The organism is Microbacterium sp. JZ101, assembly GCF_053903175.1.
Window position 1 is genome coordinate 3411470 of record NZ_CP096400.1, and the last position, 114363, is coordinate 3525832.

At 71.3% G+C, this 114363-nt stretch carries 100 protein-coding genes, 1 tRNA gene, 1 pseudogene and 1 riboswitch (2 of these 103 only partly in view); of the genes and pseudogenes, 44 read left to right on the plus strand and 58 right to left on the minus strand.

All coding sequences use genetic code 11. The features are described from left to right. Together M1D56_RS15680 and M1D56_RS15685 are read left to right on the plus strand one after the other, a co-directional pair. On the plus strand, window positions 1-713 hold the 3' portion of the coding sequence (locus tag M1D56_RS15680; RefSeq protein ID WP_421075954.1) for an ABC transporter permease subunit. Its footprint begins 76 nt before the window's first position; only the last 713 of its 789 coding nucleotides appear in the window; the start codon falls outside the window, past its left edge; it ends in the stop codon at window positions 711-713. 337 nt (window positions 714-1050) lie between these two features. Continuing rightward, entirely contained in the window at window positions 1051-2760 is a 1710-nt protein-coding gene (locus tag M1D56_RS15685) for a cytochrome c biogenesis protein DipZ (RefSeq protein WP_456284161.1), read from the plus strand. Window positions 2761-2818: 58 nt separating this feature from the next. On the opposite strand, the gene M1D56_RS15690 is transcribed toward M1D56_RS15685, so the two are convergent. Further along, on the minus strand, window positions 2819-3601 hold the full coding sequence (locus M1D56_RS15690; protein WP_456284162.1) for an anti-sigma factor: 783 nt from the start codon (window positions 3599-3601) through the stop codon (window positions 2819-2821). Then, on the minus strand, window positions 3598-4200 hold the full coding sequence (sigK, locus tag M1D56_RS15695) for an ECF RNA polymerase sigma factor SigK (RefSeq protein ID WP_456284163.1): 603 nt from the start codon (window positions 4198-4200) through the stop codon (window positions 3598-3600). The genes M1D56_RS15690 and sigK overlap by 4 nt, the downstream gene beginning before the upstream one ends. 146 nt (window positions 4201-4346) lie before the next feature. Here sigK and M1D56_RS15700 point away from each other — a divergent pair, with 146 nt between their 5' ends. Both M1D56_RS15700 and M1D56_RS15705 read left to right on the plus strand, forming a co-directional pair. Then, complete coding sequence (locus M1D56_RS15700) at window positions 4347-5036, plus strand: fasciclin domain-containing protein (protein ID WP_456284164.1); 690 nt, start codon at window positions 4347-4349, stop codon at window positions 5034-5036. Window positions 5037-5143: 107 nt separating this feature from the next. Continuing rightward, window positions 5144-5917, plus strand: a complete 774-nt coding sequence (locus M1D56_RS15705; RefSeq protein ID WP_456284165.1) for a hypothetical protein — start codon at window positions 5144-5146, stop codon at window positions 5915-5917. Window positions 5918-6031: 114 nt separating this feature from the next. Here the strand turns inward: M1D56_RS15705 and M1D56_RS15710 are convergent, their stop codons facing one another. The 5 genes from M1D56_RS15710 to M1D56_RS15730 form a co-directional block, all read right to left on the minus strand. Next, window positions 6032-7132: a Gfo/Idh/MocA family protein gene (locus M1D56_RS15710; protein ID WP_282979949.1), complete on the minus strand. Its 1101-nt coding sequence runs from the start codon at window positions 7130-7132 to the stop codon at window positions 6032-6034. Then, a complete protein-coding gene (locus M1D56_RS15715; protein ID WP_271174183.1) occupies window positions 7129-7902 on the minus strand; it encodes a ThuA domain-containing protein in 774 nt (257 codons plus the stop codon). Before M1D56_RS15715 ends, M1D56_RS15710 begins: the two co-directional genes overlap by 4 nt. Window positions 7903-7931: 29 nt before the next feature. Beyond that, window positions 7932-8786, minus strand: coding sequence for a carbohydrate ABC transporter permease (locus tag M1D56_RS15720; RefSeq protein ID WP_271174184.1), 855 nt, complete (start codon window positions 8784-8786; stop codon window positions 7932-7934). Window positions 8787-8796: 10 nt separating this feature from the next. Further along, on the minus strand, window positions 8797-9714 hold the full coding sequence (locus M1D56_RS15725) for a carbohydrate ABC transporter permease (protein WP_271174185.1): 918 nt from the start codon (window positions 9712-9714) through the stop codon (window positions 8797-8799). Window positions 9715-9776: 62 nt separating this feature from the next. Then, entirely contained in the window at window positions 9777-11000 is a 1224-nt protein-coding gene (locus tag M1D56_RS15730; RefSeq protein ID WP_456284166.1) for a sugar ABC transporter substrate-binding protein, read from the minus strand. A 161-nt stretch (window positions 11001-11161) separates the two neighbouring features. On the opposite strand from M1D56_RS15730, the gene M1D56_RS15735 reads away from it, so the two are divergent. The 6 genes from M1D56_RS15735 to M1D56_RS15760 all read left to right on the plus strand — a co-directional run bounded on the left by M1D56_RS15735 (window position 11162) and on the right by M1D56_RS15760 (window position 16513). Then, entirely contained in the window at window positions 11162-12178 is a 1017-nt protein-coding gene (locus tag M1D56_RS15735; protein WP_271174187.1) for a LacI family DNA-binding transcriptional regulator, read from the plus strand. A gap of 96 nt (window positions 12179-12274) precedes the next feature. Further along, complete coding sequence (locus M1D56_RS15740) at window positions 12275-12646, plus strand: GntR family transcriptional regulator (protein WP_271174188.1); 372 nt, start codon at window positions 12275-12277, stop codon at window positions 12644-12646. Window positions 12647-12660: 14 nt separating this feature from the next. After that, window positions 12661-13572 (plus strand): ABC transporter ATP-binding protein, encoded by a 912-nt coding sequence (locus tag M1D56_RS15745; protein ID WP_455969731.1) that lies wholly within the window; start codon window positions 12661-12663, stop codon window positions 13570-13572. Continuing rightward, entirely contained in the window at window positions 13569-14300 is a 732-nt protein-coding gene (locus M1D56_RS15750; protein WP_456284167.1) for a hypothetical protein, read from the plus strand. The genes M1D56_RS15745 and M1D56_RS15750 overlap by 4 nt, the downstream gene beginning before the upstream one ends. A 108-nt stretch (window positions 14301-14408) precedes the next feature. Next, window positions 14409-15635 (plus strand): NAD(P)/FAD-dependent oxidoreductase, encoded by a 1227-nt coding sequence (locus M1D56_RS15755; protein ID WP_456284168.1) that lies wholly within the window; start codon window positions 14409-14411, stop codon window positions 15633-15635. Next, window positions 15632-16513, plus strand: coding sequence for an RNA polymerase sigma-70 factor (locus M1D56_RS15760; RefSeq protein WP_456284169.1), 882 nt, complete (start codon window positions 15632-15634; stop codon window positions 16511-16513). Before M1D56_RS15755 ends, M1D56_RS15760 begins: the two co-directional genes overlap by 4 nt. Here the strand turns inward: M1D56_RS15760 and M1D56_RS15765 are convergent. The 4 genes from M1D56_RS15765 to M1D56_RS15780 are packed head-to-tail and all read right to left on the minus strand — an operon-like array spanning window position 16510 to window position 20447. Further along, window positions 16510-16818, minus strand: coding sequence for a chorismate mutase (locus M1D56_RS15765; protein ID WP_282980542.1), 309 nt, complete (start codon window positions 16816-16818; stop codon window positions 16510-16512). The two genes, M1D56_RS15760 and M1D56_RS15765, sit on opposite strands and share 4 nt — an antisense overlap. Window positions 16819-16838: 20 nt before the next feature. Continuing rightward, window positions 16839-18263 carry a lactonase family protein gene (locus tag M1D56_RS15770; RefSeq protein ID WP_456284170.1) on the minus strand — a complete coding sequence of 475 codons (1425 nt, stop codon included), beginning with the start codon at window positions 18261-18263 and terminating at the stop codon, window positions 16839-16841. Window positions 18264-18319: 56 nt separating this feature from the next. Then, window positions 18320-19159: an SMP-30/gluconolactonase/LRE family protein gene (locus tag M1D56_RS15775; RefSeq protein WP_456284171.1), complete on the minus strand. Its 840-nt coding sequence runs from the start codon at window positions 19157-19159 to the stop codon at window positions 18320-18322. Window positions 19160-19163: 4 nt separating this feature from the next. Further along, window positions 19164-20447: an adenylosuccinate synthase gene (locus tag M1D56_RS15780; RefSeq protein WP_456284172.1), complete on the minus strand. Its 1284-nt coding sequence runs from the start codon at window positions 20445-20447 to the stop codon at window positions 19164-19166. Window positions 20448-20676: 229 nt separating this feature from the next. Between M1D56_RS15780 and M1D56_RS15785 the strand changes: the two genes are divergently transcribed. The 6 genes from M1D56_RS15785 to argG all read left to right on the plus strand — a co-directional run bounded on the left by M1D56_RS15785 (window position 20677) and on the right by argG (window position 28640). After that, on the plus strand, window positions 20677-22029 hold the full coding sequence (locus M1D56_RS15785; protein ID WP_271174774.1) for a M20/M25/M40 family metallo-hydrolase: 1353 nt from the start codon (window positions 20677-20679) through the stop codon (window positions 22027-22029). A gap of 194 nt (window positions 22030-22223) precedes the next feature. Beyond that, entirely contained in the window at window positions 22224-23912 is a 1689-nt protein-coding gene (locus M1D56_RS15790; RefSeq protein ID WP_456284173.1) for a DUF222 domain-containing protein, read from the plus strand. A gap of 78 nt (window positions 23913-23990) precedes the next feature. Further along, window positions 23991-25040 carry an aldo/keto reductase gene (locus M1D56_RS15795; RefSeq protein WP_456284174.1) on the plus strand — a complete coding sequence of 350 codons (1050 nt, stop codon included), beginning with the start codon at window positions 23991-23993 and terminating at the stop codon, window positions 25038-25040. A 254-nt stretch (window positions 25041-25294) separates the two neighbouring features. Then, window positions 25295-26356 (plus strand): D-cysteine desulfhydrase family protein, encoded by a 1062-nt coding sequence (locus M1D56_RS15800; RefSeq protein ID WP_456284175.1) that lies wholly within the window; start codon window positions 25295-25297, stop codon window positions 26354-26356. Between the two features lie 49 nt (window positions 26357-26405). Continuing rightward, a complete protein-coding gene (locus M1D56_RS15805) occupies window positions 26406-27167 on the plus strand; it encodes a Pr6Pr family membrane protein (protein ID WP_456284176.1) in 762 nt (253 codons plus the stop codon). Window positions 27168-27221: 54 nt separating this feature from the next. Then, the gene (gene argG, locus M1D56_RS15810; RefSeq protein ID WP_271172447.1) at window positions 27222-28640 is read left to right on the plus strand and encodes an argininosuccinate synthase; all 1419 of its coding nucleotides are present in this window, start codon (window positions 27222-27224) and stop codon (window positions 28638-28640) included. 56 nt (window positions 28641-28696) lie between these two features. On the opposite strand, the gene M1D56_RS15815 is transcribed toward argG, so the two are convergent. Continuing rightward, window positions 28697-28915 (minus strand): PLDc N-terminal domain-containing protein, encoded by a 219-nt coding sequence (locus tag M1D56_RS15815; protein WP_271172448.1) that lies wholly within the window; start codon window positions 28913-28915, stop codon window positions 28697-28699. Window positions 28916-29036: 121 nt separating this feature from the next. Here M1D56_RS15815 and M1D56_RS15820 point away from each other — a divergent pair, with 121 nt between their 5' ends. Continuing rightward, complete coding sequence (locus tag M1D56_RS15820) at window positions 29037-29447, plus strand: VOC family protein (RefSeq protein WP_271172449.1); 411 nt, start codon at window positions 29037-29039, stop codon at window positions 29445-29447. 40 nt (window positions 29448-29487) lie between these two features. On the opposite strand, the gene M1D56_RS15825 is transcribed toward M1D56_RS15820, so the two are convergent. The 4 genes and pseudogenes from M1D56_RS15825 to M1D56_RS15840 all read right to left on the minus strand — a co-directional run bounded on the left by M1D56_RS15825 (window position 29488) and on the right by M1D56_RS15840 (window position 32787). Beyond that, on the minus strand, window positions 29488-30159 hold the full coding sequence (locus M1D56_RS15825; protein WP_455969788.1) for a methionine ABC transporter permease: 672 nt from the start codon (window positions 30157-30159) through the stop codon (window positions 29488-29490). Beyond that, window positions 30156-31188: pseudogene (locus tag M1D56_RS15830) on the minus strand (methionine ABC transporter ATP-binding protein). Before M1D56_RS15830 ends, M1D56_RS15825 begins: the two are co-directional and overlap by 4 nt. A 75-nt stretch (window positions 31189-31263) precedes the next feature. Next, window positions 31264-32178 (minus strand): MetQ/NlpA family ABC transporter substrate-binding protein, encoded by a 915-nt coding sequence (locus M1D56_RS15835; RefSeq protein WP_271172451.1) that lies wholly within the window; start codon window positions 32176-32178, stop codon window positions 31264-31266. A 99-nt stretch (window positions 32179-32277) separates the two neighbouring features. After that, entirely contained in the window at window positions 32278-32787 is a 510-nt protein-coding gene (locus tag M1D56_RS15840; RefSeq protein ID WP_456284177.1) for an Lrp/AsnC family transcriptional regulator, read from the minus strand. A gap of 137 nt (window positions 32788-32924) precedes the next feature. On the opposite strand from M1D56_RS15840, the gene ald reads away from it, so the two are divergent. Then, window positions 32925-34022 (plus strand): alanine dehydrogenase, encoded by a 1098-nt coding sequence (ald, locus tag M1D56_RS15845; protein WP_456284178.1) that lies wholly within the window; start codon window positions 32925-32927, stop codon window positions 34020-34022. A gap of 89 nt (window positions 34023-34111) precedes the next feature. Here the strand turns inward: ald and mnhG are convergent, their stop codons facing one another. The 6 genes from mnhG to M1D56_RS15875 are packed head-to-tail and all read right to left on the minus strand — an operon-like array spanning window position 34112 to window position 40379. Then, window positions 34112-34492, minus strand: a complete 381-nt coding sequence (mnhG, locus tag M1D56_RS15850; protein ID WP_456284179.1) for a monovalent cation/H(+) antiporter subunit G — start codon at window positions 34490-34492, stop codon at window positions 34112-34114. Beyond that, window positions 34489-34755: a monovalent cation/H+ antiporter complex subunit F gene (locus M1D56_RS15855; RefSeq protein ID WP_271172459.1), complete on the minus strand. Its 267-nt coding sequence runs from the start codon at window positions 34753-34755 to the stop codon at window positions 34489-34491. The genes mnhG and M1D56_RS15855 overlap by 4 nt, the downstream gene beginning before the upstream one ends. Further along, window positions 34752-35342 (minus strand): Na+/H+ antiporter subunit E, encoded by a 591-nt coding sequence (locus M1D56_RS15860; protein WP_282978282.1) that lies wholly within the window; start codon window positions 35340-35342, stop codon window positions 34752-34754. Before M1D56_RS15860 ends, M1D56_RS15855 begins: the two co-directional genes overlap by 4 nt. Further along, window positions 35339-36895, minus strand: coding sequence for a Na+/H+ antiporter subunit D (locus M1D56_RS15865; RefSeq protein ID WP_324013406.1), 1557 nt, complete (start codon window positions 36893-36895; stop codon window positions 35339-35341). Before M1D56_RS15865 ends, M1D56_RS15860 begins: the two co-directional genes overlap by 4 nt. Next, entirely contained in the window at window positions 36892-37452 is a 561-nt protein-coding gene (locus tag M1D56_RS15870; RefSeq protein ID WP_271172462.1) for a Na(+)/H(+) antiporter subunit C, read from the minus strand. The genes M1D56_RS15865 and M1D56_RS15870 overlap by 4 nt, the downstream gene beginning before the upstream one ends. Continuing rightward, a complete protein-coding gene (locus M1D56_RS15875; protein ID WP_456284180.1) occupies window positions 37449-40379 on the minus strand; it encodes a Na+/H+ antiporter subunit A in 2931 nt (976 codons plus the stop codon). The genes M1D56_RS15870 and M1D56_RS15875 overlap by 4 nt, the downstream gene beginning before the upstream one ends. Before the next feature lie 160 nt (window positions 40380-40539). On the opposite strand from M1D56_RS15875, the gene nucS reads away from it, so the two are divergent. Further along, the gene (gene nucS, locus M1D56_RS15880) at window positions 40540-41235 is read left to right on the plus strand and encodes an endonuclease NucS (RefSeq protein WP_282978287.1); all 696 of its coding nucleotides are present in this window, start codon (window positions 40540-40542) and stop codon (window positions 41233-41235) included. Window positions 41236-41478: 243 nt separating this feature from the next. Here the strand turns inward: nucS and M1D56_RS15885 are convergent, their stop codons facing one another. From M1D56_RS15885 to M1D56_RS15900, 4 genes are read right to left on the minus strand one after another with little or no spacing between them, the layout of a single operon-like run. Beyond that, window positions 41479-44478 (minus strand): alpha-mannosidase, encoded by a 3000-nt coding sequence (locus M1D56_RS15885; protein ID WP_456284181.1) that lies wholly within the window; start codon window positions 44476-44478, stop codon window positions 41479-41481. Window positions 44479-44502: 24 nt separating this feature from the next. Next, on the minus strand, window positions 44503-45345 hold the full coding sequence (locus tag M1D56_RS15890; RefSeq protein ID WP_456284182.1) for a carbohydrate ABC transporter permease: 843 nt from the start codon (window positions 45343-45345) through the stop codon (window positions 44503-44505). After that, window positions 45342-46298 (minus strand): carbohydrate ABC transporter permease, encoded by a 957-nt coding sequence (locus M1D56_RS15895; protein WP_324013396.1) that lies wholly within the window; start codon window positions 46296-46298, stop codon window positions 45342-45344. The genes M1D56_RS15890 and M1D56_RS15895 overlap by 4 nt, the downstream gene beginning before the upstream one ends. Continuing rightward, window positions 46291-47640 (minus strand): extracellular solute-binding protein, encoded by a 1350-nt coding sequence (locus M1D56_RS15900; protein ID WP_421074895.1) that lies wholly within the window; start codon window positions 47638-47640, stop codon window positions 46291-46293. The genes M1D56_RS15895 and M1D56_RS15900 overlap by 8 nt, the downstream gene beginning before the upstream one ends. A 143-nt stretch (window positions 47641-47783) precedes the next feature. On the opposite strand from M1D56_RS15900, the gene M1D56_RS15905 reads away from it, so the two are divergent. From M1D56_RS15905 to M1D56_RS15915, 3 genes are read left to right on the plus strand one after another with little or no spacing between them, the layout of a single operon-like run. Further along, window positions 47784-49016, plus strand: a complete 1233-nt coding sequence (locus M1D56_RS15905) for an ROK family protein (RefSeq protein WP_421074883.1) — start codon at window positions 47784-47786, stop codon at window positions 49014-49016. A 44-nt stretch (window positions 49017-49060) separates the two neighbouring features. Then, entirely contained in the window at window positions 49061-49759 is a 699-nt protein-coding gene (locus M1D56_RS15910; protein WP_456284183.1) for an HAD hydrolase-like protein, read from the plus strand. A 9-nt stretch (window positions 49760-49768) separates the two neighbouring features. Continuing rightward, window positions 49769-51040: a hypothetical protein gene (locus tag M1D56_RS15915; RefSeq protein ID WP_456284184.1), complete on the plus strand. Its 1272-nt coding sequence runs from the start codon at window positions 49769-49771 to the stop codon at window positions 51038-51040. Between the two features lie 70 nt (window positions 51041-51110). Here M1D56_RS15915 and M1D56_RS15920 read toward each other — a convergent pair whose 3' ends face one another. The 5 genes from M1D56_RS15920 to M1D56_RS15940 all read right to left on the minus strand — a co-directional run bounded on the left by M1D56_RS15920 (window position 51111) and on the right by M1D56_RS15940 (window position 56815). After that, a complete protein-coding gene (locus tag M1D56_RS15920; protein WP_271172470.1) occupies window positions 51111-51317 on the minus strand; it encodes a cold-shock protein in 207 nt (68 codons plus the stop codon). A 514-nt stretch (window positions 51318-51831) separates the two neighbouring features. After that, window positions 51832-53352, minus strand: coding sequence for an L-arabinose isomerase (araA, locus tag M1D56_RS15925; protein ID WP_456284185.1), 1521 nt, complete (start codon window positions 53350-53352; stop codon window positions 51832-51834). Beyond that, window positions 53349-54062: an L-ribulose-5-phosphate 4-epimerase gene (locus M1D56_RS15930; RefSeq protein WP_282978295.1), complete on the minus strand. Its 714-nt coding sequence runs from the start codon at window positions 54060-54062 to the stop codon at window positions 53349-53351. The genes araA and M1D56_RS15930 overlap by 4 nt, the downstream gene beginning before the upstream one ends. 14 nt (window positions 54063-54076) lie before the next feature. Beyond that, a complete protein-coding gene (locus M1D56_RS15935; protein WP_456284186.1) occupies window positions 54077-55684 on the minus strand; it encodes a xylulokinase in 1608 nt (535 codons plus the stop codon). A gap of 123 nt (window positions 55685-55807) precedes the next feature. Further along, entirely contained in the window at window positions 55808-56815 is a 1008-nt protein-coding gene (locus M1D56_RS15940; RefSeq protein ID WP_456284187.1) for a LacI family DNA-binding transcriptional regulator, read from the minus strand. An 83-nt stretch (window positions 56816-56898) separates the two neighbouring features. Between M1D56_RS15940 and M1D56_RS15945 the strand changes: the two genes are divergently transcribed. Then, complete coding sequence (locus M1D56_RS15945) at window positions 56899-58290, plus strand: protealysin inhibitor emfourin (RefSeq protein ID WP_456284188.1); 1392 nt, start codon at window positions 56899-56901, stop codon at window positions 58288-58290. Window positions 58291-58328: 38 nt separating this feature from the next. On the opposite strand, the gene M1D56_RS15950 is transcribed toward M1D56_RS15945, so the two are convergent. Both M1D56_RS15950 and M1D56_RS15955 read right to left on the minus strand, forming a co-directional pair. Beyond that, on the minus strand, window positions 58329-59399 hold the full coding sequence (locus tag M1D56_RS15950; RefSeq protein WP_456284189.1) for a YihY/virulence factor BrkB family protein: 1071 nt from the start codon (window positions 59397-59399) through the stop codon (window positions 58329-58331). A gap of 104 nt (window positions 59400-59503) precedes the next feature. Continuing rightward, window positions 59504-61027 (minus strand): SulP family inorganic anion transporter, encoded by a 1524-nt coding sequence (locus tag M1D56_RS15955; protein ID WP_456284190.1) that lies wholly within the window; start codon window positions 61025-61027, stop codon window positions 59504-59506. 165 nt (window positions 61028-61192) lie between these two features. Between M1D56_RS15955 and M1D56_RS15960 the strand changes: the two genes are divergently transcribed. Beyond that, window positions 61193-61564: a MerR family transcriptional regulator gene (locus M1D56_RS15960; RefSeq protein WP_271172478.1), complete on the plus strand. Its 372-nt coding sequence runs from the start codon at window positions 61193-61195 to the stop codon at window positions 61562-61564. A gap of 6 nt (window positions 61565-61570) precedes the next feature. Here M1D56_RS15960 and M1D56_RS15965 read toward each other — a convergent pair whose 3' ends face one another. The 4 genes from M1D56_RS15965 to M1D56_RS15980 form a co-directional block, all read right to left on the minus strand. Beyond that, window positions 61571-63169, minus strand: coding sequence for an inorganic phosphate transporter (locus tag M1D56_RS15965; RefSeq protein WP_456284191.1), 1599 nt, complete (start codon window positions 63167-63169; stop codon window positions 61571-61573). 120 nt (window positions 63170-63289) lie between these two features. After that, window positions 63290-64177 carry a polyphosphate kinase 2 gene (ppk2, locus tag M1D56_RS15970; RefSeq protein WP_456284192.1) on the minus strand — a complete coding sequence of 296 codons (888 nt, stop codon included), beginning with the start codon at window positions 64175-64177 and terminating at the stop codon, window positions 63290-63292. 70 nt (window positions 64178-64247) lie between these two features. Next, a complete protein-coding gene (locus M1D56_RS15975; protein WP_456284193.1) occupies window positions 64248-64709 on the minus strand; it encodes a nitroreductase family deazaflavin-dependent oxidoreductase in 462 nt (153 codons plus the stop codon). 93 nt (window positions 64710-64802) lie between these two features. Then, on the minus strand, window positions 64803-65726 hold the full coding sequence (locus M1D56_RS15980) for an alpha/beta hydrolase (protein ID WP_456284194.1): 924 nt from the start codon (window positions 65724-65726) through the stop codon (window positions 64803-64805). A gap of 70 nt (window positions 65727-65796) precedes the next feature. Between M1D56_RS15980 and M1D56_RS15985 the strand changes: the two genes are divergently transcribed. Next, window positions 65797-66450, plus strand: a complete 654-nt coding sequence (locus M1D56_RS15985) for a TetR family transcriptional regulator C-terminal domain-containing protein (RefSeq protein WP_456284195.1) — start codon at window positions 65797-65799, stop codon at window positions 66448-66450. 149 nt (window positions 66451-66599) lie between these two features. Here the strand turns inward: M1D56_RS15985 and M1D56_RS15990 are convergent. Beyond that, a tRNA-Leu gene (locus tag M1D56_RS15990) sits at window positions 66600-66683 on the minus strand. 215 nt (window positions 66684-66898) lie between these two features. Here M1D56_RS15990 and M1D56_RS15995 point away from each other — a divergent pair. The 7 genes from M1D56_RS15995 to pknB all read left to right on the plus strand — a co-directional run bounded on the left by M1D56_RS15995 (window position 66899) and on the right by pknB (window position 76071). Beyond that, complete coding sequence (locus M1D56_RS15995) at window positions 66899-67633, plus strand: FhaA domain-containing protein (RefSeq protein ID WP_271172479.1); 735 nt, start codon at window positions 66899-66901, stop codon at window positions 67631-67633. Further along, window positions 67630-68139: an FHA domain-containing protein FhaB/FipA gene (locus M1D56_RS16000; RefSeq protein WP_456284196.1), complete on the plus strand. Its 510-nt coding sequence runs from the start codon at window positions 67630-67632 to the stop codon at window positions 68137-68139. The genes M1D56_RS15995 and M1D56_RS16000 overlap by 4 nt, the downstream gene beginning before the upstream one ends. A 10-nt stretch (window positions 68140-68149) precedes the next feature. Further along, window positions 68150-69487 (plus strand): PP2C family protein-serine/threonine phosphatase, encoded by a 1338-nt coding sequence (locus M1D56_RS16005; RefSeq protein ID WP_324013376.1) that lies wholly within the window; start codon window positions 68150-68152, stop codon window positions 69485-69487. Further along, window positions 69484-70857, plus strand: a complete 1374-nt coding sequence (locus M1D56_RS16010; RefSeq protein ID WP_271172482.1) for an FtsW/RodA/SpoVE family cell cycle protein — start codon at window positions 69484-69486, stop codon at window positions 70855-70857. Before M1D56_RS16005 ends, M1D56_RS16010 begins: the two co-directional genes overlap by 4 nt. Before the next feature lie 55 nt (window positions 70858-70912). Then, on the plus strand, window positions 70913-72376 hold the full coding sequence (locus M1D56_RS16015) for a peptidoglycan D,D-transpeptidase FtsI family protein (RefSeq protein ID WP_271172483.1): 1464 nt from the start codon (window positions 70913-70915) through the stop codon (window positions 72374-72376). After that, window positions 72373-74226, plus strand: coding sequence for a protein kinase domain-containing protein (locus M1D56_RS16020; protein WP_456284197.1), 1854 nt, complete (start codon window positions 72373-72375; stop codon window positions 74224-74226). Before M1D56_RS16015 ends, M1D56_RS16020 begins: the two co-directional genes overlap by 4 nt. Window positions 74227-74367: 141 nt before the next feature. Next, entirely contained in the window at window positions 74368-76071 is a 1704-nt protein-coding gene (gene pknB / locus M1D56_RS16025; RefSeq protein ID WP_456285248.1) for a Stk1 family PASTA domain-containing Ser/Thr kinase, read from the plus strand. Between the two features lie 138 nt (window positions 76072-76209). Here the strand turns inward: pknB and M1D56_RS16030 are convergent, their stop codons facing one another. Beyond that, window positions 76210-76881, minus strand: coding sequence for a GntR family transcriptional regulator (locus M1D56_RS16030; RefSeq protein ID WP_456284198.1), 672 nt, complete (start codon window positions 76879-76881; stop codon window positions 76210-76212). 181 nt (window positions 76882-77062) lie between these two features. On the opposite strand from M1D56_RS16030, the gene M1D56_RS16035 reads away from it, so the two are divergent. Next, window positions 77063-77299 (plus strand): cell division protein CrgA, encoded by a 237-nt coding sequence (locus M1D56_RS16035; RefSeq protein ID WP_456284199.1) that lies wholly within the window; start codon window positions 77063-77065, stop codon window positions 77297-77299. A 150-nt stretch (window positions 77300-77449) separates the two neighbouring features. Continuing rightward, on the plus strand, window positions 77450-79060 hold the full coding sequence (locus tag M1D56_RS16040; protein ID WP_456284200.1) for a LuxR C-terminal-related transcriptional regulator: 1611 nt from the start codon (window positions 77450-77452) through the stop codon (window positions 79058-79060). 117 nt (window positions 79061-79177) lie between these two features. On the opposite strand, the gene M1D56_RS16045 is transcribed toward M1D56_RS16040, so the two are convergent. After that, window positions 79178-85963: an SdrD B-like domain-containing protein gene (locus tag M1D56_RS16045; RefSeq protein ID WP_456284201.1), complete on the minus strand. Its 6786-nt coding sequence runs from the start codon at window positions 85961-85963 to the stop codon at window positions 79178-79180. A gap of 213 nt (window positions 85964-86176) precedes the next feature. On the opposite strand from M1D56_RS16045, the gene M1D56_RS16050 reads away from it, so the two are divergent. The 6 genes from M1D56_RS16050 to M1D56_RS16075 all read left to right on the plus strand — a co-directional run bounded on the left by M1D56_RS16050 (window position 86177) and on the right by M1D56_RS16075 (window position 96214). After that, window positions 86177-87505, plus strand: a complete 1329-nt coding sequence (locus tag M1D56_RS16050; RefSeq protein ID WP_456284202.1) for a right-handed parallel beta-helix repeat-containing protein — start codon at window positions 86177-86179, stop codon at window positions 87503-87505. Then, entirely contained in the window at window positions 87502-88275 is a 774-nt protein-coding gene (locus M1D56_RS16055) for a hypothetical protein (RefSeq protein ID WP_456284203.1), read from the plus strand. The genes M1D56_RS16050 and M1D56_RS16055 overlap by 4 nt, the downstream gene beginning before the upstream one ends. Continuing rightward, a complete protein-coding gene (locus M1D56_RS16060) occupies window positions 88272-89507 on the plus strand; it encodes a Dyp-type peroxidase (RefSeq protein ID WP_456284204.1) in 1236 nt (411 codons plus the stop codon). The genes M1D56_RS16055 and M1D56_RS16060 overlap by 4 nt, the downstream gene beginning before the upstream one ends. Before the next feature lie 160 nt (window positions 89508-89667). Next, the gene (locus M1D56_RS16065; RefSeq protein WP_456284205.1) at window positions 89668-92262 is read left to right on the plus strand and encodes a hypothetical protein; all 2595 of its coding nucleotides are present in this window, start codon (window positions 89668-89670) and stop codon (window positions 92260-92262) included. 71 nt (window positions 92263-92333) lie between these two features. After that, entirely contained in the window at window positions 92334-94985 is a 2652-nt protein-coding gene (locus M1D56_RS16070) for a LuxR C-terminal-related transcriptional regulator (protein WP_456284206.1), read from the plus strand. Continuing rightward, the gene (locus M1D56_RS16075; RefSeq protein WP_456284207.1) at window positions 94982-96214 is read left to right on the plus strand and encodes an MFS transporter; all 1233 of its coding nucleotides are present in this window, start codon (window positions 94982-94984) and stop codon (window positions 96212-96214) included. The genes M1D56_RS16070 and M1D56_RS16075 overlap by 4 nt, the downstream gene beginning before the upstream one ends. Here M1D56_RS16075 and M1D56_RS16080 read toward each other — a convergent pair. The 3 genes from M1D56_RS16080 to M1D56_RS16090 form a co-directional block, all read right to left on the minus strand. Continuing rightward, window positions 96163-96765 (minus strand): hypothetical protein, encoded by a 603-nt coding sequence (locus M1D56_RS16080; RefSeq protein WP_421074861.1) that lies wholly within the window; start codon window positions 96763-96765, stop codon window positions 96163-96165. The genes M1D56_RS16075 and M1D56_RS16080 overlap by 52 nt on opposite strands. Window positions 96766-97238: 473 nt before the next feature. Continuing rightward, entirely contained in the window at window positions 97239-98141 is a 903-nt protein-coding gene (locus tag M1D56_RS16085) for a rhomboid family intramembrane serine protease (RefSeq protein WP_456284208.1), read from the minus strand. 12 nt (window positions 98142-98153) lie between these two features. Then, window positions 98154-98711: a peptidylprolyl isomerase gene (locus M1D56_RS16090; protein ID WP_324013353.1), complete on the minus strand. Its 558-nt coding sequence runs from the start codon at window positions 98709-98711 to the stop codon at window positions 98154-98156. Between the two features lie 97 nt (window positions 98712-98808). Here M1D56_RS16090 and M1D56_RS16095 point away from each other — a divergent pair, with 97 nt between their 5' ends. Beyond that, window positions 98809-99339 (plus strand): DNA helicase, encoded by a 531-nt coding sequence (locus M1D56_RS16095; RefSeq protein ID WP_336619499.1) that lies wholly within the window; start codon window positions 98809-98811, stop codon window positions 99337-99339. 93 nt (window positions 99340-99432) lie between these two features. Then, window positions 99433-99933 (plus strand): aminoacyl-tRNA deacylase, encoded by a 501-nt coding sequence (locus tag M1D56_RS16100; RefSeq protein ID WP_456284209.1) that lies wholly within the window; start codon window positions 99433-99435, stop codon window positions 99931-99933. A 3-nt stretch (window positions 99934-99936) separates the two neighbouring features. On the opposite strand, the gene M1D56_RS16105 is transcribed toward M1D56_RS16100, so the two are convergent. After that, a complete protein-coding gene (locus M1D56_RS16105; protein ID WP_456284210.1) occupies window positions 99937-100467 on the minus strand; it encodes a hypothetical protein in 531 nt (176 codons plus the stop codon). Window positions 100468-100628: 161 nt separating this feature from the next. On the opposite strand from M1D56_RS16105, the gene M1D56_RS16110 reads away from it, so the two are divergent. Further along, window positions 100629-101222, plus strand: coding sequence for an RNA polymerase sigma factor (locus tag M1D56_RS16110; protein WP_421074859.1), 594 nt, complete (start codon window positions 100629-100631; stop codon window positions 101220-101222). Next, window positions 101219-101710 carry a hypothetical protein gene (locus M1D56_RS16115; protein ID WP_421074858.1) on the plus strand — a complete coding sequence of 164 codons (492 nt, stop codon included), beginning with the start codon at window positions 101219-101221 and terminating at the stop codon, window positions 101708-101710. The genes M1D56_RS16110 and M1D56_RS16115 overlap by 4 nt, the downstream gene beginning before the upstream one ends. A 7-nt stretch (window positions 101711-101717) precedes the next feature. On the opposite strand, the gene aroQ is transcribed toward M1D56_RS16115, so the two are convergent. The 14 genes from aroQ to panC all read right to left on the minus strand — a co-directional run. Beyond that, a complete protein-coding gene (gene aroQ / locus M1D56_RS16120) occupies window positions 101718-102164 on the minus strand; it encodes a type II 3-dehydroquinate dehydratase (protein ID WP_271172497.1) in 447 nt (148 codons plus the stop codon). 14 nt (window positions 102165-102178) lie between these two features. Then, window positions 102179-102598, minus strand: a complete 420-nt coding sequence (locus tag M1D56_RS16125; RefSeq protein ID WP_271172498.1) for an NUDIX hydrolase — start codon at window positions 102596-102598, stop codon at window positions 102179-102181. A gap of 9 nt (window positions 102599-102607) precedes the next feature. Continuing rightward, complete coding sequence (locus M1D56_RS16130) at window positions 102608-104089, minus strand: threonine/serine ThrE exporter family protein (protein ID WP_456284211.1); 1482 nt, start codon at window positions 104087-104089, stop codon at window positions 102608-102610. A 435-nt stretch (window positions 104090-104524) separates the two neighbouring features. Next, window positions 104525-105436 carry a hypothetical protein gene (locus M1D56_RS16135; RefSeq protein WP_456284212.1) on the minus strand — a complete coding sequence of 304 codons (912 nt, stop codon included), beginning with the start codon at window positions 105434-105436 and terminating at the stop codon, window positions 104525-104527. After that, window positions 105433-106110, minus strand: coding sequence for a response regulator transcription factor (locus M1D56_RS16140; RefSeq protein WP_421074856.1), 678 nt, complete (start codon window positions 106108-106110; stop codon window positions 105433-105435). Before M1D56_RS16140 ends, M1D56_RS16135 begins: the two co-directional genes overlap by 4 nt. After that, the gene (locus M1D56_RS16145; protein WP_456284213.1) at window positions 106098-107360 is read right to left on the minus strand and encodes a histidine kinase; all 1263 of its coding nucleotides are present in this window, start codon (window positions 107358-107360) and stop codon (window positions 106098-106100) included. Before M1D56_RS16145 ends, M1D56_RS16140 begins: the two co-directional genes overlap by 13 nt. A 78-nt stretch (window positions 107361-107438) precedes the next feature. Further along, window positions 107439-108587: a ThiF family adenylyltransferase gene (locus M1D56_RS16150; RefSeq protein ID WP_456284214.1), complete on the minus strand. Its 1149-nt coding sequence runs from the start codon at window positions 108585-108587 to the stop codon at window positions 107439-107441. Next, entirely contained in the window at window positions 108584-109348 is a 765-nt protein-coding gene (locus tag M1D56_RS16155; protein ID WP_271172504.1) for a thiazole synthase, read from the minus strand. The genes M1D56_RS16150 and M1D56_RS16155 overlap by 4 nt, the downstream gene beginning before the upstream one ends. A gap of 1 nt (window position 109349) precedes the next feature. Next, entirely contained in the window at window positions 109350-109589 is a 240-nt protein-coding gene (gene thiS, locus M1D56_RS16160) for a sulfur carrier protein ThiS (RefSeq protein ID WP_271172505.1), read from the minus strand. Continuing rightward, window positions 109586-110761 carry an FAD-dependent oxidoreductase gene (locus tag M1D56_RS16165; protein WP_456284215.1) on the minus strand — a complete coding sequence of 392 codons (1176 nt, stop codon included), beginning with the start codon at window positions 110759-110761 and terminating at the stop codon, window positions 109586-109588. The genes thiS and M1D56_RS16165 overlap by 4 nt, the downstream gene beginning before the upstream one ends. Then, a complete protein-coding gene (gene thiC / locus M1D56_RS16170; protein ID WP_456284216.1) occupies window positions 110748-112478 on the minus strand; it encodes a phosphomethylpyrimidine synthase ThiC in 1731 nt (576 codons plus the stop codon). The genes M1D56_RS16165 and thiC overlap by 14 nt, the downstream gene beginning before the upstream one ends. Continuing rightward, window positions 112477-112584, minus strand: a riboswitch (TPP riboswitch). (Overlaps the previous gene by 2 nt.) A gap of 39 nt (window positions 112585-112623) precedes the next feature. Further along, the gene (gene panB, locus M1D56_RS16175) at window positions 112624-113493 is read right to left on the minus strand and encodes a 3-methyl-2-oxobutanoate hydroxymethyltransferase (protein WP_456284217.1); all 870 of its coding nucleotides are present in this window, start codon (window positions 113491-113493) and stop codon (window positions 112624-112626) included. Beyond that, entirely contained in the window at window positions 113490-113879 is a 390-nt protein-coding gene (gene panD / locus M1D56_RS16180; protein WP_271172509.1) for an aspartate 1-decarboxylase, read from the minus strand. Before panD ends, panB begins: the two co-directional genes overlap by 4 nt. Then, on the minus strand, window positions 113879-114363 hold the 3' portion of the coding sequence (gene panC / locus M1D56_RS16185; RefSeq protein WP_456284218.1) for a pantoate--beta-alanine ligase. The gene runs 367 nt beyond the window's last position; 485 of the gene's 852 nt are visible here — the last part of the coding sequence; the start codon falls outside the window, past its right edge; the stop codon is at window positions 113879-113881. The genes panD and panC overlap by 1 nt, the downstream gene beginning before the upstream one ends.

Here is a 114363-nt window from a genome sequence, read left to right on the forward strand (position 1 = left end):
TGATGATGCTCTACCTCTCGCTCTACCCGAGCATCGGCATCGACGGGCAGATGATGCAGATGCTCGAGACCCTGCCGCCCTCGCTTGTCAACACCCTCGGCTTCGACCAGATCACGTCGGGCGCGGGCTACGCGCAGGCGACGTTCTACGGCATCCTCGGATTCGTCCTGCCGACGGTCGCCGCGATCGGCTGGGGCTCCGCCGCGGTCGCGGGCGCCGAGGAGCAGGGCCGGCTCGAACTCGACCTCGCCCACGGCATCTCGCGCACGGGCTACGTCGCCGGCCAGGTGCTCGCCCTCGTCGCACGGCTCGCGTGGCTCGGCGTCTACTCGGGGTGCCTGCTGCTCGCCGTGAACACGCCGTTCGAGCTCGACCTCGCGCGCGAGAACGTCATCCCGCAGACGCTCGCCGCGATCGGGCTGTGGCTCTTCAGCGGCGGGGTCGCGCTGCTCGTCGGCTCCCTCTTCGGCCGCCGCGCGTGGGCGACAGGCGCGGGTGCGCTCGTCGCGGCGGCGGCGTTCCTCTTCAACGGCGTCGCCAACCAGAACGACGACTTCGACGCGCTCCGCGCCCTCTCCCCGTACTCGTGGGCCTATCACGAGAGCCCGCTCCGCGAGGGATGGACGGATGGCCTCTGGCCGCTGTGGATCGGCGTCGTGCTGCTCCTCGCGGGGAGCGTGGTCGCGCTCACACGCCGCGACCTGCGCGGCTGATCCCGCGGGAAGCGAGACACGCGCAGCCGCCCCCGCCGGAAGCGAGACACGCACAGCCGACCCCCGCCGGAAGCGAGACATGCACGGCCGCCCCCGGCTGGACGCGGGACACAACGCAGGAGAAACCGGGCTGCCTGGACCCAGATCGTGCGGAATCACGCGGCTCCGCTCAGCGCGAGCTCGCAGATCTCCTGCACTGTGTCCCGCCCCCGCCCTCCCGCCGCCCCTCCGAGCCGCGGACTGCCATCCCGCGCCCCGCGCCCCGCCACCGACATCCACCCCCCAATCCGCTCGACCTCCCGCCACGAAGAGGAGTCAGCGGAGAAGGGAAGCGCACATGTCACTGGCCATCATCGGGTTCCTCGGGGGACTGATCACGGGGATCTCGCCATGCATCCTCCCCGTGCTGCCCGTCATCTTCCTCACGGGCGGGGCGCAGTCCGCCCGGAGCGGCGCCGACGGCGGCAGCGTCTCACGCTGGCGCCCCTACCTCGTCGTGCTCGGTCTCATGACGAGCTTCACGCTCGTGACCCTGCTCGGATCCCTCGCGCTCGGCGCGCTCGGCCTGCCCCAGGGCGTCATCCGATGGGTCGGCATCGCGCTCCTCGCACTCATCGGCCTCGGGCTGCTCGTGCCGGCGTTCGAGCGGCTCCTCGAGAAGCCGTTCACCTGGCTGCCACAGCGCGAGGTCTCGAACCGCCGCAACGGGTTCGCCGTCGGGCTCGCGCTCGGCACGGTCTTCGTGCCCTGCGCGGGCCCGGTGCTCGCGGCGATCATCGTCGCGGGGTCGACCGGCCGCATCGGCCTCGAGACCGTCGTCCTCACGATCGCGTTCGCGGTCGGCGTGGCCATCCCGCTCCTGCTCTTCGCTCTCGCGGGGCGCAGCGTCATCGAGCGCATCCGCGCCTTCCGCCGCCGCGAGCGCGGACTGCGGATCGCGGCCGGCGTCGCCATGCTCGCCCTCGCGGTGGGCCTCGTGCTCGATGTGCCCGCCGCGCTCCAGCGGCTCGTGCCCGACTACACCTCGACGCTCCAGCAGCAGCTCGCCGAGGATGAGGGCGTGCAGGACGCGCTCGACCTCGGCGGCATCGTCACCGACGAGAACCGCGATCTCGATCAGTGCACCAACGGAGCCGACGAGCTCGAGTCCTGCGGCACGGCGCCCTCGATCCGCGGGATCGAGCAGTGGCTGAACACCCCGGGCGGCTCACCCGTCGACCTCGAGAGCCTCCGTGGCGAGGTCGTGCTCATCGACTTCTGGGCCTACTCGTGCATCAACTGCCAGCGCAGCATCCCCCACGTCGTCGCGTGGGACGCAGCGTACCGCGACGCGGGGCTGCGGGTCATCGGCGTGCACTCGCCCGAGTACGCGTTCGAGAAGGACGCGGCCAACGTGCAGGCGGGCGCCGACGCCTTCGGCATCTCCTACCCGGTCGCCCTCGACAACGACCTCGCGACGTGGACGAACTACCGCAATCGGTACTGGCCGGCCCACTACCTCATCGACGCCGACGGGACGGTCCGGCACATCTCGTTCGGCGAGGGCAACTACGCCGCGACCGAGCGGATGATCCGCGAGCTCCTCGTCGATGCCGACCCCGCGGTCGCGCTCCCCGACCCGACCGCCGTCGACGACCGCACCCCCGTCGATCCGGATCGCACGCCCGAGACGTTCCTCGGCTGGACGAAGGACGTCAACTACGCGGGCGCCACACCGTACACGGGCGGCACGGCCCGTTTCACCCTCCCCGACGAGCAGCCCCGCGACACGTTCGCGCTCGAGGGCTCCTGGACCATCGAGACCCAGTTCGCGACCCCGGCCGACGCGCCCGCGACCATCCGCCTCGCCTACTCTGCGAGCGAGGTGCGCATCGTCCTCGCGGGCGAGGGGAGCATCACCGCACGCGTCGACGGCGGAGCCCCCGAGGAGATCGCGGTCTCCGGCACGCCGCGCTCCTACGCGCTGCGCAGCGGCGACGCGGGCGAGGGCGAGATCGAGGTGACGGTCGATCCGGGCGTGGAGGTCTACTCCTTCACGTTCGGCTGAGCCGCGGGCACAGGAGCGGCGGATGGCCCCTGGCCGTCCGCCGCTCCCGTCGCGTCGCTCAGTCGGTCGGCATCACGGCGATCGGCTCGGTCGTCGGGACGCCCGTCGGCGACCCGCCCTCCTGCTCGATCGTCACGGCGACGACGTCGCCGGGTGCCAGCTCTCCGTCGAGCAGGAGCGGCTCGACGACGCCGCCATCGAACACCCCTGCCGGGATCGGCTCGTCTCCGCGCACGAGCCAGAGCTCGTACTGGCGGCCCTCATCGAGCGCCGGCGCCTCGTCGGCGAGCACCACGACCTCGCCGACCGAGTGCGACCAGTGCATCTCGATCGCGCCGCCGCCCGGCAGCTCGCCCTCGAGCACCTGCCCGTCCTCGGCCTGCGCGATCTGCTCGAGCGCCACGACGGCGTCGGGCCGGTCGAGCAGGCGCCCGATCGTGAGCGCCGAGAGGCCGACCGCCGCGACGACCGCGACGGAGGCCGCGAGCGCGAACCAGCGGCGACGGCCCGGGCGCGCAGGCGCGGATGGCGCGGGCTCGACGGCCTCGCCCGCCCGGGACCCCGCGGGCTCGGCAGGCGCGTCGGCGCTCTGCTCGGGGGCTACGTCAGCGGGAGCCGCGGCCCCGGCGATCCGCGCGAGCAGCTGGTCCCGGATGGCGGCGGGCGGCGCGACCTCGGGCGTCGCATCGGCAAGCAGCGCGGCGGTCTCCTCGTCGCGCTGCGCACGGGCGCGCAGCGCGGGATCCGCGGCGAGCGCCTGCTCGAGCCGGGCGGCGTCCTCGGGCGACAGCGCGTGGAGGGCGCGGCCGGCGAGCAGCTCGTCGAGGTCCTTCTCGGTCATGCCGGCACCCCCATCCAGGTCCTCAGGCGCGACAGCCCGTCGCGCATCCTCGTCTTCACCGTTCCCAGCGGCGTCGCGGTCATGGCCGCGATCTCGCTCTGCGAGTATCCCCCGTAGTACGCGAGGGTGAGCGCCTCGCGCTGCGCCTCCGGCAGGCTCTGGAGCGCCTCGACGACGCGTCGTCCCTCCATCCGGAGCTCCACATCCTCGGCGACCCCGTCGAACGGCACTCCGAGGTCCCGGAAGCCCACGCGAACATCCCGGTCGGTGCTCGCCTGCGCGGATCGCACGCGGTCGACCGCTCGGCCGTGCGCGATGGTGAGGACCCATGTCCTCCCCTGACCTCTGTTCGGAGAGAAGCGCGCGGCGGATTGCCAGATCTCCAGGAAGACCTCCTGCAGCACCTCCTCGCTCTGCGCGCGATCCACGAGCACCCGCAGGATGAGGCCGAAGACGCGGCCCGAGAGCATGTCGTAGAGCGACGCGAAGGCGCCCTGATCGCCGTTCGCGATGCGCACGAGGAGGTCCGCGACGTGATCGACGGGTCCGTCGGCGTGCTCGCCCACCTCGACGCCGTCGATCACCATGCCCACAAGCATGCCGCATCCCCGTCACGGGGCGGTCCGCGGGCCATCCCGACGCGATTTCGAGATCGACCCATCCGATCCGCCGACCACCCCGAATACGTCGTGAAAGCCGAGAGGCACCGCCCCTCGGGGCACCCACCGTTGAAGAGGAGAACGCCATGTCCACGAAGAAGTCCACGTTCGCCGGCGCCGCCGTCCTGTCGCTCGTCGCCGTCTTCGGCCTCGCCGCCTGCAGCAGCGGCGCCACCACCGCCGAGGAGGAGCCGACGTCGGGCGATTCCGGCATGGTCGAGGAGTCGGCCGCGCCCGAGGAGACGACCCCGGAGGAGAGCTCCGAGACGATGGCCGACCCGGCCGCGAACCTCGTCGGCCCTGGCTGCGCCGACTACGCCGAGGCGGTGCCGGATGGCGCGGGCTCGATCGAGGGGATGTCCGCCGACCCCGTCGCGGTCGCGGCGTCGAACAACCCGCTGCTGACGACCCTCGTCTCGGCCGTGTCGGGAGATCTGAACCCCGACGTGAACCTCGTCGACACGCTCAACGGCGACGAGTTCACGGTCTTCGCCCCCGTCGACGACGCGTTCGCGCAGATCGACGAGGCCACGATCGAGACGCTCAGCACCGACGCCGACCTGCTGACGTCGATCCTCACCTACCACGTCGTCCCGGGCCAGATCGCTCCCGACGCGATCGCCGGCACCCACACGACCGTTCAGGGTTCCGACCTCGAGGTGACCGGATCGGGCGACGCCCTCATGGTGAACGACGCGACCGTCATCTGCGGCGGCGTCCAGACCGCCAACGCGACGGTCTACCTCGTCGACACGGTGCTCATGCCCGCGCAGTGACCTCCGAGGGGAGAGGGACGGCGGGCGGTCGGGCGCGAGCCCGGCCGCCCGCCGTGCACCCAGGAGCCTCTGCGTCTGCGCCCGAGTGCGCCGAGTATCCTCCGACCATGAAGGTCGCACGCGCAGCCGCCGCTCTCGCTCTCGCCGCCGCGATCGCGGGCTGCGCGGCGCAGACGCCGCCCGACGAGACGGCGCCCGAGGAGACCGCCGCACCCTTGCCGACGGCGGAGACCGCGCCGGCCACGGTGACGCCGACGCCGACGCCGAGCGGATGGACCGCACCCGACTCGTGCGCGGGGATCGAGGCGGGCGCCACCGTCGGCGGAGCGGACCTCGGGGCCTGCGTGCAGGACGTCCTCGTCGCGCAGGGGTCCGGGCGGATCGGCCTCAGCGGCCCGATGCTCCGCGGGACGGTGGACTTCACCTTCGAGCCCGACTATGCCTTCCACCTCGACGGCACGGGAGGCACGGACATCCCGTTCGACCTCTGGTTCGTCGACGGCGCGCACTGGCTCGACCGCGGCAACGGCGCCGTCGAGGCCGACGCGTCATCCGACGACCGCGACCAGCAGATCGCCGCCGAGGCCGCCGAGTACGCCGCCCCGTTCTCGGACCCGCGGGCGATCGCCGAGCTCATCGCGGCGAGCCCCGCGTGGGAGGTGGCCGCGGAACCGGCCGCCGCGGGCGTGTACCGCATCGCGAGCACCGAGCCGTTCCACTGGAATGAGGTCGACGTCGACACGTTCGTCGTCCGTCTGGCGTCCGATGCGACGCCGCTGAGCGCCGAGATCGCCCTCACCGTGCACGGCTTCGCCGGAACCGTGACGCAGACCTTCGAGCGGCTCGGCCAGCCCGTCGAGATCACGGCCCCGACGGGCTGAGCCGGGCACATCGGCGTTTCGACTCGCTCCGCTCGCTCAACGACCGAGAAAGACGAGCTCCCTCAACGACCGCGAAAGGCGAATTCGCGCTCAACGACCGCGTCGAAACATCGCTCACCGACGGGGAAGGAGCACCTCGGCGCGCCAGCGCTCGAGGACCTCGCGCACCGCGTCATCCTTCTCGTCGACGAGCGCGGCCTCGTACGCCTCCTCGATCACCGTCGCGATGCGCACGCGGCGGCCCGTCGAGGCCGAGCGCACCGCCGCCTCCACCATCGCGAGGCTCGCGACGTTCGACCGGGCGTCGGTCGAGGGCGTCTCCCCCGCGCGCACGGCGGCCACGAACTCGGCGAGCGAGCCCTCGATCTGCTCGGGAGCCGTGTCGAGCTCCTGCTCCACCGACCCGACGCCGATCTCCGCGCGCGGCGCGCCGTCGCCATCCCATTCGGCCGATCCGGCCTCGCCGCTGATGCGCCACCGGCCGTTCCAGGAGGTCTCGAGGCCCGGCGCGCACCAGCTCCCGCTGTAGGTGTAGCGCGCCCCGCCCTCGAACTCGAACACCGCGACGGCGTTCGCGTCGCCGCGGTACCAGCTCCAGCTCGGGTTGTACTCCTCGGCGTACACCGCGACCGGGTCGCGGCCGATGAGATACCGCGCGGCGTCGAACTGGTGGATGGCCATGTCGACGAGGAGCACGTGCTCCATCTCCTCGCGGAAGCCGCCGAAGTGCGGTGCCCGGAAGAAGTCGGTCGTCACGGCGCCGATCTCGCCGAGCCGCTCGGTCTGCCGCTTGAGGGCGCGCAGCCCGTCGAAGTACCGGCGCGACTGGCTGATCATGAGCAGGCGGCCGTGCACCTCGGCGGCGGCCGCCTGGCGCAGGGCGTCCGAGACGGTCGGCGCCGCCGGCTTCTCGCACAGCACGGGGTAGCCCGCGGCGAGCGCCTCGACGTTCACGGGCAGGTGGGCGACGGGCACCGTAACGTTCACGACGACGTCGGCGCCGACCGCGCGCGCGACCTCGGCCGCCGACGTGCCCACGGCGACGTCGGTCAGGCCCGCGTCGGCGAGCGCGTCGTGCGCGGTCGTCATGTTGAGGTCGACGAGGCCGACGAGCTCCGTCTCATCCGAGGCGGTGATCGCCCCGATCCAGGCCCGGCCCATCCCGCCGGCCCCGACCTGCACGACGCGCAGGCGGCCATCCGATTGTCCGGTCAATTGTGCATCGCCCCTTCGTAGCCGCGTCCGTTGTAGAAGTCCTCGGTCTCGTACCGCAGCAGCGTCGGCACCGAGCGCTCCGGACGAAGAGTCTGCGCCCACGCGACGCCGTTCGCGATGACCTTGCGCACCTCGGCCTGGTGGTACACGGGGTAGTCCTGGTCGCCCGGGCTGAAGTAGAAGATCTTGCCGTAGCCGCGGCGGTACGTCATGCCGCTGCGGAACACCTCGCCGCCCGAGAACGTCGAGAGGAACACGAGCTCGTCGGGGGCCGGCACGTCGAAGAACTCCCCGTACATCTCCTGCGCGGGGATGATGAACGGATGCGGCACGCCCTGCGCGATCGGGTGGGTCGGGTCGACCGTCCACACGATCTCGCGGTCGTCCTTCGACCGCCACCGCAGCGTGCACGTCGTGCCCATGAGCTTCCCGAAGATCTTCGACCAGTGCCCCGAGTGAAGCACGAGCAGGCCCATCCCCGCCAGGACGTGCTGGTGCACGCGCTCGACGACCTCGTCCGCCACCTCGCCGTGGGCCGCGTGCCCCCACCACACGAGCACGTCGGTCTCGGCGAGCACCTCCTCGGTGAGGCCGTGCTCGGGGTCGTCGAGGGTCACGGTGCGCACCGACACGCGGTCGCCGAGGTTCTCCTCGATGCCCTCCTTGATCGTCGTGTGCATGCCGTCGGGGTAGATGTCGCGCACGTTCTGCTGCACCTGCTCGTGGCGGTTCTCGCCCCAGACGATCACGCGGATCGGGTTGTTCGTCATCGATGTGTCCTTTCAGAGGTTCCGGAGGCTTACTTGACCGCGCCGCCCATCGCCCCGGCGGCGATGTAGCGCTGCGCGAGCAGCAGGAGGAGGATCGCGGGCAGCGACGACAGCACGGCCGTCGCCATCACGGCGCTCCAGTTCGACACCTGCGTGCCGAGGTACTGGTAGATGCCGAGCGTGACCGGGCGGATGTCGGGCGTCGTCGTGAGCGTCAGGGCGAAGAGGAAGTCGCTCCACGCGAAGAGGAACGCGAACAGGCCCGCCGTGATGAGCGCGTTCTTCGACACCGGCAGCACGATCGACCAGAACGCGCGGAACTGGCCAGCGCCATCCACGCGCGCGGCCTCGATGATCGAGGGGTGCACGTTCATCATGAACGCGCGCAGCACGAGGATCGCGAACGGGATCGCGTGCGAGGCGTCGGCGAGGATGAGCCCGGCGACGGTGTTGAGCAGCCCGAGGTCGTTGTACGCCGCATAGAGCGCGTTGGCGATGACGATGCCGGGGATCATCTGCGCGATGAGGATGACGAGCAGCGCGATGTTGATCCAGCGGTACCGGAACTGCGCGAGCGCGTACGCCGCCGGTGCCGCGATGCCGAGACTCACGACGACCGCGCCGACCGACACGATGAGGCTCGTGAGGAGGTTGCGGCCCTGGTCGGCGATCGCGCGCTCGTAGCCCGCGAAGCTCGGCTCGAGCGGGATGAGCGCGGCGTTGAGCGTGTTGCCGGACGGCTGCAGCGACGCGTTCACCATCCAGTAGACGGGGAACAGCATGATGCCGAGGAACAGCAGCCCGAGCGCCGTGTAGATGAGCGGGCGCCGGCTTCCGGCCCGTCGCGCGGCACGGGGGTCGACCGTGATGAGTGCGGTGGTCATGGTCGTCTCCTTACTCGTCCACGGCCTTGCGGGTGCCGCGCAGGTACACGAACGCGAACACGAGCGAGATGAGGATGAGGATGTTGCTGAAGGCCGCGCCCACGCCGAACTCGAAGTCGATGAACGAGGTCTGGTACGAGCGGATGGCGATCGTCTGCGTCGCGTTCGCCGGCCCGCCGCCCGTGAGGCCGAGGATCACGTCGAGCACCTTGAGCGTGTAGACGACGCCGAGCACGAGCACGACGCCGATGACGGCGCGCAGGTTCGGCAGCGTGATGTGCCAGAACGCCTTCCACCCCGTGGCGCCGTCGAGCGACGCGGCCTCGTAGAGCTCGCCCGGGATGTCCTGCAGCCCGCCGTAGAGCAGCGTCACGTTGAACGGGATGCCGACCCAGATGTTCACGAGGATGACCGCGATGAGCGCGACGTCGGGGCTCGTGAGCCACGGCACGGCGTTCAGCCCGATCGCCGTGAGGAACTGGTTGAGGATGCCGCTGTCCTGATCGAGGATCGAGCGCCACGTCGCGCTCGCGACGATGAGAGGGAGCAGCCAGGGCAGCAGGAGCATCGCCCGCATGAAGCCGCTCAGCGGGAAGCGCTTCTGGAAGAACACGGCGAGCGCGAGGCCGATCACGAACTGGCCCGCGAGCGATCCGAGCGTGAACAGCAGGGTGTTGACGATGGCCGGCCAGAAGAGGTTGCTCGTGACCGCCGTGACGTAGTTCTGGAGGCCGACCCAGGGCGCCTCGCCCGTGAAGAAGGTCTTGGTCGTGTACTCCTGGAAGCTCATCATCAGGTTCTTGACGATGGGGTATCCGAAGTACAGCAGGATGTAGACCCCCGCGGGGATCACGAAGAGCGCCTTGACGAAGTCGTCGCGCTGCAGCCGTCGGCGCGGACGTCGCGCGGTGGACGGGATCGAGGTCATCAGCGTCCTCTTCCTCGGGCCGGCCGAGCGCTCGCGCGCCCGGCCGGACGACGGATGGTGGATCAGCCCTGCGAGGCCTGCTCGAAGGCCTCGGCCGGCGTCGCCTTGCCGGTGATCGCGAGCTGGATCGCGTCGTAGATCACGGTGGCGGCCTCCGGCCAGTCCTCGCCGAGCTTGCCGGTGCGGGCGCGGGCGTCCTTGATCTGCTCCGCGAAGGCGGCCATCTCGGGCACCTGCTCGACGTAGTCGTCGATGAGGTCGGTGCGCGTCGGCACGAGGTAGCGGCTCTCGGCGAGCGACATCGAGATGTCGGGGCTCGACATGCACTCGACGAACTCGGCCGCCTTCGCCTGCTTCGCCTCGTCGCCGGTCTGCGGGACGGTCCACACCTCGCCGCCGAGCGGGGCCACGGGCGTCTGGCCCTCCTCGTTCACGGGCACCTGCACCGAGTCCCACTCGACGTCGGTCTCGGCGAGCGCGGGGATCTGCCACGGGCCGTTGATCATCATCGCGGCCTTGCCCGCGACGAACTGGTCCTTGACGTCGCCCTGCTTCCAGTTGACGACGCTCGGCGAGGCGGATCCCGACTCGACGAGGTCGACCCACAGCTGGAGCGCCTCGGCGACCTCGGGGCTCGTGAGGTCGGTCTCGTCGCCGCCGTTCGTCCACATGAACGGCAGGAACTGCCAGCTGCCCTCGTAGTTCGCGATGGCCGAGAACGCGATGCCGTACTGGTCGCCCTGCGTGAGCTTGGCGGCGGCGTCCTTGAGCTCGTCCCACGTCTTCGGCGGCTCGATGCCCGCCTCCTCGAGCGCGGTCACGTTGTAGAACAGGCCGAGCGTGTTGACGGCCGGCCCGATGCCGTAGACCTCGCCCTCGTACGTCGCGGCGTCGAGGATCCCCTGCGCGAAGCCCGAGGTGTCGACGTCGAAGTCGCTGAGCGGCGCGAGGCCGCCGGTGGCGGCGATCTCCTGCACGTCGGGGTTGTCGAGCATGAGCACGTCGGGCAGCGTGCGCGACGACGAGCGCTGGAGCACGGTCTGGATGAGGTCGGCGCCGGGGACGGTCTCGCGGTCCAGCTCGACGCCGACCTCGGCGGCGCACGTGTCGAGGGCCTCCTGCACGAGGGTCTTGTCGGGCTCGTTGTTGTAGTAGTCGAGCACGGTGAGCGTGCCGGCGTCGCCGGAGCCCTGGCCGCCGCCGCCTCCGCCGCTGCACGCGGCAAGAGCGAGGGGGACGGCGGCGAGGGCCGCGGTGGCGGTGAGAGCGCGGGTCCTGGTGCGCATGGCGATACTCCTTCGTACGCGGTGGCGGGTGCGGATCCAGCGCTTCCCCTTCGGGCGGTTAAGCGCTTAGATGCTGTGTGAAAGAGTATGGGTTCGGGAGCGGTAAGTTGTCAACCCCACGGTTTGTCACGGCTCGATCTCGGGGAGAGGAGGATGATCGGATGGCCACGATGCAGCAGGTCGCGGAGCGCGCGGGCGTGTCGATCGCGACGGTCTCCTTCGTCGTGAACGGCTCGAAGAAGGTGCTCCCCCACACCCGCGAGCGCGTCGAGGCGGCCATGCGCGAGCTCGGCTACTCGCGCAACCACGCCGGCAGCGCCCTCGCCCGCGGGCGGACCGACATCATCGCGCTCCTCTACCCGGCCTTCGAGCGCAACCTCAGCGGAACCGCCATGACGTTCTTCACGAGCGCGGCTGACCGCGCGCGCGAGCGCGGGTACACGCTCGTGCTCTGGCCCGCCCACAACGAGGCCGCGGAGATCACCGAGCTCACCGCAAGCGGCCTCGTCGACGGCGTGCTCCTCATGGAGGTCCAGCTCGAGGACGGGCGAGTCGACCGCCTCAAGGAGGGACGGACGCCCTTCGCCCTCATCGGGCGCACGCAGGATCCGGAGGGGATGGCCTGGGTCGACGTCGACTTCGCCTCCTCGGTCGAGACCGCGATCGAGGAGCTCGTCGCGCTCGGCCACACGTCGATCCTCTACATCTCCGGCGCGACCGAGAAGCGCTTCGTGGCGCACGGAGGCGTGGCCCGCGCCCGCGAGTCGTATCTCCAGACCATGGCGCAGTCGGGGCTCACGGCGACGACGCTGACCTGCGGGGAGAACTCGGCGGCCGGTCGCCTCCTCGCTGCCGAGCTCGTGGAGCACCACCCCGACGCGACCGCGATCATCCTCATGAACGAGCATGCCGCGCCCGGGCTCGCGATCGGGCTCGCGCAGCACGGCGTGAGGGTGCCCGACGACCTGTCGATCATCTCGATCGGCACATCCGCGCACATGGCCTCGATGGCCGAGCCCGTCCTCACCCACATGGACTCCCCCGCCGCCGAGCTCGGCCGACTCGGTGTCGACGCGATCATCGAGCGCATCAACGAGCCCGACCGCCCGCTGCCGCAGACGCTCATCCCCTGCACGCCCGGCGAGGGCGCCTCCGTCGCGCGCGCTCCCCGCCGCTGACCGCAGCCATCCGAGATCCCTCTCGAAGAGGGGTTGACGCGCGCCCGCTTCCATGGTTCACTAGTCGAGTAACTAACCGATCAACCGGAGGTCGCCGTGATCGAAGAAGGCAAGCCCCTGTTCGTGCAGATCGCCGAGCAGGTCGAGGACTCGATCGTCGACGGGAGCCTCGCCGAAGAGGCGCAGGCCCCGTCCACGAACGAGCTCGCCGCCTTCTACCGGATCAACCCGGCGACCGCCGCGAAGGGAGTGAACATGCTCGTCGACAAGGGAGTTCTCTACAAGCGCCGCGGCATCGGCATGTTCGTCTCCCCGGGGGCGCGCGAGCTGCTGCTCGGCGAGCGGCGCAGCGCGTTCGCCGACCGCTACGTGCAGCCCCTGCTCGTCGAAGCCCGCAAGCTCGGGCTCGGGCCCGACGACGTCGCCGACCTCGTGCGCGAGCACGCCGCCCAGACCGCCTCTTCGTGATCGAGAAGGACACCATGAACCCCGTCATCGAGGTCCGGAACCTCACCAAGCGCTACAAGGACAAGCTCGCCCTCGACGATGTCAGCTTCGACATCGAGAAGGACACGATCTACGGCTTCCTCGGCCGCAACGGCGCCGGCAAGACGACCGCCATGTCGATCCTCACGGCCCAGAACTTCGCCACGAGCGGAGAGGTGCGCGTCTTCGGCGAGCGCCCCTACGAGAACGCGCACGTGCTCAGCCGCATGTGCTTCGTGCGGGAGAGCCAGAAGTACCCCGACGACGCGACCCCGCGTCACGCGCTGGCCGCCGCGCGGCTGTTCTTCCCGCACTGGGATCAGGACTTCGCCGACGCCCTCGTCGACGACTTCCAGCTGCCCCTCAAGCGCACGATCAAGAAGCTCTCCCGCGGTCAGCTCTCTGCCGTCGGCGTCATCATCGGGCTCGCTTCGCGCGCCGAGATCACGTTCTTCGACGAGCCCTATCTCGGGCTCGACGCGGTCGCACGGCAGATCTTCTACGACCGGCTGATCGCCGACTACGCCGAGCACCCGCGGACGATCCTCCTCTCGAGCCACCTCATCGACGAGGTCGCGAACCTCATCGAGCGCGTGCTCGTGATCGACGACGGCCGCATCATCATGGATGAGTCGACCGACGACGCCCGCGCGCAGGCCACCAACGTGGTCGGCGACGCCGCCGCCGTGGAGGCGGCCATCCGCGGCCGGGAGGTCATCCACCGAGAGAGCCTCGGTCGCGTGACCTCGGTCACCTTCCTCGGCCCGATCGACGACGCCGAGCGGGCCGAGCTCGCGGCGGCGGGCCTCGACCTCGCCCCTGTCTCCCTGCAGCAGCTCATCGTCCGGCGCACGCAGCGCATCTCCGCGCACACCGGCGCCGGCACCCAGGAAGGAGCACTCCGATGACCGCCCTCTCGACCCCCGAGCACGTCACGCCGCACGGCCGCACGCTCAAGGTCGTGCGCCTGCAGTTCATCAACACGCAGACCTTCATCTGGGTGCCGCTGATCGTGCTCGGCGGCGCGTGGCTCGTGACCCTGCTCGTGTACCTGATCCTCGAGGGCGCCGGCGTCGACGGCCCCAAGTACGGCGGCGGATCGCAGGCCCCGATGTGGTACTTCGCGGTGGTGGGCGCGTATGCCATGACGCTCACCTTCCCGTTCTCGCAGGCAATGAGCCTCACGCGGCGCGAGTTCTTCCTCGGCTCGATGATCGCCGCGGCCGTGAGCGCGCTCGGCCTCTCGGCGGTGTTCGTCGCCATCGGCCTCTTCGAGCAGGCGACCGGCGGATACGGGATCAACGGCTACTTCGCGTACCTCGACTGGGTGTGGGAGGCGGGCGCCCTCGGCGCCGGCTTCACGTTCTTCGTGCTCACCATGCTGTTCTTCACGGTCGGCTTCTGGTTCGCGACGGTCTACAAGCGGTTCGGGCCCGCCATGCTGACGGTCGCGATCCTCGCCTCGGTGCTCCTGCTCGTGGGCGTCGCCGCGCTCATCACCTGGCAGCAGGCCTGGCCCGAGGTCGGGGCCTGGGTCATCCAGAGCGGCGCCGTCGGGCTGTCGCTGTGGGGCCTGCTGCTCGGCGCGGTGCTCGCGGCCGGGTCGTACGCGACGCTGCGGCGGATGCCCGCCTGACCGCGGATGGCGATGGCCGCTTCCCGAGGGAGGCGGCCATCGCGGCGTCCTGTCACACATCCGCCTCGGCCGGCGTCTCCATGTCGAAGGCTCGACAGAGGAGGCATCATGGGGAACGTGACGGGACGCAGGACCGAGGTCGTCGTCATCGGCGGCGGCTACGCGGGAGTGCTGGCGGCGAACCGCCTCACGCTCCGCGACGACGTGGCGGTGACGCTCGTGAACGCGCGCGATCGCTTCGTCGAGCGGGTGCGCCTCCACCAGCTCGTGGGCGGATCGGATGACGCCGTCGTCGACTTCGGCGACCTGCTCGCGAAGCGGGTCCGCCTTGTCGTCGACACCGTGACCGAGATCGACGCGCCCCGCCGGCGGCTCGTGCTCGAGAAGGGCGAGCCGCTCGCGTACGACTACCTCGTCTACGCCGTGGGCAGCACGAGCGGGCCGCTCGAGGTGCCCGGCGCCGCGGAGCACGCGCTCCCCCTCGCGACGCTCGAGGAGGCCGAGCGGGTGCGCGCGGCACTCGGGAGCGCTCCCGTCGACGCGCCCCTCGTCGTCGTGGGCTCGGGCCCGCTCGGCATCGAGACCGCCGCGGAACTCGCCGAGCTCGGCCGCCGCGTGACGCTCGTGTGCGGGCGCGTTCTCAGCCCGTACAGCCACGAGAGCGCGCGCGGGACCATCCGCCGCCGTCTCGAGAGCCTCGGGGTGCAGCTGCTCGAGGGGACGACCGCCGTGCGCGTCACGCGCGCATCCGTCGAGCTCGCCGACGGGCGCTCGACCCCGAGCGCGGTCACGATCTGGACCGCGGGCTTCGCCGCCGCGGATCTCGCGCGCCGCAGCGGCCTCTCGACCGACGCGGACGGCCGACTGCTCGCCGACGAGACGCTCACGAGCATCGACGACGACCGCATCGTCGCGACCGGCGACGCGGCCTCGCCGCAGGGCGTGCCGCTGCGGATGAGCTGCCAGGCCGCGCTGCCGCTCGGGTCGCACGCCGCCGACACGGTGCTGCAGCGGATCGCGGGAGGCGCACCCGCCGGCTTCGACCGCGGCATCGCGGCGATGTGCGTGAGCCTCGGGCGCCGCTTCGGCGTGTTCCAGTTCGCGCGCTTCGACGACACCGCCATCCGCCTGCATGTGCCCGGCCGACTCGGCGCGCTCCTCAAGGAGGAGGCGTGCAAGAGCCCGATCTCGCAGATCAGGGCCGAGGCGCGCCGCCCCGGGACGCATCGGTTGCCGGTCAAGGACGGCCGGCGCGCCGAGCGCGTGCGCGCGGCATCGGATGGCGCGAGCCGGCTCGGCGAGAGCGGCGAGCGCCCGGCGGCGAGCGCGGCATGAGCGCCCCCGCGACCGAGGCGTTCGTCCGCCACCGCAACCTGCTCTTCACCGTGGCGTACGAGATGCTCGGCTCGGCCGCCGACGCCGAGGACGTGCTGCAGGAGGCCTGGCTGCGCTGGTCGGGTGTGGACCAGGACGAGGTTCGCGACGAGCGCGCGTACCTCGTGCGGATCGTCACGCGCCTGTCTCTCGATCAGATCCGGACGCTGAGCCGCCGCAAGGAGACGTACGTCGGCGAGTGGCTGCCCGAGCCGCTGCGGACGACCCCCGACGTCGCCGAGGACGTCGAGCTCGCCGAGAGCGTGTCGATGGCGCTCATGGTCGTGCTCGAGACGCTCGCACCCACCGAGCGGGCCGTGTTCGTGCTGAGGGAGGCGTTCGGGTTCGACTACGCCGAGATCGCGGAGTCGCTCGACAAGTCGCCCGCGGCCATCCGCCAGATCGCGCATCGCGCGCGGGCGCACGTGGAGGCCCGTCGTCCCCGGCAGACGGTGTCGACGCGCGAGGCGCGCGTCGCCGTCGCGGCGATGCAGCGGGCGATCGAGGAGGGCGACTTCCAGGCGCTGCTCGACGTGCTCGCGCCCGACGTCGTCATGATCGCCGACGGCGGCGGCCGGAAGCAGGCCGCGGTGCGCCCGATCGTGGGCGCCGACCGCGTCGTGCGCCTGCTCACGGGCGGCATGGCGAAGCACGGCGGGGTGCTGACCTCGGCGCCCGCCGACCTCAACGGCACGCCGGCGCTGCTGCTGTCGGTCGACGGGGAGGTCGATGGAGCCCTGGCCCTGCGCGTCGAGGACGGGCTCGTCACGGGGCTCTACTACGTGCGGAACCCCGAGAAGCTCTCGCGCATCGCGACCGAGACGGCGCTCTCGCGCTAGCTCTGGCGCTCTTCGGCCGCGGCCTCGTGGTGGCGGATGACCTCGGCGACGACGAAGTTGAACCACTTCTCGGCGAACTCGGGGTCGAGGTGCGCGGCCTCGGCAAGTGCGCGCAGCCGCGCAACCTGCTGCTCCTCGCGCTTCGGGTCGGACGCCGGGAGGGCGTGCTCGGCCTTGAGGCGGCCGACCTGCTGCGTGCAGCGGAAGCGCTCGGCGAGCATGTAGACGAGCGCGGCGTCGATGTTGTCGATGCTGGCGCGCAGGCGCAGCAGCTCGGCGCGGGCTTCCTCGTCGTTCAGGCTCATGCCATCGAGGGTACCGGCCCTCAGCGCGTGGGCAGGAGGTGCGTCGGGGTCGCCAGCGGCAGGCGGTGCCGCGGTCGGGAGGGCACGCCCGTGCGCGTGTCGAGCGGGAGCGAGACGATCTCGCTCGACCCCTGGCCCGCGACGAGCAGGGCGTCGCGCCCGACGAAGTGGTGCCGCGGCGTCACGACGCCCGCCTCGACGAGCGCGACCTGATCGAGCGAGCCGCCGTCTCCTCGCACCCTCAGCACGGCGATCGTGTCGCTGCCGCGCAGGCCCGCGTAGAGGAACTCGCCGTCGCGCGAGCGGGCGAGCTCGGCGCCGGTGTCGCCGGCGAGCGATGCGCCCGACGCGGGCGATCCGCCGCGCAGCGCCCAGCGGCCATCCCGATCGCGCCCGAGCACGAAGACCTCGCCCGAGAACTCGGTGAGCACGTAGAGGTATCCGCTCGGGTGCAGCACCATGTGCCGCGGCCCGGTGCCGAACGGGAGCACGACCTCGTGGTGCGGCGCGAGCCCGCGCGCCGAGTGCCGCCAGAAGCGCACGAGGTCGTAGCCGAGGTCGGTCGTCGCGACGAGCCCGCCGGGCAGGAAGAGCGCCGAATGCGCGCGGGACGGCCGGGGCTCGGATGGCGCGCGGCCGCCCGCCTGCACGTCGCGATCTGCGGCGCGCGCGTCTCGGAGAAGCGTCTCGAGGTCGCCGTCGTCGTCGCGCTTCGCGAGGAGGTCGCGCACGGCGGGATCGTCGAACGGGTCGGACGCGCCCTGGCCGAGCGCGGCGAGGAGGCCTGCCAGACCGTCGTCCTCCGTGTTCCCCGCGAGCATCGAGGCGATCCGGCTCGGGTCGGCGTCGCCCTCGACGAGGGCGCGCAGGTCCATCGCGCCCTCCCATGACGGCTGCGCGCTCTGCTCGCCCGCGAGGAGGGCGGCGATGTCGGTCGGCTCGGCGCCCTGCGCCAGGAGATCCTTCACGTCCACCGTGCCCTCGCCCTCGAGCGCGGCGCCGAGGTCGGGCTCGGGTGCCGCGGCATACGGGTCGGCGGCCGCTGCGCCGAGCGCCGGCGCAGCGAGCGTCCCATCCGGACGCAGCGGGACGTGCACGACCCGTCCATCGCCCCAGCACGACGCGATGAGGTGCGAGCCGTTGGCCGCGACCGCGAGATGGCACACGGCTGCGCCCGCCTCGACGGCGTCGCCGTGCGGTGCGAGCGAGACCTCCCCCGTCCGCGCGAACGCGGCGATCCGGCCGTCCGCCTCGAGTGCGGCGTAGAAGACCTCGCGGGTCGGGTGGGCGGCGAGCCACGACGCCGATTCGGCGCGCGCGGCCAGGCCGCGGTCGGCGAGCATGCCTCCGGCGAGCGGCGACTCCGCCTCCCCCGCCGTGATGAGCGAGATGCCCTCGGACTCCCCGCCCTGCGCAGGGCCCCAGCCGCCGATCCAGAACTTCATGTGGCCATCCTCTCGCGCCGGGGCGCCTCCCCGCTGCCGGACGGGTGACGCGCGGGCTATGCCGCCCCGCGGGTCGCCGTGCGGATGCGGTAGAGGCTCGTCGTCGCCGTGATGAAGAGCTCGTCGCCATCGACGCCGCCGAAGCACACATTCGACACGACCTCAGGCACGGCGATGAAGGCCGCCTCGCGGCCGTCGCGCTCGTACACGTGCACGCCGTCGCCCGCCGACGACCACACGCGGCTGTCGACGTCGACCGCGATGCCGTCGGAGTGGCCCACGGCCGGTGCCGCGAAGCGACGGCCGTTCCCCACCGCGCCACCCTCCACGTCGTAGGCATGGATCGCCGGAGCGGCACCCGTGTCGGTCACGTAGAGGATCGTGCCGTCGGGCGAGAACGCGATGCCGTTGGGGCGGTCGAGGTCGCGGACGACGGGCGCGAGCGTGCCGTCGGGATCGAGCCGGAACACCCAGCACGCCCCGTACTCGCGCTCGCCCGGGTGCCCCTCGAGCGGCTGCGTGATGCCGTAGTCGGGGTCCGTGAACCAGTACGCGCCGTCCGCGGCGATGGCGACGTCGTTCGGGGAGTTGAGCCGCACGCCGTCGTACCCGTCCGCGAGAGCCGACACCGTGCCATCCGCCCGCTCTCGCTCGAGCCGCCGACGGCCGTGCGAGCACTGCACGACGCTGCCGTCCCGATCGAGCGCGCGCCCGTTCGTGAACTCGACGCCCGTGCGGTGCTCGGTCGCATCGCCGGTCGCCGCATCCCACCGGAGGATGCGGTCGCCCGGGATGTCGCTCCAGCGCACGCAGCCCTCGTCGGGGATCCACAGCGGCCCCTCGCACCAGGTTCCGCCCGTCCAGAGCCGCTCGAGCGCGGCGCCCGCGGCGATCATGCGCTCAGATGAGGTCGTGGCGCACGATCACCTGGTCGCGGCCGGGGCCGACGCCGATGACCGAGATGCGCGTGCCGCTCATCTCCTCGAGCGCGAGCACGTAGTCCTGCGCGGTCTGCGGCAGGTCCTCGAACGTGCGCGCCGACGAGATGTCCTCGCTCCAGCCCGCGTAGTGCTCGAGGATCGGCGTCGCGTGGTGGAAGTCGCTCTGGTTGACCGGCACCTCGTCGAAGCGCTCGCCGTTCACGTCGTACGCGACGCACACGGGGATCTTCTCGAGCCCCGTGAGGATGTCGAGCTTCGTGAGGACGAGGTCGGTGATGCCGTTGATGCGGGTCGCGTAGCGCGTGATGGGGGCGTCGTACCAGCCGACCCGGCGCGGACGCCCGGTCGTCGTGCCGAACTCGAAGCCCGCCGCACGCAGCCAGTCGCCCTGCTGGTCGAAGAGCTCGGTCGGGAACGGGCCCGACCCGACGCGCGTCGTGTAGGCCTTGACGATGCCGACGATGCGGTCGAGGCGGCCGGGGCCGACGCCCGATCCGGTCGCGGCGCCGCCCGCGGTCGCCGACGACGACGTCACGAACGGGTAGGTGCCGTGGTCGATGTCGAGCATGGTGGCCTGGCCGCCCTCGAACACCACGACCTCGCCCGCGTCGAGCGCCTTGTTGAGGAGGAGGCCGGTGTCGCACACCATCGGGCGCAGGCGCTCCGCGTACGACAGGAGGTCCTCGACGATCTCATCGCACGTGATGCCGCGCCGGTTGAAGACCTTCACGAGCAGGTGGTTCTTCTGCTCGAGCGCGCCCTCGACCTTCTGGCGGAGGATGCTCTCGTCGAACAGGTCCTGCACGCGGATGCCGACGCGGTTGATCTTGTCGGCGTAGGCGGGGCCGATCCCGCGCCCGGTCGTGCCGATCTGGCGCTTGCCGAGGAAGCGCTCGGTGACCTTGTCGAGCGTGCGGTGGTACTGCGTGATGATGTGCGCGTTCGCGCTCACGCGGAGCTTCGAGACGTCGATGCCGCGCGCCGAGAGCGCGTCGAGCTCGGCGAAGAGCACCTCGAGGTCGATGACGACGCCGTTGCCGATGACGGGGTTCACCCCGGGGCTCAGGATGCCGGAGGGCAGGAGGTGCAGGGCGTACTTCTCGTCGCCGATGACGACGGTGTGCCCGGCGTTGTTGCCGCCGTTGAACTTGACGACCCAGTCGGTCCGCTCGCCGAGCAGATCGGTCGCCTTGCCCTTGCCCTCGTCGCCCCACTGGACGCCCACGATCACGATGCCCGGCATGGAATACCCCCTGATGGGTCGTTGTGCCCGGATGCCCGGAACGGCTCCCGGCGGAGGCGTGCGTGTGCCGCGGCGCTCTCCCTGGCCATCCTATCGGGGGCGGTCCGCGGCGCCCGCTGAGCTGCCACGGGGCGTCATCGGCCTCGGGATTGCCAGCGTTCTCCGATACCGTCGAGGGGATGCGCATGTGGAACCTCCCTCTCCAGCCGGCGCGGATGGCGGCGGCGCGATGAGCGCGCGCCTCGGGCTGCAGACGGCTCAGCTTCTGCAGGAGATGATCCGCAACGCGGCGGTGAACGACGGCCGTCCGGACTCCGGCCACGAGATCCGCCAGGTGCGCACCCTGCAGAGCTTCTTCGAGGGATCCGGGCTCGACGGCGTCGTCGTCGAGCCGCATCCAGGCCGCGGGAGCCTCATCATCCGCATCCCGGGCACCGACCCGCACGCGCCGTCCCTCGCCCTCCTCGGGCACACCGACGTCGTGCCCGTCGAGGAGGCCGGATGGGAGCGCGATCCGTTCGGCGGCGAGATCGTCGACGGCGTGCTGTGGGGCCGCGGCGCGATCGACATGCTCAACCTCACGGCGGCCTACGCCGTCGTCACGCGGGAGATCGCACGGCAGCGGTTCCGCCCGCGCGGCGACCTCGTCTTCGCCGCCGTCGCCGATGAGGAGAACGGCGGCCACTACGGCGCCGGCTGGCTCACCGAGCACCGGCTCGACCTCATCGACGCCGACTACGTTCTGACCGAGTCGGGCGGCGCCCCCGCGGGCGGCAAGCCCGCGATCGGCATCATGATCGGCGAGAAGGGCCAGGCGCCGCGCACGCTGCGCGTCACGGGCGTCCCGGGCCACGGCTCGGCCCCGTGGGGATCGCGCAACGCCGCCGTCATCGCGGCCGAGGCCGTCGCGCGCATCGCGCGGTTCCGCACGCCGACCGTGATCACACCGCAGTGGCACGCGTACGCCGACGCGCTCGAGCTCGACGCGGAGACGACCGCGAAGCTGCAGGACCCCGAGCGCCTCTACGAGGGCCTGCCCGCGACCGGCCTGCTGCAGGGGTTCGCGCACGCGTCGACGCACACGACCATCTCGCCGAACGTCGTGCACGCGGGCGACAAGCTCAACGTGATCCCCGGCGAGGCGACCGTGCGCCTCGACATCCGCGTCCTCCCCGACGTCGACGCGGCGGATGTCGACGGCTATCTGCGCGAGGCGCTCGGTGACCTGCTCGAGAACGTGCGCATCGAGGGCGACGAGTTCGTGCAGTCGACCGTCTCGCCCACCGACACTCCTCTCTTCGACGTGCTGCGCGGGGCGGTCCGCCGCGCGCGCCCCGACGCCGACCTGCTGCCGATGCTCGCCGCAGGCGGCACGGACGGGCGCTTCTACCGGCTGCGCGGCGTGCCGGCCTACGGCTTCGGCGTGCTCAGCGACCGCTGGGACTACGGCAAGTTCCGCACCCTCTTCCACGGGCACAACGAGCGCATCGATCTCGAGTCGCTCGACCTCACGGTGGACGCGATCGACCACGTCGTGCGCGAGTTCCTCGGGCGCGATCACGGCGTGCGCGTGAAGCGCTGAGCGCACCCGCATCTCCCCTGCGCACGCGGCTGTGCGCCGAGGTGTGCTGGCGTCTGGTGTGCTGTCGTCTGGTGCGCTGGCGCTTGGTGTGCTGGGTGGATGTCGGTGGTGTGTGCTAGCGCTCGTCGCAGAAACATCCCGATCAGAGGAAGAAAAGTATTGCGCTTGTCGTATCGATGTTCTATGCTGAATACATGGCGAAGGAGCCAGGATTCGAACCTCTCTTCCCGGGCGCGGCGGTCCGGGACGCGCTGACGCGGCTGGAAGGGCTGGCCGAGGGCGTGCGTGAGGTGACGGACGCGGACCTGATCGCGTTCGCGGGTGAGGTCGAGCACCTCGGGCGCACGCTCGATGCGCTGCGCACCCGGGTCGCGGGAGAGGTCGATGCCCGCTCCCGCCGCGGTGACGACGACCCGCTCGCGGGCCGGTACGGGTGCCGCACCGGGCTGGAGCTGCTCGAACGCCTCACCGGGGCGTCGAACCGGGAGCTGCGCGGGCGGGTGCGGCTGGATGAGGCCACCCGCACCCGCACCGCCCTGACCGGGGAGGACCTCGATCCCCGGTGCGTGCACGTGGCCGCCGGGCTCGCGTCCGGACTGCTCGGTGCAGAAGCGGCCGCGGGGATCGTGAAGGCCGTCGACACCGCCCGCCGCGGCGGCGGGCACCCCGACCGGGTCGAGCTCATGGAACGCCACCTCGTCGCCCTCGCCACCGGCACCATCACCCCCGACACCGACCCCGACACGGACACGGGCGTTGCCGACGCGGACGCGGAGGCCGACGCGGGCGCGGATGCGGACGCGGACGCGGGGCGGGATCCGCTGGAGGAGCTCGCGCCGGTCCCGCCGCTGTCGGTGGTGAACGTGCACGCGCAGGCGTGGATCGACGTGCTCACCGCCGACGGCACCGAACCCGACCCCGACCGGCCCGAACGCGACCGCACCCTGAACCTCACACCCCTGCCCAGCGGAGCCTTCCGGGTCAACGGCACCCTCGTCCCCGAAGCCGGCGCCCTCCTGCAGAACCTCCTCTCCGCCCACACCAACCCCGCCCGCAACGTCACCTTCACCAAAACCAGCGACGGCGACGCGGGCGACGGGCCGGACAGCAAGGACGGGGACGTTGACGCGGGAGGGAATGCCGCGGACGATGCCGGACTCGACGACGGCATCGGCGCGGAGTTCGGTCCGGTCATGCCGGACACCCGCTCACCGGCGCAGAAGCGGCACGACGCGTTCTTCGCGATGATCCAGGCCGCCTCACGCGCCGCCGAGACCCCCACCCTCGGCGGCGCCGCCCCCACCGTCATGATCCACATCACCGCCGACGACCTCACCACCACAGACCCCACCGGCGACGGCCCGCACGACAACCCGGCCCACGGCACGGGTTCCGCGTTCGCCCGCCCGCGGCACGGCATCGCGCACCTCGACGGCGTCGACGCGCCCGTCCCCGCGACCGTGGCCCGCCGGATCGGATGCACCGGAGACATCCTCCGCGCCGTGTTCACCCCCGAAGGACGCATCCTCGAGCTGCGCAGCATCCAACGCTGCTTCACCCCCACCCAGCGCAAAGCGATCGTCGCCCGCGACGGAGGATGCATCATCCCCGGCTGCACCATCCCCGCCGCCTGGTGCGAAATCCACCACGTCGAAGACCATGCCCGAGGCGGACCCACCGAAACCGACAACGGCGTCCTGCTCTGCTGGTGGCACCACCACCACCTCGACACCTCCGGCTGGAACATCCACATGCACCACGGCGTGCCCTACATCGTCCCGCCACGATGGATCGACCGCGACTGCACACCCCGCCCCGCACAAGGATCCGCCACCCACATACGCACCCGCATCCGCCGCACCCTCACCCGCATCCGCACCTGACCCACCACGGCACACCTTGCTGACTGCCTCGACTGCCGACGGCCCCGACCTGGGTGGATGGCCGGTACGCTCGCGTTCGTGAGCGCAACCGACACCCGGACATCCGCCCTCGTCGACCTCGGAGACGGCCTGCGCGTCTCACCGCAGGGATACGGCGGCATGTCCCTCACGGACGTGTACGGCCCGATCTCCGATGACGACGCCCTCCGCACGCTCACGCACGCGGTCGATGCGGGCGTGACGTTCATCGACACCGCGAACGTGTACGGCGAGGGCCGCAGCGAGCGCATCATCTCGCGGCTCCTCGCCACGCGTCGCGACGAGGTGCAGCTCGCGACGAAGTGCGGCATCGTGCCCGGCGGCCGCATCGGCGAGAGGTCGGTGCGCGGCGACCGCGCCCACATCCGCGAGCAGATCGACCTCAGCCTCAGCCGCCTCGGCACCGACCACGTCGACCTCTACTACCAGCACCGCGTCGACCCGAACGTGCCCATCGAGGAGACCGTCGGCGCGTTCGCGGAGCTCGTGCAGGAGGGCAAGGTCCTCCACATCGGCCTCTCGGAGCCCACCGGAGACGAGCTGCGCCGGGCCGCTGCCGTCCATCCGATCGCCGCCGTGCAGAGCGAGTGGAGCATCGTCAGCCGCGACGTCGAAGCGCACGTCGTCTCGGCAGCGCGCGAGCTCGGCGTGGGCTTCGTGCCCTACTCCCCGCTCAGCAGGCAGTGGCTCACCGGCGCGTTCGACGCCGCGGCGATGGTCGAGGGCGACGGGCGGCCGAAGTTCCCGCGCTTCGCGACCGAGGCGCTCGCAGCCAACGCGCCGATCCTCGCCGAGGTCCGCGACCTCGCGACCGAATCCGGCGTGACGCCCGCACAGCTCGCGCTCGCCTGGCTCTCCGCGAAGGGCGAGCAGCTGGGGCTCCCGGTCGTGCCCATCCCCGGCACGCGCTTCGCCGACCGCGTCGACGAGAACCTCGGCGCCGTCGGAGTGCGCCTCGACCCGGAGGTCGTCGCGCGACTCGACAGCATCGCAGACCGGGTCACGGCGCACCGCTCGTTCGACCCGCTGTGGGTCTCGGATGGCCGCGAGCAGCCGGGCGCTCCGCAGAACCCGCGGCCGACCACCTGACCGTCAGGCCCGTTCGTCGACGAGCGGCTCCAGCGCAAGGGCCGCGACGACCGCGATGAGCGGAAGGGCGACGAGCGCCTGCAGGATCGCTTCCATGATGCCTCCTCCCCGGATGCACCCTGCATCCAGGCATCCAGAGAACAGGCCGCGCCCCGGCGGTGCCCCTGTGCGGGCTCAGAACGGCCTGCGCGGAGCCTGATGAGGTCGCAGGGAACGCTCGGAATCCCCTGACGATGCGGCCTATGCTGACGGGCATGACCGCCGATGCGCTCCTCGACCCGCTCTTCCTCGATGTCGCGGATCCGGCCATCCGAGACCTCCGCACCCTGCGCGAGGATCTCGCGGTCGCGCCGACGCCCCTGCAGCCGCTCGACCGGCTGCGCGACAAGCTGGGCGGCGGTCCGCGGCTCTGGGTCAAGCGCGACGACCTGACGGGTCTCGCCCTGGGCGGCAACAAGACGCGCAAGCTCGAGTACCTCCTCGCGGACGCACGGCAGCACCGCGCCGACGTGCTCGTCACGGTCGGCGCCGGCCAGTCGAACCACGCCCGCCAGACGGCGGCCGCCGCGGCCAAGGCCGGGCTCGAGTGCGTCCTCGTGCTGCGGGTGCCCGCCGACGCGACGCCCGAGTACCGCGGCTCGGGCAACGTACTCCTCGACCGGGCGCTCGGGGCGCAGGTCGTGCTCGTCGAGGAGACGGCGGATGACGTGCACCCCGAGATCGCGGCGGCCGACGCGGTCGTCGCGCAGCTCCGGCAGGACGGGCTCCGGCCCTACCTCATCCCGACGGGAGGCTCGACACCGGTCGGCGCCCTCGGGTACCTCGAGTCGTACGCGGAGCTCGCCGACAGCGGCCGCACCTTCGACGAGATCGTCTTCGCGAACGGCAGCGGCGGCACGCATGCGGGCCTCCTCGCGGCCCGTGAGCTCCTTCCCGGCGCCGGTCGCCCGCGGATCCACGGCGTCGCCGTCTCGCCCGAGGTCGACGCCCTGACCGACACCGTCGAGTGGATCTCGCGCGAGGTGCTCGGGTTCTTCGGGCGCGAGCCCGCCGAGTCGCCCTGGCTCGACGCGGCGCACATCGGCCCGGGCTACGGCGTCCTGACGGAGGGCGGCACTGAGGCCATCCAGCTCTTCGCGCGCACCGAGGGCATCCTCCTCGACCCGGTCTACACGGGGAAGGCGGCGGCTGCGCTCATCGCCGGCGTCCGCTCGGGCGCGTACTCCGAGGACGAGGACGTGCTGTTCCTGCACACGGGCGGCGCTCCTGCGCTGTTCGCGCACGCTCCCGCGCTCACGGAGGCGTTCTCGAGCTGAGCCGCGCGGTGCTCCCGCCCTGCCCAGCCCGGCGGATAGTCTCGGCGGCATGACCGCAGATTCGCGCGCCTGGACCACGGCATGGCAGATCGCGCGCGTCGCGACCGCGATCGCCCTGGTCTCGGCGACCGCTGCGCAGTTCTCGCGGACGGTCGGCAACGCGCTGACGAAGACGGAGGCGCACGCGTCTCACCTGCCGACCGTGATCTCGAACTTCTTCAGCTACTTCACGATCGAGTCGAACCTCTCGAGCGCCATCCTGCTCGTGGTCGCCGCGATCTGGACGTGGAGCCGCGGTCGCGACGGCCGCCGCGAGCCAGCGGGACTGTCGCTTCTGCTCGCCTGCGTCTCGACGTACATGATCGTGACGGGCGTCGTCTACAACATCCTCCTTCGCGGCATCGAGGACCCGACGACCTCGGTCGCGTGGGCGAACGAGGTGCTCCACGTCGTCGGCCCGCTCTTCCTGCTCGCCGACGTGCTCGTCGCCCCGCGACGCGGCGCCCTGCCCTGGCGCGCGCTGGCCGTCGTGATCGCCTTCCCCGTCGTCTGGGCCGTGTACACGCTGCTCCGCGCGAACGCGATCACGGGGCCGGCGACCGGCAACCCCTGGTGGTACCCGTATCCGTTCCTCGATCCGCATCTCCAGGGCGGATACGGAGGGGTCGCGCTGTACATCGTCGGCATCGCCGCGGCCATGGGCGTCATCGGCGCGGCCGTCATCGGCGTGGGGCGCTGGCGCGCAGCGCGCACGGCGACCGAGCGGATGGCCGCCGGCCGGCTCCCCGAGGAGCGCACGCCGATCGCGTAGCGCCGGATGGCCGCCGAATCGGGCGGGGAGCCGCGCGGCTCTAGGATGGAGAGCATGTCGAAGGTCCTGGAATCCCTCCCCGTCGGCGAGCGCGTCGGCATCGCCTTCTCCGGGGGTCTCGACACCTCCGTCGCGGTCGCGTGGATGCGCGACAAGGGCGCCATCCCGTTCACCTACACCGGCGACCTCGGGCAGCCCGATGAGGACGACATCGAGTCGATCCCCGGCCGCGCCCTGACCTACGGCGCGGAGGCCTCGCGCCTCATCGACTGCAAGCCGCTGCTCGTCGAGGAGGGTCTGTCGGCCCTCGCGTGCGGCGCGTTCCATATCCGCTCGGCGGGTCGCACCTACTTCAACACGACGCCCATCGGGCGCGCGGTCACGGGCACGCTGCTCGTGCGCGCGATGAAGGAGGACGGCGTCGACATCTGGGGCGACGGGTCCACCTACAAGGGCAACGACATCGAGCGCTTCTACCGCTACGGTCTGCTCGCCAACCCGCGCCTGCGCATCTACAAGCCGTGGCTCGACGCGCAGTTCGTCTCCGAGCTCGGCGGGCGCAAGGAGATGAGCGAATGGCTCGTCGCGCACGACTACCCCTACCGCGACTCCGCGGAGAAGGCGTACTCGACCGACGCGAACATCTGGGGCGCCACGCACGAGGCGAAGACCCTCGAGGAGCTCGACGTCTCGCTCGAGACCGTCGAGCCCATCATGGGCGTCCGCTTCTGGGACCCGGCCGTCGAGATCGAGACCGAGGACGTCACGGTCACGTTCGACGCCGGACGGCCGGTCGCCCTCAACGGCGTCGAGTTCTCCGACCCGGTCGCGCTCGTCTTCGAGGCCAACCGCATCGGCGGCCGCCACGGCCTCGGCATGAGCGACCAGATCGAGAACCGCATCATCGAGGCGAAGTCGCGCGGCATCTACGAGGCGCCGGGCATGGCGCTCCTCTTCATCGCCTACGAGCGCCTCGTGAACGGCATCCTCAACGAGGACACCCTCGCGACGTACCACGAGCAGGGTCGCCGCCTCGGCCGTCTCATGTACGAGGGCCGCTGGCTCGAGCCGCAGTCGCTCATGCTGCGCGAGTCCATCCAGAAGTGGGTCGGCTCGACGATCACCGGCACCGTCACCCTGCGCCTGCGCCGCGGCGAGGACTACACGATCCTCGCCACCGAAGGCCCCGGCCTGTCCTACGCACCCGAGAAGCTCTCCATGGAGCGCGTCGGCGACGCCGCGTTCGGCCCGACCGACCGCATCGGCCAGCTCACCATGCGCAACCTCGACATCGCCGACTCGCGCTCGCGCCTCGAGGGCTACGTCTCGCGCGGCCTCATCGGCGGCACGACGGGCGAGCTCATCGGCGCCCTCGAGAAGGGCGAGGCCGAGGAGATCACGGCCGGCACGGAGGCCGACGAGGCACTCGACGCCGCGGGCGAGTCCGCCGCGTTCGACACCGGCACGGACTGAGCCACGTTCTGACGAAGCGGCCCCTCCGATCGGAGGGGCCGCTTCGTCGTACCGGATCAGCGCCCGATGCTCGCGTTGATCCGGTCGTGCGCGATGACCCAGATGATGAGCCCCACGAGCGGGAACGCCAGGATCACGATAATCCACAGCAGTTTGAGCACACCGCCGATGGCGGGGTCGGCGATGGTCTTCACGATGGCGTAGATGATCGCGCCCAGCCAGATGAGGCCGGCCACGCCGATCCCGATCACGCCGATGATGCCGAGGATGTCCATGGGCTCACCCTAGGTCGGGTCGCGTCGCGATGCGTTCACGAGACGGCCTTCCGGATGTCGGCGCCCCGTGCCATCCTCATCTCGGATCCGGGCAGCGGGCCCGGCGGAGAGAGGACATCCCATGGCCTTCAAGATCTCGCCCTACATCAGCTTCGTCGACAACGCCGCGGAGGCGCTCGAGTTCTACCAGAGCGTGCTGGGCGGCACGCTCAACATCTCGAAGATGAGCGAGTACCCCAGCCCGGAGCTCGATGAGGCCGATGCCGACAAGGTGATGCACGGCCAGCTCGAGCTCGAGAACGGCTTCACGCTCATGGCCTCGGACACCCCGACCGGCATGCCGCGCGACGAGGGCGCGAACCTGTCGGTCACGATCTTCGACGGCGACGCCGAGGAGCTCCGCGGCATCTTCGAGAAGCTGGCCGACGGCGGCAGCGTGGTCGTTCCCTTCGAGCAGGCGCCGTGGGGTGACTGGTTCGGCATGCTGTCCGACCGCTTCGGCGTGCAGTGGATGGTCAACAGCGGAGCCTGACGACCTCCGAGGCGGGCCTCCGGCGCTTCGGCGGCCCGCCTCAGCGCCGCAGGATGCGCCGCGCGAGACCGTTGCCGATCGCCTGCACGAGCTGCGTCACGATGATGATCACGACGAGCGCGCTGACGATCACAACAGGGTCGTTCTGGCGGTGCCCGTACGCGATGGCGTAGTTGCCGAGCCCCGTGCCGCCGATCATGCCCGCGACGGCCGACATGTCGATGATCGCGATCGTCGCGAAGGTGTAGCCCAGCACGAGGGGGCCGAGTCCTTCGGGCAGGATCACGGTGAGGATGATGCGCCACGGACCGGCGCCGGTCGAGCGGGCCGCTTCCACGACACCCGGGTCGATCGTGACGAGGTTCTGCTCCACGATCCGCGCGAGGCCGAACGTCGCGGCGATCGAGATCGCGAAGATCGCCGCGGCGTTGCCGATCCCGATCCCGATCACGTAGCGCGCGAGCGGCTGCAGCGCCGCGAGGAAGATGATGAACGGGATGGGGCGGAACGTGTTGACGAGCAGGTTCAGCACCCAGTAGACGACGGGCTGCTGGAGCACGCCACCGCGACGCGTGACGAAGAGCGCTGTGCCCAGGACGAGGCCCGCGATCCCGCCGATGACGAGCGAGGCTGCGACGAGCCACAGCATGATGCCGGTCTGCTCGACGAGCTCCGGGAAGATGTCTCCGATCTGCTCCAGGATGTCGTTCACGCGGCCACCTCCGTCACCGTGACGCCGTCGCCGATCTCGGCGAGAGCGCCGCGCACGGCCTGCTCGTCGCCGCGCACGGCGATCGTCAGGAGGCCGTACACGCGTCCCTGGATGTCGTCCACGCCGCCGTGCACGAGGTTGAAGTCGACCCCCGCTCGCGCGAGGGCGCCGAACACGCGGGCCTCCGACGCGCCCTCGTCCGTGAACGAGATCGTGAAGAAGCGGCCCTCGTGCTGCGTCCGGAGCGCCGCCAGGGCGTCCCCGTCGGGAAGCGCGCGGACCACCGTGCGCACGAAGCGCTTGGCCGTCTCCGTCTGCGGGCGCGTGAAGACGTCATACGTCGGGCCCGATTCGACCACCCGACCGCGCTCCATGACCGCGACCTTGTTCGCGATCCGCGCGATGACATCCATCTCGTGCGTGATGACGACGATCGTGATGCCGAGCTCGCGGTTCACTCGCGCGAGCAGGTCGAGCACCTCGTCGGTCGTCTCCGGGTCGAGGGCGCTCGTCGCCTCATCGGCGAGCAGGATGCCCGGGTTCGCGGCGAGCGCGCGGGCGATCCCGACGCGCTGCTGCTGGCCCCCTGAGAGCTGCTCGGGGTACGCATTCGCCTTGTCCGCGAGCCCGACGAAATCGAGAAGCTCCGCGACCCGCTTCGCGCGCTCGGCCCGGGGCATCCGCGCCACCTCGAGCGGATACGCGACGTTGCCGCTGATCGTGCGCGAGCGCAGCAGATTGAAGCGCTGGAAGATCATGCCGATGCCCTGCCGCACCTCGCGCAGCCGGCGCTCGGGGATGGCCGTGATGTCGGTGCCGTCGACGTCGATCGAGCCGGCCGTCCACCGGCTCGAGGCCGTTGATGAGCCGGACGAGGGTCGACTTGCCAGCCCCCGAGTAGCCGATGATGCCGAACACGTCGCCCCGCTCGATCTCGAGCGAGACGCCGTCGACGGCGACCACCGGTCCGTCGCCGCGCCGCTGCGGCGGATAGCTCTTCGTGACATCGGAGATCGTGATGTGCGGCATGGCTCCTCGGCTCTCGGAAAGCGCGATACGCGGGCGGCCTCGGGCCACCCGCGTATCGTAACGCGGCGGGGTCGGTCAGCCGGCGCTCTGCGCCTGCTCCTGGACCTCCTCGAGCGACGCCTGGAGCTCCTCCTTGGGCGTCTGCACGAACTCGGCCGTGCCGCTCGCGCTCTCCTGAGCGCCGTCGAGCACGTCCTGGTTGGTCTGGTAGATCTCGACGAGCTTGTTCAGCACCTCGTCGTCGACGTCCTCGGCGCGCGTCGCGAAGATGTTGACGTACGGGAGCGCCGAGGGGTCCGACGGGTCGTCCGACGCGATCGCGTCCTCGCCGGTGAGACCGGCGTTCTCCAGGAAGTCGTTGTTGATGATCGCGGCCGCGACGTCGGGCAGCGACGTGCCGATGAGCGATGCGTCCAGGCCCTCGACCTTCACGCGCGACTCGTCCTCGACGACGTCCTCGAGCGTCGAGAAGGGGCTGCCGCCATCCTTCAGCTCGATGAGACCCGCCGACTGGAGGACGAGCAGGCCGCGGGCCTGGTTCGTCGTGTCGTTCGGCACGATGACGGTCTCGCCCTCGGGGATGTCCTCGACGCTGTCGTACTTGTCGGAGTAGAGGCCGAGCGGGTAGATGGCCGTCGAGCCGATGGGCTGCAGGTCGTCTCCGGCCGAGACGTTGTAGTCGGCGAGGTAGAGGATGTGCTGGAACTGGTTGATGTCCAGCTCGCCCTCGCTGAGCGCAGGGTTGGGCTGCGTGTACTCGGTGAAGTCGACGATGTCGACGTAGATGCCCTCCTCCTCGGCCGCCGCCTCGAAGACGGCCCAGTAGGGCTCGCTCGCGCCGACGACGCCGAGCTGAACCGGGTCGGCCTCGGTTCCGCGGGTCTCCGCGGCGGGCTCTTCGGCGGCGTCGCCGCCACCGGAGGCGCAGCCGGCAACGGCCAGGAGGCCGACGACGGCGAGGGGTGCCAGAGTGCGAATGCGGAATGCCATGTGAAGCTCCTCGGGTGCAGGGATTCCACGGTAGGCAGACGCGCCGCCGACCCGCCAACCAGGCGACACAGAGCGCAACAGGATGGCCGTCCGAGCGAGTCAGCGGAACGGCGCTGCCACGGCGTTGCGGTGGTACTCGAAGATGATGCTCGTGCGCGTGGTCGCGACCGACGGCTGCGCGGAGAGATGGTCGACGACGAACTGCCGGACGTCCGATGCGCGCTCGACCGCGATGTGGACGAGGAAGTCGTCGGCGCCGCCGATGAAGAACAGCTGCACGACCTGCGGCAGGCGCCGCACCTCGTCGGCGAACGCGACGATGCTGTCATGCCGCGACCCGGGGCGCAGCGTGACGCCGACCATCGCCTGCAGGCCGCGCCCGAGGCGCTCCTGGTCGACGCTGGCGTGGAAGCCGGTGATGACGCCGCGCTCGACGAGCGAGCGCATGCGGGCGTGGGCGGTCGAGGGCGCGATGTCGAGGGCCGCCGCGAGGTCGACGTTCGTGATCCGCCCCTCGCGCTCGAGGATGGCGAGGATGCGGGCATCGAGGTCGTCGAGCCGCTCGGTTCGAACATCCTTCGATCGCGGGTCGCGTCCGGGGCCATCCATGGACGAAAGCGTAGCGACATCCGCTCTCTTTCCGAAGGATCTTCGGGACCGGATGACCTCGGGCGATGATCCTGCGAGCATCGAAGGAGAGCGGCTCACGAGGCCGCGCGCCGTCGACGGAGACCAGGAGCCCCACCATGCGCATCGGAATCCCCACCGAGATCAAGAACAACGAGAACCGCGTGGCCCTCACGCCGGCGGGCGCCGACGCCCTCGTCCATCGCGGTCACGAGGTGCTCGTGCAGGCGGGCGCGGGGGCCGGATCGCACTTCTCCGATGACGACTACCGCGCCGCGGGCGCCCGCATCGTCTCGGACGCGGAGACGGTGTGGGGCGACGCCGAGCTGCTCGTCAAGGTCAAGGAGCCGATCGCCTCGGAGTACGGCCACCTGCGCGACGACCTGACGCTGTTCGCCTACCTCCACCTCGCCGCCGACCAGCCGCTGACCGACGCGCTCATGGCGGCCGGAACGACGTCCGTCGCGTATGAGACGGTGCAGCTCGCCGACCGGTCGCTCCCGCTCCTCACGCCCATGAGCGAGGTCGCCGGACGCCTCTCGATCGCGGTCGGCGCCTATCACCTCACTCGACCGCAGGGTGGCCGGGGGATGCTGCTCGGCGGCATCGCCGGCGCCCCGCGCGCCGAGGTCGTCGTCATCGGCGGCGGTGTCGCGGGCGAGCATGCCGCGGCGAGTGCGCTCGGCCTCGGCGCGCAGGTCACCGTCATCGACGTGAGCCTGCCGCGCCTGCGCGAGCTCGAGCACCGCTACGGCGGAGCCCTGCAGACGCGGCATTCGACGCGGTACGCGATCGCGGAGGCGCTCGAGCGCGCCGACCTCGTGATCGGATCGGTGCTCATCCCCGGGGCAGCGGCCCCCAAGCTCGTCACCGATGAGATGGTCGCCGCGTTGAAGCCCGGATCGCTGCTCGTCGACATCGCGATCGACCAGGGCGGTTGCTTCGAGGGCTCGCACGCGACGACGCACGACGACCCGACGTTCCCCGTGCACGACAGCCTCTTCTACTGCGTCGCGAACATGCCCGGCGCCGTGCCCGAGACGTCGACGCGGGCTCTGACGAACGCGACGCTGCCCTACATCGCCGCCATCGCCGACCGCGGCTGGCACGCGGCCGCGCAGGCCGACCCCGCCCTCGCGAAGGGGCTCAACGTGTTCGGCGGCTCCGTGACGAACGCGGGCGTCGCCTCGGCCTTCGGCTACGCGCTCGCCAGCTGAGCCCCGGCCGTCTTCCCGAGACCGGTTCCGTCGAGACTAGTCCCGGTCGTCGAGACCGACGCACGGAGCACTAGCCTCGACGACGAGCGCTAGTCTCGCGGGTGGGGCGGGCTCGCGAGCTCGTCGCTCGAACGGGCGTCGGCGGCGAGCTCGTCGACGAAGAGGCTCTCCTCGTCGATCGTCCTGTTCCGGTACGCCTGGCGGCCGACCATGTGCGCCGAGAGCGGCGCGGTCGCCATCTGGATGACGACGATCGGCACGAGCATCGCCACGGCCGCCCATGACCGCAGCGACAGCGCGGCCGCGATCGCGATGAGGAGGAGGCCCAGCACCTGGGGCTTCGTCGCGGCGTGAAGGCGCGACGGCACGTCGCGGAAGCGCAGGAGGCCGATCGCGGCCGTGAGGCACAGCAGCGCCCCCAGCAGGACGAGAACGAGGGCCGTGGTGTCGAGGATCTCGTCGCCGCTCACCGGTCCTGCTCCTTCCGCGCGACGAACCGGGCCACCGCGATCGAGCCGAAGACGCCGATCGCGGCGATGATGAGCATGATCGGCAGCGTGCGCGTGTGCTGGTTGATGACCGCCTCCGCGCCGAGAACGCACAGCACCATGCTCAGCAGCACATCGCTCGCGACCGCGCGATCCAGGATCGACGGGCCCACGACCATCCGCACGATCGTGAGCGCGGCAGCGATCGCGAAGACCGCGAGGATGGCGATGACGAGCGGGTTCATCGGGCGCCTCCCTGCGCGATGCGGTCCTCGACGGCAGGTGCGCCGTCCCGGATGAGCGCGACATCCTCGCGCGAGCCGACCGCGCGCACGGCGCGCGCCTCCCAGCGGAGAGCGGATGCACGCTGGCTCTCGACATCCGCCGCCGAGCGGACGCCGATCACGTGCAGATACAGCACGCGGTTCTCGCGATCGGCCTCGACGACGAGCGATCCCGGGATGAGCGACGTCGCGACCGCGGTGTGGGTCATCACGAGGTCGTCGTCGATGCGCAGCGGGACGCGGATGATCGCGGCGCCGGGCTGCCCGGGCGTCAGGGTCTGCCACGCCACGGTGAGCGCACCGCGGACGAGCGATGCGAGGAAGACGACGACGAAGACCACGCCGAACCAGATGTTGACGCGTCCCGAGAGCTCAGCCGTCGGCAGGCGGAACACGGTCGTCACGAACAGCGCGATGACGAGTCCCGTGACCGCGGCGAGCACCGTGAACTGGCCCCAGAGCAGCATCCAGAGCACGACGAGCCAGACGAAGAACGGAAGCTGCCGCCAGACCCGGCTGAGCAGGGTGCGGGGAGCTGCCGGGCTCATGCTCCGCCCTCCACGTCCTCGAGCTGGACGAGCGAGATCGGCTCGAGCAGCGACTGGCCGATCCGCTCGCAGACATCGTAGAGCGGGCCCGCGAAGACCGTCAGGCCCACCGTGACCGCGACCATCCCGACCGTCGCGGTCGTCATGATCCGCGGGATGACCCGGCGCTCGGTCTGCACACCCGCCGCGGGGGCGTCGGAGAGGTGCGAGATGCGGGCCTCGGTCTCGGTCGAGTCCTCCTCCTCGCGCCAGAACGCGAGGTTCCACGCGCGCATGAGGGCGTACAGCGTGAGCAGCGACGTGATGATGCCGCCCGCGATGACGACGTACATGAGCGGAGTGCCCACGCGGGCGGCCGCCTCGAAGAGGGCGAACTTGCCGATGAAGCCCGAGAACGGCGGCAGGCCGCCGAGGTTGAGCGCGGGGATGAAGTACAGCGCCGCGAGCAGCGGCGCCGCCGCGAACAGGCCCTTGACCTTGAGGATCGACGTCGACCCCGCGCGGCGCTCGATGAGGCCGACCGCGAGGAAGAGGGTCGTCTGCACCACGATGTGGTGGACCATGTAGTAGATCGTCGCCCCGACGGCCTCCTCGGTCGCGATCGCGAGCCCGAAGATCATGTAGCCGACGTGGCTCACGAGCGTGAAAGAGAGGATGCGCTTGAGCTCGGCCTGCGCCACGGCGCCGAGGATGCCGACGAGCATCGTCGCGAGGGCGACGACGAGCAGCAGCGCGTTGATGTCGGAGTCGTGGAAGAGCTGCGTCTCGGTGCGGATGAGCGCGTACACGCCCACCTTGGTGAGGAGGCCGGCGAAGACGGCCGTGACCGGTGCCGGCGCGGTCGGGTACGAGTCGGGCAGCCAGAACGACAGCGGGAAGACGGCCGCCTTGATCGCGAAGGCGAGCACGAGCAGCACGTGGATGACGAGCTGCACGTCGGAGGGGAGCTCGACCATCCGCTCGGCGATCTGCGCCATGTTCACGGTGCCGAGCGCGCCGTAGATCACGGCGATCGACGACAGGAAGAGGATCGACGACACGAGCGACACGACGATGTAGACGACGCCCGAGCGGATCCGCGCCTTCGTGCCGCCGAGCGTGATGAGCACGTACGACGCGACGAGCAGGATCTCGAAGCCCACGTAGAGGTTGAAGAGGTCGCCCGCGATGAAGGCGTTGAAGATGCCCGCCGCGAGGATGAGATACGACGGGTGGAAGATCGAGACGGGGGTCTCGTCGTCTCCGTCCGCCGCGCCCTGGCCGACCGAGAAGAGGAGGACGGCGAGGAGCACGACGCTCGACACGGCGACGAGAAGGGCCGCGAGCCGGTCGACGTACAGGACGATGCCGAACGGCAGCGGCCATCCGGCGACCGACACCGCGAGCGGCGTGCCGAGGTCGACCGCGATGAGGAGCACGACCGCGAGCACGAACGTCACGCTCAGCGTGAGGATCGACAGCGTCACCTGGAGGCGGCGCCGGCGGCCGAAGATGAGGGTCAGGGCCGCCCCGAGGAGCGGGATGGCGACGAGGAGCGGCACGAGGTTGCTCACGGGCTCTCCTCCCCTCGGTCGTCCTGATCGGCGCGGCGTCTGTATTCCGAATCCGGTATGTCGACGGGGGCGTCATCCTGCAGGCCCGGGGCATCCGCCGCGTGCAGGAGCGTGATGGGCGACGCGGCGACCCCGACGAAGTCCGTGACCGACTCGTCGCCGGTCTCCGCGTCCTCCTCCTCGACCTCGAGCACGTCCTCCGTCTGGATCGCGCGCTCGCGCAGCGACAGGTCCTCCTCGTCGTCCTCGACCGTGTCGGCCCGGCCGAGCTGCCACGACCGGTAGATGAGCGCGAGGAGGAATGCGCTCACGGCGAAGGTGATGACGATCGCCGTGAGCATGAGGGCCTGCGGGAGGGGATCGCTCTGCGGCCCGTCGTCGCCGTAGAACGGCGAGACCCCGGGGTACCCCATGACGGTCAGCAGCAGGAGGTTCGTCGCGTTGCCGAGGAGCAGGAAGCCGATGAGAACGCGCGTGAGGCTCCGCTCGAGCATCGCGTAGACACCCGCTGCGTACAGGCCGGCCATGATCGCGATGAGCGTGAACGAGGTGGTCATCGGGTCACCGCCGTCTGCTCCTGGGCATCCTTCTCGGTGCGCAGCTGGCGGTCCACCTCGGCGCCGAGGCTCCTCAGGACGTCGAGCACGAGCCCGATGACGACGAGGTAGACGCCGATGTCGAAGATCGTCGACGTGACGAACTCGACGTGGCCGACGAGCGGCAGATCGGCCTCCCAGACCCCGCGCGTGAGCGGGTCGAGCCCGAACAGCAGCGGCACGACCGCGGTCCCCACCGCGAGCACCATCCCGATGCCCAGCAGCTGGCCGGCGTCGCCCGGCGCCGCGACCCCGAGCTCGTATCGCCCGCCGGCGATGTACCGCATGACGAGCGCCATGCCGGCGACGAGCCCGCCCGCGAACCCGCCGCCGGGCAGGTTGTGGCCTGCGAAGAGCAGATAGAGCGACACGACGATGATCGTGTGGAAGAGGATGCGCACGATCACCTCGAGCAGGATCGAGCGCGCCTCGCGGCTCATCCGCTGTCCGCCGACGAGCCACGCGCGCGGCCGGTCGCGGTTGGCGCTCGTCTCGGTGCGGATCCCATCCGTCGTCTCCACGAGCGGGCGCGTGCGGCCCGCCTTGCGCGCGGCCCGCGGGAGCTTCCGGGTCGTCGAGCGCAGCGTGTCGGAGCGGTGCGTGACGAACACGAGCGACGCGACGCCGGTCGCCGCGAGGACAAGCACCGAGAGCTCGCCCATCGTGTCCCACCCGCGCAGGTCGACGAGGGCGACGTTCACGATGTTCCGGCCGTGGCCGATCTCGTAGGCCATCTCGCCCCACGCCGTCGAGATCGGCTCGTGGATGCGCGCACTCGAGGCGAGGACGGCCACGACCGCCATCGTGATGCCGACCGCGATCGCGAGGACGGCGCGCGCCACGGGGGCCACCGAGTCGTTGTGGCTTCCGAGCCGAGACGGCAGTCGGCGCAGCACGAGCGCGAAGGCGATGAGGGTGATCGCCTCCACGAGCACCTGCGTGAGCGCGAGGTCGGGAGCGCCCTCGACCGCGAAGAGCACGACCATCCCGAGCCCCGTGACCGAGACGAGCACGACGCCCGTGTAGCGCTTCCGCGCGCGCACCGCAAGGATGCCCGCGGCGATCATGAGCGGTGCGGCGGCGAGCTGCACGGGGTGCTGCCACGCGTCGAGCGCGACGCGCCACTCGTGGCCGGCGAGGAGCACGGTCCCCTCCGCGGCGACGAACACGACGAAGATCGTCCCGACGTACAGGGGCAGCGACCCGCGCTGCGTGAGCGAGGTCACCGCGACCGACAGGCGGTCGACCGTGCGGGTCGTCGCGTAGTACACGTCGGCCGCCTGGATGCGCAGGACGCGGCCCGATGCATCCCAGCCGGTGCGGCGCGCGACCCAGAAGACGCCGGCTCCCGCGACGATCGTCAGCAGCGACAGCAGGAGCGCGGGCTCGAGACCGTGCCAGAGCGCGAGGTGGTAGTGCCCGTCGCCCAGGGCGGTGTCGGCATAGCCCGACAGGACGTCGTCGAGGAGCGGCGCGACGAGCCCGCCCGCGAGCGCGAGCGACGCGAGGATGAGCGGGGACGTGAGGAACCCGAGCGGCGGATCGGGCCAGTGCGTCTGCTCCCGCTTCGCGCCGCTCGCGTCGCGCTTCGTCCAGAACGCGCCCCAGACGAAGCGGATGCCGTACGCGAGCGTGAGCGCCGATCCGAGCACCACGCCGACGAGGGCGATGAGACCCCAGACGTCGCCCGCGAGCGCCTCGTCGAGGAGCGCCGTGAAGGCGGCCTCCTTCGCCACGAACCCGAGGGTCGGCGGCAGGCCGGCCATCGTCGCGACGGCGACCATCGAGAGGGCTGCCATCGTCGGCGCCTGACGGCCGACGCCGCTCAGCTCGTCGATGTCGCGCGTCGAGAGCTGACGGTCGATCACGCCCACGACGAGGAAGAGGGCCGACTTGAACAGCGCGTGCGAGAGGAGGAGCGCGATGCCCGCGAGCGCGGTGTCTCGCGCGCCGAAGCCGATCACCGTCGAGATGAACCCGAGCTGGCTCACCGTGCCGAAGGCGAGGATGCGCTTGAGGTCGGTCTCGCGCAGCGCCTGGACGCCGGCGAGGATCATCGTCACGACGCCGAGCGTGACGACCACGGGGCGCCAGGGGTCGCTCTCGGCGAAGGCGGGAGCGAACCGGGCGAGCAGGTAGATGCCCGCCTTCACCATGGCGGCGGCGTGGAGGTAGGCGCTGACCGGAGTCGGCGCGGCCATCGCACCGGGAAGCCAGAAATGCAGGGGGAACAGCGCCGACTTGCTGACGGCGCCCACGAGCAGGAGCACGAGCGCCACATCGACGAGCGGACCGGTCGGCGCGAGCTCGAGGATGCCCGACAGGCTCGTGGTGCCCGCGACCACGACGAGGATCACGACGCCGACGAACATGACGAGGCCGCCGAGCGTCGTCACGAGGAGCGCCTGCAGGGCAGCACGGCGGCTGGCGGCACGTGTGTGATAGTGCCCGATGAGGAGGTACGAGAGGATGCTCGTCATCTCCCAGAACATGACGAGCATGACGGCGTCGTCGGTCAGCACGAGCCCGTACATCGCCCCCGCGAAGGCGAGGAGCACCGCCGAGAAGCGCCCCAGACCCGACGTCTTGCCGCGGAAGTACACGCGGCAGTAGAGCATGACGAGCGCGCCCACGCCGGTCACGACCAGGGTCATGACCCAGCTCAGCGTGTCCATCCGCATCGAGAGCGCGACGTCGAGCGGCCCGATCCAGGTGTATGACTCGAACGGAATGGGGCCGTCGATCACACGGGGCGAGACGACCACCGCATGCACGAGCGCCGCGAGGGGGAAGAGGGCCGCGACCCAGAAGACCCGCGCTCCGAGCCACTTCGCCAGAACCGGAAGCAGAAGCGCTCCGCCCGCGAACATCGCCAGGAGCACGAGCATAGGCATCTCCTCTGGCTCGTCGCGCGCGGCGGGTCAGGTGCGGGGTTTCCCTCCATTCTAGGTGCCGATCCGCGTGATCCTGCCGAAAACCTGGGAAATGCCCTCTGCGGCATGCATCGTGAGGCGCTCCAGAGCCCCTCTCGACGGTTAGGCTCGTGCGGTGCGTCTCGTCATCGCCCGCTGCTCCGTCGACTACACCGGTCGACTCAATGCGCATCTGCCGCTCGCCACGCGCGTGCTCATGCACAAGGGCGATGGGAGCCTGCTCGTGCACTCGGACGGCGGCTCGTACAAGCCGCTGAACTGGATGAGCCCGCCCTGCCGTCTCGACGTCGTCGAGCCGGATGAGGAGCTCGCCTCGGCCGGGGTCGTGCAGGTGTGGAAGGTCACGCACAAGAAGACCGGCGACGCCCTGACGGTGCGCATCCACGAGGTGCTGAGCGACACGCAGCACGACCTCGGCGTCGACCCCGGCCTCATCAAGGACGGCGTCGAGGCCGACCTGCAGCGCCTGCTCGCCGAGCAGGTCGATCTCATCGCAACCGGCGCGACCCTCGTGCGCCGGGAGTACCCCACCGCGATCGGGCCCGTGGACCTCCTCGTGCGCGACTCGGCCGGCGTCGCGATCGCGGTCGAGGTGAAGCGCCGCGGCGACATCGACGGCGTCGAGCAGCTCACGCGGTACCTCGAGCTTCTCGGCCGCGACCCCCATCTCGCACCCGTGCAGGGCGTGTTCGCTGCCCAGGAGATCAAGCCGCAGGCCCGCGTGCTCGCAGAGGACCGCGGCATCCGCTGCCTGACCCTCGACTACGAGGAGATGAAGGGCATCGAGTCGGGCGTCCCCCGACTGTTCTGAGGCCGTCCTCCGCCCAGGTCGCACTTACCGGCCCCAAACCGGCCAATACAGACGCCAACTGCGACCTGAACAACCCCTCCCCCACCCAAGTCGCACTTCGCGGCCCCAAACCGGCCGATACCGACGCCAACTGCGACCTGAACAACCCCTCCCCCACCCAAGTCGCACTTCGCGGCCCCAAACCGGCCGATACCGACGCCAACTGCGACCTGAACAACCGCGGCCGGCGAGACGGACCAGCCCCTAGGCCCGGCGCAGGCGCAGGGTCACGAGCTCGAACGGCCGCAGCTCCAGAGCAAGTGGATCGCCTGACCCGGGCTCCAGCGCGCGCTCGAGGAGGTCCGTCCGCCGCGCATCGGCGACCGCGAACCCCGGCACGAGCCGGCCCGAGGCACGCGCCCCGCGGGCCTCGTACAGGCGCACGACGACGTCCCCTGACCCGTCCTCCGCGAGCTTGACCGCCTCGACGAGGATCGAGGGCGCTCCATCGATCGTCACGATCGGGTCGACGGGGCGGCCGCGCCGGACGCGACGGGGCAGGTTGAGCCGGTAGCCCTCTGCCGCCGCGTCGAGGACCCCGCCAGTCGACACCGCATGGCGGAAGACGTGCACGCCCTGGTCGGCCTCGGGGTCGGGGAACACCGGCGCCCGCAGCAGCGACTCCCTCACGCGCGTCGCGCCGCCCCCGCCGGCACGCGCACGGCGCGTCACGTCGTGGCCGTACACGCGGTCGTTCGCGACGGTGACGCCGAAGCCGGGCTCGTCCACGTGCAGCCATCGATGCGCCACGGTCTCGAACCGCGCGGCATCCCACGACGTGTTGGCGTGGATCGGGCGGCGGATGTGACCGAACTGGATCTCCGACGCCGCCGCGTCGGCGAGCACGTCGACGTCGAACGCGAGCTTGAGGAGCTTCTGCCGCTCGTGCCAGTCGACCGTCGTCTCGATGTCGAGCGCGGCGCCGTGCGGCGCGATCCGTAGGCGCTGCACGACGGACGACCTCCCCACCTCGCGCTCCACGACGACCGCGTCCTCCTCGATCCGGATGGCCGCGGTGCGGGCGGGCGCGAGCGGCGTGCGGTTGAAATGATGGTCGATGTCCCACGCGTCCCACTGGTTCGGGGTGTCGCGGAACAGCTGCAGCACGTTGCCGCGCCCCTCGGGCGGCACGACCTCGCGGCCAGCTCGGCGGTCGACGAACGACACGATCTCGCCGTCGGCGTCGATCACGACCCGGAGGGCGTCCGACTCGAGCACATACCCGCCGTCGGCCTCGCGCACGGATGAGCCGGCGCCATCCGCTCGTGTCGGCGCTGCGGCGAGCGCCGGCGCCCCGTGGAGCGCGATGGGCGCCGCGTTGAACACGACCTCCTCGTCGCCGTCGCCCGCGAGCACGTCGAGCGCGTCGGCGATGAGCGCCTCGAGGTCGTCGGCCACGCGCGCGTAGTTCTCCTCGGCCTGCTGGTGCACCCAGGCGATCGACGAGCCGGGCAGGATGTCGTGGAACTGCTGCAGGAGCACGGTCTCCCATGCGCGGCGAAGGGCATCGGCCGGGTACGGCGCCCCGTGCCGCACGGTCGCGACGGTCGCCCACAGCTCGGCCTCGCGCAGGAGGTGCTCGCTGCGCCGGTTGCCCGCCTTGGTGCGCGCCTGCGACGTGTACGTGCCGCGGTGGAACTCGAGGTAGAGCTCGCCCGACCAGGTCGCCGGCGACGGATGGCCCGCGCGGGCCTGCGCGAAGAAGGCGTCGGGGCGCAGGAAGTCGACGCGAGGCGACCCTTCGAGGTCGCGCTTGCGGAGGCCGGTCTCGATCATCTCGCGCGTGGGCCCTCCCCCGCCGTCGCCGTAGCCGAACGGCACGAGCGACAGATCGCTGATCCCGCGCTCGGCGTTCTGGCGCTCGGCGCGCGCGAGGTCGACCGCGCCGAGATCGGAGTTGTACGTGTCGACGGGAGGGAAGTGCGTGAAGACGCGGGTGCCGTCGACGCCCTCCCACAGGAAGGTGTGATGCGGCATGACGTTCGTCTCGTTCCACGAGATCTTCTGGGTGAGGAAGTTCTCCGATCCCGATGCCGCGACGATCTGGGGCAGCGCACCGGAGTATCCGAAGGAGTCCGGCAGCCACACCTCAGTCGTCTCGACCCCCAGCTCGCGCAGGAAGAACCCCTTGCCCGCGACGAACTGGCGAGCGAGCGCCTCGCCGCCCGGCATGTTCGTGTCGGATTCGACCCACATGCCGCCCACCGGCGCCCACCTCCCCTCGGCGACGCGCTCGCGGATGCGCGTGAAGAGCTCGGGATAGTGCTCCTTCATCCACGCGTACTGCTGCGCCGACGACGCCGCGAACACGAAGTCGGGGTAGCGGTCCATGAGGTCGAGCACGTTCGAGAACGTCCGCGCGCACTTGCGGATGGTCTCGCGCACGGGCCAGAGCCACGCCGAGTCGATGTGCGCATGGCCGACGGCCGCGACCCGGTGCGTCGAGGCGGGGGATGCCGCGGCGAGCGCGGGCGCGAGGCTCTCCCTCGCGAGCGCCGCGGTCCCCGGGACGTCGTCCGGATCGAGGACGTCGGAGGCCCGCTCGAGGGCACGGAGCAGGCCCGCGCGCCGCGTCGATCGCTCGGGAAGCACCGCGAGGAGACCCTCGAGCGTCGACCAGTCGCGCTCGAGCGCAGCGACCTCGCGATCGCGCAGCACGAGGCGCACGCCCCCGAAGCGGTACAGCGGGTCGCTCCCCGCGGTCGCCTTGTCGCCGAGCGCGGTCGGGCGGAACTCCCAGTCCGACCCCACATCGGGGTTCGAGGCCGCCTCGATGAGCACGTCGACGTGCGCGGCTGCCGCATCGACGGCGACCCAGTCGTTGCGCGGCTCGAGTCCCTTGAGCACGCTCCCGTCCGGCGTGTAGACGAGGCCCTCGCACTGGAAGCCGGGCTGCCCCGAGATGAACCCGAGATCCACGACGAGCTCGATGTCGTGCGTCCTCGCCTGCGCGCGCTCGCGCCATCCGCTCGGCACCTCCGCGCGCACCCGGAACCACGTCGTGCCCCACGGGCGCCCCCACGCATCACCCGATGCGATGGGCCTGAAGCCGTCGCGCGGCACAGCAGCGAAGGGCACCGGCTCGTCCGGCGCCTCCCACGCATCGACCTCGATCGGCGCCTGCTCGGCGCGGATGGCCGGGGCGATGCGATCACGGTAGGTGCGGGCGATGCGGCTCGCGATCAGGGCGGAGTCATCGTGCATGGGGATTCCTTTCCGGGGTGCGCGTCAGCCCTTGACTGCGCCCGCGAGAGCGAACGATCCGCCCGAGAGCCGTGTGACGAGGACGTACAGCGCGAGGACGGGGAGCGAGTAGATGAGGGAGAACGCCGCGAGCTGCCCGTAGGCGACCGCGCCGTACTGTCCGAAGAAGGCGAAGATGCTCACGGCCGCGGGCTGGCGGTCGGGGCTCAGCAGCAGCACGAACGGGACGAAGAAGTTCCCCCACGCCTGCATGAACACGAAGATGAAGACGACGCCGATTCCCGAGCGCATGAGCGGCATCACGACGCGCGTGAGGGTGGTCAGCATCGATGCGCCATCGACCCACGCGGCCTCCTCGAGCGAGATCGGCACGGAGTCCATGAAGTTCTTCGTCATCCAGATCGCCATCGGGAGGGACGTCGCCGCGAGGAAGAGGACCGTTCCGAGGACGGAGTCGATGAGGTTGAACCACACGAACAGCATGTAGACGGGCACCATCATGGCGGTGATCGGCAGACAGGTGCCGAAGAGCACGCCGTAGAGGAACGGCTGGTTGATGCGAAGCCGGTACCTCGAGAGGGGATACGCCGCGAGGACGGCCACGATCACGGTGATGATCGCGCATCCTCCCGACAGCACGACGCTGTTGAGCAGCGGTCGGAAGGCGAGCTCGGGCGTGAGGACCGCGGTGAAGTTCTCGAGCGTCCATTCCGCAGGGATCGCGACCGACAGCGTGGCGGACCGGTCGAAGGACGCGACCAGGAGCCACCCCATCGGGAGGAGGAAGGCGACGCCGATCACGACCAGGATGAGGTTGGCCGTGAGACGCAGCCCACGCCCTCGCGGCGACGTCAGTGCGAGCGTCATCGGTCTGCCTCCGGTCGCAGAGCGCGGATGTACACGATCGAGAAGATGCCTCCGACGACGAGCAGGATGGTCGCGATCGCGGTCCCGAACCCGAGCTCGGAGAACTTGAACGCCTCCTGGTAGGCGAGGACGGGGAGCGTCGACGAGGAGGTGCCGGGGCCGCCCCCGGTCATCACGTAGATGAGCGTGAAGACGGACAGCGTCTGCAGGGTGGTGAGCATGAGGTTGGTCGAGATGCTCCGTCGGATCATCGGCACCGTGATGTAGGCGAAGCGCTGCCATCCGCGCGCGCCGTCCACCTCGGCCGACTCGGTGATCTCCGGCGGCACCTCGGCGAGCGCCGCCGAGTACACGAGCATCGAGAACGCGGTGCCGCGCCAGATGTTCGCGAGGATGACCGAGAGCATCGGCGCGTCGTACAGCCAGGACGGACCCTCGACGCCGACCAGCCCGAGCAGCGCGTTGAGCGTCCCGTCCTGCGCGAAGAACGCGTACGCCGCGAACGACGCGACGATCTCGGGGAGCACCCAGGCGCCGACCACGATCGTCGCCACCACGCCCCGCACGATGGCGGCCGACGAGCGCATCGCGAGCGCGAGGATCATCCCGAGAACGTTCTGGCCGATGATCGCCGAGCCGATGAGGAAGACGAGCGTGAGGACGACCGACTGCGGGAAGTCCGGATCGGAGAAGAGATCGATGTAGTTCTGGAATCCGACGAACTCGACGTCTCGCGCGGCGGCGCCCCTCAGAGCCGCGTTCGTGAAGGCCCCGTAGAACGAGCTGATCACGGGCCCGAGCAGGAACACCGCGAGGAGCACGACGGCGGGCAGAAGCGGGAGCGCGCGCACCGCGTCGCGACGGAGCCGCCCGCGCGGCGGGCGGGGACCGCCCCGTCGTCGGCGCGGGTCCACGCCGACGACGAGAGCGGTCTCGGACAGGACGTCAGCCATCCTGCGTGTTCTCCTCGCCCACGATGTCGACGACCGCCGCGTCGTACGCGGCCGCGGCTTCCTCGGGCGTCTGCTGCCCCGTCATGACCGCCTCCATGGCCACGGTGATCTCGTTCGAGATCTGCGCGTAGTCGCTCGTCGCCGGGCGGTAGTGCGTGACGTCCACGAGCGAGGAGAAGAACTCGAACGACTCGTTCGCTGCGGTGTACTCCGGGTCGTCGGCGACGTCGGAGCGCACCGCGATCTGGCTCGCCGCGATGTCGTATGTCTGCGAGTTCTCCTTGTTCAGCGCGAGTGCGATGAAGTCCCACGCCGCATCGGGATTGTCCGTTCCCGCGCCCATCGCGAGCGTCCATCCGCCCGACATGCTCGTCGCGCCCGGCTCCTGGCCGTTCTGCGTGGGCATCGGCGCCTGGCCCATCACCTCGCTCCACTCCGGCCACGGAGCGGTTCCGGTCTCGAGCCACGTGCCGCTCAGCCACGAGCCGTCGAGCGCGATCGCCAGCTTGCCCTGCGGCAGCCATTCGGCGGCGACCTTCGTCCCCACGTTCGTGTCGAGCGCCTCCTGCGGCGTCGGCCCGAGCTCACCCTGGTAGACGTCGGCGATGAACTGCAGCGCGTCGACGAACCCCTGGGAGCCGGTCACCCACTTCGAGGTCTCCGTGTCGTAGAGCGTGTCGTCCGTGCCGTACAGGAGCATCTCGAAGCCCTGCATGGCCGCGGCCTCCCCCTGCGGCTTGCCGGCGTACACGTTGAGAGGGATGACGTCAGGGATCGACTCCTTGATCGTCTGCGCTGCATCGAGGACGTCCTGCCAGGTCTTGGGCTCCCACGGGACCGGCAGCCCGGCCTGCGCGAACAGCTCGGTGCTGTACCAGAGCGCACGCGTGTCCGTTCCCATGGGGATCCCGTAGATCTTCCCGTCGTCGCCGAGCCCCGCCTGCTTCGCGTTGTCGAAGAACTGGTCCCAGTCGTCCCACTCCGCGACGTAGTCGTCGAGAGGAGCCAGGTAGCCGGCGTCCACGTCGGACTTGATCATGAAGGTGTCCTCGTACATGACGTCCGGCGCCGTGGCGGGCGACTGGTTCATGAGAGCGAGCTTCGTGAAGTAGTCGTTCTGCTGTGCCTCGATCGGCACGAGCTCGACCGTGACGCCCTCGTGCGCCTCCTCGTAGTCCGCCTTCACGTCCTGGAGGAGGTCGTCGAGCTGGGTGAACGTCCCGAACTTCTGGTACGCGACGCGGATCGTGTCCGCATCGCCGCCTGCCTCGCCGCCTCCGCAGCCGGAGAGCAGCAGCGCACCGGCCCCCAGCAGTGCCAGCGACGTCATCGTCCTGCGCATCATGAGACTCCCTTGTCCGCATCGGCCGACGCGTCGGTGCGCGGCCGCTTCGAGAATTAATAAATCGTCTTGGTTTACTAAAGTCAAGATGCTCGCGGGGATGCGCTCCTGCGAGGTCGATACTGGAGACGGAGGTGCGGCCCATGATGCGACGCGGCGCGAACCTGCCGTCGATCGGCGAGTTCAATCAATCCGTCGTGCTCGACGTCATCCGCGTGGCGCCGACGGGGGTGAGCCGCGTCGAGATCGCGGCCCAGACCGGTCTGTCGTCGCAGACGGTGACGAACGTCGCCCGGCGCCTCCTCGCCGATGGGCTCATCCGCGAGGGCGAGCGGCTCGCGACCGGCCCGGGGAAGCCGCGCACCTCGCTTCATCTCGTCCCCGGGGCGCGCACCGCGGTCGGCATCCACCTCGATCCGTCGTTCATCACGTACACCGTCGTGGATCTCGCCGGTTCGGTGATCGCGCGAGCGGCGACCCCGACGCCGCCCGTGCTCTCGCCCGCCGACGTCATCGAGAGCATGCGGCTCTCGGTCGAGCGGCTCCTGGGCGAGGCGGGTATCGACCGCGCCCGGCTGCTCGGCATCGGGATCGCCGCGCCCGGCCCGCTCGACCTCGAACGGGGAACCGTCGACAACCCGCCGCTGCTCCCCGGGTGGAACGGCGTCCCCCTGAGGGACGCCCTCGGTGACGCGCTCGGCCTTCCCGTCGCGCTCGAGAAGGATGTGACCGCCGCGACCATCGGCGAGCTCTGGTCCGGCCACGACAGCGTGCGAGACGACTTCGCCGTCTTCTACGTCGGCACAGGCGTGGGTCTCGGCGTCGCACTGGACCACAGCGTCCGGCGCGGTGCCACGTCGAATCTGGGAGACATCGGCCACCTCCGGGTGTCTCACGAAGGCGTCGTCTGCGCATGCGGGAACCGCGGCTGCCTCGGAGAGAACATCGCACCGGCCCGCCTCGTGCGCGACGCCGTGCGGGAAGGGATCATCCCGCACGTGGATCCCGCCGATCACGGCGCGATCGCCGCCGCCTACGCCGACGTCTGCGCCGCCGGCGCCTCCGACGAGCGGGCGGCGCGCCTCCTCGAGCAGATCGCCGGCGACATCGCCACGGCGGTCGTCGCGGTCGCGAACCTCCTCGACCTCAGCGACATCGTCTTCAGCGGAGCGTTCTGGAACCACCTCGCGCCGGTCGTCCTCCCGGAGGTCGGGCGCCTCATCGCCCGCTCCCGCGCATACGTCCTGCCGCATGCGCTCCGCGTGTCGACCTCGTCCCTCGGCTCCGATGCGACCGCCATCGGAGCGGGGTGCCAGGTGCTCAGCTCGGCCTTCGCGCCGTCTGCGGCGCCCCTCGTGCGACCCGCGCCGGTCTGACGCGTGCGTCGGTGCGGCGACGCGCCGCGGATAGGGTGGGGAGCATGGCGTCCGAGATCTCCCCCTGGTCCTGCATCCTCTGGGACGTCGACGGGACCGTCGCCGACGCATCCGCCGGGATCCTCCCCCGCATCACGCAGGTCCTCACCGACCTCGGCCGGACACCGCCCGGCCCCGACGAGCTGTCGGCGTGGATCGGCCCGCCCATGCTCGAGTCGTTCCAGGTGCGCGGCATGCTGAGCCCCGAGGAGGCCGTCGACGCCGTCGCGCGCTACCGCGAGCTCGCCGCGCGCGAGGGCTACGCCGAGTCGGTCGCGCTGTACCCCGGCGTCGCCGACCTCATCCACGCCGTGAACGCGGCGGGCGTTCCGCAGGCGACCGCGAGCACGAAGCCCGAGAACCAGGTGATCGCGATCCTCGAGCACTACGGACTCGCCGGCTGCTTCACCTCGATCACGGGCGCGTCCTCCGATGCCGACTCACTCGACACGAAGGCCACCGTGCTCGCGAAGGCGCTCGAGCGGCTGAAGGAGGCGGGGGTCGACACGTCGCACCCCGTGCTCATCGGCGACCGCCACCACGACGTCGACGGCGCCACGGAGCACGGCGTTCCCGTCATCTTCGTCCGATGGGGCTTCGGCACCCCGGGCGAGGAGGAGGGCGCGATCGCGGTCGTCGACGACATCGACCAGCTGCGCCCGCTTCTCCTGTCCGAGCAGCCCGAGCAGTCCGACGCCGCCTAGCCCGCCGCCGTGTTCGACGACTTCGACATCGAGCTCGAGACCGTCCTGGCGTGGGTCCTGCCCGCACTCGCGGTCTTCGCGGGGGCCGCGCTCGTCGTCGTGCTGACGGTGTGGATCGTCAAGCGCTCCCGTCGGGGTCGCCGGGCGCGTGCACGGGCGGCGACCGCCCTGGACGGCGTCGGCACGAAGCTCGTCGCGCTCGACGACGCGGTGGACGAGCTCGAGCTCGAGCTGCAGCTCTCGGGAGCCCTGTACGGCGGCGACCCGCCGCCCACGCTGCGCCGGTCGCGCATGACCGCGCAGCACACGCGCGACGATGCGTTCGGCGAGTACCGCGCGCTGCGCGAGTCGACCGAGCTTCCCGCACGCGTCCGCCGAGCCGCACGCGCCCTCACGGCGCGCCTCGACAGGGCGCTGCAGGCCGTCGAGGCCGCACGCGGCGAGCACGGCGCCTGGATCGCCTCGCACGTCACAGCGGCCGAGCAGGTGGCGTCCGCCCGCGAGCGCCTCGCGGGCGTCACCGAGCGGATGGGCGACCCCACGGCGCTCCTCGACGACCTCGCGGCACGCGCCGATCGGTCGGAATGGGACGACGCCGCGGGCGCGGCGGACGACGCCCGAGCGGCGCTCGAGGATGCTCGTCGCCTCCTCGACGAGGCGGAGCGAGCCGCGCAGGACCCGTCCCGATCGGCCCTGGACGACCTCGCGGCGGCTGAGCGCCGACTCCGCACGGCCGAGCAGCGGTCGCGCGCGCTCGAAGAGCGCCACCGCATCGTGCTGCAGGCGGCGCAGGCGGTGCGCGGCGAGCTCGACGCCGCAGCCGCGGCCATCCGCTCGGCCACGGGCATCCGCGCGGCGCTCGAGCCATCCGATGCCGAGCGCCTCGGGCGCGAGATCGAGCGGGCGGCCGACGAGCTCGATCGGCTGCGCGCGGAGGCGGAGCGCCGGCCCGTCGCGACGAACGAGGGCGTCGCCCGTCTGCGCGACCGTCTCGACATCGCCCTCGCGGATGCCCGCACGGCGCAGCAGCGGCTGCTCGGCGCGCGCAGCGCCCTCCCCGGCACCCTGGCCGCCGCACGCTCGGCGCTCGCCCGGGCGGAGACGGCGGTCGGCCACGGCGCGTCGCTCGAGGCGCGCGTGCGGCTCGACGCCGCCCGCGCGGAACTCGCCCAGGCGCGGCAGACCGTCGACCCGGTGGAGGCTCTCGACGACGCGCGCCGCGCCATCCGCCATGCCGAGGAAGCGAAGGCGCTCGCCGACCACGACCGCGCGAGCGCGTGACCGCCGGCCCGTCCGGGCAGAAGGAAGGGCCCGTGCGAGCTGGTCGCACGGGCCCTTCGAACGCTGTGGGTTACAGCGGGCGGATGTTCTCCGCCTGGAGGCCCTTGGGGCCCTGGGCGATTTCGAACTCCACGCGCTGGTTCTCTTCGAGCGAGCGGTAGCCGCTCGCGCTGATCGCGGTGTAGTGCGCGAAGACGTCAGAGCCGCCCTCGTCAGGAGCGATGAAGCCGAAGCCCTTCTCCGAGTTGAACCACTTGACGGTGCCTTGCGTGCTCATGTACTGCCGTTCTTCTTGATGGGTGCCGATGCAGATTTCGCGCCGACCGAGGCCCACGCTACGGGAGTCGAGCCGAAATGGATAGGGCCATCTGCCGAATGACGAAGATGGTCGGCAGATGGCCAGGAAAGGAATCAGCCCTCATCGACTAGGGGGGATAGCGATGAGGGCTGGACGACCGAGAGGGACGTCTGCGAACACGATACTGCATTTGTCCCCCAAATGGGGGACAAAATCGAGATTCATCAGATCGTGATCTTGCACCCACCGGGGGCCTGCGACGGCCCTTGTTTCTCGGGCTCAGGCCCGCTGTTCTCGAGGCCAGGACACCGTGTCTCACGCGGCGCCGGAATCGCGCCCGGATAACGACACCCCGCGAGACACGCACGGCTCGGGGCGGGGCCGTCCCGCACGCACACCCCGCGCCCCCGCACGCGCCTCACCGCGTCCACGCGCAGGACCCCGCGCCCTCACAGCAGGGCGCGGGGTCCGGATGGTCGCGGTGCGGTGCGGGTCAGAGCCCCTGGGCCACGCGGTAGTAGACGGCGTTCCAGCGCAGCTCGCGCTCGAAGCCGGCGAGCGTCGTGTCGTCGTCGATCGTGACGAGCTCGACGCCCGACATCTTCGCGAAGTCGCGGAAGACCTCCACGCCGACCTGCGTCGACATCACCGTGTGGTGCGCGGCGCCGGCGGCGAGCCACGCGGCCGCCGAGGTGTGGAAGTCGGGCGCGGGCTTCCACAGCGCGTGCCCCACCGGCAGCTTCGGCATGGGCGCGGGCAGCTCGACGTTCTCGACGACGTTCGCGACGAGGCGGAAGCGGTCGCGCAGGTCGCTCATCGCGACGACGACAGCCGGGCCGGGGTCGGCGGTGAAGACGAGGCGCACGGGGTCCTCGCGGTCGCCGATGCCGAGCGGGTGCACCTCGAGGCGCGGCTTCGCCGTCGTGAGCGACGGGCTGACCTCGAGCATGTGCGCACCGAGGATGAGCTCGTTGCCGGGCTCGAGGTGGTACGTGTAGTCCTCCATGAGGCTCGCGCCACCGGGGAGGCCCGCGCCCATGACGGCCGCGAGGCGCACGAGGACCGCGGTCTTCCAGTCGCCCTCAGCACCGAAGCCGTAGCCGTCGGCCATGAGGCGCTGCACGGCGAGACCCGGGAGCTGGCGGAGACCGCCGAGGTCCTCGAACGACGTCGTGAACGCGCTGAAGCCGCCCGCCTCGAGGAACGACCGCAGGCCGAGCTCGATCTTCGCGCCGTAGCGCAGCGACTCGGCGCGCTCCCCGCCCGGGCGGAGCTCCTCGGCCACGTCGTAGAGCTCGAGGTACTCGTCGACGAGCGCGTCGACGTCGGCCTCGCTCGCCGCGTCGACGGCCTCAACGAGATCGTTCACGCCCCACGTGTTGACCTGCACGCCGAGGCGGATCTCCGCCTCGGTCTTGTCGCCCTCGGTGACGGCGACGAAGCGCATGTTGTCGCCGAAGCGCGCGAGCTTGAGCCCCTGCGCGGCCGCACGGCCGGCAGCCGCACGCGCCCACACGCCGACGCGCGCGGTGAGCTTGGGGTCGCTCACGTGGCCGACCACGGTCGTCCGCGGAATGCCGAGTCGCGTCTCGATGTACCCGAACTCGCGGTCGCCGTGCGCGGCCTGGTTGAGGTTCATGAAGTCGAAGTCGATGTCGGCGTACGGCAGGTCGACGTTCACCTGCGTGTGCAGGTGGAGGAGCGGCTTCTGGAGCGCGTTCAGGCCCGAGATCCACATCTTCGCCGGGCTGAACGTGTGCATCCACGCGATGAGGCCGATGACGTTGTCGTCAGAGTTGGCCTCGAGCACGATGCGGCGGATCTCGTCCGATCCCGTGAGGACGGGCTTCCAGACCACTCGGACCGGGACATCCGGCGAATCCACGAGGCCCTGCGCGACCTGCTGCGACTGCTCGGCCACCTGGCGGAGCGTCTCCTCGCCGTAGAGGTGCTGGCTCCCCGTGAGGAACCAGACCTCGTGCTGTGCGAGATCCGGGATGATGCTGCGGCTCATCGGTTCATGCCTCCCTGCGGCGTCTGGCCGTACACGTTCTGATAGCGGTTGTAGAGGTGGTCGATCTTCTCCTGCGGGATCGGCACCGGCTCGCCCAGCTGGCGGGCGATGTGGATGCTGCGCGCGGCATCCTCGACCATGACCGCCGCCTTGACGGCGTCCTTCGCGTCCTTGCCGATCGTGAAGGGGCCGTGGTTCTGCATGAGGACGGCGCGCGAGCGGTGCCCCCGCAGCGTCTCGACGATCCCGCGGCCGATCGAGTCGTCGCCGATGACCGCGAACGGCCCGATCGGGATCTCTCCGCCGAACTCGTCGGCCATGCCCGTGATCACGCAGGGGATGGGCTCGGCGCGGGCGGCCCACGCGACGGCGTAGGTCGAGTGCGTGTGCACAACGCCGCCGACCTCGGGCATATTCCGATACACGTATGCGTGCGCCGCGGTGTCGCTCGAGGGGCTGCGCTCCGAGCCGGGGGTGCCCTCGATGACGTCGCCGTCGAGGTCGCACAGGATCATGTTCTCGGGCGCGAGCTCGTCGTAGCTCACACCCGACGGCTTGATGACGAACAGGTCGGCGCCGGGCACGCGGCCCGAGACGTTGCCGCCGGTCCACACGACGAGGCCGTAGCGCGTGAGCTCGCCGTGGAGCTTCGCGACGTCGGCGCGGACGCGGTCGATCGAGGCCTGGACCTCGGGGCTGAAGTCGGTCATGTCGTTCCTCGCTCTCAGGAGTCGGCAGGCGACGCGGACACGGCGGAGACGGCGGCCGCCTCGGCCGCGAGCCCCGCGCGCCAGCGCTGCAGGTAGGTGTCGAAGGCGGCGACGTCGGCCGCCTCCGGGACGATGGTGTCGGCCGACGCGCTCGCGAAGAGCTCCTCGTCGAGCCAGGTCGAGAGGTCGCGGCCCGAAGCCGAGCCGTCGATGACCGCGCGGCGGTACTGGCCGAGGACCGCGATCCCCCAGGCGCCGCCCTCGCTCGCGGTCTCGGCGACCGAGACGGGGGCGCCGATGGCGGCCGCGAGGATGCGCTGCGCGACGCCGCGCGTGCGGAACATGCCGCCGTGCGCGCGCATCTCCTCGATCGCGACGCCCTCGTCGGTCAGCGTCCGCATGCCGAGGCTCAGGGTGGAGAACGCGCCCTGCAGCTGCGCGCGCGCGAAGCCCGCGAGGGTCAGTCGCGCGTCGGGCGTGCGCACGAACATCGGCCGCCCCTCGGTCAGACCCGCGATGGGCTCGCCCGAGAGGAAGTTGTAGACGAGCATGCCGCTGTCGGCCTCGGCCTCGAGCGCCGCGCCGAGGAACGCCTCGAAGACCGCATCGGGCGCCGACGGATGGCCGAGCGCGGCCGCGAACTCGCCGAGGACATCCGCCCAGGCGTTGAGCTCGCTCGCGCCGTTGTTGCAGTGGACCATCGCGACCGCGTCGCCCGCGGGGGTCGTGACGATGTCGATCTCCTCATGCGGCGTGCGCGGGCCCTCCTCGAGGACGACCATCGCGAAGATGCTCGTGCCGGCGCTGACGTTGCCCGTGCGCGGCGCGACGGCGCCGGTGGCGACCATGCCCGTGCCCGCGTCGCCCTCGGGCGGGCAGAGCGGGATGCCCGGCTGCAGCGCCCCCGACTCGTCGAGGAGAGCGGCGCCGTCGGCCGTGAGGGTGCCGGCGTCCTCGCCCGCGCTCAGCACCTCGGGCAGCGCGTCGGCGATCCGCAGCCCCTCCGCGCCGTGCTCGGCGGCGAGGCGGTCGAAGGTGCTCAGCATCGTCGCGTCGTACGTGCCGGTCGCGGTGTCGATCGGGAACATCCCCGACGCGTCGCCCACGCCGAGCACGCGGCGCCCCGTGAGCAGCTCGTGCACGTAGCCCGCGAGGGTCGTGATCGCGTGCACGCGGGGCACGTGCTCCTCGCGGTCGAGGACGGCCTGGTGGAGGTGCGCGACCGACCAGCGCAGCGGGATCGCGAAGGCGAAGGCCTCGCTGAGCTCAGCCGCCGCGGGCCCCGTGTTCGTGTTGCGCCACGTGCGGAACGGCACGAGCAGCTCCCCCTCCGCGTCGAACGCGAGGTAGCCGTGCATCATCGCGGAGACGCCGATCGCGGCGAAGGTCGAGGGCCTCGCGCCGTGGTCGCGCTCGACGTTCTCCGCGAGCTCGCGGTACGCGGCGCGCACGCCCGCGCGGACGTCGTCGAGCGAGTACGTCCACAGCCCGTCGACGAGCTGGTTCTCCCACGTGAAGCCGCCCGCCGCGAGCGTCGTTCCGTCCGGTGCGACGAGGCACGCCTTGATGCGGGTCGACCCCAGTTCGATCCCGAGCGACGCCTGCGCGATTGCATCCGACATCTGTCCTCCTCGACGCGTCCATGACCGCGGATGTGAGCGCTCACATTGATGTGTGCGGTTCAGATTACCGCGCACGAGGGCCATCCGCAATCGCCGGATGGCCGGTGCCGGCTCCGCGGGCCGTCAGCCCCGGCGCGGAGAGGCGGTCGACCCGCGCACGACGAGGCGCGGCGCGACCGCGGCCGGGGCGGTCGCCTCTCCCCCGTCAAGACGCCCGTCGAGACGCGCGACGAGGCGCGCGACGGCGAGCCTCCCGATCTCGGCGAAGTCCTGGTGCGCCGTGGTGAGCGGCGGCAGGCAGTGCGCGGCCTCGGGGATGTCGTCGAACCCCGTCACGCTCACGTCGTCGGGCACACGCAGCCCGCGGTCGGACAGGCCGTGGATGATCCCGAGCGCCATCTGGTCGTTGCCCGCGACGATCGCCGTCGTCTCCGGCGCGATCGACGCGGCGAGCGCGTAGCCCGCATCGGCCGTCCAGTCGCCCTCGAGCGTCGGGAGCGGCGCGAGTCCGCGCTCGCGCGCCGTGCGCTCGAACGCGGCGCGACGCAGATCGGCCTCGATGTATCCCGCCGGACCGGCGACATGCTGGATGGCCCTGTGCCCCAGGCCGCGGAGGTGGTCGACGAGCGCGCCGACGCCGGCGAGCTGGTCGACGGCCACGGCGTCGGGGCCCTCGCCGCCCGCCTGCAGGGTGAGGACGGGCAGGTCGACGCCCTCGAGCTCGGCCAGCATCACCCGGTAGGGCGTGATCGCCACGAGCGCCTCGACCGAGTGATCGAGGAGGAACTCGACGCCCGCCCGCACGGCGTCGGGCTCGGGCACGACGCTCGTCACGAGCGGCCGGTACCCGGCGTCGCGCACCGCGTGCTCGACCGCGAGCAGGGTGCTGACCGGCCCGAAACCGGCCGTCGCCGGCGTGAGCACGCCGATCGACCCCGTGCGGCTCGTCGCGAGGGTGCGTGCGGCGACGCTGCGCCGGTAGCCGAGCTCGCGGATGGCGTCGAGCACCTTCTCGCGCGTGGCCGGCCGGATGCCCTCGAAGTCGTTCAGCACGCGCGAGACGGTCTGGTGCGAGACGCCCGCGCGCTGCGCGACGTCGTAGATGCTCGGCACTCGCCGCTGATCCGCCATCCGGTCCTCCTGCGCCTCCCACGCTAGCGGCACATCCCGCAACCCCTTCGCGGATGTCGGAGGGTGCCCGTAGCGTCGGCGGCATGCACGGGATCGTTCCTCCTTATCTGCTCGAGCGCCTCACCCGCCACGGAGACGAGGCGGTGTCGACGTGCGCGGCACGCACCCTCACCGTCGACGGCGCGCTGCGCACGAAGCGGTCTCTGGCGGCGCCCACGACATGGCCGCGCGCGGCGATGGCCGCGCCCGGGCCGCAGCGGACGATCTCCGACGCGCAGAACACGACCGCGCTGCCCGGCAGCACCGTCCGCCGCGAGGGCGATCCCGCCACGGGCGACACGGCGGTCGACGAGGCGTACGACGCGCTCGGCGCGACCTGGACGATGCTCTTCGATGCCTTCGGGCGCGACTCGCTCGACGGCGCGGGCCGCCCGCTTCTGGCCACCGTGCACTACGGCGATCGGTACGACAACGCCTTCTGGGACGGCGAGCGGATGGTCTTCGGCGACGGGGACGGCGAGGTCTTCCGCTCGTTCACCTCGGCGATCGACATCGTGGGGCACGAGCTCGGGCACGGGCTCATCCAGTCGACGGTCGACCTCGTCTACCAGGGGCAGCCCGGGGCGCTCAACGAGTCGATGGCCGATGTCATCGGCAGCCTCGTGAAGCAGCACCAGCTCGGCCAGACCGCCGAGCAGGCCGACTGGCTCATCGGAGCGGGCGTCTTCACGGACCAGGTGCAGGGCGTCGCGCTGCGCTCGATGAAGGCACCGGGCACCGCGTACGACGACGACGTCCTCGGCCGCGACCCCCAGCCCGCGCACATGGACGACTATGTCGAGACGACGAGCGACAACGGCGGCGTGCACATCAACTCGGGCATCCCGAACCGCGCCTTCCACCTCGCGGCGACCGCGATCGGCGGTCACGCGTGGGATGGCGCGGGCCGGGTCTGGCTGGATGTGCTCGAGCGGCGCCTGGTCGCGGCCGACGCCGACTTCGCGACGTTCGCGGCGGCGACGATCGCCGCGGCAGAGGAGCGATTCGGCAGCGGCTCGGCTGAGCACCGCGCGGTCGAGGACGCGTGGCAGCAGGTCGGCGTGACGGCGAGCCCGGCTTCCGCCGAGGCGCCAGCCCCCGCCGAGGACGAGACCGTGCGCGTCGAGCGGTCGGGCGGGATCCTCGGGCGGGTGCACGTGGCCGAGGTCCCCGAGTCGGAGCTCCCCGAGCCGGAGCGGGAGCGCCTCGAGTCGCTCGTCGAGACGGTCGCCGCAAGCGACGAGCCCGAGCGCGCCGTCCCGGACGCCTACACGTGGCGGATCGAGATCTCGCAGCGCATCGACATCACGGTCGGCGAGCGCGAGCTGCCGGACGAGGTGCTCGCCCTGCTGCGCGACATCCTCCAGCGCGGCGAGCGCGCGTCGCGCGTGAGCCTCGAACAGGGAGGCGAGCCGGCGGACGGCCGCGCGTCGTAGCCATCCGCCGCGGCAGCCATCCGCCGCCGCCATCCGCCTCAGCGCGTCTCGTCGTCGCTGTGCTCGAGGCGGATGTCGCGCGCCTTCGCGAGATCCTTGCGGTGGCGCTCGGCCTCCTTGTCGATGCGCGTGCCGTCGCGCAGCGGAAGCTGGATGCGCTCCTCCGCCGGGAGGCCGGCCTGCAGCTGGCGACCGCGCTCGAGCTCGGCGTCGAACTCGGCGCCGACGAGCAGCGCCATGTTGGCGATCCACAGCCACAGGAGGAAGACGATGACGCCCGCGAGCGATCCGTACGTCCGCTCGTAGTTCGAGAAGTTCGCGACGTAGAACGCGAACCCGAGCGACGCGATCACGAGGATGACGATCGCGAGGACGGCGCCCATGCTGATCCAGCGGAACCGCGGCTGCTGGACGTTGGGCCCCGTGTAGTAGAGCAGCGCGATGAGGAACACGACGATGAAGGCGAGCACGGGCCACTTGCCGATGCTCCACGCCAGGAGGGCCGCGTCGCCCAGGCCGATCACGTCGCCGATCGCCTTCGCCACCGGTCCCGACACGACGAGCAGCACCGCGGCGACCGCGAGCGAGGCGACCGCGATCACCGTGACGAGCAGCTGGAGCGGCTTGAGCTTCCAGAACGGGCGCCCCTCCTCGACGTCGTAGATGCGGTTCATCGCGCGGCTGAACCCGCCGACGTAGCCGGATGCCGACCAGACAGCGAGCACGAGACCCGTGACGAACGCGAAGCCCGCCGCCGGGGAGTTCGCGATCTCCTCGATCGGCCCACGGACGGTGTCGACCGTGTCCTGCGGGGCGAACGAGCCGATGATCGAGAGGACGGCGCCGGCCGCCTCGTCGCCCTGACCGACGAGGCCGAGCAGCGAGAACACGGCCATGAGGGCCGGGAACAGCGCGAGCACGCTGTAGTAGGTGAGGCTCGCGGCGATGTCGGGGCACTGATCCGTCGAGAACTCGCGGATCGACTTCCGCAGCACGAACGCCCAGGACGGACGGCGGATGTCCGTGGGCGAGTCGGGCTCGCGCGGGTGCTCGGGGGCGGAGGTGCGCGCGTCGTCGTCGCGGTTCGGGGCGGTGTGCGTTCGCGTCATGTCCCTGCCTTTCTGCTCCACCATCGATGGAACACGGCGGGGCCGCTTTCCGCGCGCGGGTTGACCCGGCGCGGACTCTGTGCAATCAGGGACTGGCGCGCCGCTCAGTGCCCGGCGCCGAGTCCTCCCGAGAGGCGACCGTGGAAGTCGGTCGTCGCGTCGTTCATCCCCTCGATGACGACGCTCTTCCCGTGCTGCGCGTACTTCGTGACGATGGCGTCGAGCGCCGCGACCGTCGAGGCGTCCCAGATGTGCGAGCGCGACATGTCGATGACGACTCGCTCGGGGTCCTGCGTGTACGCGAACTGGGTGGTGAGGTCGTTCGACGACGCGAAGAACAGCTCGCCGTCGACCGCGTACCGCGCGACCGGGCCATCGCCATCCGCCCCGACCTCGCGCGTGACGCTCGTGAAGTGCGCGACGCGCCGCGCGAAGAGGATCATCGCCGCAACCACCCCGACGCCGACGCCGACCGCGAGGTTGTGCGTCCACACGGTCGCAACGACAGTGAGGAGCATGACCACGGTCTCGCTCTTCGGCATCCGCTTGAGCGTCGACGGGCGCACGCTGTGCCAGTCGAACGTCGCGATCGACACGACGATCATGACCGCGACCAGGGCGGCCATCGGGATGATCGCGACGACGTCGCCGAACACGAGGACGAGGATGAGCAGGAAGACGCCCGCGAGGAACGTCGAGATGCGCGTGCGGGCGCCCGACGCCTTCACGTTGATCATCGTCTGGCCGATCATGGCGCAGCCGCCCATCCCGCCGAAGAGCCCCGAGAGCACGTTCGCGGCACCCTGGCCGAGCGTCTCGCGGGTCTTGCGCGAGTGGGTGTCGGTGATGTCGTCGACGAGCTTCGCCGTCATGAGCGACTCGAGGATGCCGACCACCGCCATCGCGGCCGAGAAGGGCGCAATGATCGCGAACGTCTCGCCCGTGAGCGGCACATTCGGGATGAACAGCTCGGGCAGGCTCTCGGGCAGCTCGCCCTGGTCGCCGACGGTCGGCACGCTCAGACCGAAGACGACCGCCGCCGCGGTGAGCAGGACGATCGCGATGAGCGGCGCGGGCACCGCCTTCGTGAGGCGGGGCATGAGGTACATGATGAGGAGCCCCGCTGCGACGAGCGGGTACACGAGCCACGGGACGCCGATCAGCTGCGGGAACTGCGCCGCGAAGATGAGGATCGCGAGCGCGTTGACGAAGCCGACCATGACCGAGCGGGGGATGAACCGCATGAGCTTCGCGACGCCGAGCAGGGCGAAGACGACCTGGAACACGCCCGCGAGGATCACCGTCGCGATGAAGTAGTCCATCCCGTAGCCGCGCGCGACCGGGGCGATGACGAGCGCGACGGCTCCCGTCGCGGCGCTGATCATGGCCGGCCGTCCGCCGAGGAACGCGATGGTCACCGCCATGACGAACGAGGAGAAGAGGCCGAGACGCGGATCGACGCCAGCGATGATCGAGAACGCGATCGCCTCGGGGATGAGCGCGATCGCGACGACGAGACCGGCGAGCACCTCGCGCGTGAGGAGGCGGGGGCTCCGCAGCGCCTGGAGGACGGTCGGCTCGATCCGGTAGCGGGAGGCGGGATCGGCTGCGGGCGTGACGGCGGTCATGCGGCTCCTTGCGCGGGGGCTCGGGATGGTCGGGACGGTTCGAGCGCGCGCCCTTGCGCGGATCGCCGACACAGGTCGACGGGAGAGAATGGCGGATGGTCCGGGAGGCCGGACTACAGGAACTCTACCCTAACGTGAGGGTAGAGTCACGGCGAGGGGAGTCGGATGGCCGAGTCGGGCATGATGCACATCGGCGAGCTCGCCGAGCGGACCGGCCTGTCGCTGCGCACCATCCGGCACTACGACGAGGTCGGCCTCGTCAAGCCCTCCGGTCGCAGCGAGGGCGGCTTCCGGCAGTACGACGCCGACGACCTGAGCCGGCTCATGCTCATCCGCCGGATGAAGCCCCTCGGCTACACGCTCGAGGAGATGGCCGAGCTGCTCGCAGTCATCGACGCACGGCAGGGCGGGGACTCGACCCCGGAGAGCGACGCGGCGCTCGAGCGATTCCGCGAGGATGCGGCCGCCCGGCGGCGCAAGCTCGCCGAGCAGCTCGCGATGGCCGACGAGTTCATCGCGCAGCTCGAGGCGCGCTGAGCGCGCTCAGAAGATCGCGCTGAGACCGAGGTAGCTGAGCGCGCCGACCAGAGCAGATGCCGGGAGGGTGATGACCCAGGCGAGCGCGATGGGCTTCATGAGGTTCCAGTTGGCCGCCTTGTTCACGAGCCCCACGCCGAGGACGGCGCCGATGAGGATGTGCGTGCTCGAGACCGGGAGGCCCAGGACCGAGGCGAGCATCACAACCGACGCGGCTGCGAGCTCTGCAGCGAAACCCGACGCGGGGTGCATCTTCGTGAGGCCGGTTCCGACGGTCGCGATGACCTTGCGCCCGATGAACCAGAGACCCGCGATGAGCGCGACGCCGAACGCCACCATGAGCGCCGGCGGCACCGCCGCCTCCTCGCCCACGACGCCTGTGCGGAGGACGTCGAGCACCGCCGCGAACGGGCCGACGGCGTTCGCGATGTCGTTCGAGCCGTGGCTGAATGCGAACGCGCTCGCCGTGAACACCTGCATCCATGCGAACAGCACGTAGGTCGTGCGGGAGAGCGTCTGCTTCTTGAGCGTCCTCGCGAAGATGTAGACGGCCATCCAGACCGCCGCGCCGATCATGCCCATGATCAGGAAGTTCCCGACGGAGTCGATCTCGAGATGCAGGTTCTTCAGGCCCTTGAAGAGCATCATCGACGAGATGATCACCGCGCCGAGCGCGGCCACGAGCGGCACCCAGGCCTCGATCGCGCGGTGCGAGTTGATGCTCGCGGCGCGCTGGTCGAGCTCGTGCAGCTCGCGGTAGTACTCCGTCTCGAGATCCTCGGGGTCGTACTCGTCGCTGCGGAAGGTCGCCGCGTCGCGCGCCATCGCATTCGTGTACGAGATCTGCTGCAGCTCGGTGAGTGCGCTGAGCGACTCCTTGTGGCGCTTGCGGTGCTCCTTGCGGCTCTTCTTCAGCTCGCGGATGCGCTCATCCGCCTCCTCGTTGTAGACGAGGATGTGCTTCTTGATGAGCCAGAAGAGCACGAAGGCCATCCCGCCGCCCAGGGCAGGCGAGAGCACCCACGAGATCGCGATCTGCCCGATCTCGCCCCACTGCACCATCTCGAAGCCGCCGAGCCCGGTGCGCAGGCCCATGGTCACCGCCGCGCCGACGATGCCGCCGATGATCGAGTGCGTCGTCGAGACCGGCCACCCCATCCGCGTCGCCACGAGCAGCCAGATCGCCGCGCCGAGCAGCGCCGCCATCATGATGAAGACGAAGTCCATCGGGTTCGACGACACGACGCCGAGGTCGACGATGCCGCTGCGCACCGTGTCGGTCACCTCGCCGCCGGCGAGGACCGCGCCGCTCACCTCGAAGATCGCGGCGATCACCAGCGCCTGCTTCATGGTGAGCGTGCCCGCTCCGACGCTCGTGCCGAAGGAGTTGGCGACGTCGTTGCCGCCGATGTTGAAGGCCATGAAGACGCCGAACAGGATCGCCGTGATGAGCACGATGACGTTGGCCTCCGGCGACACCCATCCGAGTGACCAGAAGGTGAAGGAGACGAGGGCGATCGCGAGGAGCGCGCCGAACGAGACGTGCCACCACCGATCGCTTCCCGTCTGGGTGGGCGCGCTCACCTGGGTGGTGTCGATGCTCATGAGGGCCTCCTCGAATCCGGCTCGCGCCGAAGCTATGGCCTGGGCGCCTGCGGCGGGTGAACGGAGCCGGGCGACGCCGTGAATTCCGCCTGATCACTCGGCGCTGCGGGAGCGATGGTCTCAGTCGCCGACCGCGTCGACCCCGCGCTGCACGATGAGCGGGTCCGGAGTGCCGACGAGCTCCTCGTCCTTGCCGTCGTATGCGACGGTCGACAGGAAGTGGCGCATCGCCTCGAGGCGGGCGCGCTTCTTGTCGTTGCTCTTCACCGTGATCCACGGCGCGCCGACCGTGTCCGTCCGTCGGAACATCTCCTCCTTGGCCGCGGTGTAGGCGTCCCAGCGGTCGAGGGACTGGAGGTCCATCGGCGAGAGCTTCCACTGCCGCACGGGGTCGACCTGGCGGATGATGAACCGCGTGCGCTGCTCGGACTGCGTCACCGAGAACCAGAATTTCGTGAGGCGGATGCCCGAGCTCACGAGCATGCGCTCGAACAGGGGCACGTCGCGCATGAAGGCCTCGTACTGCTCGTCGGTGCAGAAGCCCATCACGCGCTCGACGCCGGCGCGGTTGTACCAGCTGCGGTCGAACAGCACCGTCTCGCCGGCGGCGGGAAGGTGGGCGACATAGCGCTGGAAGTACCACTGCGTCGACTCGCGGCCGCTCGGCTTCACGAGCGCGACGACCTTGGCATGACGCGGGTTGAGGTGCTCCATGAAGCGCTTGATCGTGCCGCCCTTGCCGGCCGCATCTCGGCCTTCGAAGATGACGAGGTGCCGCTCGCCGGTCTCCTGCTGCCAGCGCTGGAACTTCAGCAGCTCGACCTGGAGCAGGTACTTCTCCTCGTCGTAGCGCTCGCGCGTGACCCGCTCGTCGTACGGGTAGTTCTCGCGCCAGGTGTCGACGGCGCGACCGGCCGGGTCGATGAGCACGGGGTCGTCGTCGTGGTCGTCGCCGATCGTGTGCCCCTCGGCGTGGAGCTGGTCGATGTACTGCCGCAGGTCGCTCATCACGCGGCGAACACTAGGCCGACGGCGTGAACAGCGGGCGTACACGCGGTTGCCGTCGTCGGGCGGCGTCCTACCCGGGCGACACCCGGCGAAGGACGACCACGTCGGTCGGCGTCGTGCGCCGCGCCGCGAGCTGCTCGAGCTGCGGCTCGATCGCGAGCCACTGCGCCCAGAGCCGGTCCCGCTCGGCGCCCTCCGCGCGATGTGCTTCGACGACATGCGACGCCCCGCCCGGCATCGTGACCGACGCGCGCGGCTCGGCGCGCAGGTTCAGCCACCAGGCCGGATGCCCTTCACCCCATCCGTTCATCGCGAGCGTATGGACATCCTCGCCATCCTCGAGGTAGCCCACGATCGCGAGGCGCTCCTGGCCCGACCGGCGGCCGAGCGTCGTGAGCGCGAGAGAGCCCCACGGCTCCCGCCCGCCTGGTCGCCACAGCCCGCGACCCGGGCCGCGCCGTGCGATCGCGCGGTGGATGCGCCACGCGGTCGTGACCACGAAACGAGGGGGGACGAACGGCTGGGATGGCATCGGTCTCTCCGTTGCTCGCGCGAACGCCCCCAGGATGGCACGGGCGCGCAGAGCGCACCAGTGCGAGCGCCACCCCCATCCACCACGTCTCGCTTACGCCGGTTTTCCGCGCTCCGAAGCCTCGGCAAGCGAGACATGCAGGGGGTGGGTGACGACGTCGTCGAGGCCGGATGTGCCGGACCCGGCGAACGCGAGGACGGCGTCGAGCACGGCGTCGTCCCGCAGGATGCGGTTGTGACCGAGGCCCTCCGTCCGCAGCAGGCGAGAGCGCGGGCCGTGCGCGCGATGCAGGCGGATGGCATCGGCGTCGGGCAGACGCCGGTCGTCGCGATCGTGCACGACGAGAAGCTCGATGCCGGCAGGCAGCGGATGCGCGACCGCGTCGAAGCGCCGCGCGGCCGACGCCGCGGTCTCGTCGATGCGCGCGTGGAAGAGCCGCTCGAGCTGCACCTTCGCGGCGGCGCTGAGCCCTCCTTCGAGAGCGAACCGGTCGATCATCGGCTGCGGCCCTCCCGCGCCGGCGATCACGGCCACGCGACCCGACGCCTGCCCACGCGCCGCGGCCAGCGCGGCGACGCCTCCCACCGAGTGCGCGACGACGAGATCGAACGCTCCGTGCCGCTCACGCAGACGCGCGATCGCGTCGAGCCAGTCCCGGATGTCGGTGCGCCGGCCGCCGGATGCGCCGTGTGCGGGTGCATCGAAGGACACCACCGTCATCCCCTGCGCGACGAGCTCACGCACGAGCGGCGCGAACTGGCTCGCGCGCCCGCGCCATCCGTGCACGACGAGGGCCGCCGCGGCGCCGGCACCCCAGCGGTACGCGACGACATCGCGACCGCGCACGCGGATGATCGTGCGCTCGGCCGCGAGGTCAGTCGCGGCATCCGCGTCGCGCAGCGGCATCCGCGGACGCGTCGAGAAGAAGAGCCGATAGGCGATCCATCCGGCCAGATCGGGAGACACCGCGTCCGCGGCCCGGAGCACACCGCCGATGAGCGAACGAGAGGGGTTCATCGCGCCTCCGTGAGAACAATACGAACGATCGTTCGCAGACTACATGAACGATCGTTCGTACACTAGAGCCATGACCGATCAGCCGACCGTCGACGGCCGCCGCCTCCGCGGCGACGCCTCGCGCCGCTCCGTGCTCGCGCGGGCGACGCACCTCGCCTCGGTCGAGGGACTGGACGGACTGACGATCGGCCGTCTGGCCGAGAGCTCAGGGCACAGCAAGAGCAGCATCGCGACGCTGTTCGGCGGCAAGCAGGGCCTCCAGGTGGCGACGATCGGCGCCGCGCGCGAGGTCTTCTCGGCCGCGGTCGTCGAGCCGGCGCGGGCGGCACCGCGGGGCCTCGCACGCCTCGTCTCGCTCATGCGCCATGCGCTCGACTACTCCCGCGAGCGTGTCTTCGACGGCGGATGCTTCTTCGCCGCCACATCGTCCGACATCGACTCGAAGCCCGGCCCCGTCCGCGACGCTCTGCGCGAAGCGCTCCGCGACTGGTACGGCTACCTCGCCGCGCAGGCGCGCAGCGCGATCGAGGCGGGCGAGCTCGCCATCGCTCCCGACGACGCCGACCGGCTCGTCTTCGCGCTCGTCGCCCTCGAGCAGGAGGCGAACAACCGGTCGCTGCTCTTCGGCGACGACCGACCGTACGCGTTCGCCGCAGCCGCGATGCGCGATCATCTGCGCGCAGCCGGCGCCGCCGAGGAGGCGCTCGCGCCGCTCATGCCGTGAACGACGGCGGCGAGGCGAGCGGATCTCACGCGACCACCGTAGCGACGAACCCAACGGTTGCGTAACGCTCGAGTTCTCGATCCTGCCTGGCGCTGATGTCCACCCGGGTACGGCGAAGGGCCCCGATCCGAAGACCGGGGCCCTGTCTGTGCGCGAGGTGGGACTTGAACCCACACGCCCGTGAAGGCACTGGCACCTGAAGCCAGCGCGTCTGCCAATTCCGCCACTCGCGCGCAGAATCCGGATCGCTCCGAACTCAACTTCCCGAGGATATCACGCACGAGAGGCCCTCGCGAAAGCGCGACGGCGGGCGCGTCGCACCCGCATCGCGTACATCCCGCGGATGATCCGCATCCTCCCGGAGGCGCCTTCCCAGGTCGCCCGGACCCGGCTTTCCAGACGACGTGGCTACGATGACCCTGACCAGTCGGCCTGCATGAGGAGCCCAGTGGGACTACTTGACAGCTTCGAGAAGGGGCTCGAGCGCGCCGTGAACAGCGCGTTCGCGAAGACCTTCCGCAGCGGGCTGCAGCCCGTCGAGATCGCGTCCGCCCTGCGCAGCGAGCTCGACAAGAAGGCCGCCATCGTCACCCGCGACCGCGTCCTCGCGCCGAACAGCTTCACCGTCCGCGTGAGCCCCGCGGACGCCGAGCGGATGGATGCCCTCGGCTCCGCGCTGCGCACCGAGCTCGACGAGATCGTCCGCGCGCACGCCGCCAAGCAGGGGTACAGCTTCCCCGGCCCCGTCTCGATCGCGCTGCGCACCGACCCCGACGTCGCGACCGGCACGCTCGGAGTCGACTCCGTCATGGCCGAGGGGCGCGTCGACTGGCGCGCGGTCGTCGAGATCGCCGGCCGGCGCCATCCGCTCGAGCGCGCGCGCACCGTCATCGGGCGCGGAAGCGATGCCGACATCACCATCCCCGACCCCGGCACGAGCCGCCGCCACGTCGAGGTGCTGTGGGATGGCGAGCGCGCCATGGTCCGCGACCTCGGCTCCACCAACGGCTCGAAGCTCGACGGGCGCCCCGTGAAGCAGGCCGCCCTCGCGAACGGCCAGGTCATCACGATCGGCCGGACCGACATCGTCTTCCGGCTCGTCCCGTCGGCCGCTCCCCCGCAGCGCGTTCCGCGTCACGAGGCCGCCACCGAGCTGTACGACTTCCGCGGAGGCGACCGATGAACGAGCTCACCCAGCTGCTGCTGCAGTACGCGTTCCTGCTCGTGATGTGGCTCTTCGTCTTCGTCGTGGTGTTCTCCCTGCGCGCCGACATCTTCGGCGTGCGGGTGCGCAAGCTGCCGAGCAGCGCCACCGCGAGCGCACCGCCGAGCGCACCGAGCACGCCGCCGTCGGGGGCACCGGCGGCCGCGAAGCCCGCACCCGCCGCCAGCGGGGGCACGCGCATCGTCATCACCTCCGGCCCGAAGGCCGGCCTCGAGCTCCCGCTCGGACGCGACCCCCTGACGATCGGCCGCTCGAGCGAGTCGGGCCTCGTCATCCGCGACGACTACACCTCGAGCCACCATGCGCGGCTCGTTCCGTGGGGCGAGCAGTGGATGCTGCACGACCTGCAGTCGACGAACGGCACGTTCCTCGACGGGAAGAAGGTCTCGCCTGACGCCCCGGTCCCGGTGCCCTTCGGCGTACCCGTGAAGGTCGGCGCGACGACGTTCGAGCTGCGGAAGTAGCCCCCGGCCGATGGTCTTCACAGGGTCCAGCGCCGCCATCTCCCACACGGGGAAGGTGCGCTCGAACAACCAGGACTCCGGCTACGCCGGGTCCAACCTCTTCGTCGTGGCCGACGGGATGGGCGGCCACGCGGGCGGCGACGTCGCGTCGGCCGTCGCGATCCAGAAGATCGAGCCCCTCGACCAGGTCTACGGCTCCCCCGCCGAGGCCGAGGCCGCGCTCAAGATGACGATCACGTCGACCGCGGGCGATCTCATCCAGATCGCCGCGAAGCGCCCCGAGCTCGCGGGTCTCGGCACGACGGTCAGCTCGATCGTCATGGTCGACGACAACGCCGTCATCGCGCACATCGGCGACTCCCGCATCTACCTCTACCGCGACGACGAGCTCACCCAGATCACGACCGACCACACGTTCGTGCAGCGGCTCGTCGACTCGGGCCGGATCACGCCCGAGGAGGCCCGCTTCCACCCGCGGCGCTCGGTGCTCATGCGCGTGCTCGGCGACATGGACGCGCACCCCGAGGTCGACACGTTCATCATGCCGACGCACGAGGGCGACCGCTGGCTGCTCTGCTCGGATGGCCTGTCGGGCGTCGTCGACGAGGCGCACATCACGAAGGCCCTCCGCCAGGGCTTCGCGCCCGGCCGCACCGCCGACATCCTCCTGAAGTACGCCCTCGACGGCGGCGCCCCTGACAACGTCACGATCGTCATCGTCGACGTCGGCGGCCAGCACCCGCTCTACACGGGCACGCCGACGATCGTCGGGTCGGCGTCGAACCCCGACGGCGTCGTGGTCGACGTCGCGCCGAGCCGCAGCGTGCTGCCGACGAGCTGGTTCCACCCGAATCGCGCGGCGGCCAACGAGCCCACCCACTTCGAGCCGGAGCCCGAGTACCTGCAGGAGCTCATCGCCGAGGACCGGCGACGCCGCAGACGGCGCCGCCTGGGCGCGATCGGCGCCCTGCTGCTGCTCATCGCCGCCGTCGCGGGCGGCCTGGCCGCCTTCTTCAGCTGGACGCAGACGCGCTACTACGTCGGCGCCGACGACGACACGGTCGTGATCTACCAGGGCATCCAGCAGTCGCTCGGCCCGATCTCGCTGTCCGAGGTGCGCGAGGACACGGATGTCGTGCTCGCCGACCTGCCGCAGGCCTACCGCGCGCAGGTCGAGCGGACGATCACGGCCCGCTCGCTCGCCGACGCCGAGGCGATCGTCGAGCGGCTGCGCTCGTACCAGCTCGAGCCCGGCGAACCCGATGAGACGCTCGACGAGGACGCCCCGTCCGAGGACCTCTCGACGCCGACGCCGACCCCCACGCAGACGCCGGAGGGCGAGGGATGACCGCCGCCGACACCCAGATCCAGAAGGCGCTCCGCCGCGTGCGCCGACCGCAGCCGCTGCGCAACCGCGAACTGCTCCTGCTCCTGTTCGCGCTCGCGCTCTCGGCGGGAGCCGTCGTCCTCGTGCAGTTCGGGGCGGTCGGCGAGCTGCAGCCCGGGATCTTCGTCGGGCTCGGCATCGTCGGCTTCCTGACGCTCGCGCTCCACGTCGTGCTGCGCATCCGCGCCTCGCAGGCCGATCCGTTCCTCGTCCCCATCGCGACCCTGCTCACGGGCCTCGGCATCGCGATGATCCACCGGATCGACGTCTACAACGCCACGGTGGACGCGCACATCGCCGCGCCGAGCCAGATCGCCTACGCGGGGATCTCGATCGCGCTGGCGATCGCCCTCGTATGGGCGCTCGTGAACTACCGCGTGCTCTTCCGCTACACGTACATCTTCGGCCTCACGGGCATCGTGCTGCTCGTGCTGCCGTTCATCCCGTTCCTCAACGGCGGCGGCAACGCGGTCGTGTGGATCAACGTGTTCGGCTTCAACTTCCAGCCCGGCGAGCTCGCGAAGATCTGCCTCGCGATCTTCTTCGCCGGCTACCTCGTCCGCACGCGCGAGAGCCTCGCGTCGACCGGCAGGCGCATCCTCGGATTCACCTTCCCCCGCGCCCGCGAGTTCGGCCCGCTCATCGTCGTGTGGCTCATCTCGATGGCGATCATCGTGCTCCAGCGCGACCTCGGCACGGGTCTGCTCATCTTCGGGATGTTCGTCACGACGCTGTACGTCGCGACCGGCAAGACCGGATGGATGCTCACGGGCGTCGTGCTCGCTGTCGCGGGCGCGATCGGCGCATCGTTCGTGCTGACGTACGTCCACAACCGCTTCGACACGTGGCTCAACGCCCTCGACCCCGCGCTCTACGACGCATCGGACGGCGGCAGCTTCCAGCTCGTGAACGGCATCTTCGGCCTCGCGCACGGCGGCCTCTTCGGCACGGGCCTCGGACAGGGCCGGCCGTACCTGACGCCCGTCTCGCAGAGCGACTACATCTTCCCGAGTCTCGGCGAGGAGCTCGGGCTCGTCGGCCTGTTCGCGATCCTCTGCCTCTACCTCGTGTTCACGGCACGCGGGCTCCGCATCGGCGTGCTCGGCCAGGACGACTTCGGCAAGCTGCTCGCCACCGCGCTGTCGTTCACGCTCGCCCTGCAGGTGTTCATCATGGTCGGCGGCGTCACGCGGGTCATCCCGCTGACCGGCCTGACCACCCCGTTCCTCGCCGCGGGCGGTTCGTCGCTGGTGTCGAACTGGCTCATCGTGGCGCTCATCCTGCGCATCAGCGACGCGGTGCGCCAGCAGCCGAGGGCGGTGATCGGATGACCGGGCGTTTCGACTCGCTCCGCTCGCTCAACGACCGGGAGGAGGCGGTGATCGGATGACCAAGGAGCTCCGCAGGCTCAGCATCGTCGTGCTGTTCATGTTCCTCTCGCTCTTCGTCGCGACGAGCTGGATCCAGGTGGTCTCGGCCGCCTCGCTCAACGAGAACCCACTCAACCGCCGCACGCTGTACGACAGCTTCGAGGTGCAGCGCGGCTCGATCATCGCCGGCGGCCAGGAGATCGCGACGTCGACGGCGTCGAACGACATCTACGCGTGGCAGCGCCAGTACGCCAGCCCCGAGCTCTGGTCGACCGTGACGGGATACATGAACCCCGTGCTCCAGTCGGTGACCGGTCTCGAGCAGGCGATGAACCAGGAGCTGTCGGGTCAGGCCGCCTCGGCCTTCTTCCAGCGCATCGACCAGATCATCTCCGGTCAGGATCCGCGCGGCTCGAGCATCGAGCTGAGCCTCGACCCCGCCGCGCAGCAGGCCGCGTACGACGCCATGACGAGTCGCGGCTACACGGGTGCGGTCGTCGCGATCGAGCCGTCGACCGGCCGCATCCTCGCGATGCTCTCGACGCCCGGCTACGACACGAACCAGCTCGCGGTGCACGACTCCGACGCGGTCAATGCGACCTACGACGCGCTCGAGGCCGACGCCCTCGAGCCGCTGCAGAACCGCGCGATCGCGGGCGACCTCTACCCGCCAGGATCCACGTTCAAGCTCATCACCGTCTCCGCCGCGATCGCGTCGGGCGACTACACGATGGACTCGAAGCTGCCGAACCCCGCCTCGTACGAGCTGCCCGGCTCGTCGCACGTCGTGCGCAACGCGACCGGCGGCACGTGCGGATCGGGCGACGAGGTGACACTCCACGACGCCATCCGCCTCTCGTGCAACGTGCCGATGGCCGAGCTGGCCGTCGAGCTCGGCGACGACGCGATCCGCGCGGCCGCCGAGAAGTACGGCTTCAACCAGAGCTTCACCACGCCGCTGCCCTCGACGGCATCGTCGTACCCCGAGCTCGACGACGACGCGCAGACCGCGCTCACGGGCTTCGGGCAGGGCCAGGTGCAGGCGACGCCGCTGCAGATCGCGATGCTGGCCGCCGGCATCGCCAATGACGGCCTCGTCATGAACCCGTGGATGGTCGACGACGTCATCGGGTCGGATCTCTCCGTGCAGCAGACCTTCGAGCCCTCGCAGTTCGGCCAGGCGCTCGACGCCGATCTCGCCGACGCGATCACCGACGCGATGACGGCGAGCGTGCAGGATGGCGCGGCCACCAATGCAAGAATTGACGGGGTCGAGGTGGCCGGGAAGACCGGGACTGCGGAGACGCCGAACGACGGCCCCTACACCCTCTGGTTCACCGGCTTCGCGCCGGCGGATGATCCGCAGGTCGCGGTCGCCGTCGTCGTCGAGGACGGCGGCGGTCAGGGCCAGTCGGGGAGCGGGAACACGATCGCGGCTCCCGTCGCGAAGGAAGTGATGGAGGCGGTGCTGGGACGATGAGACCTACACGAGGTGTTTCCTTCGGCGGCCGCTACGAGCTGAACTCGCGCATCGCCATCGGCGGGATGGGCGAGGTCTGGGAGGCGACCGACCACGTCATCGGGCGCTCGGTCGCGATCAAGATCCTCAAGGACGAGTACATGGGCGACCCCGGGTTCCTCGAGCGCTTCCGCGCCGAGGCCCGTCACGCCGCGCTCGTCAACCACGAGGGCATCGCGAGCGTCTTCGACTACGGCGAGGAGAACGGCTCGGCCTTCCTCGTCATGGAGCTCGTCCCCGGTGAGGCGCTGTCGACCATCCTCGAGCGCGAGGGCGCGCTGCCGCCCGAGCGCACGCTCGACATCACCGCGCAGACCGCCGCCGCGCTGCAGGCCGCCCACGCGGCCGGTCTCGTGCACCGCGACATCAAGCCCGGCAACCTGCTCATCACGCCCGACGGCCGCGTGAAGATCACCGACTTCGGCATCGCCCGGATCGCCGACCAGGTGCCCCTCACGGCGACCGGCCAGGTCATGGGCACCGTGCAGTACCTCTCGCCCGAGCAGGCCTCCGGCCACCCGGCGAGCCCCGCGACCGACACGTACTCGCTCGGCATCGTCGCGTACGAGTGCCTCGCGGGGAAGCGCCCCTTCACGGGCGAGTCGCAGGTCGCGATCGCGATGGCGCAGATCAACGAGCAGCCGCCGCCGCTGCCCTCCGACGTGCCGCAGCCGGTGCAGAACCTCGTGATGGCGATGATCGCCAAGAAGCCCGAGGACCGCCCCGCCTCGTCGGCCGCCGTCGCACGCGCGGCCAACGCGCTGCGTCGCGGCGACGTCGCGGCAGCGGCCGCGGCCGTGCCGGCCGTCGCGGGGGGCGCCGCGCTCGCCGATGACGACCTCACGCAGCTGCTCGGCACGGGCGACGACGCCACGACCCGCCTCATGAACTCGACCCGGCCCATCCCCTTCGATCCGGGCCTGCCGCGCGCGGAGGCCGAGGAGCCGAAGAAGAAGAAGCGCAGCTCGTGGACGTGGCCGCTCATCGCGCTCATCGTCCTCCTGCTGCTCGTGCTCGGCGGAACGGTCGCCGCGTTCCTCATGAACCAGGACGAGGGCGACCCGACGACCGAGACGAGCAGCCCTCCGCCGAGCTCGTCGCAGCCGTCGACGACCCCGACCCCCAGCGAGACGGCGACGCAGCTCGTCGACGTCGATGCGCTCGGCCTCGTCGGCCGGCCGTACGAGGAGGCGCTCTCGGTCCTCAGCGACGCCGGCCTCGCCGGCACGCGCGCCGAGGGCGAGGAGGCGACGAGCCCCGACCAGATCGAGACGGTCGCCTCCGTCTCCCCGCGCGGCAACATCGCGGCGGGGTCGACGATCGAGCTCACGGTGTACACCGCGCCCACCTTCGCACCCGCAGAGGAGGCGACGTTCGAGTACAACGGGTCCACGAGCGTGAGCTCGGTGCCCGCGGGCGCCTCCCTCGTGGTGCGCTGGAATCAGTACAGCTGCCCCGAGGGCTTCGGGGACGCGACCTACGACGTGACGCTGACCGGCGCGAACTTCGCGGATGTCGGCGGCCCCCAGCGGCAGTTCCTCCAGAACGAGACGAGCGCCGTGATCACCGCCGGCGAGGCCGGCCAGACGATCACCGCGAACTACACGGTCACCTGCAGCGGCATGCCCGACAGCACGCAGGTGGCCCCCGCCTCGGGATCGGTGACGGTCGAGGCCGACGAGCCCGAGAGCACCCCGACCCCGACGCCGACCCCCGACGGCGGCGCGGACGGCGGCTCGAGCGACACCTCGTCGAACGGCCAGGGTCAGGGCCAGAGCGGCACCGGCCAGGGCGGCTCGACGACGGGCTGATCGTCTCGTCGGCGGGGCCGACGTTCAGCGGGTGAGGCTATGCTGACCCCGCCTGCTACTCCGGGGGGTCCATCTGTGAAGGCCGAGACACGCGTCCTCAACGACCGCTACCGCGTCGATGAGCTCATCGGCCGAGGGGGCATGGCAAGCGTCTTCCGCGGCTTCGACGAGAAGCTCGGCCGCACGGTCGCCATCAAGATCCTCGAGAAGGACCTCGCGGGCGACAGCACGTTCCGGACGCGCTTCCGGCTCGAGGCGCAGGCCGCCTCCCGCATGGCCCGCTCTTCGATCGTGCGCGTGTTCGACGCCGGGGAGGACACCGAGACCGACGCCACGGGCGGCGTCCGCCCGGTTCCGTACATCGTCATGGAGCTCGTGACCGGCACGCTCCTCAAGGACATCATCGCGCGCGGCCCGGTCGCCCCGAAGGACGCCGTGCGATACGCAGACGGCATCCTCGAGGCCCTCGAGTACTCGCATCGGGCCGGCGTCGTCCATCGCGACATCAAGCCGGGCAACGTCATGATCACCGAGTCCGGCCAGGTCAAGGTCATGGACTTCGGCATCGCCCGTGCCGTCTCGGACTCGTCGTCCACGGTCGCCCAGACCACGGCCATCCTCGGCACCGCCGCGTACTTCTCACCCGAGCAGGCCAAGGGCGAGTCGGTCGACGCGCGCGCCGACCTCTACTCGACCGGCGTCGTGCTCTACGAGCTGCTGACGGGGCGCCCGCCCTTCCGGGGCGACTCGCCGGTCGCCGTCGCGTATCAGCACGTGAGCGAGACGCCCGTCACGCCGACCGCCCTCAACCCCGACGTGCCCAAGGGTCTCGACCCCGTCGTGCTCCGCGCGCTCGCGAAGGACCCCTTCCAGCGCTATCAGGACGCCGCACGATTCCGCGAGGCGCTCGACGCCGCTCTCGACGGCCGTGCGCCGACCAAGCGCGAGCTCGACACGCTCACCAACGAGCTCTACGGCCCGAGCCCGCGCCAGGCGCAGGAGACCGCGCGCACGCTCCAGCAGCTCTCGAGCGACACGACGATGACCCGGACGCAGTCCGGCCCCCCGGTCGTGTGGATCTGGTCGGCGGTCGCGCTCATCGCGGTGCTGATCGTCGCTCTCGTCTTCTGGCTCGCGACCATCCGCCCGTGGGATGGCACGCCGTCGACCGCCCGGATCATCCCCGACGTCGCCGGGATGACCTACGAGAAGGCCGTCGAGGAGCTCGAGGCGCGCGATCTCGTGCCGGTGCGCGAGGACGTGCCGAGCGACTCGGTGCCCGAGGGCGTCGTCGTCGAGACGGACCCTGGCGCCGATCTCTCGGTGAGCCCGAATCAGCGCGTCGAGGTGCTCGTGTCGGAGGGGCCCGAGGTCGCGGTCGTCCCCGCACTCGTCGGACTGACGGAGTCGCAGGCGCGCGACGCGATCTCGAAGGCGGGGCTCTCGCTCGGCGCGATCCTGCCGGTGGACGATGCCGAGCACAAGGCCTCGACGGTGCTCCGCGTCCACGCGGGAGACGACGAGGTCGCGGAGGGCGACGAGCTCCCCGCCGGTGCCACGATCGACCTCGAGGTCGCCACCGGCCGCGTCCAGGTCAACGATCTCAAGGGATTCTCGCTCGACGCCGCGAAGCGCGCGCTCGAGGAGCTCGGCCTCACGGCGGAGGTCGTCGAGGACGACACGTGCCAGGAGTCGGACCAGCCGGGCGTCGTGTCGCAGTCCGAGATCGGATCGGTGCCGATCCAGTCGACGATCCGCATCCGCGTCTGCACGGGCACCGAGCCGACGCCCACTCCGACCCCGACGCCCACGCAGGGCATCGACGCCGACCCGGCCGAGCGCTAGACGCCGCCGAGCGCCGGCTCGGCGCCGGGCCGCCGCCGCGTCGCGGCTCAGATCAGGACGATCTGCCCGCTGCAGGATGATCCCCGCTGGTTCGTCCTGCCACCGCGCGATTCACCTGCAGCCGAGGTCGTGCGCTCCCTACGCGCGGATGCCGTCGGCCGCGCGCTCTTCGAGGGGCCCGCCCCGCACGTCGCCCGTGTACACGCCGCGCAGGATGTCCTGGACGTCGCGCACCTCTGCGGCGCTGATCGCACAGGAGAGGGCGAAGAGGATCCTCCGGAGATCGACCGACGCCGGTGCCGGCACGCGCTGGGAGGTGTGGAAGCGGATGGTGAAGTCGGCATCCGCGACGAGCTCGGCGAACAGCGCGTTGTCGAGATGACGAGATAGCGACGCACTCATGATCCGCAGGCGCGCGAACGCATCGCCCGGGGAGGGCGCCGCACCGCGGGGCACCGCCACGAGCTCGGCGATCCGATCGAGCTCCTGCTCCTCGAGGGAGGGCAGCACGAGCCCGGCGACGGACGCGTCCAGCTGCGAGGCGAGATCGAGTGCGTGACGTCGGCTCTCAGCAGTGGCAGTCGCGACGCGCGTCCAGCGACCGCTGTCGATCTCCACGAGGCTGGCGCGAGCGAGACGCTGGATGGCCTCGCGAACGGGCGTCTTCGAGATCTCGAACTCTTCCGCGATGTCCGCGAGGGACAGTCGCTCACCCGGTTCGTAGGCGCCGGCGATGATCCGCTCGGCGAGCATGACGTAGAGGCGGTCGCTCAGGACATCGACGTCACGGCGATGGAGGGGTGTGAACATGGTTCCTCTTCGAAGAGTCGCGCGCAGCTGCCGCGCTGACGCGGCCGATCACCTCGAAGTATTCCCGCATCCCAGAGTCCGGCACCCCCGGTGCGATGCGAAATCATCCCGATTTTCATCCTGCGGCATCGCGTCCCCTCGCCTTCCGTGAAGGCCCGGCGAGCCGACTAGACTCGGACTCATGGCACGAGCATCCCAGGGCGAAGAACCCCTCGAGCGCAGCGACAGCGGCAAGGCGCCGAACCCCGTCTGGTTCAAGCCGGTCATGGTGAGCTTCATGCTCATCGGCCTCGTCTGGATCCTCGTCTTCTACCTCTCGGGCATGGCATTCCCCATCCCCGACATCGGCGCATGGAACCTCGTCATCGGCTTCGGCATCGCCTTCATCGGCTTCCTCATGACGACGCAGTGGCGATAGCCGCGGCAGGGCTCGAAGGAGGCGTCCCCCCCGGGGGCGCCTCCTTTTTTGTCGCCCATCACCCTGGGCAGTTCTGCCCAGGGTGAAATCCGGGGTGAAGTCGCGTAACGTTCCGCAGGCACGTGCTCGCGCGCGGGATTCGATGGTCTGATGCAGCATCTCCTGGGCGCGCCCGATCCGACTCGCATCGCCGAGGCCTTCGAGAGCGGCGACCTCGCAACGATCGAGGATCTCAGCGACGAGCTCTGGTACCGGTTCCCCGCTGAGTACGGCCCGCAGATCGCCCGCGTCGCCGCGCGGCTGTCCCCCGCCGAGCTCGAGCAGCATCCCCGGCTGCTCCTGGCGGCGTTCCAGGCCCACCAGTTCGGCCGCCGCGGTGATAACGAGGCGCAACGGGGCTTCCTTCAGGTGTACGTCACTCGCGGCCGACGATATGCGCTCAGGTATGCGACGTTCCCGAAGCCCGCGGACCTGCTGGCGGCCGGGGTGATCGCCATGATCGGAGCGCGCCTCCGGGGAGACTACGCGGAGGCGGAGCGCATCGGATCCGACATCGCGGACCGGCTCGCGGAGATGCCGGAGCCGGAGCCGCTGCCGTGGCTCGACGCGGGCGGCCGCCGACCCGGGTGGCTTTCGATGCAGCGGTCCCTGACGGCGATGCTCAGCGGTCGGTACGAAGACGCCCTGACGCACGCGCGCACGAGTTTCGAGCAGATGGGACCGCCGCCTTCACGCCACTACGCGGGCGTCAACGCCGCGGCGACCGCGGCCCTCCTCTCAGCGCTGGCCGGAAGCCACCGGTCGGCCACGCGATGGCTCGAGGAGGTCCGGCAGTCCGGCACCCCGGACATGCTGATGCAGGACCTCGTCATGGCCCCCGCCCACCTCGCAACGGCTCTGCTCAGCATGGATGCTCTCTCGGAGAGAGCCGCGCGGCGTTCGCTGCGACGGCTGGGCGACCCGCACGCGCCGTACGAGGTCTGGCCGTTCATCGCCGCCGCCTGGGCCCGCTACGGCAACCTCTTCGGCTCTCCTTTCGCGGCCCTCGCGCAGCTCGAGGACGTCATCGAGGCGCACGGCGCGAAGTCCCAGCAGGCGCGGATCGCGGGTGGGCTGCTCCTGCGCCTCCGCGCTGATCTCCTGCTCGCGGCCGGCGACGGGGCAGCGGTGATCGGCCTCGCCGCCGACCATCCCTCACAGGAGATGCTCCGGATCCCGCTCGCTCGTGCGCACCTGCGCGCCGGAGAGCTCGGAACGGCGATCCGGCTGTCGTCGCCGCCTCTGAGGTGGACCACGACGACGCGCCGGGACACGCTGGATCACCTGCTCATCCTCGCGGCGGCGCAGCTGCGCCGGGGTGAGGAGACCGACGCCGGGGCGCTGTTCCTGCGCGCGCACGAGTACCTCATCGCCACCGGCAATCGATCGGCATTCCGGGAGATGAATCCGGACGATCTGCAGGCGCTCTGCGCCCTGACGAAGATCGAGAGTCCGCTCGGAGCGCACACCGTGCCCGCCGCACGCCACGCGGAGGTCCACCTCCCGCGACTGACTCCGCGGGAGCTGATCGTCCTCCGGGCCCTGAGCACGTCCGATACGCTCGGCGGGATCGCGGCGCGCCTCAACGTCTCGCTCAACACCGTTCGCAGCCAGGCACGCAGCGTCTACCGGAAGCTGGGCGTTTCTCGCCGCGAGGACGCCGTCGCGGCGGCGCTTCGGATGGGGCTCCTCGGTGGCGAGGCTCCGCAGCGCACCAGCTAGACCCTCCGCCCTCGGTCTCAACACCGAGACGGCCCCGGCCATCGCAGCTGCTGCGATGGCCGGGGCCGTCATCGGCTCGGCGGACCGGCCCGGGGGAACCGGCCCGCCGAGCTTCTCTCAGCTCTCCCCGCGTCCGCTTGCCGCGTTCTCGCGGCGGCTGCGGGCGATGAAGAGGGCTGCGCCTCCGATGAGGAGGAGGGCGAGTGCTCCGAGGAGCACGATGCCTCCCATGTCGCCGCCTGTGGGGTTCAGCGGCGGGACAGCCGGGTTCTCCGGCTGCTTCGGCTCGTCCGGCTTGCCCGGGACCTCGGGGTCCTGCGGCTCGGTCGGCACGTCGCAGGCCTCGGCGGTGTCGGTCAGGTCGTTGTGCACGATCCCGGCCGTGTTCGCGAAGCCGCCGGTGCCGTTCTCACCCGGTGCCGGGCAGGCGAACGTGGACTCGTCCGTCGCGTCCGCGTCGAGCGTGGCGGTCACGACCACACGGTACGTGTGCTCGCTTCCCGCGCCCAGGGCGACATCCGACGCGACGACGTTCTCGTCCGCGCCTTCCTCTCCCTGACCCGTCCACGACCCGTTCGGCGTGACGCCCTCGGGCGCCTCAGCGATCTCGGCGGTCTGAACCTCGATGCCCGCCCCGAAGCGGAGTCGGTCGGAGAGGTCGTACTCGCCGGCCTGCGCGCCGTCGTTCACCGCGACGATCTCGTACTCGACCGACCACACGCCGTCCTCGTCGACCGTCGGCGAGCCGACGATCTCCTTGGCGATGTCGATGGACGGCAGCGGAGCACAGTCGGTGTCCGTGATCTCCCCGCCGGTCTCGTCCGTCAGCGTCGCGGCGTTGTTCAGGCCCTGCTCGAGGAAGTTGCCGCCCTCGGGAGCCGTGCAACCCGGTGCACCCGTGCCATCCTGCTCCGCCTCAGCGAAGTGCAGCGGCACGTCCACGAGCACCGTCACGCGGTAGACGTGCGGGGCGTACCCCTCGTCGTCCAGGCCGACGATCTCGACGCCGGTCGCGATGCGCTGGTTCTCGGCGCCGTCGAACGACCCCTCGATCTCCACGCCCTCGGGGCCGGTCACCGACACCTCGTCGACCGTCACGACCGGAGCGAAGAGGAACTCGTCGTCCAGGTCGTACCGCGTCGGCTCGTTGCCGGTGTTGCCCACCGTCAGGTCGTACACGACCTCCCACTGGCCTTCGCCGACCGGGGTGGCCGACGACAGCTCCTTGTCCAGAGTCGGCTTGCCGTTCTGGACGCACGCGTCGTCCTCGTCGGAGATGCCGTTCCAGTCCACGGTGGCGTTGTTGTGCAGCGACCCGTCGGGGACGTTGCCGTCTCCGTCGATGCAGCCTTCGACAACGCTCGCGTCGATCTCGTTGTGGTCGAGGGCGTAGCGGACGACGATCGTGTAGGTGTGGACCGTGGATCCTCCCTCGGGCGCTCCGGCAATGGGCTGATCCGTCACGATGCGGACATCGCCATCCGTGCCGAAGCCCGGGTTGATGCCCACCGAGTCAGGAGCATCCGTGGAGATGTCCTGCACGCCGAGGACGGTGAGGCCGTTGCCGGCGATCCACTGGTCGTCCAGGGTGTAATCCGTGCCTGCCGGACCGCGGTTGGTGACCGTGATCTGGTAGGTCGCGTCGTACTGCCCCGGCTGACCCTCGACCGGCGTCACCGCACCCGAGAGCGACTTCTCGATCTCGACCAGCGGCAGCGTCGCGCAGACATCGTCCTCCTGCGTCTCGCCGTTGTGGGTCATGCCCGCGACGTTGTTCAGGCCGCCGTTCTCGCCGGTACCGGGCGCCGGGCACGCGAGCGCGTCCGGCGTGACGGTCTCCACGTCGAGCGACACCGTCACCTCGACGCGGTAGGAGTGCTGCCCGCCCGCCTCGAGCGGGACGCTCTCGGCGATCAGGTTCTGCTCCGACCCGGTCTCGCCCCGACCGGTCCAGCTGGTCGGGTCCTCGACGCCCGCCGGGGTGGAGGTGACATCCGCCGCCTCGATCACGACGCCGTCGCCGTACCGCAGCCCGTCCTCGAGGTCGTACTCGCCCTCGGCGTGACCGATGTTGCCGACCTCGAGGTCGTACACGATCGTCCAGGTACCGTCGCCGTTCGCGACAGGGCCCTCCGCGAGGGTCTTGTCGAAGGTGAACAGCGGCAGCGGCGCGCACTCCTCGTCCGTGGACTGGATGCCGTTGTGGTCGACCCCGGCGGTGTTGTTCAGACCACCGGAGCCCCCTGTGCCCGGCTCCGGGCAGGCCAGAGCATCCGGGTCGACGGACGACTCATCGAGCGCGACCGTGACCGCCACCCGATAGGTGTGGCTGCTCTGAGCCTCGAGCGTCACGTCCTCGGCGATGAGGTTCTCCGCCGCGCCCTCGTCGCCGAGTCCCGTCCAGGACTCGAGCGCCGTGACGCCATCGGGAACCTCCGCCACCTCGGATTCGACGATCTCGATGCCCTCGCCGAAGCGCAGCCGGTCGAAGATGTCGTACTCACCCGACACCTCGCCGAGGTTCTCCGCCACGAGGTCGTACACGATCGTCCAGGTGCCGTCGCCGTTGGGCACGGGGCCCGCCGAGATGGACTTGTCGATCGTGATCTGGGCGACCGTCACGCATGCGTCGTCCGCATCCGCCAGATCGTTGTGCCCGATCCCCGCGGAGTTCACGAGTCCGGCCGCGCCGTCCTCGTCGAACTCGGAGCAGGCCACCTCGGCCAGCCCCCCGAGCGACTCGTCCAGTTCGAGGAGCACCTCGATGCGGTAGGTGTGCACCCCTCCCGCGGCGAGCGGCACGTCGGTGGCGATCACGTTCTCCGCCGACCCCTCCTCGCCCAGGCCGGTCCACCCCTCCTGGGCGGTCACGCCTTCCGGCGTCTCGACGACCTCACGGGAGAGCACCCGCAGATCGCCCATCTCGGTCATCCGGTCGGACACCTCGTAGACGCCCTCGGCTGCACCGTCGTTCGTCGCGACGATGTCGTACGTCACGGTCCATGTCCCGTCGCCGTTGGGCACCGGGCCGGCCGAGATCGACTTGTCGATGTCGATGGACGGCAGCGGCGCGCACGCCTCGTCGTCCTCGGTCACACCGGCCTCGTCGGTCAGCGTCGACGTGTTCGACAGAGCGCTGCCACCGGGGCGCACCGCGCCGTCAGCGCACGCCGTCGGGTCGTCCTCGGTGCCCGCGCCCTCGAACGCGAGCGGGACATCCGAGATCACGGTCAGCGTGTACTCGTGCGGCGCGTAGCCCTCATCGTCCGTGCCCAGGATGGGCACGAGCGAAGCCACGCGCGTGTTCTCCTCGCCGTCCCAGGCGGGGTCGGCGAGCGTGACGCCCTCGGGCGAGCCGGTCACCTCGGCGGAGACCACGTCGACCTCGTCGGCGTACCGCAGCGTGTCGTCGAGGTCGTAGAGGGTCTTCTCGACGCCCTTGTTCGACACGGTGATCCGGTAGTCCGCCTGCCAGCGGCCGTCCCCGATCGGGTTCGCCGAGATCAGCTCCTTCTCGTGCGTGACCTGCCCGAGCTCGCGGCACTCGTCGTCGGGCGACGGGTAGCCGTTGAACTCCGTCTGCGCCGTGTTCAGCAGACCGGTCCCGCTCTCGCCGCTGCCCGCGAGGGAGCAGTCCGACGGGTTCGGGTCGGTCGGCGGGTTCGGCAGCGTGAACGTGTATCGAACGGTCACCTCGTAGCGATGCGTGGCACCGCCCGCGATGGGCTCGTCCGTGACGATCACGTGATCCGTCAGGCCGTCGAACGCATCGCGCACGGCGATGTCGCCCGGATCGACGTTCTCGGCCTCGACCGAGAGCACCTCGACCGCAGAGCCGTACCGCAGCTCGTCGACCAGGTCGTAGTCGGTGTCGGCGCCGGTCAGGCTCCGCACCTCGAGGCCGTACACGACCTCCCACACACCCGGCTCGTTGTCGCGGTCGACGACCGTCGGCTCCGAGACGACGGTCTTGTCGAGCTCGACCAGCGGCAGCTCGCCGCACTCGTCGTCGACGAGGTCCTCGTGGTGCAGCGGATCGAGCGTGGCGACGTTGAACAGGCCCGTCGTCGCGTCGGCCGGCGTCTGCCCGTCGGTGCAGCCCAGCTGGGCCGGGTCGACCATCGCCTCGCCGGTCTCCGGGTCGGCCGTCAGACGAACGGTCACCGCGAGGCGGTACACGTGCGCCGCATCGCCCGTGGACTCCGGCGCGATCGGGAACCGCTCGCTGATCACCGCCTGGTCGTCCACGCCGTTCCAGTTCTCATTGAGAACGGCGCCCTCCGGACCCGACACGACCTCGGTGTCGACGACCTCGATGCCCTCGCCGTACCCGGTCAGGTCATCCGACAGGCCGTACTCACCCGGAGACAGCGACGGGTTGCCGACAACCAGGTCGTACTCGATCCGCCACGTGCCGTCCTCGTCGGGGTTCTCCGTCGGACCCGACACGGTGCGCTTCTCGAGCGTGTAGTCGAGCTGCGAGTAGCCGAAGTCGATCGTGTGGTCGTTCTGCCCCGGACCGCCCGTGGTGACCGCCGCGAACGGGAAGTGACCCGCATCCGACACCTCCACGATGCCATCCGAGTCGTTCCGGTCGGCGTCCACCGAGTCGGCGTCACCCGTGTTCTCTACCGTCGGGTACCAGCCCAGCAGCGGGCCGCCCTCCGCGTAGTCGGCCGGGTTGTCGATGCCGACGACGTAGCTCGTGTTCGTCTTGAGCGCGTAGCCGTTCGTGTTGAGCAGCGCGTTCGACGAGAAGTAGTACTCGCCCAGCGCGTTCGTGAGCGCACTCGACACCCACGTGCGGGTGCCGTCAAGGGCGACCTCGTAGAGGTTCACCGTCGCGCCCTCGACCGCATCCTCGCTCGGATCCTGGACGCCGTCACGATCGATGTCGTACCACACGTAGTTGCCGATCTCGATCGGCGCCGCCGACGCGAGAGCCGACATCGTGCCGAGGCCGTTGCCCTTCATCGTCGCGTCCGGCACCCCCGCCACAGGGGTGAGCTGGGTGACCATCGCGCCACGCGGGTCGTAGTGCGCGCCCGTCTCCTGATAGAGGCGTCGCACACCCACCTGGAATCCGCTGTTCGCGACATGGATGCCCGTCGTGAGCACGCCGTCGTCGCGGCTCGGCACCGTAATGATCGAGCCGAGCGCCTGACCCGTGAACTGACCGGGCTGGAAACCGTCGATCTGCCACGCGTCGTCGAAGTACTTGTGCCCGCCCGGACCGAGCAGGCCCGCAGGCTGCTGGTACAGGGGCGCGGTCGCGCCGTCTCCCTGCACGCCGTCGGCGAAGCCGTTCGACTCCATGGTGAACGTGCCGTCGCCGTTGCCCGTGGCCATGTAGACGTCGCCGACCGAGCGGATCGTCGCCAGTCGGCGATCCGTCGGGCTGACCGCGGTCTGGTAGCCGATCAGGTCGCCGTGCAGGTCGCGCACGCCAACGACGAGGTTGCCGTGCTGGACCCGGGCGTCGGCGACGATCGGCGTTGGACGACGCGCGAAGTTCTCGAAGTCACCGGAGTCCGTCGTCCAGAACTGGAAGTCCCCGGGGGTCTGCGGCGTGTCGCCATAACGGGGGAAGTCCAGCGGGAAGTCGAGGACCTGCGTCAGCCCCGCGGGGTTCGCCGGGTCGAACGCATACACGTATCCGTGCAGATCGGCGTTGTTCTTCGTCGACTCGGCCGTGTTCGTCGCGGTGATGTACATCGTGTTCGTCATCGCGTCCGACGACACTCCGAACGGCCGCAGGTCGCTGCCGTCGGGGAAGAAGCCGTCGAGCTCGATCTCGCGCACCGCCAGCGGCGGCTGCCCAGGCTCGCCCATGTCGATGACCACGAGCGAGCGCTTGTAGAGGTTCACGGCGAACATCTGCGTCTCGTCGGGCGACATCGCGATGCCGCCGAGACCCGTGCGGCCGACCCGTGCCCATGCCTGGGCATCCATCGACCAGTCGTAGAGCGGGTTGTCGAGCGCCGTCCGCGGGCGGATGCCGTCGGGGCCGGGCAGCGCGCCGGCGTCGTACTCGGCGCCGACGTCGATCCCGTGGTCCGTCAGATCGACGAAGACCGATCCGGATCCGGTCGCGGAGTCGAGCGTCCCGCCGTCGGGAGTGACGCGGTAGATGGCGCCGAGGCCGCCCGGACCGAGGCCCGAGTGCCGGCGCATGTAGGCCGCGGTGAAGAGCTCGCCCACCTGGTCGGGCGACGTCGCACGGCGCCAGGTCGAGCCGTTGGTCGCGCCGACGTCGCGGAACGGCACGTTGACCGTGCTCGGAACCTCGCTGCTGGCACTCGCGCTCTCGGCGTCGTACCAGATGATCTGGCCGCCCTCCTTGTCGGCATTCGGGCCGTCGGATCCGGCGTACTGGATCTTCGGAAGGTAGACGCGCGGGTTGTTCTCGACGAAGGCGCCCGGCACGTGGAACGAGAAGTCCACCGCGCCGGCATCCGCGATGTCGACGAACTGCACTGTCGTGCCGTTGGTCGTCCCTCCGGTGCGACCGACGACCGAGTCCTCCCACGCGGCCCACTGCGAATCGTCGGGCACATCGGCCTCGACGCGCCAGCGCTGCGCATCAGAGGTGACGGGAAGGACATACGTCCCGTCGACGCCCGTCAGGACGGGGCCGGCGACGTTGCCCGCATCGTCGTACGCGCGCACCTCGATGCCCTCGAGCCCGAACTCATAGGTGTCGAAGACGCCGTTCGCGTCGTAGTCCTGCCAGATCGATCCGCTGATCTCATCGCCGACGGCTGCCGCAGCCGGCGATGCGGCCGCGACGAGTCCTGTCGCCAGCAGACCCGCGATCGAGACCCCGGCGACCAGGCGCCGCGCTCCCCCGGGTTCGCCGTTCAGCTTCGGCTGAACGGCGCTCCTTCTCTGCAACCGTGACACGGTGCTCCCCTCCGAGTAGGTCGGCGCCCTCCATGAGAGCGCTCGTGCCGCGCCCGACGGGCGCGCGCGGGCGTTCTTTTGAAGACGCCCGCGCACCAGTCAAGGACCTGTGCGTCTGCTGGGAGGTAGCTGGGCAACCGGATTTCACCCCCTTTTTCACATCATCCCGATCCGCTGTCATACCGGTCTCGGATCCCGTCTATGCTCGACCGCATGTGTCCCCGCGCGCGCTTCTCCGCACTAGCGCGGACGCTCGCCATCCTCGCCATCGCCCTCAGCGCGACGGGGTGCACCACGACAGCCGCACAGCCGGAGGAGCCGGTTCTTCAGGAGCTCGTCCGCGTTCCCGAGGACGCGGCGACGATCTCGGAGGGCGTCGACCTCGTCACCCCGGGCGGGATGGTCCTCATCGCCCCCGGAACCTACGAGGAGGAGGTCACCGTCGACAAGGACGACGTGACTCTCCGCGGCGAGGACCGGAACGAGACGATCATCGACGGCGGCGGGACGAACTCGTTCGGCGTCTTCGTGCCCGCCGACGGCGTGCGCGTCGAGAACCTGACGGTGCACTCGACCCAGTTCTACGGGGTGCTCGTGACCGGGATGCACGACGAGAACGGCCCGCTCGCGCACGGCGGCCCGGGTTACACCGAGCTCGACCCCGAGCGGTTCCCGCCCGTCGAGCGGTTCTCGATCGACCACGTCACGGCCTACAACAACGGCCTCTACGGCATCTACGCGTTCAACGCCCGGCACGGATCGATCACCGACTCCTACGCGTCGGGCTCCGCGGACTCGGGCTTCTACGTCGGCCAGTGCGAGGACTGCGACATCCTCGTCGCCGGCAACGTGGCTGAGCGCAACGCCATCGGGTTCGAGAACGCGAATGCATCCGACTCGCTCACGATCGCGGGCAATCGGTTCTCGGGCAACCGCATCGGGATGACGCTCATCTCGAACTACCAGGAGGCGTTCACCCCGCAGCGGGAGAACGCGGTGTTCGGCAATCTCATCGGCGACAACGCGAACGGCGAATCGCCGGCCCACGCGCTCGGCGGGTTCGGCGTCGGCCTCGCCGTCAACGGCGGCCAGCGCAACGTGATCTCGGCCAACCGCATCGAGGGAAACCCGACCGCCGGGATCCTGCTGTCGAACTCCGAGGACATCCCCGCCGAGGACAACGCCTTCTCGGACAACGCCGTGTCCGGCAACGGAGTCGATGCCGTGGACACGTCGGCGGAACGCGCTCTCGGCCGAGGGAACTGCTTCGACGGCGCAGGACCTGCGACCTCCGCCCCCGAGGAGCTCCGCGCGACGTCGTGCCCTTCGGATGCGGTCGCGCCCGGCGGCGGGACGACCCCCGACGTCGAGGTGCCGCGCGGCATGAGCTTCCTCCAGATCCCCGCTCCTCCCGCGCAACCGGGTCTCGACGACGTGGAGACGCCGCCGCAGCCCCTGCCCGCCGCGGTCGACATGCCCGCAGTCTCCGAGCATCCGCTGCCCGAGCGGACACTCCTCGAAGACCGGGCGGCCGTCCGGTGAGAGGCCGCAGCCTGCTGCGCCGCCTCCTCATCGGCGGCGCCGTCTCGACCGTCCTCGTGGCGGCCAGCGCATGCGCCCCGACGACGGCCCCCGCAGAGGATCCCGCTCAGGACGCTCGTCCCCTGTCATCGGACGAAGCCGAGAGCCTCGCGATGATGCGGTTCCGGAACTTCGACGCCGGCGTCCGCGCCGTCGAGCTCAGCGTCGCCGACGCGGGCCAGGACTACGCGGTGTCGGGGTGGGTCGACTACGCCGCGCACCTCGGCTACGCGACGATCGACGCCCGCGGCGAGCGCTCGCTGATCGCATGGAGTGCCGACGCGATCAGCAGCCATCCGTCGGCGGACCCGACGCCGCCGCTGCCGCCGCCCGGGTTGGACGCGGACGCAGCCGAGTGGACGACGAGCGATCTCGTGCCCGACGCGTCGCGCCTGCACGCCGCGCTCAGCGTGGTGCTCTCCCTCACCTCGGATCGCCCCGACAACCCTCTGCTCCTTCAGCAGACGGATGCCCGCTGGCTGCGGGAGGAGACGATCGGCGACGTCGCCGTGGACGTGATCGCGGGCCCGACCTCCGACACCCCCTACGACCCGGAGTCGGGCGCGGCGGACGATGGGAGCGACGCCGTCCTGCGCTACTGGATCGACGAGAGCGGCCTCCTTCACCGCGCGGAGGTGCGGCTGGGCGGGAGCGGCGAGTGGACCGCCGTCGAGTTCGACGAGGCTCCCGGCGTCGCGTTCGCCGACGCGTTCCTCGGAGCCGGGCGATGACCGGCCTGCCTCGACGCGATCTCCTGCGCAGCGTCGCGGCCGCGGGCTTCGGCGTCGCGGCCGGCGCGGTGGGCGGGTGGTCGGCGTCGCGCGCCTTCCCGGCCGAGGCGGCGGAGAGCGGCGAACCGGAGTCCGCACGGGAGACGGCCGCGCCCGGCGCCTTCGCCCGCGTGGACCCGCACGGTGCGCACCAGGCGGGCATCGCCCGCCCGTCCACCCCTCAGGCGCACGAGGTCGTCACCGTGCTGGACCTGCCGGATGTCCCCGCCGCGGATGGCGCGGATGAGACGTTCCGATCCGGTCTCAGCGAGATGCTGGCACACCTCGGCGAGCTCATCACCGCGCTCGTCGAGCCGGGCCCCGACGGGGAGAGCGCGCGCAGCTCCGCCGGCATGTTCGAGGGGCCGCGCGACCTGACGGTCACGGTCGGACTCGGCCCGCGGGCGCTCGCGGCCCTGGACAGCTCGCTCCCCGGCGCCGAGCCGCTCCCTGCCTTCGCGGGAGACGCGCGTCTTCCCGCCGAGCGCACCGGCGGCGACCTGCTGATCGCGGTCTGCAGCAGCGACGTCAACGACGCCGCTGCGGCGTCTCGCGCCCTCATCGCGCGCTCGGGCGCCGTCCCTCGCTGGGCGCAGCGGGGGTTCCGCGGCGTCGGAGCTGGCACCGTCGCCCGGAGTCCGATCGGCTTCCTCGATGGCATCATCGTGCCGCACGGCGATCGGGAGATGTCGGAGCACGTGTGGATCGCGGACGGCCCGCTCGCAGGCGGCACGATCTGCGTCATCCGCCGCCTGCGGATCGACATCGAGCGCTTCCGCGCGCTCGCCCAGCCGCAGCAGGAGGGCGTGGTCGGGCGACGGCGCGGCGACGGCTCGCCGCTCTCCGGCGGCGCGCGCGACGACGAGGTGGATCTCCTCGCCAAGACCCCCGAGGGCGAGTTCGTCGTCCCGGCCCGCTCGCACGTCCGCGCCGCCCACCCGTCCTTCACCGGCAGCGCGCTCATGCTCCGGCGTGGGTACGGGTTCGACGACGGCATCGCCGCGGACGGCACAGCCGATGCGGGGCTCCTGTTCACGTGCTTCCAGCGCGACCTGCGCACGTTCGTCCAGACCCAGCACCGGCTCGACGAGGTGGACGACCTCATGGGGTTCACGACGACGACGGCGAGCGCGAGCTTCGCGATCCTCCCCGGCTTCGGACTCTCCCACCCCCTGGGGTCCACGCTGCCGTGATCTCGCCGTCCTCTCGCGTGGGGCGTCGTGTCCGCCAGGCCGAGGACACGACGGCGTCGGCCCCTGACCGGTCGTCTCGATCATGACGGCGCACGACCCCGTGCCCTCGGTTCCCGAGACACCGCCGGGTTCCATCCCTCGCGCACGCCTCCTCGAAGCGATGAGCGGCGCCGAGCGCCTGTGCGTCATCCGTGCGCCCGGCGGAATGGGCAAGACGACACTGCTGTCTCAGTGGGCCCTGGAGCCCTCACGGCACGGCGGCGCGACGATCGTCTGGACGGAAGGGCGCGCCGTCCCCGGATCGCGGGCCGGCTTCTGGCTGCGCACGCTCACGCAGATCCACGCGCGCGGTCTCGTCGACGACGCGACCCTCTATCGCGAGGTCGCCGCGATCGCCGACGGCCAGGACGCGATCGTCGATGCGATGCGGCGGACCCTGGAGGACGTCGCCGCCCCCGTGGTCCTCCTCATCGACGACCTCCTGCCGGAGGCGGACCGCGAGGCGATCGCACGCGACGTCATCGCGCTGCTGGGCGCCGTCCCGCGGCTGCGGTGCATCATCGCGACGAGCGGCGGATGCACCCTCGAGCCGCTCGCCCGGGAAGCCGGCATCTCGATGCGGATGATCACCGAGCAGGACATCGCGCTGACTCCGGGCGAGGTGCGCGCCGTGACGGAGCTCAACGCGCCGGATCTCCCCTCGCGCACGCGCGAGCTGCTCGCGACGAGCTCGGCGACGCGCAGAGCCGCCGCCCTCCGCTACAGCCTGACGACGCTGCGTCGGGACGGCGACCCGGGGCCGGAGGGCGTCCTCGACCGGGCGTCGGCCGGGTTCGTCGAGCGCCTCGACCCCGCCCTCCAGGACTTCGTGGGCATCACCTCGCTCTCGCCCGCCGTCGACGTCGAGCTGGCACGCACGCTCAGCGGGCGCGACGACGCCGAGACGCTGCTGGAGCTCCTCGAGGAGAGCGGCGCGGGCCAGTGGACGCGGACCGCTTCGGGGCAGCGCCTGTTCCGCTTCGGCACGAGCGTGCGGGCCGAAGCGACGGAGGCCTACATCCGTCGGCACCCCGAGCGTCTCGCGGCGGCCCGCTCGCGCATCGCACGCTGGCTCTTCACGGTGCTCGAAGACGACCTGACCGCCCTCGAGCTCGCGCTCGAGGGCGGCGACCTCGCCTTCGCGTCGCACGTCACGCTCCGGGCGTTCCCGTTCAACCGCGAGGACGGCACGCGCGCGGTCGAGATCCTGCGGAGGATCCCGGCCGCGAGCGTCCACCGGCACCCTGTTCTCGCCCTCTGGTACGGACTCGTGCTGCGCGCCGATCCGGCGACGCACGAGCGGGCCGCCGAGTTCCTGGCCTCCGCAACACGGATCGGGCGGGTGCACGACCAGGCGACGAGCCCCTGGGAGCGCGCGGTGCACCGCGCCCTGGAAAGCGTCGTCTGGCGGCTTCTCGGGGACGCCCCCAGGATGCTCGACGCGGCTCGGAGGGCAGTCGACCTGCTCGAGCACGCTCCCGCTGCACCGGACTTCGACCGCAGGCTCACGGCGATCGTCGCCGCCGTGCTCTACCAGTGCGGTGTCAGCGCGTTCTACGCCGACGATCACGAGCTCGCCCGCCGCGCCTTCTCCGCCCTCGTCGTGCTCTCCGAGCAGCATCGGCTCGGCCATCTCCGGAACGCCGCGCTGTCCGGCCTCGCCTTCCTCGACGCGGTGGAGGGACGGATCTCGTCGGCCGAGCGCACCCTCGCGCGGATCCCCGAAGCCGAGTGGCCCGTGACCTGGTCGTCGGGCTACATGGGCGCCCTGTGGCGCCTCGCCCGCACGTGGGTGCACCTCTCGGACGGACGACCCCAGGCCGCGCTGGACGAGCTCGCGAAGCTGGACGACGACGTCGACGGGACGGAGCACTGGGACGTCATCCTCGCCCTCCGCGTCCTCTCCGAGAGTCTTGTCGGGCGTCGACAGGAGGCCGTGCACACGTTCGAGCGCACACGCCGGGCATACCTGACTCCGACGACGCTCCCGTCGACCCTCGACCGGCTCGCGGCGATCTCCGCGACCCTGGATCTCGTCGGCGGGAGCGTGTCCGACGTCCGCCGCCAGGGCAACGCACGCCGTGTGTCGGTGATCCTGCGCGCGGTCGAGGCGATGGCGGAGAGCGTCGCGGGCTCGCACGATGTCGCCGCCGGTCTCGTCGCCCGGGCCGAGCACGAGTCGGCCGCGCCGGTTCAGGAGATGTTCGCCGTCGTCGCGGCCATCGCGGTGTCTCTGCGGCTCGCTGACGGGCGTGACCTGCACCGCCTGGCCGCCCGGCTCGCGTCGATCGTCTCCGCGCAGCGGCTCCGTTGGCCCCTCGCCCTCATCTCGCCGGGCGACCGCGAGCGCATCGTCGCCGCACTCGAGGAGGGAGGGGAGTCCGGGAGCGCGGAGGTCCTGCGGGACGCGTTCGAGGTGATGCCCTCTCAGCTCGCCGACGCGGTCTGGACCGGACATCTGGACCGGACATCTGACGCCGGTTCTGACGCGCCGCGAGTCCGTCGTCCTCTTCGCCCTCGCGCAGACGCCGAGCCGAGCGGAGATCGCCGACCGCCTCTTCGTGTCGGTGAACACCGTCAAGGCGCAGGTCCGCTCGATCTACGCGAAGCTCGGCGTGAACTCGCGAGAGGAGGCCCTCGCGCGTGCGGTCGCCCTGGGCCTGCTCAGCCCGGACGAGGACGAGGGCACGGTCTGACGCCCGTATGCTCGGGATAGCCGTGGCCGGCGTCCCGCACAGACCGGCAGGATGCCGCACGGGATGCGGCAGGAGAGGACGGGCGAGGATCATGACGTCGCGCGCGTCGTTCCCGGCGGCCCCGCAGCCGCCGGCAGGGGCGGTGGTCAGGCCGCGTCTTCTCGCGGCCCTGGACGGCCCTGCGCGCCTCGGCGTCGTCCGCGCCGCGGGAGGCACGGGCAAGACCACGCTTCTGGCGCAGTGGGCGGATCACGCGGCCGGCGACACCGTCGTCGTCTGGATCGACGGCGACCCCGCGCCGACGTCGCGGGCGAGCTTCTGGCTCCGCGCCCTGACCCAGGTGCATGCGCGCGGTCTCGTCGACGACGCGACGCTCTATCGCGAGGTCGCCGCGATCGCCGATGCCCCCGGCGACGTGGAGTCGGCGATGAGGCGGACGCTGGACGATGTCGCCGCCCCCGTCACGCTCGTGGTCGACGGCGTGCACCCGGGCGCACACGGCGACGCGTGGGACGAGGTCGCGCACGATCTGCTGCGCCTCCTCAGCGAGGTGCCGAGCTTCCGCTGCATCGTCGCCGCCAGCCGGCCGACCGCGCTGGAGCACGGCGAGCCGTCCCTCGAACGGCGCGTGCTCACCGAGGCGGATCTCGCCTTGACCGAGGACGAGATCCGCGCCGTGGCGGAGACCGCGTCGCCCTGGCTGTCCCCGGGAGCGCGCGACCTCATCGCCGGCACTGACGCCTCACGGCATGTCGGCTCGCTCAGATTCAGCCTCGACGCCGTCGCCCACGCGGGCGAGGCCGAGAGCGGCGACGTCCTCGCGCACGCGCATCGCGAGCTCATCGACCGACTCGGCGACTCGCAGCTGCGCGACTTCGTGGGCGCCACCGCCCTCTCCCCGGTCCTGGACGCCGACCTGGCGCGTGAGCTCACGGGCCGCGACGACGCGCCCGAGCTGCTCTCGCGCCTGGAGAGCGCGGGTGCGGGCCACTGGACAGAGTCGCACACGGGCACCCGACTCTTCCGCTACGGAACGCACGTGCGCGCACAGGCCGCCGCGGAGTTCGCGGCCCGCAAGCCGGACGCGCTCCGCGACCTCCACGCCCGCATCGCGCAGTGGCTCTTCCACGAGCTCAAGGACGACATGGCGGCGCTCGAGCACGCCCTCGAGGCCCGCGACCTGGAGTTCGCCGGCCACGTCGCCCTTCGGGCGCTCCCGCTGAACCGCGACGAGGGCTCGCGGGTGGTCGACCTCCTCCGACGCATCCCCAGTGTCCAGATCCACCGCCATCCGCTGCTCGCGCTCTGGTACGGACTCGTCCTCAACGCCGACCCGGCGACGCAGAGCCGCGCACCGGAGTTCTTCGTCTCGGCCGGGCTCCTGGCGCGCGTGCAGAGCCGTCACCTGAGTCCATGGGAACGAGCCGTGCACCGCGGGCTCGAGGGCGTGGTGTGGCGCATGCTGGGCCAGAAGCGCCGGATGGTCGACGCGGCGCGACGCTACGTGTCGCTTCTCGACGAGCTGGCCGCCTCGGAGAGCGAGGACGACCGGCTCGCGGACATCGCGAGCACACTGCTCTATCAGAGCGGGGTGAGCGCGTTCTACGGCGACGATCCCGACACCGCCCGGCGCGCCTTCTCCGCCCTCGTCGAGTTCTCCGAGCGACACGACTTCCGTCATCGTCGCAACGCCGCGCTTTCGGGCCTCGCCTTCCTCGATGCCATGGCCGGCCGCGTCGCCGCTGCCCGCCGCGCGCTCGAGCGCATCGTCGACGCCGAGTGGCCCGAGACCTGGCGGAGCGGGTACATGGGCGCTCTCGCGCGCATCGCCCGCGCCTGGGTCCTGCTCTCCGAGCCCGACCCGCAGGGGGCCCTCGACGAGCTCACCGTCCTCGACCCGCACTTCGAGACGATCGAGCACTGGGAGCTCATCCTCATCGCGCGCGTGCTCGCGGAGAGCATGCTGGGCCGCCGACGCGAGGCCGCCTATCGGTTCGAGCGCGTCCGCGACGCGCGCACGCGACGCTCGACCCAGCCCTCGAGCCTCGACCGTCTTGCGGCGGCAGCCGGGCTGCTCGACCTCGTGACCGGACACGTGGCCGACGTGCGGCGCCGCGGGAACGCGCGGAGGCCCTCGTCGCTCCTCCGCGCCATCGAGGGGATGGCCGAGGCGGGCGTCAGCGGCTCCGCGGCCGCGACCTCGCTCGTCGCGCGCGCCGAGCGAGACGCGCGCGACCCCGTCGAGGAGCTGTTCGCTGCGATCGCCGCGACGACCGTCACCCTCCGCTCCGACGGCGACCGAGACATCCACCGCACCGCGGCCCGGATCGCCGGCATCGTCACGGAGCACGGCCTGCGCTGGCCTCTGGTGCTCATCTCGGCGTCCGATCGGGAGCGGATCCTCGCGGCGCTCGAGGGCGCCTCGGAGAACGGAACGGCCGAGGTCCTCCGCGACACGTTCGCCGCGTTCCCGCCGCAGCTCGACGACTCGGTGTGGGGAATCGAACTCGCGCCGGTCCTCAGTCGCCGCGAAGCGGTCGTCCTCCGCGCGCTCGCCGAGACGGGCAGCAGGGCCGAGATCGCCGAGCGCCTCTTCGTCTCCGTGAACACCGTCAAGGCGCAGCTGCGCTCGCTCTACGCGAAGCTCGGCGTCAGCTCACGCGAGGAGGCTCTCGCACGCGCGATCGCGCTCGACCTCCTGTCCCCGGAGGACGACAGCGACGGAGAGGAGGCCGTGTCGTGAGACGCGTGCTCCTCCTCGCACTCGCGCAGTGCGCGGTGCTCGGCTCGCTCACGGCGCCCGCGGTCGTGGGGCTCTCGGTCATGATCCGAGACATGGTTGGCGCCGACGCCGCGCCGACCGCGCTCGCCGGCGTCGCCGCGGCCGGCTCGGCCGCGGCGATGCTCGCGAATCCGCTCTTCGGATGGGCCGCCGACCGCAGCCGCGTGCCCCGTGGACGACGCGCGTGGCTCGTCGCGGGGGCGATCGCCGGAGTGGCGGCCTGCGCCGCGGTCGCGTTCGCGCCGGACGTGCCATGGCTCGCCATCGCATGGATGCTCGCGCAGGCGAGCTACAACGCGTGCTTCGGCGCGATCAACGGGCTCCTCTCGGAGGGGCTCGCCCCGCAGGACCGCACCCGCGCCGCGGGCGTCTTCTCCGCGGCCTCCCTGATCGGGACGCTCCCCGGCCTCGCCGCCGCGGCGCTCCTTCCCACGAGCATCGTCGCGATGACGCTCGCCGTCCCGTGCATCGCGGCCGCGGCCATCCTGTTCGTCGCCCTGCGACTCCGTCGCCTTCCGGGGCGCGCGTCGGCCGAGCCGTGGCGGCTGGGTGCGGTCGCCGCGCTGCTGACGCGGCGGTTCGTCGCGGTGCTCGCCGTGCGGTTCGTGCTCGCACTCGAGCTCGCCGCGGGCCTCACCTTCAGCCTCTACCTGTTCCTCGACCGGTGGGCCCTCGAGGACGCCCTGGCCGTCCGCCTCGTGTCGCTCGCGACGCTCATCGGCGCGCTCGGCGTCGTCGCGACCTCCGTTCTCATCGCCGCGACGCCGCTTGCGCGCGTCGACCCGCGTCATCTCCTCGCCCCCGCGCTCATCGTGCTCGCGCTCGCGATGGTCGGGCGCGGCCTCGCCACCGAGGTGCTGCACTTCCACATCGCCACAGCCCTCGCCGGCTGCGCGATCGGCGCGGGCTTCACGTCGACCCGGTCGATCGCCCAGGCGGCGCTGCCGCCGACGGAGTCCGCACTCGGGCTCGGCGTCTTCAACGTCGCCAACACGCTGGCGCCGATCGTCGCGCCCGTGCTCGCGAGCACTCTGATCGCCCCGGGACTTCTGCCCGGGCTCCCCGACGGCTACGCCGTCATGTACGTGCTGCTCGCGGTGCCCGTGCTCGCGTGCCTCGCGATGCTGCCGCTCCTCGGCTACGCGTCGACCGGCTCGAGGCCGATGAACTTCATGCGGTCCTCGCCGTAGAAGCACGACTGCAGCGCGAACGCGCCTTTGAGGCCCACGAGGTCGGCGGTCGACGACCAGATCTTCGAGGTGTACCGGATGTCCACGATCTCGTAGACCTGGTCATCCCCCTCGACTCGGATGCGCTGGCCCATCTCCCACGGCAGGAGCACGTCGCCGCCGCAGTTGTTGTGCGCGGCCCACACGGGCGGCACGCCGTCGCGCTCGTACGAGAGCATCTCGGTGAAGGTTCCGTCGCACCAGTCGAGCTCGGTCTGGCCGCCCGAGACGCCGAGCTTCACGGTGGGGAGCTCCTCGAAGACCTCCTCCTGCACCTGCTGGACCTTCTCGGCGACGCCGACCTTGATCGCGCCATACGCCTGCTCGACCGACTGCGGAGCGAGGAGCGTGCCGGCGCCGAGGCCGATCCCGCCCACGAGGAGCAGGACGCCGAAGACGGTGAGGACCGTGTTCCAGGCGCCGCCGCGACGCGAACGCTTGGCCGCGTGCTGTCCGCCGCGTGCGCGACGGGTCACCGGCGGAGCCGAGGGGTGCTCGGGCGATTCGCTCATCGCGGGTCCTTTCACGATCCGCTTGCGAGCTTACGCCAGGGGGCCGTCCGAGCCGAGGCCGGGCTCCCTCTCTCCAGCGATCTCCCGGCCCGGACCATCCGAATGACAACGGTGTGATTCATCCCCAGCTCGCCTCACACCTGTGAATAACAGAGGTGTAATTCATCCCCAGGTGGGGATAGATCTGTGGATAACCCCGTGGAGAAGTGGGGGAACCAGGTGGAGAATCCCGTGGAGAGGGGGTGGAGAACGGGGGGTTAACCGTGGAGAACCTACCCACAGCTGTGGACAGCTTGTGGAGAACTCGCCCGATCCGGACGTGCGCGCAGCCTGGCTGCGTGGGTCGCGAGCCGCGCACCTGCCTCCAGTGGCCGCCATCCGCGCCCGCAAGCGGCCCCACGCGGCAGGCGCCGGGGGCACGCGAAGGGGCCGGATCCCAGACGGATCCGGCCCCTTGGCGTCTGCCCCGCGTGTCAGGTGAGCGACGGGTATCCCAGCACGGGCGGCACGGCGAGGAGCACGAGGAGCGCGACGCCCACGAGCGCCAGCAGCGCGATCTGAAGACCGCGCCGGTTGCGGCCGCTCGTTCGAGCGAGGACCAGTCCGACGACGAGGCCTGTGATGAGGCCGCCGACGTGCGCCTGCCACGAGACGTTGAACCCCGGGATGAACCCGATGACGAGGTTGATCCCGAGCACGACGAGGATGCCGCGGATGTCGCCGCCCAGCCGGCGCCCGATCACGAGCAGCGTGCCGAGGAGGCCGAACACGGCCCCCGAGGCGCCCACGACGGGCGTCGAGAAGGCCAGCAGGGCCACGGCGACCGAGCCGCCGATGGTCGACAGGATGTACAGCGCGAGGAAGCGCCCGCTGCCGATGATCGGCTCGAGGATGCGGCCGATCATCCACAGCGACAGCAGGTTGAGGCCCACGTGCCAGAAGCCGCCGTGGACGAGCGCGACCGTCACGAGCCGCCAGGGCTGCGTGGTGCCGGTCAGCTCGGGGTACAGCGTCGGAGCGTAGAACGCGAGCCACTGCTGGACGCCGATGGCGCCGCCGAAGCCGTATCCGTCGACCATCTGGAGGAGGTAGGCGACGGCCGTGATGCCCGCGATCCACGCCATGACGCGCGGACGGCCGCCGGCGATGGCGACCGCGCCGCCTCCGCGCCAGCGCCGCTCAGCGCGGCGCTGGGCGGGTGTGCGGCTCTTGCGCTGCTCCTTCATGCACTCCGGGCACACGACGCCGACCGGCCCCTGGGTCTGGCAGTCCGCGCAGATCGTGCGCAGGCAGCGCTGGCACAGGACGAAGCTCTGGCGATCGGGGTGCCGATAGCAGTAGTCGTCGGGATTCCGGGGTCGGTCGGCGGTGGTCACGCGAGCGCCGTGTCAGACGGCGACGACGTCGATCGACGAGATGACGACGTCCTCGCGCGGGCGGTCGGCCGCGCCGGTCGGAACCTGGGCGATCGCGTCGACCACGGCGCGCGACGCGTCGTCGGCGACCTCGCCGAAGATCGTGTGCTTGCCCTGCAGCCACGGGGTGGGGTCGGTCGTGATGAAGAACTGCGATCCGTTCGTGCCGCTCAGCTTGCCCGTGATGGCGTTCGGGCGCTTGCCCGCGTTGGCCATGGCGAGCTTGTAGGGCGCGTTGAAGTCGAGCTCGGGGTGGATCTCGTCGTCGAACGTGTAGCCGGGGCCGCCGACGCCCTGGCCGAGCGGGTCGCCGCCCTGGATCATGAAGTTCGGGATGATGCGGTGGAAGATGACGTCCTTGTAGAGAGGGCCCTCGCCGGCTGCGCCCGTGCGCGGGTCGGTCCACTCCTGCGAGCCGTCCGCCAGCCCGATGAAGTTCTGGACGGTGCGGGGTGCGTGGTCCCCGAAGAGGTTGACCACGATGTCGCCGTGGTTCGTGTGGATGGTCGCGACGGCGGTGTGCTGAGTCATGGGCACATTCTCTCAGAGTCCGCAAGGCCGGAGCTGATCGGGGATGCCATCTGGCAGGATGGTCGAAAGCAGACCCCATCGACGCGGGAGGGCACACGTGAGCCTCAGCCTCAGCAGGAAGCAGAAGAAGGAGCTCAAGAAGCTCCAGCAGTCCGCGGCGCACGTCTGGGAGGCGCAGCAGGTCGTCGCCGCCGGCGCCGCCGACGTCGCACGGCAGGCGGGTCGCCAGCTCGAGACGTTCGGGCGCAAGCAGGTCGCACCCGCGGTCGAGGAGAAGTACCACGAGATCCTCGAGCCCTACGTGAACCGGGCTCGCCCGTTCGTGGACCAGGGTGTCAAGGCCTCGAAGAAGTTCATCGACGGATCGGTCGTCCCGGTCGCCGGCGCGGTCGTGGGCAAGGCCCTCTCGGCCTGGGACGTCGCCGCCGAGACGCGCGACAAGCTCGCCCGCTCGCGCGCCGGACTCCCCGTCGTCGCTCCCAAGAAGAAGTCGAGCGCGGGCCCGGTCATCGCCCTCATCCTCGGCATCGCCGCGGCCGCCGGCGTGCTCTACGCCGCGTGGCAGACGCTGCGCGCCGACGACGAGCTCTGGGTGGCCGACGACCCGCTCGCCGCACCCGACGCCTGACCTGAGGATCCGGCGCGGCGGGGCGACCCGCCGCGCCGTTCCGCTGCGCTCGCGGGTGCTCCTCGCGGAGCGCGACGCTGAGGAGGAGAGCGGATGGCCGACGGCACGACGACGCAGGATGGGCTCGAGCGCGTCCGCGCGGCCGCCGCGGAGCGCGGACTCGACATAGACGTGCAGGCGTCTCCGCGCGCCGCGTCTCTCGAGGAGGCCGCCGCGCTCCGCGGCATCGCGCCCTCCGACATCGTCAAGACCCTCGTCGTGAAGGGCAAGGGCGACCGGTTCTACTTCGCGCTCGTGCCCGGCGATCGCTCGATCTCGTGGTCGAAGCTGCGCGCCGTGGTCGGCGTGAACAGGCTGCGCCTGCCCGAGCCGCCCCTCGCTCTCGAGGCGACGGGGTACGAGCGCGGCACGATCGTCCCGCTCGGATCCACGCGGGACTGGCCCGTCTACGCGGACGAGCGGATGGTCGGCAAGCGCGTCTCGATGGGCGCGGGAGCCCACGGCTATACGCTGTTCGTCGACGCGGACGCCCTGATCGCCGCCTACGGCGCGACCGTCGCCGACATCACGGACCCGATCGAGGCCATCCGCTGACCGCTATCCCGAGACGCGGACCGAGGACGCCTTGTTGTTCATCGTGCTGCTGATCGAGCTCGAGTACGAGTAGTAGCCGTACGACGCCCCGCCGTAGTTCGTGTGCTCGTAGACCTTCACCTTGCAGTTCGAGTAGCCGCGCATCGACGAGGCGCGGTCCTGGAACGAGATGTTGGCGTTGCCCATCCACTGCCCCGACACGCACGAGCTCGATCCGTAGAGGTCCCAGTACGAGCCGCTGTACGACGTGCCGTCGTACAGGCGCGCGAGCAGGTACGTCGCCGCGACGCCCGCCTCGATCCCGTCGGCACTCGACGAGCGGGCGGATGGCACGGCCGCGTCGACGACGACCTGGCCGGTCTGCTCGAGGACGGCGGCGTGGAGGTCCTCCCCGCGCGGCACGCAGATGGTTTCGCCGGTGTCGACGAAGACGCCGCAGTCCTGCTCGGCCGATGCCGTCGCGGGCGCCGCCGCGATCGCACTCGCCCCGACAGCCGCGATGCAGGCGAGCACCGCTCCGATTCGCTTCCTCATGGCGCCCATGCCGACTCCTCTATCCGGAGCCCCGATCGACGAACCCCGTCCCCGGAATCTCGCACGCCGCGCGGGCGGTGTCAAGGCGTTGTGTCCTCCGAATGGGGGACACGCCGCGGACGAAGTGTGAGACGATTCGGGACACCGGAGCATTACAGGGTGTGAACGCAGTGGAACACGACGTGGCAGCCGTGCCGTCGCAGGCCGACGAGGCGCTGCTCGACGCGGTCGCACGCGGAGACCACACGGCGTTCGCCACGATCTACGAGCGCCACGTGCGCACGGTCTTCCGCTTCGCGCTGAGCCTCGGCATCTCACCGCGCGACGTCGAGGACGTGACGCAGGAGGTCTTCGTGGTCGCGTTCAAGAAGGCCGCGAGGATCCGCACCGCCGACGGATCCGCCCTCCCCTGGCTCATGGTCACGTGCCGCAACCTGTCGTACGCGCATCTGCGGAAGCGCGCGAAGGATCACGCGCACCTCGATGCCGGAGAGCACGACGTCGCCGATCCGACGGCGTCGCCCGAGAGCCGCGCCCTGCAGGCCGAGCTCTCCCTGACGATCGCCGAGGCGATCGGCCGACTCTCGCCGCGGGACCAGGAGCTGGTCCACCTCTGCCTCGACCGGGGGATGACCTACCGGCAGGCGGCGCACGCGCTCGGCGTCACCGACGGGACGGTGCGGAACCGCCTGTCGCGCGCCAGGGCCGAGCTGCGCAGCTCCCTCCGCGGCGCCTTCCGTGAGCAGGGATCATGAGACTGCACCCCCCGACCGACGACCAGGTCGCGTCGATGCGCCGCAAGATCTTCGCCGAGATCGCCCGGAACCGCGCACGGCGTCGCTCGCGGCTGACGTTCACCGCGGCCACGACCGCGCTCGTCGTCGCCGTCACCACCGCGGGCGCCATCCTCGTCGAGATGGCGAAGCCCGACGACCTCAACGTGAGCTTCGACTGCTACACGACGGCCGACCTGTCTGCGCCGCACGGCACGACGTCATTCGTCGACGACGACCGCGATCGCGACCGCACGCTCGCTCTCGAGGATCGGGTCGCGCAGGCCCTCGAGTTCTGCATGGCGGGCTACAACGCGGTGCCGACCGACGGCGACGTCGAGATGGTGCGGGTCGTGAACCCCACCGTGTGCATGATGCAGGATCGCCGGCTCGCCGTGCTGCCCAACGAGCAGTATGCATCCACGGAGGACTTCTGCGAGGGTCTCGGCCTCGCGGCCCCGTTCGAGTAGGCCGCGGTCAGCGCGCGGGAGCGAGCAGAGCCGCGAGGCGCTGCACCGCGAAGGCGTAGCCCTGCACGCCCGCTCCGACGATCACGCAGCTGGCGACATCCGACAGGTACGAGTGGTGGCGGAACGGCTCGCGCGCGTGCACGTTCGAGATGTGCACCTCCGCGAAGGGCAGGTGCACGCCGGTGAGGGCGTCGCGCAGCGCGACCGACGTGTGGGTGAGCGCGCCGGGGTTGATCACCACCGCGTCGCAGTCGCCCCGCGCCTCGTGGATCGCGTCGACGAGCGCGCCCTCGTGGTTGCTCTGGATGGCCCGCACCTCGAACCCGAGATCCGCGGCCGTCCGCTCGACGAGCGCCACGACGTCGTCGAGCGTGTCCGAGCCGTAGATCTCGGGCTCGCGCGTGCCGAGGAGGTTGAGATTCGGCCCGTTCACGAGCAGGATCCGACCGTTCACGTGCGTTCCCTTCGTCACAGGAGTCCGGCCATCCGCAGGGCGGTGTCGACGAACGAGACCCGCTCGATCGACCGCACGCGGCTGAGCGGGATCCACTCGGCCATGTCGGTCGACCCGTCGAGCTCGTAGGCGAGGGACCCGCCCGTGATCGTCGCCCGGTAGACGATCCGCAGCGCCTGCATGTCGCCGGTCCCCGCGAGCCGCTTGCGGGCGGGGATGACGACCGAGTCGATCCCGATGACGTCCCCGAGCTCGACCTCGTAGCCCGTCTCCTCGCGCACCTCGCGTCGGCAGGTCTGAGCGGGATGCTCGCCGGGGTCCATCCCGCCGCCCGGCATCGTCCAGGCGGGCTTCGACCCCTCGATCCAGCGCGAGAGCAGCACGCGCTCGGCCTCGTCGACGATGACGGCGTAGGCGGCGACTCTCAGGTCCATGACGTCAGCCTACTGATCCCGGATCGCGGCGCCGTCGGCCTCGCCGCGCGGCGGGACCGGCACGAGCTTGCCGGTGCCGGCGGCGGCGCGGGGGCGCGCGGTCGTCCGCACCCTCATCCGCACGCCGTCCAGGGTCGCACGCAGCGGGGAGCCGATGAACAGGCCGAGGGTCGCGCCCGCGGCGAGCGCGATGCCGATCATGCCGGCGGTCACGAGCGCCTGCGTCGCGACGATGAGCCGCGCGGTGTCGTCGCCGGCCTCGACCATCCCGAGAAGACCCCGGAACACGGCGGAGCCCGGAACGAGGGGGACGATCGCGGCCGTCGTCACGGCGACGGATGGCACGTGGAGGCGCTGGGCGATGAGCGCGCCGACGAGGCTCGCGGCGAACGCCCCCGCGAAGCTCGCTCCGGCGGCGTCGAGTCCGGCCGCCGAGGGCACCGCGTAGCCGGTCCAGGCGATCGTCGCGAGCAGGACGCTCACGACGACGATGCGGAGGCCGGCGCCGTTCATGACCGCGACGGTGATCGCCACGATCACCGCGCCGACGATCTGACCCGCGAACGGCCCGAGCGGCAGCGCCTCGCTCGGCAGCTGCAGGCCGACGCCGAGCGCGCTCGCGAGCTGCAGCCCGACCACGATGCCGAGCACGACGCCGAGGGTCTGCAGGGTGAGCTCGAGGATGCGCCCTCCCGCGGTGAGCGCGAATCCGTCGATCGCGTCCTGCGCGGCGCCGACGACGGCGAGACCCGCGAGCATGAGCACGATGCCCGAGGAGACGACGATCGTCGAGCGGACGTCGGTGAACGGCTCGACGCCGAGGCGCGACAGGAGCGCGACGACGACCGTGACGGCGACGAGCGTGAACGCGCCGACCACCTGGCTGAAGAACATGGGCACGCGCAGCTTCGCGAGCCCCGCCTGGGAGCCGGCGACGCCCAGCGCGGCGAGGAAGGTCACGGCCAGCGCGATCCACGACGCGCCGAACATCACGCCGACGCCGACCGCGAGGAGCGCCTGCACCGTGATCACGACGCCGGGCTGATAGAGGAACGGCGTGCGGCGGATCTGGCGGAACCGCGCCCGCGCCTCGCCGAGCTCGAGGCCCTCCTCGATCTCGGTCACGAGCGCCTGGAGGCGCTGGAGCTTCGCGTGATCGGGAACGGCCGACCGCACGACCTGCATGAGGGTGATCGGCAGGTCGTCGCCTCCGCGGTGATCCGACACCGTCACGGAGTTGTAGGTCACGTCGACGTGCACGCTCTTGAGCCCGTAGGCGCGGGTGATGCGCAGGGCCGCGAGCACGACCTCCTTCGCCGACGCGCCGACCGACAGCATGACCTCGGCCACCCGCATCGCGAGGTCGATGATCCGCACGGCCATCGCGTCGTCGACGACCGTGAGCAGCTCGGTGGGGGCGGCCTTCGACGCGTCGCTCCACAGCGCCCTGCGGACGCTCTCCATCACGCGCCGACGACGATCCTGAGCCATGCCCTCCATCCTGTGCCACGAGGTTCACCGTTCGCCGAACGATCCGGGATGTCCGCTCTGCACGTCTTTCGGAACCTCACCCCGTTTCGACTCGCTCCGCTCGCTCAACGACCGGACCCGGGGCATCCCGCAGCGACCGAGACGATCCGGAATCTCCCTCCGGACAATGAGCAGCGACCGAGACGATCCGGAGCCTCCCTCCGGACATTGAGCGAGGGAGCGCAGCGACCGAGACGATCCGGACTCCCCCTCCGGACATTGAGCGAGGGAGCGCAGCGACCGAGACGAAATGCCGCAACCCAGCCTCCGAACGCCCCCGCGTTTCGACTCGCTCCGCTCGCTCAACGACCGGGCCCGGGGCATCGCGCAGCGACCGAACGCGCAGCGAGCCGGCCCCGGGCGGAACCCGGGGCCGGCTCGCGGTGCGGCAGCCCGTCAGCGCGCGGAGGCGCCACCCGGTCGGAGGGTCGCATCCCCTGCCGCGACCTGCACCGAGATCTCCCGCGGCGACGAGCTCTCGACGTCGAGGCGGTTGTCGAAGTCGCCTGCCGAGACGTCGGAGCGCACGGCGTAGGTCTCGTCGGGGAGCACGAGGTCGAGCGAGCCCGCGCTCACGTCGACCGTCACCTCGGCGGGCGCGTCGCCCGTGAGCTCGGCGTCGAGACGACCCGCAGCGACCGTGAAGCCGGCCTCCGCGACGTCGGCGAGCGCGAGGTCGGCCTGGCCCGCGCTCAGATCGACCTCGAGCGACGCGACCGAGCCGTCGAGGCTCAGGTACCCCGCCCCGACCTCGGCGTCGACCTCGCCGAAGTCGCCCTCGGCCGTGAGGCTGCCGCCCGAGAGCGAGAGGTCGACATCGAGGCCCGCGCCCTTCAGGCGCTCCGGCAGCGTCAGCACGACGGTCTGCTCGTCGTCGAACCAGTCGCCGCCGAACCAGTCGCCGCCGAACCACCAGCCGCGGAAGAACCCGTCGCGGCGGTCGACCGACAGCTCGCCGCCGTCGCGCGAGACGCGCCATCCGTCATCCGCGTTCGTCACCTCGAGCACGGCCTCGTCGACGTCGCCGTAGGCGATCGCGAAGGAGGCCCCGGAGGCGTCGATGTCGAGGGAGGTCACGCCGGCGGCCGCCGCCGTGAGGGTCTCGTCGACCGAGAACGCGCCGCGCGCCGCGGCGACGCCCGAGCCGATGGCGGTGCCCAGCAGCGCCACGCCGCCGATCACCGCGACGACGAGCGCGACGACCTTGCCGCCCGATGCGGGAGGGGTGGGAGGGGCCGGGCGCGGGGGCACGGCCGCGGGATCGTACGCCGACGCATCGAAGGCCGGCGGGGTGGTGGGGGTGCTCATCGTGTCGCTCCTGTCTGGGGCGTTCCGCCCGTGTTCTCGATGTGGGCGAGAGCTGCGAGAACGCGGCGGTTGCCCGACTCGTCCGGCTCGAGGCCGAGCTTCTGGAAGATGGAGGTGACGTACTTCTCGACGCTCGCCTCCGAGACGAAGAGCACGCCGGCGATCGCCTGGTTCGACTTGCCCTCCGCGATGAGAGCGAGCGTCATGCGCTCGCGCTCCGTGAGCCGCGTCATCCGCTCGTCGCGGGTGCGCCGGCTGAGCAGCTGCGCGACGACCTCGGGGTCGAGCACGGTCGCGCCCTGCGCGATGCGGTCGACCGACTCGACGAACTCCGCGACGTCGGCCACCCGGTCCTTGAGGAGGTAGCCGATCGCGCCGCCCTGCGCCGTGATCAGCTCGCTCGCGTAGCGCTCCTCGACGTACTGCGAGAGGACGAGGACGGGGAGCTCGCGATGAGCCGCCCGCACCTCGATCGCCGCGCGGATCCCCTCGTCGGTGAAGGTCGGGGGAAGGCGCACGTCGAGGATGCAGAGATCCGGGGCGGATGCCTCCACGGTCGCCAGCAGGTCGCTCGCGTCGGGAAGGGCCGCGACGATCTCGTGGCCGGCGTCCTCGAGGAGGCGCACGAGGCCCTCGCGCAGGAGGACCGAGTCCTCGCAGATCAGGATGCGCATGGCACGCTCACCTCCAGGGCGGTCGGTCCGCCGTTCGGGCTGTCGAGGCGGACGGTGCCGCCCGCCGACAGGATGCGGTTCGAGATGCCGTCGAGGCCGCCGCCGGGGAGCACGCGTGCCCCGCCGATGCCGTTGTCCTCGACGCGGGCCCAGAGCACGCCGTCGTCGCGGCGGCGCACGATCACCCGGCATTCCGCGGCACGCGAGTGCTTCGCGGCGTTCGTGAGCGACTCCGCGATCGCGAAGTAGACCGCCGCCTCGGCCTCCCGGCTGCACCGGCCGTCCATCCGCACGTCGAGATGCACGGGGATGTGCGAGCGCCCGGCGAGCGCGGACAGGGCCGCGTCGAGGCCGCGGTCGTCGAGCACGGACGCGTGGATGCCGCGCGCGAGCTGGCGGAGCTCGGTGATGGCCGCCTTCGTCGAGGTGTGCGCCTCCTCGATCAGCGAGCGGGCGGCATCGGGGTCGCTGTCGATCTTCTGCTGGGCGAGGCCGAGGGTCATCCCGACGGAGACGAGACGGGGCTGCACGCCGTCGTGGAGATCGCGCTCGATGCGCGTCCGCTCCACCTCGGAGGCGCGCACGGCCCCCGCTCGCTGCGCGTCGGAGGTGCGGGCCTGCGCGGCGAGCTGCTCCTCCTGCGACGGCACGACGATCGCGCGGCTCAGCACGCCGTGCAGGAGCGCGAGCCCGACGATCCCGGCAGCGGTCACGATGACGCCCAGGATGCCGGCGAGCGGCGCCCACGCGGCGGCGAACTCGAGGCCGAACGCGCCGCGCACCGTGTCCGCGCCCGAGAGAGGAGCGAAGCAGATCGCGATGGACCAGATGAGCAGGCGGAAGAGCCCCATGACGATCACGCCGAAGACCGTCGCGATCGCGAGGTTGGCGATCGCCCGCCACATGCGCGGGTCGACCGCCTGACGCAGGAGCGTGCGGAGCCAGCCGCCGAAGCCGGGGCCGACGCGGGGGCGCCATGCGAGCGCGGGCAGGCCGAAGCCGTACAGCCCGTCGACACGCGCGGTCTCGAGCCAGGCGACGGCGAAGAGGACGTAGACGAAGGCGACGAGCAGCAGGAGCCCGAAGCCGAGGAGCGGGAGGGTGCCGAGGCCGAAGCCGAGCAGCCCGAAGAGAGCGGTGAACGCGAAGGCGCCCAGGAAGCCGAGCGCCGCGAGATGGGCGATCGCCCCGGCCACCCGGAGCGGGCGCGACGTCCTCGCGGTCGAAGCGGAGGCGAGCTGTGTGGTCATGCCTCCAAGCTAGGGCGGCCCTCGCGCGGGCGCCCCAGAGTCAGCCGGAGACGTTCTTTCGGGTTTTCCCGAATAGCGTCACGGCGCCGCGGCGCACGTCGGCGCCGCGGTCTGCTCGAGCGCGTGCCACGCCGAGATCCCGCCCGCGAGCGAGCGGAGCGGATGAGCGCGCCACTCCGGGCGCCCGCGGAGCACCTCGGCCGCGCGGCGCGACCGCACCCCGAGGGCGCAGTGCACGACGACCTCGCGCCGCTCGACGAGCGCACGCCGCACGGCTTCGGGCGGCTCCTCCCCCGCCTCGATCTCGTCGAGCGTCCAGCGGACGGCATGCGGGATGGCCCCGGGCTCGGATGGGGCGCGCACGTCCACGACGAGAGGCGCGGCGCCACCGGCCAGGGCAGCGCGGAGCTCGGCGGCCGAGACGATCGGCACCGCGCCATCCGCCGGGGCTTGCGCCGGGCCATCCGCTGGGGCCTGCGCCGGGCCATCCGCCGCGAAAGCGACCTCGCGCCATCCGGCGCCGAGTGCGTCCACGACGACGACGCGGCCGAGGAGGGGGCGTCCTGCTCCCGTGATGAGCTTGATCGCCTCGGCCGCCATCTGGGCGCCGACGAGCGCGCACAGCGGGCCGAACACGCCCGCCGTCGCGCAGTCGAGCGCCGCTCCCGGCGCATCCGGGTAGAGGTCGCGGTAGCGCATGCCGCGCTCGGCCCAGACGACCCCGACCTGGCCCTCCCACCGGAGGACCGACCCCCAGACGAGGGGAAGGCCGAGCGCCGCCGCCGTGTCGTCGACGAGGTACCGCGTGGCGAAGTTGTCCGAGCCGTCGACGACGAGGTCGTAGTCCGCGAGAACGCCGGCCGCACTCCGCGCATCCAGACGCAGGGCGTGCGCGCGCACCTCGATCCCGGGGTTCCGCGCCGTGATGGCGTCGCGTGCGGAGGCCGTCTTCGGTCGTCCGATGTCCGCGACCCGGTGGATGACCTGGCGCTGCAGGTTGCCGAGCTCGACGGCGTCGTCGTCGACCACGCCGAGCACGCCCACCCCCGCCGCGGCGAGCGCCAGCAGCACGGGCGAGCCGAGGCCGCCCGCGCCCACGACGAGCACGCGCGCCGCACGGAGGCGGCGCTGCGCGGCATCGCCCATGCCGGGCAGGATGAGCTGCCGGCCGTACCGCTCCCGCTCCTCGTCGGAGAGCACCGGACCGGGCGCCACGAGCGCCGTCACAGGACCGCCATCCCCTCGGTCTCCGACGATGCGCGGGCATGCCGCCGCCGGGGGATGCGCCCCGCGTGCGCGGCGAGATGGCCCGCCTCGACGGCATGGCGGAACGCGGCGGCCATCCGCACGGGGTCGTGCGCGCGGGTCACCGCGGTCGCCAGGAGCACCGCGTCGCAGCCGAGCTCCATCGCGAGCGCCGCCTCCGACGCCGTGCCGAGGCCCGCGTCGAGCACGACGGGAACCGATGCGCGCGACACGATGAGCTCGATGTTGTGGGGGTTGAGGATGCCGAGGCCCGTCCCGATCGGCGCGCCGAGGGGCATGACAGCCGCGACCCCGAGCTGCTCGAGCCGCAGCGCCGTGACGGGGTCGTCGTTCGTGTACGCGAAGACCGTGAAGCCCTCCGCGACGAGCCGCTCCGCGGCGTCGAGCAGCTCGACCGGGTCGGGCAGGAGCGTCGTGTCGTCGGCGACGACCTCGAGCTTGATCCAGCTCGTGCCGAACGCCTCGCGCGCGAGCTCGGCCGTGAGCACCGCGTCGTGCGCCGTGCGGCAGCCCGCGGTGTTGGGGAGGAGGCGGATGCCGCGCTCGCGCAGCAGGGCGTAGAGGCCGCCCGCTCCGCTTCCGTATCGCCGCACGGCGACCGTCGTGAGCTCGGTGCCCGACGCCCGCAGAGCCTCGTCGAGCACCTCGAGGCTCGGCGCACCGCCCGTGCCGACGATGAGCCGCGACGACAGGGCGACGCCGTCGATGACGAGCGGCTCCACGTCAGCCGCCCTGCGCCGCGGTGAGCACCTCGACCCGCGCGCCCGGGCCGAGCCGATGCGACCCCCAGCGGGCGCGCGGCACGAGGACCGCGTCGACCGCGACCGCGACGCCGAGGGGCGCGCCGTCCTCGGCCGTGCCCTCGGGCGTCACCGCGCGGCCCGTGAGCGCCGAGACGACCGTCGACACCGCCGCCCCCTCGGGCAGCCGCAGAGCACTTCCGTTGACATCGATCTCGATCATGCGAGGACTCCTTCACGGTCACGGGGCGCGGCGTCGCGCCCGGGTTGGAGGCGGGTGGGGGCGAACCGCCCAGGGTCGAGCAGGTCGGCCTCGACGCCGCGCGGCGGGGCGACGTCGTCGACGATGCGGCGGCAGAGGTCTGCGATGAGCGGGGCGAGCAGCACGCCGTTGCGATGCGTTCCCGTCGCGACGACGAGGCCCGGGGCAGTCCGCCCGACGAGGGGCAGATGATCGGGGGTCGCCGGACGGGCGCGGGCGGTCGCCTCGACGAAGCGGTACTCGTCGACGAGCGACATCACCTCGGCCGCATCGCGCAGCAGCGCCGACACGCCCCCCGCGGAGACCGCGTCGTCGGCGTCCTCGCGCTCGGTCGCGCCCACGACCAGCCCGCCGTCGACGCGCGGCACGAGGTAGACGGCACGCCCGCGGACGAGGGAGCGGACCGTGTGCGCGAGGCGCGGGAGGCCCGCGGCGTGGAGGCGGAGGATGTCTCCGTGCACCGGGCGCAGCACGCCGGGCGGCGTCGCGCCCAGGTCCGCCGCGCCGAGCGCGTTCGCGACGACCACCTCGGCCGCGGCGATCGCTGTCCCGTCGGAGAGCTCGACACCGTGCACAGCACCGCCCCGCCCGCGCAGCAGGCGCCTCGCCGCGAGCGGACGGAGAGCGGATGGCGCGAGCGCGCCCCGAAGCGCGCGGACGAGGGCACGCGGATCGACGCGATGGTCGCCGTCCGCCGCGTACGCGCACGAGAGTCCGGGCGCGAGCAGAGGCTCGGCGGCCCGCGCTTCTCGGACGCTCCGTCGCTCCGCCTGCACCGCGGGCGCCGCGTCCACGAGCTCGACGATCCGACGGCGGTCGGCGTCGTCGACCCCGACGAGAAGCGTCGGGGCGGCCTCGTACCCGCACGCCGCAGCGCCGCCGGGCAGCGATGCGACGAAGTCGGGGTATGCGGCCGCCGCGGCGCGGTGGAGCGCCACGGCAGCGCGCTCGGTGTGCTGGAGCTCGCCCGCGGGGCTCAGCATTCCGGCCGCGGCATACGTCGCGCCGTCTCCCGGGCGGGGGTCGATGAGTCGCACCGAGCGCCCCGCGCGCGCACACGCGACGGCGATCGCCGTGCCGACGACCCCTGCGCCGATGACGGCGACGTCGACCCTGCTGTCAGCTCCGGACACGGGGCTCGTCGAGGTAGACGGACGCGCCGGCGGCGACGAACTCCTCGGACTTCCGGCGCATGGCCGCGATCGCCTCCTGCTCCTCGGCGCCGCCGAAGCGGTCGCGGATGTCCTGGGAGATCCGCATCGAGCAGAACTTCGGGCCGCACATCGAGCAGAAGTGCGCCGTCTTGGCCGGCTCGGCCGGGAGCGTCTCGTCGTGGAAGGCCTCGGCCGTGTCGGGGTCGAGCGAGAGGGCGAACTGATCGCGCCAGCGGAACTCGAAGCGCGCCTTCGACAGCGCGTCATCCCGATCCCGCGCCCCCGGATGGCCCTTCGCGAGGTCGGCCGCGTGCGCCGCGATCTTGTACGTGATGACGCCCGTCTTCACGTCGTCGCGGTTGGGCAGCCCCAGGTGCTCCTTGGGCGTGACGTAGCAGAGCATCGCGGTGCCCCACCGTGCGATCTCGGTCGCGCCGATCGCCGAGGTGATGTGGTCGTACCCCGGGGCGACGTCGGTGACGAGGGGGCCGAGCGTGTAGAAGGGCGCCCCCGAGCAGAGCTCCTGCTGGCGCTCGACGTTCTCCCGGACCAGGTGCAGCGGCACGTGCCCGGGCCCCTCCACCATGACCTGCACGTCGTGCTCCCACGCCCGGTGCGTGAGCTCGGCGAGCGTGTCGAGCTCGGCGAACTGCGCCGCGTCGTTGGCGTCGGCCGTCGAGCCGGGGCGCAGGCCGTCGCCGAGCGAGAACGCGACGTCGTACTGCGCGAAGATCTCGCACAGCTCGTCGAAGTGCGTGTAGAGGAAGTTCTCGCGATGGTGGGCGAGGCACCAGCCCGCCATGATCGAGCCGCCGCGCGAGACGATGCCCGTCACCCGCTCTGCCGTGAGCGGCACGTAGCGCAGCAGCACGCCCGCGTGGATCGTCATGTAGTCGACGCCCTGCTCGCACTGCTCGATCACGGTGTCGCGGAAGATCTCCCAGGTGAGGCGATGCGCCTGCCCGTCGACCTTCTCGAGCGCCTGGTAGATCGGGACCGTCCCGATCGGCACGGGCGCGTTGCGGATGATCCACTCGCGGGTCGTGTGGATGTCGTCGCCCGTGGAGAGGTCCATGACCGTGTCAGCGCCCCACGTCGTCGCCCACTGGAGCTTCTCGACCTCCTCGGCGATCGAGCTCGTGACGGCCGAGTTCCCGATGTTCGCGTTGATCTTGACGAGGAACGCCCGCCCGATGATCATGGGCTCGCTCTCGGGGTGGTTGATGTTGCTCGGGATGATCGCGCGCCCCGCCGCGAGCTCCGAGCGGACGAGCTCGACGTCGCACCCCTCGCGCAGCGCGACGAAGCGCATCTCGGGCGTGATGACGCCCTGCCGCGCGTAGTGCATCTGCGTCACGCGCCGGCCGGGACGTGCGCGGCGCGGGCGGGCGGACTCTCCCCGCCACTCCGCGGAGGCGGCGCCGCGCCGCGCGGCCGCTCGGCCGTCGTCGTGAAGGTCGCGCGGGCGCCCGTCGTACTCCTCGACGTCGCCGCGTGCGGCGATCCAGTCGGCCCGCAGCGGCGGCAGTCCCCGCACCGGGTCGCTGCCCGGGCCCGACGTCCGATAGGCCGTGAACGGCTCGTTCCGCTCGCCCTTCGGCGAGTCCGTGAGCGCGATGCGGGTGACCGGCACCCGGATCCCGTGCTCGTCGTCGTGCAGATATGCGAGCGAATGCGTCGCTTCCAGGGTGCGCAAAAGAGCTGCTCCTACTTCCTACGCCGGCATGACCCGAACAGGTTCGACGGTCGCGAGCAGCGTCAGCTCGTTCTCAGCCCCTGCTGGGACTCCCGTGTGGACCGGATCAGAGTAGCAGGGAGCCGCGGCCGCGCAAGTCGGCGGGTCAGAGCGCGTCGAGCAGCTCCCTCAGACGGGCAGATTCCTCTTCGGGCATGGAGTAGCCGTGCTCGGTCGCGGGGTACTGTCCCGCGCGGACTTCCGTGACATAGCGCTCGACGCCGGCGATCATGTCCCCCCGCAGCTCGGCGTACCGCTTGACGAAACGCGCCGCACGACCCCCGTATATGCCGAGAAGGTCATGGAATACGAGCACCTGGCCGTCGGTGGCGGGGCCCGCTCCGATGCCGATCACGGGGACGTTCATCCGGGGCATCAGGGCGTCTGTGACGTCGCTCGGGATCGCCTCGAAGACGATCGCGAAGCACCCGGCCTCCTGCAGCGCGAGTGCGCTCTCGCACACCGCGAGTGCGTCGTCGGCGGTCCGCCCCTGCGCGCGGTATCCGCCGAGGGCGGTCGCCGTCTGCGGCGTGAGGCCGACGTGCCCCATGACGGGAATGCCCGCGCGGACGATGGCGCGCGCGCGATCGACCGACGTGCCGCCGCGCTCGATCTTGACCGCGTCGCATCCCGTCTCCTTCACGAAGCGCTGCGCGGTCGCGACGGCGATCTCGTCGGAGGCCTCGTACGAGCCGAACGGCAGGTCCGCGACGAGCAGAGGGCTCTGCAGACCCCTGCGGACCGCGGCCGTGAGCATGATCATCTCGTCGACGGTGACGGGCACGGTGCTGTCGTATCCGAGCACCGTCATCGCGGCCGAGTCGCCCACGAGCACGACGTCGACGCCCGCCGCCTCGGCGACCTGCGCACTGGGATGGTCGTAGGCGGTCACCATCGCGATGCGCTCGCCTGCGGCCTTGCGCGCGGCGAGGTCGGCCGGCGCGACGCGCGGGCGGGCCGCCGGCCGCGTGCTCATGCGCGCGCCGTCAGGAGACGGTCGACCGCGTCATCGACCTGGATGATGCCGTTGCCCCGGTCGACGTGCACGACGACGGGCTCGTACGTCTCGAGGTCCTTCTCGTCGTACTCGGCGTAGGAGACGACGATGATCGTGTCGCCCGCGTGCACGAGCCGGGCGGCAGCGCCGTTGACCTGCATGACCCCCGAGCCCCGCTCCCCCGCGATCGTGTACGTCTCGAAGCGCGCGCCGTTGTCGACGTCGAGCACGTGCACCTGCTCGTGCTCGAGGATGTCCGCCGCCTCGAGCAGATCGGGGTCGATCGTGATCGAGCCGACGTAGTTGAGGTCGCTTCCCGTGATGGTGGCGCGATGGATCTTCGACTTGAGCATGATGCGGCGCATCAGGATTCTCCCTTGAGGATGCGGTTGTCGATGAGGCGTGCGGCGCCGACCCTGGCCGCGACCGCGAGCAGCGCGTCCCGATCGACGCGGACGAGAGGACGGAGGTGCTCGGCGTCGCGCAGCTCGAGGTACTCGGGCTCGATGCCGACCTCCGCGAGGACGGATCGAGCGGCCGCGAGCAGCACCGCGCCATCCCGCTCGCCCCGCGCCGCGAGATCCTCCGCCGCGGTCAGCGCCCGGTTCAGAGCGGTCGCCTGCGCCCGCGCTGCGGCATCGAGGTAGACGTTGCGCGAGCTCATCGCGAGGCCGTCCGGCTCGCGGACGATCGGGCACGCCTCGATCCGCACGGGCAGGTCGAGGTCGCGGACGAGCCGGCGCACGACGAGCACCTGCTGCGCGTCCTTCTGTCCGAAGAAGGCGACGTCAGGGGTCACGATCGAGAGCAGCTTGGCGACGACGGTGGCGACGCCGTCGAAGTGGTGCG

Coding starts and splice junctions, on each gene's coding strand:
- M1D56_RS15685 (WP_456284161.1), top strand. CDS start 1,051: ATGTCACTGGCCATCATCGGGTTCCTCGGGGGACTGATCACGGGGATC.
- M1D56_RS15690 (WP_456284162.1), bottom strand. CDS start 3,601: ATGACCGAGAAGGACCTCGACGAGCTGCTCGCCGGCCGCGCCCTCCAC.
- sigK (WP_456284163.1), bottom strand. CDS start 4,200: ATGCTTGTGGGCATGGTGATCGACGGCGTCGAGGTGGGCGAGCACGCC.
- M1D56_RS15700 (WP_456284164.1), top strand. CDS start 4,347: ATGTCCACGAAGAAGTCCACGTTCGCCGGCGCCGCCGTCCTGTCGCTC.
- M1D56_RS15705 (WP_456284165.1), top strand. CDS start 5,144: ATGAAGGTCGCACGCGCAGCCGCCGCTCTCGCTCTCGCCGCCGCGATC.
- M1D56_RS15715 (WP_271174183.1), bottom strand. CDS start 7,902: ATGACGAACAACCCGATCCGCGTGATCGTCTGGGGCGAGAACCGCCAC.
- M1D56_RS15720 (WP_271174184.1), bottom strand. CDS start 8,786: ATGACCACCGCACTCATCACGGTCGACCCCCGTGCCGCGCGACGGGCC.
- M1D56_RS15725 (WP_271174185.1), bottom strand. CDS start 9,714: ATGACCTCGATCCCGTCCACCGCGCGACGTCCGCGCCGACGGCTGCAG.
- M1D56_RS15730 (WP_456284166.1), bottom strand. CDS start 11,000: ATGCGCACCAGGACCCGCGCTCTCACCGCCACCGCGGCCCTCGCCGCC.
- M1D56_RS15735 (WP_271174187.1), top strand. CDS start 11,162: ATGGCCACGATGCAGCAGGTCGCGGAGCGCGCGGGCGTGTCGATCGCG.
- M1D56_RS15745 (WP_455969731.1), top strand. CDS start 12,661: ATGAACCCCGTCATCGAGGTCCGGAACCTCACCAAGCGCTACAAGGAC.
- M1D56_RS15750 (WP_456284167.1), top strand. CDS start 13,569: ATGACCGCCCTCTCGACCCCCGAGCACGTCACGCCGCACGGCCGCACG.
- M1D56_RS15755 (WP_456284168.1), top strand. CDS start 14,409: ATGGGGAACGTGACGGGACGCAGGACCGAGGTCGTCGTCATCGGCGGC.
- M1D56_RS15760 (WP_456284169.1), top strand. CDS start 15,632: ATGAGCGCCCCCGCGACCGAGGCGTTCGTCCGCCACCGCAACCTGCTC.
- M1D56_RS15765 (WP_282980542.1), bottom strand. CDS start 16,818: ATGAGCCTGAACGACGAGGAAGCCCGCGCCGAGCTGCTGCGCCTGCGC.
- M1D56_RS15770 (WP_456284170.1), bottom strand. CDS start 18,263: ATGAAGTTCTGGATCGGCGGCTGGGGCCCTGCGCAGGGCGGGGAGTCC.
- M1D56_RS15775 (WP_456284171.1), bottom strand. CDS start 19,159: ATGATCGCCGCGGGCGCCGCGCTCGAGCGGCTCTGGACGGGCGGAACC.
- M1D56_RS15780 (WP_456284172.1), bottom strand. CDS start 20,447: ATGCCGGGCATCGTGATCGTGGGCGTCCAGTGGGGCGACGAGGGCAAG.
- M1D56_RS15785 (WP_271174774.1), top strand. CDS start 20,677: ATGAGCGCGCGCCTCGGGCTGCAGACGGCTCAGCTTCTGCAGGAGATG.
- M1D56_RS15790 (WP_456284173.1), top strand. CDS start 22,224: ATGGCGAAGGAGCCAGGATTCGAACCTCTCTTCCCGGGCGCGGCGGTC.
- M1D56_RS15800 (WP_456284175.1), top strand. CDS start 25,295: ATGACCGCCGATGCGCTCCTCGACCCGCTCTTCCTCGATGTCGCGGAT.
- M1D56_RS15805 (WP_456284176.1), top strand. CDS start 26,406: ATGACCGCAGATTCGCGCGCCTGGACCACGGCATGGCAGATCGCGCGC.
- argG (WP_271172447.1), top strand. CDS start 27,222: ATGTCGAAGGTCCTGGAATCCCTCCCCGTCGGCGAGCGCGTCGGCATC.
- M1D56_RS15815 (WP_271172448.1), bottom strand. CDS start 28,915: ATGGACATCCTCGGCATCATCGGCGTGATCGGGATCGGCGTGGCCGGC.
- M1D56_RS15820 (WP_271172449.1), top strand. CDS start 29,037: ATGGCCTTCAAGATCTCGCCCTACATCAGCTTCGTCGACAACGCCGCG.
- M1D56_RS15835 (WP_271172451.1), bottom strand. CDS start 32,178: ATGGCATTCCGCATTCGCACTCTGGCACCCCTCGCCGTCGTCGGCCTC.
- M1D56_RS15840 (WP_456284177.1), bottom strand. CDS start 32,787: ATGGATGGCCCCGGACGCGACCCGCGATCGAAGGATGTTCGAACCGAG.
- ald (WP_456284178.1), top strand. CDS start 32,925: ATGCGCATCGGAATCCCCACCGAGATCAAGAACAACGAGAACCGCGTG.
- M1D56_RS15855 (WP_271172459.1), bottom strand. CDS start 34,755: ATGAACCCGCTCGTCATCGCCATCCTCGCGGTCTTCGCGATCGCTGCC.
- M1D56_RS15860 (WP_282978282.1), bottom strand. CDS start 35,342: ATGAGCCCGGCAGCTCCCCGCACCCTGCTCAGCCGGGTCTGGCGGCAG.
- M1D56_RS15870 (WP_271172462.1), bottom strand. CDS start 37,452: ATGACCACCTCGTTCACGCTCATCGCGATCATGGCCGGCCTGTACGCA.
- M1D56_RS15875 (WP_456284180.1), bottom strand. CDS start 40,379: ATGCTCGTGCTCCTGGCGATGTTCGCGGGCGGAGCGCTTCTGCTTCCG.
- M1D56_RS15885 (WP_456284181.1), bottom strand. CDS start 44,478: ATGCACGATGACTCCGCCCTGATCGCGAGCCGCATCGCCCGCACCTAC.
- M1D56_RS15890 (WP_456284182.1), bottom strand. CDS start 45,345: ATGACGCTCGCACTGACGTCGCCGCGAGGGCGTGGGCTGCGTCTCACG.
- M1D56_RS15895 (WP_324013396.1), bottom strand. CDS start 46,298: ATGGCTGACGTCCTGTCCGAGACCGCTCTCGTCGTCGGCGTGGACCCG.
- M1D56_RS15900 (WP_421074895.1), bottom strand. CDS start 47,640: ATGCGCAGGACGATGACGTCGCTGGCACTGCTGGGGGCCGGTGCGCTG.
- M1D56_RS15905 (WP_421074883.1), top strand. CDS start 47,784: ATGATGCGACGCGGCGCGAACCTGCCGTCGATCGGCGAGTTCAATCAA.
- M1D56_RS15910 (WP_456284183.1), top strand. CDS start 49,061: ATGGCGTCCGAGATCTCCCCCTGGTCCTGCATCCTCTGGGACGTCGAC.
- M1D56_RS15920 (WP_271172470.1), bottom strand. CDS start 51,317: ATGAGCACGCAAGGCACCGTCAAGTGGTTCAACTCGGAGAAGGGCTTC.
- araA (WP_456284185.1), bottom strand. CDS start 53,352: ATGAGCCGCAGCATCATCCCGGATCTCGCACAGCACGAGGTCTGGTTC.
- M1D56_RS15930 (WP_282978295.1), bottom strand. CDS start 54,062: ATGACCGACTTCAGCCCCGAGGTCCAGGCCTCGATCGACCGCGTCCGC.
- M1D56_RS15935 (WP_456284186.1), bottom strand. CDS start 55,684: ATGTCGGATGCAATCGCGCAGGCGTCGCTCGGGATCGAACTGGGGTCG.
- M1D56_RS15940 (WP_456284187.1), bottom strand. CDS start 56,815: ATGGCGGATCAGCGGCGAGTGCCGAGCATCTACGACGTCGCGCAGCGC.
- M1D56_RS15945 (WP_456284188.1), top strand. CDS start 56,899: ATGCACGGGATCGTTCCTCCTTATCTGCTCGAGCGCCTCACCCGCCAC.
- M1D56_RS15950 (WP_456284189.1), bottom strand. CDS start 59,399: ATGACGCGAACGCACACCGCCCCGAACCGCGACGACGACGCGCGCACC.
- M1D56_RS15955 (WP_456284190.1), bottom strand. CDS start 61,027: ATGACCGCCGTCACGCCCGCAGCCGATCCCGCCTCCCGCTACCGGATC.
- M1D56_RS15960 (WP_271172478.1), top strand. CDS start 61,193: ATGGCCGAGTCGGGCATGATGCACATCGGCGAGCTCGCCGAGCGGACC.
- M1D56_RS15965 (WP_456284191.1), bottom strand. CDS start 63,169: ATGAGCATCGACACCACCCAGGTGAGCGCGCCCACCCAGACGGGAAGC.
- ppk2 (WP_456284192.1), bottom strand. CDS start 64,177: ATGAGCGACCTGCGGCAGTACATCGACCAGCTCCACGCCGAGGGGCAC.
- M1D56_RS15975 (WP_456284193.1), bottom strand. CDS start 64,709: ATGCCATCCCAGCCGTTCGTCCCCCCTCGTTTCGTGGTCACGACCGCG.
- M1D56_RS15980 (WP_456284194.1), bottom strand. CDS start 65,726: ATGAACCCCTCTCGTTCGCTCATCGGCGGTGTGCTCCGGGCCGCGGAC.
- M1D56_RS15985 (WP_456284195.1), top strand. CDS start 65,797: ATGACCGATCAGCCGACCGTCGACGGCCGCCGCCTCCGCGGCGACGCC.
- M1D56_RS16000 (WP_456284196.1), top strand. CDS start 67,630: ATGAACGAGCTCACCCAGCTGCTGCTGCAGTACGCGTTCCTGCTCGTG.
- M1D56_RS16005 (WP_324013376.1), top strand. CDS start 68,150: ATGGTCTTCACAGGGTCCAGCGCCGCCATCTCCCACACGGGGAAGGTG.
- M1D56_RS16010 (WP_271172482.1), top strand. CDS start 69,484: ATGACCGCCGCCGACACCCAGATCCAGAAGGCGCTCCGCCGCGTGCGC.
- M1D56_RS16015 (WP_271172483.1), top strand. CDS start 70,913: ATGACCAAGGAGCTCCGCAGGCTCAGCATCGTCGTGCTGTTCATGTTC.
- M1D56_RS16020 (WP_456284197.1), top strand. CDS start 72,373: ATGAGACCTACACGAGGTGTTTCCTTCGGCGGCCGCTACGAGCTGAAC.
- pknB (WP_456285248.1), top strand. CDS start 74,368: ATGGCAAGCGTCTTCCGCGGCTTCGACGAGAAGCTCGGCCGCACGGTC.
- M1D56_RS16030 (WP_456284198.1), bottom strand. CDS start 76,881: ATGTTCACACCCCTCCATCGCCGTGACGTCGATGTCCTGAGCGACCGC.
- M1D56_RS16035 (WP_456284199.1), top strand. CDS start 77,063: ATGGCACGAGCATCCCAGGGCGAAGAACCCCTCGAGCGCAGCGACAGC.
- M1D56_RS16040 (WP_456284200.1), top strand. CDS start 77,450: ATGCAGCATCTCCTGGGCGCGCCCGATCCGACTCGCATCGCCGAGGCC.
- M1D56_RS16050 (WP_456284202.1), top strand. CDS start 86,177: ATGTGTCCCCGCGCGCGCTTCTCCGCACTAGCGCGGACGCTCGCCATC.
- M1D56_RS16060 (WP_456284204.1), top strand. CDS start 88,272: ATGACCGGCCTGCCTCGACGCGATCTCCTGCGCAGCGTCGCGGCCGCG.
- M1D56_RS16065 (WP_456284205.1), top strand. CDS start 89,668: ATGAGCGGCGCCGAGCGCCTGTGCGTCATCCGTGCGCCCGGCGGAATG.
- M1D56_RS16070 (WP_456284206.1), top strand. CDS start 92,334: ATGACGTCGCGCGCGTCGTTCCCGGCGGCCCCGCAGCCGCCGGCAGGG.
- M1D56_RS16080 (WP_421074861.1), bottom strand. CDS start 96,765: ATGAGCGAATCGCCCGAGCACCCCTCGGCTCCGCCGGTGACCCGTCGC.
- M1D56_RS16090 (WP_324013353.1), bottom strand. CDS start 98,711: ATGACTCAGCACACCGCCGTCGCGACCATCCACACGAACCACGGCGAC.
- M1D56_RS16100 (WP_456284209.1), top strand. CDS start 99,433: ATGGCCGACGGCACGACGACGCAGGATGGGCTCGAGCGCGTCCGCGCG.
- M1D56_RS16105 (WP_456284210.1), bottom strand. CDS start 100,467: ATGAGGAAGCGAATCGGAGCGGTGCTCGCCTGCATCGCGGCTGTCGGG.
- M1D56_RS16115 (WP_421074858.1), top strand. CDS start 101,219: ATGAGACTGCACCCCCCGACCGACGACCAGGTCGCGTCGATGCGCCGC.
- M1D56_RS16125 (WP_271172498.1), bottom strand. CDS start 102,598: ATGGACCTGAGAGTCGCCGCCTACGCCGTCATCGTCGACGAGGCCGAG.
- M1D56_RS16130 (WP_456284211.1), bottom strand. CDS start 104,089: ATGGCTCAGGATCGTCGTCGGCGCGTGATGGAGAGCGTCCGCAGGGCG.
- M1D56_RS16135 (WP_456284212.1), bottom strand. CDS start 105,436: ATGAGCACCCCCACCACCCCGCCGGCCTTCGATGCGTCGGCGTACGAT.
- M1D56_RS16140 (WP_421074856.1), bottom strand. CDS start 106,110: ATGCGCATCCTGATCTGCGAGGACTCGGTCCTCCTGCGCGAGGGCCTC.
- M1D56_RS16145 (WP_456284213.1), bottom strand. CDS start 107,360: ATGACCACACAGCTCGCCTCCGCTTCGACCGCGAGGACGTCGCGCCCG.
- thiS (WP_271172505.1), bottom strand. CDS start 109,589: ATGATCGAGATCGATGTCAACGGAAGTGCTCTGCGGCTGCCCGAGGGG.
- panB (WP_456284217.1), bottom strand. CDS start 113,493: ATGAGCACGCGGCCGGCGGCCCGCCCGCGCGTCGCGCCGGCCGACCTC.
- panD (WP_271172509.1), bottom strand. CDS start 113,879: ATGCGCCGCATCATGCTCAAGTCGAAGATCCATCGCGCCACCATCACG.